This is a genomic window from Streptomyces sp. SLBN-8D4, from assembly GCF_049739545.1.
GTDB lineage: Bacteria > Actinomycetota > Actinomycetes > Streptomycetales > Streptomycetaceae > Streptomyces > Streptomyces canus_C.
In genome coordinates this window covers 4,956,990-5,072,332 of record NZ_JBMGQC010000001.1, presented here as the reverse complement: position 1 = coordinate 5,072,332, position 115,343 = coordinate 4,956,990, and the positions used below count along the sequence as shown (strand labels likewise).

Genomic DNA, 115,343 nt, shown 5'->3' with positions numbered 1-115,343 from the left:
CGTGGAACTGGGGGACGACCACGAGCGAGGTGTCCTGGTCGGTCAGGCCCATCGACTGGGCCATGTTGACCTGCATGGAGTGCAGATAGATCGAACGGTGGCTGTAGACCACGCCCTTGGGGTCGCCCGTGGTGCCGGAGGTGTAGCACATGGAGGCGGCCCGGCGCTCGTCCAGCTCGGGCCAGTCGTACGTGGTGGGCTTGCCGGCGATGAGGTCCTCGTACTCGTGCACGCGCGCGTGGGTGCCGTCGAGGAGTGTGCGGTCGCCGGGACCTGAGACCACCACGTGCTCGACCGTCTTGAGGTGCGGGAGCAGCGGGGCGAGCAGGGGGAGCAGCGAGCCGTTGGCGATGACGACCCGGTCGGCGGCGTGGCCCACGATGAAGGTCAGCTGGTCGGCCGGGAGGCGCAGGTTGAGGGTGTGCAGGACCGCGCCCATGGAGGGGATGGCGAAGTAGGCCTCGACATGCTCGGCGTTGTTCCACATGAGGGTCGCCACGCGCTCGTCCTCGACGACCCCGAGGTCCTCGCGCAGGGCGTGCGCCAGCTGGGCGGCGCGGGCGCCGACCTCGGCGAAGGAGCGGCGGTGGGGCTCCGGCTCGCCGGTCCAGGTGGTCACCTCTGAGGTGCCGTGGATCGACGACCCGTGGGTCAGGATCCTGGAGATCAGCAGCGGTACGTCCTGCATGGTGCTCAGCACGGCGTCCTCCCGGGGGCGACATTGCCTACGCGGTAGTAAGGGATGCGCCGATTCTGCGCACATACCGCGCGGTATGTCACTAGAGCCGGGCGATCGATCACGTCACGTTGTGCTCACAACGGACGGGCCGCCCGCTCGGTTCCCTACCGGGCGAGCACCAGCTCGGGGTCCTCGCGGAGCTTGCCCAGCGCCCGTGACACCGCCGACTTCACGGTCCCGACGGAGACCCCGAGCACCTCGGCCGTCTGCACCTCGCTGAGGTCCTCGTAGTACCTGAGGACGACCATCGCCCGCTGCCGGGCGGGCAGCTTCATGATCGCCCGCCACATGGCGTCGTGCAGGGCCTGCTGCTCGGCGGGGTCGTCGTCGCCGGGCACGGGGTCGGGCTCGGGGATCTCGTCGGTCGCGAACTCGTCGACCTTGCGCTTGCGCCACTGCGAGGTGCGCGTGTTCAGCAGGGCGCGGCGCACATAGCCGTCGATGGCCCGGTGGTCCTCGATGCGCTCCCAGGCGACGTAGGTCTTGGTCAGGGCGGTCTGCAGCAGGTCCTCGGCGTCGCTCGGGTTCGCGGTCAGCGAACGGGCGGTACGCAGCAGCACCGGCTGGCGGGCCTTCACGTACGAGGCGAACGAGGGGTACGCGAGGGTCTGCGTCGCCGGTACGGCGGCCTTCGAAGCGCTGGTGCAGACGGGTGTGGTCATGGCTCCACGCTAGATTCGCGACCGTCGCCGCTCATCGGCCACAGGTCCCGAAGCGGACTCCCCCTCAGGTTGTAGAGGTGGGGCTGACTGCACCTCCTGAAGGTGGACAAGGAGGGTACGTCTACTGCGGGATCACCCCTGGGGGCTACCCGTCCGCGGTGAGCACCAGCCCGGACGTGGGCACCCCCGTCCCCGCCGTCACCAGTACGCGTCCCGCCTCCGGTACCTGGTTCACGGCCGTCCCCCGCAGTTGTCGTACGGCTTCCGCGATGCCGTTCATCCCGTGGAGGTAGGCCTCGCCCAGTTGGCCGCCGTGGGTGTTGAGGGGGAGCGCGGCCCGGCGTACGAAGTCCGCGGCCTCGCCCCGGGCGCAGAAGCCGAACTCCTCCAGCTGCATCAGGACGAACGGGGGTGAAGTGGTCGTACAGGATCGCCACGTCGATGTCCTCGGGGGCCAGGCCCGAGGTCCGCCACAGCTGGCGGGCGACGACGTTCATCTCGGGGAGGCCGGTGAGGTCGTCGCGGTAGAAGCTGGTCATCTGTTCCTGGGCACGGCCCGCGCCCTGGGCGGCCGCCGCGACGACGGCGGGCCGCTGGGGGAGGTCACGCGCGCGTGCGAGGGAGGTGACGACGACCGCCTGGCCGCCGTCGGTCTCCTGGCAGCAGTCCAGGAGCCTGAGCGGCTCGACGATCCAGCGGGAGGCCGCGTGGTCTTCGAGGGTGATGGGGCGGCCGTGGAACCAGGCGGCCGGGTTGGTGGCCGCGTACGCGCGGCCGGTCACCGCCACCTGCCCGAAGGCCTCCGGGGTGAGACCGTGGGTGTGCAGATAGCGCTGGGCGGCCATCGCCACCCAGGAGGCCGGGGTGAGCAGGCCGAAGGGGAGGGGCCAGCCGAGGGCGGCTCCCTCGGCGGAGGGCTCGCGGTGCTGGACGCCGGAGCCGAAGCGGCGGCCGGAGCGCTCGTTGAAGGCGCGGTAGCAGACCACTACGTCGGCCACCCCCGCCGCGATCGCGAGCGCCGCCTGCTGGACGGTCGCGCAGGCCGCGCCACCGCCGTAGTGGACGCGGGAGAAGAAGGACAGCTCGCCGATCCCGCAGGCCTGGGCGACGGTGATCTCCGGGCTGGTGTCCATGGTGAACGTGACCATGCCGTCCACGTCGGCCGCCGTGAGCCCCGCGTCGTCGAGCGCCGCGCGGACCGCCTCGGCGGCCAGGCGCAGTTCGCTGCGGCCGGAGTCCTTGGAGAACTCCGTGGCCCCGATGCCGGCGATCGCGGCCAGGCCGCCGAGCCGGTCACGCGCGCGTGTGCTCATTCGGTGTCCCTTCGGCGTCTCTCAGCGAGAAGGTGACCGTCCCCGTCACGTGGTTGCCGATGCGGTTGGTCCCCACGATCCGGACGGTCGCGGTGGCGCGCCTTCTACGGTCTCCACTCTTCCGTTCAACACCATGGTGTCGCCGGGGTAGTTGGGGGCGCCCAGCCGGATGGCCACCTTCTTGAGCACGGTCCGCGGGCCGAAGTGGTCGGTGATGTAGCGCCCGACCAGGCCGTTCGTCGTCAGGATGTTCATGAAGATGTCCGGGGAGCCCTTGTGGCGGGCCGACTCCGGGTCGTGGTGCACGTCCTGGTAGTCCCGGGAGGCGACCGCACCCGCGACGATCAGCGTGCGGGTGATCGGGATCTCGAGGGGCGGCAGCTCGTCGCCGGTCCTCATACGGCGGCCTCCTCGCCGACGACGGCTTCCTCGGCGGCGCGGAAGACCGGAAGGGTGAGCTCACCGTCGTACACCTGGAAGACGAGCCGCACCGGCATCCCGATCCGCACCTTGTCGTACGGCGTCCCGACCATGTTGCTGATGATCCGCACACCCTCCGCGAGCTCGACGAGTACGACGGCGTAGGGAGGGTCGAAGGCCGGGAAGGGCGGGTGGTGCATGACGACGTACGAGTAGACGGTGCCCTCTCCGCTCGCCTCGACCGTGTCCCAGTCGGGGCCTCCGCAGTGCGCGCAGCCCGGCAGCCACGGGAAGCGGAGGGCCGCGCAGGCGGTGCAGCGCTGGATGAGCAGCCGGTGCCGCTCGACGCCCCCCCAGAAGCCGGCGTTGTCGCGGTTGACGACGGGGCGGGGCCGGGGAGGGGTCTTCTTCGCCCGTGCGGGCGCGTACTTGAGGATGCGGAAGCGATGGGTGCCGACGAGGGTTTCGCCCACGCGGACGTCGGTACGGGTCGTGACGAAGTGGCCGGTGCCGAGCTTGGTGGTCTTGCGGTCGGAGACCGACTCGATGACCGTGTCGAAGGTGATCTCGTCGCCGGGGCGCAACGGCCGGAGATACTCCTGCTCGCAGTCGGTGGCGACGACCGAGGTGCAGCCCGACGCGTCGAGGAGGGCGAGGAGTTCGTCGTACGCCTGGGCACGGCCGGTGTGTCCGCCCCGGGCCCCCGGGCCGCCCAGGCCGCCCATCGTCCAGGCCTGGAGCATGGTGGGCGGGGCGATGGCCTCCGGGCCGGTGTAGGCCGGGTTGGTGTCGCCCAGGGCTTCGCACCAGTGCCGGATCATGGGGAGGTTGACGGGGTCCTTGCCGGTGGCTGAGACGGCGGCGGGGTGCCCTTCGTAGGACTTGAGGCGGGTCGACAGGTCGTGTGCCGGGTGCGTCGGATGCGTCGGGGCGTCGGGATCGCGGGCCTCCGGTGGGGCAGGCGGGGTCTCCGGATCGTCGGCCATGACGGCAACCTCCTTGTCCGCAAGATTTCCTGACTGTCCGTCAGATACGGTGCGGTGTCAAGGCTGTTGCCGGGTGCGCGGAGACGCTGTTGCGGGCGGGACGAAGACGGGTTCGTGGCGGACCTGGAGGTCCCCGTGGTGCACCCGCGACGGCTCCTGCATACCGTCCGCGGACGGCCCGCGAGGACCCCGCGTGGCATCCGCGAGGACGGTCTCGCCGCGGCAGGACATCCCCGCACTACGGCCGCGAACGCTCCGTCACGGCGTCCGCGAACACGGCTTCGCCGCACGCCTGAACAGACCCGCGTCACGCACAGCCGCCCCTCAACGCGTCCGTGTACGTTCCCTCACCGCGTCCACGAACAGGTCTCGCCGTCGGCGCGAACACGCCGGCTTGGCCGGCACGACACAGTCTCACCACGCATCCCAACACCCGGCACACGACCTGTCGACCCGCCTCAAGTCCTACGAAGGACACCCCGCCGCGCACCCGAACCCCGCCCACACCACACCCTCCCCTCGCCCCACCCGCGAGATCCCCCCGCCCCACCGAAGCTGCCCCCCGCCCCCGCGAACACGCTGCGCGGCGGCGCCGAAGCACCGCCGCGCGGACGTGTCCCACCCCATGCAGCACACCCCCCGACGAGGGCCGGTCAGCCCTCGTGGATCACCACCACAGGGGGGTGAAGTCGACGGACGTGTTGTTGTTCCCCTGGTTGACGGCCGTGAACGCGGAGCCGTTGACCTGGGCCGTGTTGCTCTGGTTCGACGCCCCGGAGCCGACGGCGCTCTGCTGCCCGGTGGACGAGTTGCCCTTGTTGTCGTGTCCGACACCGCTGCCCACGATGCTCGCGACACCCGCGTTCGATCCGTCGTCCGCGAAGCCGCCGTTGTCCGCCGCCGCGACGCCGGTGAAGAGTGCGGCGGCGAGCGGGAGGGCGGAGACGGCGGCGATGACGCGAGCGGAACGGATGCTTGCCATGGTGTTTCCTCCAGAACCCGGCCTGTGACCGGTAGTACGTCAAGTGAGGCTGTTTTCAGGGCAGTTGGCCGACCGCCCCGATGCTGTGCACGACGTCGCGAGATCAGAGTTGCCCACCGAATCCCCGGCGAACCAGAGCGGAAGGGGTTATTCCCCCTGAAGCGTGAGGACAAGTCGATAAACCCCTTTCGCGACTTCGGGCAGCAGGACAGGACGATCCGGACTCTTGATCGTCAAGCGGGACAACAGAGGAAGCGTTCCGCCACCTTTCCGGCCAATCCACGGACCTCGGCGCGTCGCACCCGCCACCCCTTCCCTTTTTCGAACACACGTACGAACATGGAGGCATGGCCACCACAGACCGGCAGGCCACGACGCTGGCCCTCGCACACGCCCTGTCAGCCGCAGAACGCGGGCTGGCCGTCATCCCCCTGTCCCGCACCAAGCTCCCCGCCCTGCGCTCCCCCCACCGCGAAGACGACTCCCTGACCACCCCCTGCCACGGCGAGTGCGGCGCGTTCGGCCACGGGGTCTACGACGCCTCGACCGACCCCGTCCGCATCCGTGAGCTCTTCGCGGCGGCCCCCTGGGCCACGGGCTACGGCATCGCGTGCGGCCTGCCGCCCCACCATCTGATCGGCGTCGACCTGGACACCAAGTCGGGCACGGACTCCTCGGCGGCCCTGCGCGAACTGGCCCTGCGCCACCTCTTCACGATCCCCGACACGGTCGTCGTCCTGACCCCGAGCGGCGGCCGCCACCTCTGGCTGACCGGGCCGCCCGACGCAGCCGTTCCCAACTCGGCCGGCCGCCTCGCCCCCGGCATCGACATCCGAGGCGCCGGCGGCTACCTCGTCGGCCCCGGCTCCCGCACCGACCACGGCACGTACACGACGGCTCCCGGCACCGCCCACCTCGCCCCCGCGGCCTGCCCGTCGGCCCTGCTGCGCCTGCTCCTGCCCCCGCCACGCCCCACCCACCCCGCGACCCATCCCTCGGCCGGCGACCAGGGACAGGGTCTGGTCCAGTTCGTCCTCGCCGCCCACGAGGGCCAGCGCAACACCCGCCTCTTCTGGGCCGCCTGCCGCGCCTACGAGAACGGCATCGGCCCGGCACTGGTCGCGCCACTGGTGGACGCGGCCCTCAACGCGGGTCTCACGGAACGGGAGGCACGCGCCACGATCGCTTCGGCGGCTCGGATGACGGGGCACCGGCCTTGACGAGCCCGCGGACGCGCGCACGGGGTTACGGGCAGCCCCGCCGACACCGCTCCGACCCACCGCAGGCGTCGCCGTGAGCGTCGCGATCCCGCCTCACGCCGCCCGCTACTCGCCCGGGCTCCACCTCGACCGGTGTTCGACCAACCACTTCGACGCGTACGCCACCGCCGGAGCCAGGTCGAACAGGCGGCAGTCGGCCGCGCCCACCGGGCCCCGGGCCACCGGACGTTCGGGCAGTGACTCGTAGGCGTCGCCCAGCGCCGGGAAGTCCGACGCGTCGAAGTCCACGTCGCGGTAACGGTGCCAGCGCCTTCCCGAACCGTCGGCGACCGCACAGCCGTACTCCCGGCTGCGCCGGCCCGGCACGCGGTACTCGGACAGGTGGAAGGCCGTGCAGACGGAGTAGCCCACGCCCAGCAGCAGGACGCGGGCGTCGGCTTCCTCCAGCCGGGCGAGGGGGGATTCCTCGCCGAGGTGGCAGTTCAGGTCGTGTCCGGCGGTGATCCGCGCGGCGCCCGGCCCCAGGGCGGCGAACGAACTCTGCGGATGACTGCTGCGCAGTGCGCCGGGCCGGGTGCGGACCTCCTCCGGCAGGACGCCGACCCCGTAGCTCGGGGTCCGCCCCGGATCGAACGCGGGCAGGGTGGCCCGCAGCCGCGGCCACTGCGACGGCGGCACGGCGCACCCCCGTGTGACCGGCCAGCGCGACGGGTCGGAGTTGTCGGGGGTCTGGGTATAGACCACGAGCGTGCCGTCCGCACCGAGCGCGTCCAGGAGCGCGTCGACGACCGCCCCGGCACCACCGCGCACCCACCCGACAGCGCTCAGGGACGCGTGCACCAGCACGGTGTCGCCGGGCCGGATGCCCAACGCCCTCAGCTGCGAGCCCAGTTCCTCCGGACCGAGGGAGCCGGACGGGCCGACGGGAGGGGCGGCACGGACGGTCAACGCAGCGCTCCCTCGAAGACGTCGGCGGCTCTGTACGGGTCGACGCCCGAGACGCCGGTGACCATGCGCAGCCGCTCGTGCGACACATCGGTGATCCGGCGCAGTTCCTCCGGCGGCAACGCGGTCCACAGCAGCCGCAGGTCGTGGCGGGCGGCGGAGGCCAGGGTTCTGCCCTGCGAGCTCCTGCCGTCCCGGAATGCACGCAGTCCGATGTCCCCGCCCCTGGCCATGGTGTACGGCGGTACCGAGTGCCGGGACAGCACCAGCGCCCCGGGACCGGCGCCCCCCTCCGGCCCGGACGCGAACAGGCGTCGTACGTCGTGGAAGTGACGCTCCTGGAGACCGCCGATGTCGATCACCGTGGCGTTCTCCGGGGCCGGGCTGCCCTCCTGGAGAGCGAGCGGGACCGTGGCGCGGTCGTGCACCAGAACGTGCGCGGCCGCGTACCGCAGCGTCTGCTCGTCGGCGGTGGCACCGCCCTTGCCGCCGAGCCGCTCCAGGACGTGGGCGCGGCGGGCAGGCGTCAGCGTCCGCACCAGATCGTCCAGCGCGGTGACGACACCGGGCGACGGAAGGGTGTCGTAGAGCCCGAAACGGCCCGGCGCCAGGGACGACAGGAGCCGGCCGAGACAGCGGGCCAGCAGGTCCGTCTCCTCGGCCACGGCGGACCCGGACAGACCGTTGACCCGGCAGCCGAGGGATCCGGCCAGCACGATCTGGAGGTGCGGGGCGCGGCGCCCCGCCTCGGTCAGCCGGGACGCCATGCGTACGGCCGGGAGGACATAGCTGAGCGCCCTGAGCGGGATCGTGGTGCTGGCGCCGTACACGACCCGCAGCACCAGCGGGGCACGGACGGCCTCGCCGACGGTCCGCAGCAGCGGGGCGACGCCGTGCCGGGGCAGGCCCTGGACGTAACCCGAGCGTCTGGCCTCGGCGCCGATGACCGCGCTCAGCAGGCGGGGGCGCAGCCGGTTGACCTCACTCGTCTGCTGTGCGTCGGTGCATGACGGAAGGGTGTTCAGCAGGCCGCGGACATCGGCGTCGGTCAGGAGCCGGGGTTCCTTGCCAGGTCCCAGGACAGGCACCCCCCGCATGATGGCAGTGAGCAGATTCGCCTGCTTCTTTCCCAGGGGCTGCGCCCCGTCGGACACGTTGGGCATTCTACCTGACAATTCGCCAATAAAGCCTGAATAGTTACGAGTTGATGGCCTGGATTGTGCCACGTCCGGTCGCTTGGGCTCGTGCGAAACTGGAAACCAGGTACGCAAGCCACATACCGGGGGATGAGATGGTGCCGGTGTACCGCTATGCCGTCAGCTATGCGCACGGCAGGGACGAGGCCTGGGTCGCGAGATTCCTGGACGAGCTGAGACGGCGTCTGGACGCGGCGGACGGGCCGCGGTTCCGTCGCCTCGTGCCACCGGCCGCCCCGGCCGGCGGACGGGACGAGGGGTCGTACGGCGTCGGGACGGCGGACATCGTGCTGGCCCTGTGCAGTCCCGCGTACTTCAACGAGGGTCCGGCCCAGCGGGACTGGGCGGTCCTGGCGCTGCGCCGGAGTCTGGGGCAGGCCCGGACCGGCGTCGCCCCACAGCTCGCCCTGCCCCTGGTCTGGGAGCCGGTCGACCGGCGGCTGCCGGAGCCGGTCGCGACGGCCGACGTCCTCTCGGCGGGCCGGCCCGCCGAGTACCGCTCGCTCGGGCTGGCGCTGCTGACCATGCAGGCCGCGCGGTACCGCGTGGCGTGGGACCGGGTGCTCGACGCGATCGTGGCCCGCATGACCGCGATGGCCACGGCCGGCGCGGCGGCACCCGAGCTGGACGACGGGTTGGCCGCGGAGGCCCCCGACGCGCTGTCGGCCGACGACGCGGCCTTCACCGAGCGGTTCCGCAAGGAGGTGACCCCGGTCCTGCCCGCCCTGCCGGTCGCCCGCACCATGAGCGTCCTAGACGGCTCCGGGGGCGCCCCCGGTACGGCGCCGGACAGGGGCGACCCGCCCCCGGACCAGGCCCTGGCCGTGGCACTGGCCGCCGAGCTGCTGCCGGAGCTGGGCCGACGGATCCTCCTCGTCGGCCCGCCTGGAGCCGGCCACACCACCGAACTCGCACGCCTCGTCGGCCGGGCACTGGACGACGGGACGCCGGGACACCCGAGAGCGGACCGCGCACCCGGGCAGCCCAGCGCACCCCGGCCGTGGAACGACGATGCCGTGACCGGGCGCTCCCGTGCGGTGCCGAGGTCGGCCGGGGTGGGGTGGGCGCCCTGGGGGTGCCGGATACCGTTCGTGCTGTCGGCGCGGTCGGGGGCGTTGCCCCGGCTGGACGGGATGGTGCCGACGCTCGCTCCGCTCGCGGCCGCGCAGGAGCCGGCCGGCTGGGCCGCCCGCCAACTGCGGTCCGGGCGCGCCTTCCTGGCCGTCGACGACCTGGACGCGGTACCCGAGGGCAACCGGGCCGCCGTATGGGAGTGGCTGCTGCATCTGCTGGAGACCCACCCCCGGGCGCCCTGCGTCATCGCCACGAACGGCACCGGCGTGCCGTGGTCCCGACTCGGGGACGCCTTCCGGGTCGTGGGCCTCAGGCCCCTGGCCCCGGATGACACCCGCGCTCTCCTGAACGCCCGCGCGGCGGCGTCCCCCGGGGATCGGCAGGCCCTCGACGTGCTGCTGCGGAGGTTCGACACCGATCCCCTGCTCGTCGGTGTCGCCGACCGCCCGGCCGCCGCCGTGGCGCTGCTGCGGGCGGCCGGCTCCGTCGGCCGGCCGGAACGGGCCCCCCGGCACCGGCTGCTGCGCGCCGCCGTCTCCGTGGCGTGGCGCAGACCGCGCGAGGAGACAACCGCCCCTCCCGTGCCCGGCCTCGCCGCGAACCAGGTACCCGACAGCGTGCTGCGGGCGGCCTCCGGTCGGCTGGCCGTCGCCGCCCTCGGACTGGACTGCTCCCGCATCCAGGTGCGGACCGCGCTGAGCGCCCTGCGGGAGCCCGGCATCTCCCACTCCGCCTCGTCCGAGCGGCTGCTGGCCGCGCTCGCGGACCGCGCGGGCGTGGTGTTCCGACCCGGACCCGACACCGTGGCCTTCCCGAACCCCGAGGTCAGGACTTTCCTGGCGGCACACCACCTGGCGCACGCGCCCGGCACCGACACCGACGAGCTGCTCCGCGCTCACCCGTCCGCCGAACTCGGGGAGCTGCTAAGCCAGTTGCGTGCCGTCGAGACCGGCACCGGCACCGTCCGCAGCGTCCTGGCGACGCCGGGAGGCCCGCCGCGCCGGCTGTCGCCCGGCAGCCCGCCGCCGCGCCCCGCCGTACGGCGCGCGGACGTACGGTCGTCCGACGAGCTGCGGGCCCTTCTCCTGGCTGGTACCGCCGTACCCGAACTGCGCTGCTCCGGAGCGGTGGACGGGCTGGCCGAGGCGCTGCCGCGACTGCCCGGGCTGCGCTCGCTGGTCCTCTCGGACGACCCCTCGCTCGCCGCCCTGCCCGAACTGGCCGGATGCTCCTCACTGAGGTCGGTCCGGGTGCTGCGCTGCCCGAACCTGCGGGATCTGACGGCGCTGGAATCCTCGTCGGTCATGTTCCTCGACATCGACCCGTGGCCGAACCTGCCCGTACCGGACGACCTGCGCCGCACGCGCTGGCTGAGCCGCGTGGACCTGGTGACCCGCGGCCCGCGACCCCGCCCGGCCGCTGTTCCGGCCCAGCTCGGCGCGGTGTTCCCGGAGATCCGGATACGGCGCCGGCTGCACGGCTGACGGCCTGGCAGGTGCCGCCGTTCTCCCGGGAGTACCACGCTGTCGGACAGATTCGCCGGCGGAGTAGTGACCGTACGCACCATGGGGAAGAGTGCAACGGGGTGCGGTCGCCGACGCCGTGGGCCGACGATGGGGGACAGTGGCTTGATCAAGCTTTTCGACCCGACCGAGGAGACGAACCGGCCCGCGCGGTCGGACAGCACGCCCACCAGCGGCGCCACGGCCACGAGCGGCGGCACGGCCGCAGGTCGCGGCACGGCCCCAGGTGGCGGCACGGCCCGCCTCGACGAGCAGGTCTACCTCTTCGACGACCGGACCGTCCTGGCCGTCAACGTCGCGCTGGCGTCCGGCCGTCCGCTGCTCGTGCTCGGGCCGCCGGGCTCCGGGAAGTCCGCGCTCGCGCCGAACGTGGCCCGGCTGATGCGCTTCCGCTACTACGCGGAGGTGGTCACCGCCCGCACCGAACCGCACGACCTGCTCTGGCGCGAGGAGGCGTTCCGCCAGCTCAACGACGCCACGCAGGGCACGCTCCAGGATCCCGGTTCGCGGGCCTACTTCCGGCCGGGCCCCCTGTGGAAGGCGCTCGATCCGGCCATGGACGAGGAGGGACCGCCGGCCCTGCGCGACCGGCCCGCGGTGGTGCTCATCGACGAGATCGACAAGGCCGACCCCGATGTCCCGGACGCCCTGCTCGATCCGCTCAACAACCTCCGTTTCGTGGGCCCGGACCGCCGGACGGTGACGGCGGCCGAGGACGCGGGCGCACCCCTGGTGGTGATCACGAGCAACGAGGAGCGGGAGCTGTCCACCGCCTTCCTGCGCCGCTGCATCCTGCTGCGCCTGCGGCCACCGGGCCGCGAACACCTCCTGAAGGTCGCCCGCTTGCACATGGGGGACGACTACGACGAGGCGCTCACCCTGGAGTTGGCCGACATGTTCGAGAACGAGTCGGTGGCCGCCCGCCCCGCGGCGAGCACCGCCGAGTTCCTGGACACCCTGCGCGCCTGCCGCCAGATGAACCTGACGGCCGACTCGCCGGAATGGCGTGCCGTCGCCGACCTCGCCATGGTGAAGGGCTCCCCCGACCCCGCCGCCTCCCCATGAACCCGGGGAGCCCGGCCCGGCTCGGCGACCTGCTGCGGACGGCCCGCGCGCTGCGGGTGTCCGACCCGGCCGACCTGACCATGCTGGCGGCGGCCCTGGGACTCGCACTTCCCTCCGCCGGCCCCGCCCCGGCCGCACCCACGCACGTGCCGCCCGACGGTCCCGGCCGCCGTGCCTCGGGCACCACGCGACCCTCCCGAAACGGGGCTACGACCGCTCGCGCGAACCGCTCACCGGCCGGCACCGGATCCGGCCGGGCCGACGCCGCGGCCGTACCGCCCGACAGCACACGGCGCCCCGGTCCGGAAGGCGCAGCGCCGTCCCACCAGGGCTCGGCGCCGAATCACCAGGACCCTGCCTCCGCCCCCACCGGCGCGGGCGAGCAGGCCCCTGCCCCGGCCCACCGCACGGCCACCGGCGGTTCCCTGCTCCTCGTCCGTGCCGCGAGTCCGGCGGCGGCCGGGGAGGCGGAATCTCCGCTGTGGCGGGATGCCGCTCCTTACGGCTCCGGGGACGACGGGCCCGAGGAACTGCTCGGCCGTACCGAGGCGTTCGACGTACCCTGGCCGACCGCTCTGCCCAGGCCCGCCCCGCCGTGGAACCCGCGGACCGAGCGGGCCGTGTTCCTCGCGGTGGCCAGTACGTACGCGACCGGACGCGCGGTCGACCACCTCCGGCTGGTGGACCTGGTCGTGCGCCGTCTCGCCGGTGGCCGGGCCGCCCGGCCGCGGGTGCCCTACCGGCAGCGGTCCACCACCCGGGCCGGAGCGCTGCTGCTGCTCGACCGCGGCGAGTCGATGCGGCCCTTCCGGCACGATCAGGAATGGATCGTCCGGCTCGCCGCCCGCGTCCTGCCGCCGGGCGGGCTGCGCGTCCTGGACCTGCGCATCGCGCAGGGTGCCAGCCGCGACCGGGGGCGCACCTGGGAGCCCCACCCGGTGCCTCCGCACGGGCAGCCCGTGCTCCTGCTGTCCGACCTCGGGCACCTCCAGCCTCCGCTGCCCGGCCGCCACCACTCCTCGCCGACGAGCTGGCTGCCGTATCTGCGCCGGCTGCGCGAAGCGGGCAGCCCCGTCGTCTGCATCACCCCGTATCCCGCCGAGGAGTACCCGCAGGCCGTACGGCAGACCGTCACGCTGGTCCCGCTGGACCGCCGGGTGTCCGTACGGCTCGCGCAGGCCGCCGCCCGCCGGGATCCGCGGCGGGCCGGGCAGCGGCGATGACGGCGGCACCCGAACGCGGTGGGGCGTACCGGCTGATCGCGGAACAGCGCCGGCACCAGCCCGACGTGCTGCGGCTGGCCCGGTCGTTGTGCCTGGCCGCCCAGGCCGAGCCGTACTTCCTGCGCGGCGCCCGGCTTCGGTTCGCCCCGGACAGCAGCACCGGCCTGGAGGCCAGGCTGTGCTTCTCACCTCTGGTGGAGGCCGCCGACAGCAGTGCCCTGGTGCTGTACCCGGAGGTGAGCGCGGAACTGCGGCGACAGCTGTACGACCACGATCCGGACCTGCTCGGCTCGGTCCGTGACTTCACCCGGGCCGCCCATCGCTGCGCGCCGCCCCTGGTCCGCGGATTCGAGGAACTGCTGTGGTCGGCGACGGTCGGTCCGCCGCTCTCCGAGGCGGGTATCGAGCGGATCCTGACCCCGCTCTTCCGGCAGGTGCTCGCCGAGGGGGGCACGGGGGCCGAGGCCGGCCGCTGGATCCTGCGTTTCCTTCCCCGGCTGCCGGAAGCCGTACGGGAGTCGCCGCCGGCCTGGCGGTTGCAGGTGATGGCGGCGGAGCGGCTGGGCATGGAACCGCCGCGCGCTCTGGTCACCCGGGCCGACGCCGACGAGATCCGGACGGTGCGGGCGCTGGTGCACACCGAGGTGGACATCGGAGTGCGGGCCGTGGCGGACGGCCTGGTCCTCAGCCGACCACCGGAGCGGGGCGCGCTGGTCTGTGGGGCGAGCGGGGCGGGCCGGGTCCGGCTACGGCTGCGCGGCGCGCTGCCCGGCGCGCGGTGGCACGAACTGGACCTGCACGAGGGCGAGCACACCGCCCTGAACGTGAGCGTGGCCGCCGAGGCGCGCACGGACGGCACGCTGCTGGCCGCGCAGGCTGAGCTGGGCGGCACTCTGCTGTGCGCGCGGGCGGGCCACCGGGCGGCGGCCGCGACGACCGCGGACGGCCGGACCATGCTGCGGATCGACGACGGCGAGTCCGTGCTCCCGGTCGAACTGCCCGACCAGCCGCGGCTGCTCGCGGTCGCCGATGCCGGGCCCGCGGCGACGGCGGTGGTGAGCGGCAAGGGGCTGCACGTGGTGACGACGGCTGTGGACGGAACAGCCGACGCCGTCCTGCACCCGCTGTCGGTACAGCCGACGGCCGTGGGCTGGTCCCGTACGGCGGAACGCGGCGTGCTGTGCCTGGCCGCGGGCGACGAGGTCCTGCTCGTCGACGACGGCGATCCCGACCGGATCCTGCGCGCACTGCCGCATCCGGCCCCGGTGGTGCGGCTGTGGTGCTCGGTCCGGGCGGGCCTGGTGGCCGCGGCGGACGCGAGCGGCGGCGTGACGGTCCACCGCCTGGCCTCGGACCGGGACAGCGAGGTCGGCCGGTGGCGGCCGGGGGCGGGGGTCACCGCTCTGTGCGGCGATCCCTGGTCGGGAGCGGTGGTGTGGGGGGCGGCGGACGGGCGGGTGTACGGGGTGGGGGGTGATGCGGTCGGGGCGGTCTCCACAACGGACGCCGGCTCTGGCTCTGGTTCTGGCTCTGGCTCTGGCTCTGACCCCGCCTCCGGCTATGGCTCCGCCGCCGGCAGCGCGGCCGGTGCCGTCGAGGTGCTGGGCGTGCTGCCGGCGCCGGCGACCTCTCTCGCGCTGCTTCCCGAGGCCGGACTGGTGGTGGCCGCGGACGGGGGTGACCGGCTGCTGCGGCTGCCCTGGCCGGGGGGCGGGACGGCCGGCGCGGTGCCCATGCCGTTCCGGGTACGGGAGGTCCATCCCGCGGCGGGCGGGCTGCTGCTGGTGTCGGGGCACGGCGGTGAGGTGGAGATCCGCGCGGAGGACGGCCGGAGCCGGCTGCTCACCCCGGGGCCCGTGCCCTCCCCACCGGACGAGACGGAACCGGACTGGCTCCGGGACAGTGTCGGGGTGGTGCTGCCGGCGCGGAACACCGTGCTGCCGCCCGGGATCCGGCGCTGGGGCATCGGACACGTCTGCCTGCCGGCCGCCCTGCCGCCGGACTCGGCGGAGTTCGCCGCGCTGCTGACGCGGGCCCGCGAGCTGGGGCTGCGGGTGCTGGCGGAACTGGCACCCCCGGGCGAGGACGCCCCGTACGGCGAACTGCTCAGGCGGGCCTACGACCTGCTGGAGGAACCGATCGACGGCCTCCGGCTCAGCGACACGCACCGGTGGCCCGCCCCCCTGCTCACCCGCCTGCGCCACCTGCTGGACGCCTATCCCCGGACGGCGATCGTCACGACGGCCACGCACCTGACGCCCTCCGGCTCCCCCTTCGGCACCGGGCACCTCTCCCTGGGTCCGCCGCCGGAGACCGCGAACGCCCCGGAACCGTCTCCGGAATCCGAGCCGCACCCCGAGTCCGCGACCCCCGCCGCGCCGCTCCCGCCGTACCGCCCCTGGGTCCTCCCGGACGGGCTCCCGCGCCCGCAGGTGGGCCTGCTGCTGGCGCTCCCGGGGTGTCATGAGGTCCCCGCCTCGGTTCTGGCTCCGGACGGCCGGTCGGTCTCGACGCTACGGCCGTTGCTCGCGGCGCGCGCCGGACAGCTCGCGTTGCGCCACGGAGGGGTCGAGCGGGTGCCCACCGGAGTCGCCGGCGTGACCGCCGTCCGCAGGGACCACGCGGGGCAGACCGTCATGTGTCTGACGAGCACGGCCGGTGCACCGGTCACCGCCCGGGTGGCCCTGCCCGAGGCGACCGCCGGGACCGAGCTGGTCGAGATCGCCCATGACCACCCTGACGGCTCCGGGCCCCCTGACCACCCGCCGACCGCGCCGCCACGGATCCTGCGGCCGACCTCCGCCGGCCTGGTCACGGTCGAGCTCGACGTCGGCGGGACCCGCTGGTTCCGGGTCCGCGCGGACGCCCACCCGCCCCCGGACGAGCCCGAGCCCATGGATCCCTTCGCCCCGACCGCCCGCTGACACGACACGGCCCCCTACGAGGAGTCCCATGCCCGGTCCCCATGTCTTCCTCAGCCGCAGCGAACCGCTCGGCTGCACCTGCAGCTGCTGGCCGGCCCGTCGTGCCATGGAGGAACTGCTGCACCAGGAGGGCTGCGAGCCGGTCGTCGTGGACCGTGAGTCCCTGGTACCGGGACAGGACTGGATGGCGGCGATCTCCGACGGCATGGGCAGCGCGCACGGCATGCTCCTGATCGTGTCGAGCCACGCCCTGAGGTCCGAGCATGTGCAGAACGAACTGGCCATGGCCGAACTGCGCAACCGGCACGACGGTTTCCCGGTGATCCTGCTGATGCTGCCGGAAGTCACCCTGGACGCCCTGGAGCAGAGCGGACTCGGGTCGCTCAGCCCGCACAGACGGCAGATGGTGCAGTGGCCGGGCAAGGACGACCTCGACGCCGTACGGCATGACATAAGGCCCCAACTGGACCTGATGCGTGCCGAGTCGGGCGGGGCCAAGGTGCACCACCGGGTGGTCCACCATCTGCGGGAGGTGGACGCGGAGAGCCTGAGCCGGGCCGGTGCGACGCTGGGGGTCCCGCTGGAGACGCTGTCCCCGCTGATGCGTCACCGGCTCGCCTCGGGTCTGCTGGCCGAGCGCCCGAGCGAGCCCGGGTCCGACCCGCTGCGCGCGGCCCTCACCGAACTGCTGCCCCTGTCCGGTCCGGACGCCTCCAGGGAACTCGTCCAACTGAGCGTGACCCATGCCCGGGTACCGCTGGACGAGGCGGCCCGGATGCACGGGGTGCTGGGCGCGGGTTCTCCCAGAGTCGCGGTGCTGCCCGCGCTGTCCACGGACACGGCACGCCGCTACATCCACCGGGCCAGCGAACAGCCGTTGCCCTGGGACCACTTCGTCGTCCCGCTCACCGCGGGCACCGGTGTCCTGACCGATCTGGTGGTACGGATCGGGGAGGAACTCCTCGAGGAGTTCGACATCCACGACGAGGAGACGCTGCGGGAGCACGAGCACGACTTCGGCCCGGTGGTCGTGATCGTCCCGCACCCCCCGGACGCCGACCTGGTCAGGGCGCTCGACACGGCGTACCCGGAGGGGCTGCTGTTCCTGTTCGTGGTGGACGGGGAACTGTTCGGCGCCACCGGGACGCACACCCGCCTGGAGGGCCTGCCCGCCTGGCGGGAGGAGGAGATGAACCGCACGGTGCGACGGTTCGTGCGCCGGTACGGGACCACGTCGAACAACTGACCCGACCGCCCCGGGGCGGTCGGGTCGTACGGCGGGCTCAGGTCGGCGGCATCTCCAGATCGAAGTCGATCCGCCTGCGCTCACGCATCGACCGGACCGTGGGATGGTCCGGGCCGAACTCCTGCTCGGCGGCGAGCGTCGCGCTCCCGAGGTTCTGCTCGGCGTCGTCGTCACCGAGCAGGCTGCGGTCCAGGGCGACGTTGAACTCCGCGCAGAGCACCCGGGGATGATGGTCGCGGTAGAGCTCGCGGTAGGCCTCGCGGGCGACCTCGTCCTCGGCCAGTGCCTCCTCGTACCGGCCCCGAGCGGACAGCAGGCCGGCCCTGTTGGCGCGGCAGGCCACCGTGCCGGGGTGGGTGTCGCCCAGTCGTCCGACGAGCAGCGGGAGCGTCCGGTCGGCGAGTTCCATCGCCTCCTCGGTCTCACCCTGGTTCCTGAGGATGGCCACCAGGTTGGTCGCCGCCGCCAGGGCGAACGGGTGCTCGAGGCCGAGGCGCTCGCGGTAGCGCCTGAAGTTCTGCCGTCCCAGCTCCATCGCCTCGAACCCCCTGGCCGGATCCATCAGCGAGAGGGCGAGCAGGTCGCAGGCCAGGTTGGCCGTGCACGACATGGTGTCGGGATGCCCCTCGCCGTAGCGCTGCCGGTACACGTTCAGGGTGGAGCGCGTCAGGGCCTCCGCCTCGGCGTACTTGCCGAGGCGGCGTTGGGTCACCGCGAGGGACGCGTCCGTGCGCAGCACGTCGTCGGCGTTCTCGCTCAGCAGGCCGACGAAGCGTTTGCGAACCTCGTAGAGCAGATCGAGGGAGCCCTGGTAGTCGCCCGTGTCCCGGCGGTCCAGCGCCACTCCGTTGGCCACGATCCAGGTGAGCCGGTGCTGCAGTCCCAGGGACTGCCTGCACCTCTGATACGCCTCCGTCGCCCGCTCCAGGGCATCACCGGGGCGGCCCGCGAGGCGAAGTGAGACGCTGAGGCTGTTCGCCGACCGGAGAGTCTCCTCGTGGTCCAGGCCGAAGTCCGGGCTGTTGAGGTAGAGCTCGTAGGTCTTGCGGTCCTCGTCGTACGCCTCCTGGTAGCGGCCGAGGCCACGCAGGTCGGCACCGTAGTTGCGGGCGGTCACCAGCGTGTAGCCGTCGTCCTCGCCGAGTTGCGCCCGCTGACGCTGGAGTGTGTCGGCGTCCAGTGCGTGGGCTTCGCGGTAACGGCCCAGGGAGCGCAGCGGGTTGGCCACCTGCGCGGCCAGCCGCAGCCTGAGGTGATGGTCCGCGCCCAGGGACTCCGTCCAGACGTCGAGTGCTTTCTGCCCCAGCGCGGCAGCGGCCCGGTGGTCGCCGATCCGCCACTGGTTGCGGACCTGGCGGATGACCCACTCGCACACCCGCGCATCGGTGTTGAACAGTGCTTTGGACGGCTCCAGGTGGGGCAGCAGCTCCGCGAACCTCTGCCGGGCCGTCGCGCTGTCCTCCGGGGAGGCAGCCGAGGGCAACGCTCCGGCCAGCACGAGTTGTGCCTGGCGCTGAGTTCGCCGCTGTCGTTCGGGATCCTCTCCCAGCCACTCGCGCACCGCGGCCTGGACCAGTCGGTGCACCTGGATGGAACCGCTCTGCTGGTCCACCGTGGCCAGTGCGTACCGTCCGAGGTCACGGATCAGGTATCCCATCACCATGGGGTCCAGCACCGATTCGTCCCCGGTCTCCTCGGCGAGCCGGTTGCGCATGGCGTCGCTGTAGAGGAGGTAGTGCGCGATCGGCTCGGGGGACAGGAAGGCACACAGTTCCAGGAGCCGGACCGCCGCGGGCCGTTCGTTGCCGAGCCGGTCGACGGTCAACCGCCAGACCGCCAGGAGGGACTCCTGCTGGCTGTCCCCGGTGCCGTCCGTGCCGCTCAGGACCGAGGAGACCCGGCTGTTGACCTGATCGAGGTAAGTGTCCAGGGGCATCGCCGTCTGCCGCAGCCATGCCGCCGCGAGCTCCATCGCCATCGGGAAGTCGCCGAGCGTGTCGGCGATCCGGTTCGCGTCCCTCACCGAGAGCCCGTCCACCCTGCGGCGCAGCAGGGCGATGCTTTCGGACCTGTTGAAGGAGTCGACCTCCATGGCGGTCTCGTTCTCCTCGTGCGGAGAACGCCGGGCAGTGAGGATGACGTGTCCCGGTCCCTCGTCGGGAAGGTACCGCTCCACCGTCGTGCCTCCCTCGTCCGTGTTCCAGGTCTCGCCGTTCGCGTCCTGGTTTTCGGTGAGGTTGTCGAACACCAGCAACCAACGACCGTGATCACCATTCTTCAGTGCCGTCATGGTCGCCTGTGCGCGTTCGTCCACCGTGTCGCCCGGAATTCCCAGCTCGAGGCCGAGGTCCGCGAGGAGCTGCGGGATCCGGTTGGGCTGTTCCGCCGGGATCCAGTGCACCAGGTCGTACTGGGAACCGTAGCGGTGGACGTACTCCTGCGCGATCTGAGTCTTCCCGATGCCGCCGAGACCGTAGAGAAAAGCCTTGCCGACGGGGGTGTCCGCGCGCAGCGATTCGGCGCTCAGACTGGTCCGCAACCGGTCCAGGTGTACGTCGCGGCCGGTGAAGGAGTTGTTGCGGCGCGGCACGTTGAAGATCCGGGGGACCAGACCCGGATAGGCGATGGTGCCGGTGACGGCGGGGGGCAGTGCCTGGAGTTCGAGCAGGGCGAAGAGCTTGCCGAGGACCTGCTCGGCGGACGCGTCCACCAGAGTGAATCCGGGCAGTCCGCGCAGTACGGACTCCGGTTGGTGTTCCCGGGTGCGCAGGCCGATGATCCTGGCCCCTTCGGGTGACGTCACCAGAGCCCGGACCTCGTCGGCAACCGGTGTGGTGGCGAAGTCGGGCGAAAGGAGCGCGATGACCACGTCCGCCCCGTCCTCCGAACCGCTGGTCAGTGGCACGGACGCACTGCTTCCGCGCAGCGCCACGGCGATCCCCGCGGACTGGAGCTGGGCTTCGATCCACTCCGCCCAGGCGCCGTCACGCAGCGCGTAGTCGACCCGCACCCGGGGCACGATGCGGCCACCGGGTACCGGAGCCCGCTGGAAGCGCGCGAGCAGCTGCCGGCGCAACGGCTCGTCGACCGGGCGCAGGGCCGTGACCTCCCCGTCCGTGATCACCGAGGTGAGACGTTCGTAGGCGCCCAGCAGGGAGGCGGGCTGGCGGGGCGTGTCCGCGACGGTGGCCAGGACCTCTTCGTAGGCGTAGAAGGGCTTGTAGGGGATCTCCACCGATCCCCAGTACCCGTCGGGATCGGCCGCCCGTGGCGTGTCCTTGAGGAACTCCTGGAAGCGGTGGCGGGCATGTCCCCGGCTGATGGCCAGCTTCTCCTGCTCGGCGTCCTCCACCCGCATGGGCACGGGGAAGATCCTGACGTGCGGGGCGGCCCGCCGTACGTCCGCGGCCACGCTGGCGCTGCCGTCCACCGACTGGGTGTTCAGCGTGAAGCAGTTGACCAGGACATCCGGCATCAGCACCGTGGTGATGCCGGAGGTGTCGCTCCAGCCCGTACGGCTGTCGATCAGGGCGTAGTCGTAGTTGCTCCGCATGTCCTCGCGCAGGGCACGCAGGAAGGCCGCGCCGTCGCGCTGTTCGTAGAACCCCTGCCAGTCGTATGTGTTGATCTTTTCGGAGTACTCCGGAGTCCTCCGCCCAGGGGAGACGAAGAGGACATAGCCACCGCTGTCGAAGGACCATGTCAGCGCGGAGGCGAAGCGCTCCACCCGGGCCTGCCGGCTGTAGTCGCCGCCGGCAGGCCTCGGCCTGGCCAGGTCGAACTCGCGGATCAGGTCGATGACACCGGGGGTGGAGCGCAGCTCCGGGTCGCCGAGGAAGGGAGCGAAGTAGCGGTGCAGCCCCGGCGCCTCCAGGTCCCAGTCCATGGCCAGTACACGTTTTCCGTTGCTGGCCAGGATCCAGGCCACGTTGGCCAGGGCCATGGTGCGACCGGTTCCACCCTTGAACGAGTAGAACGTGACGACCGTGCCGGAGTCGCGGGTGCCGGCGTCACCCGAGTCGAACGTCATGACGAATACCTTCCGAGCAGGGGAAACGTATGGAGGCCATCGGTCGGCGTTGCCGGCGACCGCACGGCTTCCATGGACTTGAGCGCCTCGTTCTGGAGGCGGATGAGAACCTTGCGCAGGGAAGAGGTGAAACTCTCCACGTCCGGCAGTCCCCAGCGTTCGTACTCACTGTTGCGTCCGCGCATCAGCGGGAGCGCGCGGTTGAGGAGTTCGTCCAGGACGACGGCCTGTTCGGCGGACTCGGTGTCGTCGCGGGCCCTTGGTTCGAGCGCCGTGGTCGCCTCGGGATTCCGTTCGTCGACAGCTGCCAGCAGCCGGTGCTTCTCCCGCCGCAGGGCCACCCACGCGTCGACCAGCAGCACGACGAGTTGCTCGGGCTCCTGTTCCCGGCTGATCCGGTCGACGGTCTCCTCGTCCAGCGGCAGCACGGTCGCGGTGAAGTCCAGGGCGGTGGCGGTGTTCTTCACCAGGGAGATCAGCGCCTCGTGTTCCCCTGGCGCGTAGGGGGACCAGTCCAGCGGCGTCTTTCCGTAGTACTGGTGAGAGTGCCGTTCGCCCGGCACGTCCTTCTGCGCCGTGGACGCCACGACGAAACTGACGGCCTGACTGCCGGCGGGCGGGGGCGCGCCGAGGGGCGAGTGGCTGCCGGCCGCGTCGAATCCGTGAACCTCGGGAAGTTGTTCGGCGGCCGCGACGATGCGGTCGGCGACGGCCCTCACCACCTCCTCGTACTCGGACCGGTAACGCGCCTTCAGCCGCAGCAGGTGCAGCAGTCCGTCGAGCCGGTAGGCCTCCGACCGCACGCTCAGGGGCTGATACGGGACGACGGCGTCCAGCGCGTGCGCGGGGTCGGGCTCCCACATGACGGGGACGACCGCGTCGGCGCTGCGGCCGGTCCTGGAGCGCTGCATGTTGAGCCGCCGCTGGAAATAGGACAGTTCGGCCCGGCAGTAGGACTGGGTGAAGTAGCGCGGCGAGTGCAGCACGACCAGGATCGTGGACCGGCCCAGCAGATCCACCGACACGTCCGACGAGTGCGGGCTGCCGCGGACTCCCACGGCCTCCGGGGAGCGACCGGTGCGCTCAGCCACGGCCCGGCAGAGGTCGTGGAAGAACGACGCGACCCACTCCTCGTCGACGGTGCGCACGTGACTCAGGTAGAAGTGGCTCACGGTGACTCCAATTGCTTTGCCCCGACATCAGCCACGTCAAATCGGCTTGATATTCGAATAGAGGAGAAAGAAAAGTAAAGGGTTTTTGCGCACAATAGGCGGCATTCGACATCCCGTCGCAGGCCCAACGCCGCACACTCCGCTCCGCCCACGCCCCCTCCTCCACTCGGTCGACCGTTCCGTCCCCGTGTGCCGCAACGGCGGGACCGCCGTTTGCCGCACTGCTGGTCGATCTCGGAGGTGGCGGCCGGCCTCGGGCCGCACCGGACGGAGGGGCGCCTTCCGTCTCCACCCGGACCACTCGGACAGGCGTCGATCTCCCGGTGTCCGACCCCACGGACGGGTGAATCGCGCGCGGCCCGCCCACCCGGAAGCCGAACAGCTCCGCTTCATCGGTCATGCATTCGACGAAGTACGTCCCCCAGGAGGTCAGGGCGGTCTTGTTCCGCCGCAGCACGCGCAGAGCCGCGACCACCTGCCGGCCGTACCGGTCCAGACGTGCCTCGGCCGCGCGGGCCGGCTCGCCGTCGAGCGTGTGGTAGACACGCGACCAGAAGTCCAGCAGGCCGAGGTGGGCGTGCGCCCCTGTGAGGACGGCGTTGAGGGGGCGGGGATCGGGACGCCAGCCCACTTTGTGGTGCGTCCGGTCGTGCGGATCGGTCAGGTCGACCAGATCGGTCAGCGCCGCCAGGGCTATGTGGCTCGTCTCGTGGAGGGCGGTCTCGGCCAGCCGCACCGGGTCCTGCTCGGGAGCGACCGCCACCGCTCCGTACGCCTCACGGGTGGACGAGCTGCGACCCCGCCCGCGAGGGCCGGGCTGCAGCGGGACCAGTGCCGACCACAGGGCGGCACAGTCGGCGGTCCGCCCGGGCATCAGGTCGTTCAGCAGACTCCAGGCCTGTTCCAGCACCGCGTGCCAGGCGGCCAGTTGCACCGAGGTCTGCCGGGGCTGGACCGGAAAACCGTGGACGTTCCGGTAGGGATCGGTGTCCTCCACGACCAGCGACAACCGGTGTCTGCTCGCGCGTGACGGAACCACCAGGCGGTGGGGCGCGAACCGGCGCGCCGGGCCGTACCGGTGCCCGTTCTCACGCTCGCTGCCGCGAAGGTTCACGTCCCGGTCCGGGAGCTCCAGGCTCCAGCCGTCCAGCCGGACGGTGCTCACGCCCTCCGGCAGCCGGACGCCGCCCAGTGTGGGAAGCCAGAGCAGCCTGTCACGGGCCGGGAGGTCCAGTCGCGGTCGTATGCCGGCGCGTAACGCGGCGGCATACCCGAAGGTCCCCAGCCGGGCGAGGTCGACAGCGAGGTCGTCGTCCGCGCAGGTGCCGTGGAGGGCGCGTAGGCACCGCCTGAGCCAGACGCCGGCGTGCGGGTGCAGCAACACCGTTTCGAAGGCCCGCGGATTCGCCGCGTAGGCCTGGACGCACAGGTCCCAGCCGAGGGACGCGCCCTCCCCCCACAGGTGGGGAACGGCGCCCCGGGCGGAATCGGCAAGGCCTTTCAAAAGCAGCAGACGCTGGCTCGTCTGTCCTTTGCGGAGCACCGCCAGCGCCGGGGCGCCAGGACGGCAACGGGCCAGAGCGGCGAAGTCGTCGGCCGTCATGCGTAACGCCATGGGTTCGGTCACGAGGCCCTCCCGAACCACTCCCTGACATCGGCCACCACCCGGTCCCGGATACGCGTGGTGAGCAGGCGGAGATCGGCACAGTAGACGCTGGGATTGTCGAATCCGTTACGGGGGTGGAAGCGGTGGGCCCGCAGTCCTCCACCGCACAACCGGACCACGGGACAGACGAGGCAGTCGGCGGCGAGCGGGGCCGGTCCCGCGCCGCGGGCCGCCACCACCGCCGGATGACGGGCCACCGTGTCGAAGTCGTGGTCGAACAGGTTCAGTCCGGTCGCCGCGGCGCCGTCGTAGGCCGCCTTCAGGTTGTCGGGGAGTTCCACCGACAGGTCGCTCTCCACCACGATGAAATCGGAGACCGCCCCCACGGTCCCCGACAGGGCCCGGCCGCTGAGCGCGCGTTCCATGATGTCCTCGAAGCGAGGGATCCGCGTCTCCTGGACCGGCGCGGTGTACCAGCGCTGAAAGACGGCCAGCAGCCAGTCGGCGTAGGGCGTCGCCAGTGAGTCGTGTCCGGGCGGCGGATGCTCCCACGTGCTGTGCGGCAGAAGGAAGTTGATCATCGGGGGTTCGTGCGAGAGCAGTTCCTCGTACACCGCGACCGGGTCGTTGGCGAGGTCCACCGTGCAGAGCAAACCGCTGTATCGCGCTCTGTTCTCCGGTCGCCTCAACAGTTCCAGCCCTTTCAGAACGGCGGTGTGGCTGCTCCGGCCGTTCCTGGAACGCCGATGACGGTCGTTCGCCGTGCGGTCGCCGTCGAGGCTGATCCCCACCGACATTCCGTAACGGTGGAACAGATCCAACCAGTCGGAATCGAGGAGTGTCCCGTTGCTCTGTAGTGAGATATCACAGTCGGACACACCTCGTAGTTCGGATGTCAAGACCGACACGATGTGTTCGATCCGCTGTTTTCCGGCAAGGAGCGGCTCCCCGCCGTGCAACACGATGCGGACCGCGGGCAGGGCATGGGCCCTGGCATGCTCCGCCACCTTCTCGGCGAGCCTGTTGGCCGAAGCCTCCGGGATCACACTGGGTTTACGCCGCCAACTGGTGTCCTGAAGTTCGTAGACATAGCAATGATCACAGGCGAGGTTGCACTGCTGGTGGACCTTGACCACCCATTCACGAAAAGGCCGTACCTTCCGCATGTGCCACCTCCCGGGCCCCGGAGCCCCTCCGTGTCGGGCGCGATGCGGTGTCCGGCGGCAGCGCTGAATCGAACGAGGATGCACTGCCGTTCGGATCCCCGTGGTCGTACACGATCCGCCTGACGGTCTGACCGAGTGGGCCGGCGGGCAGGGCAGCGAGATCCCGCTCCGACTGTCCGGCCAGGTCTGGCATCCCCAGATCCACATCGGTCGCTGGCTTCTCCACGAACCCCCCGTGCTCACTCGTACCACCACACCCGGCGGTTGCTCCGGGCACGGTGGTGTGGATGTGGTCGTTGTGGGCGTGCGTCGACCCGCAACTCGGTTCGGAGCATGCCGAGTTGCGGGCGGATTCATGCGGTTCTGACTTCAGGGAAGCACACTGATCGCCCGGCGGCCAGGAACCCGTGGCCGTGCTCCTCGGCCAGCGGCCGGATCTCGCCATGATGCCCACCAAGGCCCCCTCGACAACGCGGTGTTGGCACCCGCACGACTCCAAGTCACCATGAGTCTTCCCCTCTTCATGGCGAGGTGACCCCCATGGCGGCAACCACACCCGGGCGAAACGTTCCTGGGCCGCGCGCGACGATAGGAAACGACGATCTGCCGCCGTTGTTCCGTTCCAACGACCAGTGGGCGCTGAATCGTCAGAGCGAGGCGTTCCGGGCCAGCACGACCCAGCTGTCGCTCCTGCTCGTGGCGACCGTCTGCGCCACCCTGGCCGACCACTTCGACAGCCATGTCCTCACGGCCCTGTCCGCCGTGTTGTACGGGCTCACCGTGGCCACCGGTGTCGTCGTCCAGCGCCGCCGGGCACGCGCCCACTGGCAGGCGCACCGGGACGCCGCCGAGACGGTCAAGTCGCTGGCGTGGCAGTACATGGTGCACGGCGGGCCGTTCCACTCCGAGGTGCCCGATCCCGACGGGCTGTTCAACCAGCAACTGGAGGAACACCTGCGGGCGTTACGGCGCATAGGCTGGCAGGAACCTGCCCATGGCCCCGGCGGGGAGCCGGTCGCGGGCGCGTTACCGGGCTCGGGTCAGGCCAGGAGCACTTTGTGGGACCCGGCCAGCCGTCAGGAGGCGGACGATCCGCGCCACCCCCAGATCACCCGCGCCATGCGGGCGGTACGCGAGAAGTCCTTCGCCGTCCGGAAGGACATCTACCTGCGCGACCGTGTGATCGAACAACTCGGCTGGTACGGCAGCCGGGCCGTCCAGGCGCGCCGGTCCGCCGCCGTCTGGTCCGCGCTGACCGCGCTGCTGACCCTGCTGGCCCTGACCGCCGCGGTGGCCCGGAGCGCCGGCATCGCCTCCGGCTGGGACCTCAGCGGCCTGCTCGCCGCCTCGGCCGCGACCGGCGTCGCCTGGCTGCAGACCCGCCGTCACCACCCGCTCTCGTACGCGCACGCGCTGGTGCGGGAGGGACTGGAAACCCAGCGGGCCGTCCTCGCCCAGAGCGTGGCCGAGCAACAGTGGCCCCGGGCCGTCTCCGACACGGAACACCTGATGCTGCCCCAGCACACGGACTGGCTCGCACGGTTCGGGGGATGAGGCGGGCCGGGGCGAGGTGGGCCTCAGGGACGCCGCGCCCCGGGACGCCACAGGACGTTCACCGGTACGCCCACACGACGGGCGTAGGCCACGATGTCCCCCGTGCCCCCCGGACCACGCGCCGGCTCGCCGTCCCACACGGCCACCAGCCGGTCCGTGTGGTCCACGATCCAACGACCGGCCGCCGCGTACGCCTCCTCCCGGGTGCGTTCGACCGGCAGGTCGACCCGGTCCGCGCAGGCGAGCAGCAGCCGGCGGAACGCGCCACGGACCGCCTGCCCGCCCAGGTGACGTTCGTAGTCCGTGCCGGGGATCACCGCGGTGACGGGAATCCCGCTGCGCAGTGCGAGGTCGGCGAACAACTGGTCGGCGCCGCCGGCCAGGGCGCTGAACGCCTCGACGCGACCACCCGCGGCCTGGTTCTTGAACTCGTCGAGAATTCCGGTGCTGACGCACTCCAGCACCGGCTCGGGGATGTCTCGGTGGCCGGTGACCCCGATCCGAGTCGTACGCTCCACGCTCGCCGCCACCCCCGTGAGAACCGGTCAGGACGCCCTGCTTCCCTACCCAGTCCCGACACCGGAGCCACACAGCCTGCCCACCCCGCACCCGAAAGGGGCGTCTTCCTCGGGCGGAGGCCCGGCGCACTCCACCTGGACGCCATGAACCACGCCCGCAAGCCTCGACGTGGACCACGAACGGCGAGAGCCCCTGCCCGATCTTGCCGGCCAGAGGCTCTCATCCGCTGCGGTGGGTGTGGGATTTGAACCCACGGTGACATCGCTGCCACGACGGTTTTCAAGACCAGTCAGTTACACGCGGGCACTTGAGCCTTGACCTGCGCTTGGGTGCACGAAGCCCATCACCCTGACCTAGGTTGGCCAGAGGATGGCCGCAGGGATGGCGCAGCAGGCTGCAACGACAGGCTGGCAACTACGCATTACAAGTTGTGTGATCTTGATCCGGGGGCGTCCGCCGATGTCCAGCGCGGGAGAAGTCACCTGGCCAGTGGGGTTGCCGCACGTCACCGGATGTAAGCGGACGGCTGCGCACCTGGCACCAATCGGGACCGCGACTGAGACCCCACCTCCCAGTCGGCCGGGCAACAGCGGGCAGGACGCACCGCATGACCTGCGGGCCCACGCCAGTGAGGTCCCGACGGATGGGCGAGTGACACAGTCTGCGCTGCGCCCTCACTCAAGGACAGGGAGGTAGTACTCGGCGAAGTCGTGGACCGCCAGACTCAAAGAGGGTCATCATGTCCATCCATCACATGGAGGAGGCAGCCATCAGCGACACAATGGCGGGTATGATAACCGTTCTCTTTTATGTAGGAGTCTGCCTCTCTACATGCATATGGTTTTTCCTAAAGGCACGTCACGAGCAATCATTGCGTGACCACAGCTGGCGAAGGGTTGGCCTTTTCGCAAAAAGGAGAGACAAAAAAAGAGAAAAGAATTTCACAGAGACGGCGAAATACATTGCGGGGACCCTCACCAACTACGGCCTTACGCCACCTCTCGATGAGTCAGCACTCAGCAAAGCGTTGCTCACAGCCGATAGAGCACGACATGGAAGGGTCGCATCGTTCCAAATCCAGAGCCTCTGGGCATTCCCTCTGGTAGTATTTCCAATACTCGCTGCCGGTCGCCTAGATCCACGCCTGATGCACGCGAAAAGTTTTTGGAAAATCACCTACGGTCCAGGCTTCGGGCTGCAAATAGGATCTCTCGTGATTTTTGTCGTTCTTTTGATTTCAACCAATAGAACACATAAGGCCAGATTAGCGGCTGATGGTTTCGTTTCCGCTGTTCGAGAGACCGTCACCTGTCTTCGAATATTCCTCGAAGTGCGATCCGGTAAAGCTCAGCCAATAGAGCTCGATGCAGCCATAAATGACTTGTGTAGGGACCTCACGGAATACGCCCACTCGGGTCAAGTTAACGTTCCGTCTGTGCGCCGTCAGGAACTAGCACTACACGTCCAAGCCGTAACGGCCACGCTCGAAGATGCCAGCAGGCAGCTGCTCACGCGCGGCTGGGCTGACGAACCTAGGGTTTTCGAACTACTAACATGCGTGCTGAGTAGGCTTATCCAAGGTCGCTGGCACGGCCTGCTAGATGAAAGCGAATTTTCCGAGCGAGGACGGAATGCCGTCTCACAGATTGCGAGTGACGCAACCGACTCGAAAAAAGATCAGAGAGTCGTTCTACTCGGCATCGTTGCCTCATTTGTTGTTGTTGCTTTGGCTACGGTCGCTGGAGCCCCTGCAGGAATAACTCTTGGACTGGCCGGAGTCGCTGCCATCACTCCAGCCGCGTCATCAGGACGACTGGGTATGAGTCCTGGTTCCGCTTTTCAACAAGTCCGGGATAGTTTCCAGGGTAGACGCGAATCGGCTGAGACTGATGACGGCTCCAACTAAGGGGTCGCGACTGGCGAAGCGCTAGTCGTCTAGAATTTCACGGCTCTTATTAGAGGCCGGGATGCGCCCGAGGCGTTCACACAGATACAGCAGACACAGGAAAAACAGTGCGGGATCATCGGGCGACGAGTACAGGGGGACCTGTGAAAGTTACTTGGGCGCGAGCTGCGGTGGATACTGCAGTCAGTGTGACTCTAATTCCGATTCTTGGCCTATTGATTGCGCAAGCGCTTTGCGCTTTCCTGTCCGATAAGACGCCATGGCGTGACTGCAGAATATTTCCCGCCATTCCGTTCACGGTTCATTCTGATGATGCGGAGGTGAGGCGCAAAGCGCGGACTTCTAGTGCAGTAAGTCGCGCTTTCGGGTCTCCGATCGCTATTTCCTACAAAAACCTACTGCAAGACGCTCGATATGCCGAAGGCGTGCGTGCGGCACTTAATGCGTTGGGTAGTGCAATATTGGCATTGGTCGGACTGGGGATGGTGGCGATACTTGTCTACTTTACCGTCTTGACGCCTAATGACCCTGGGTTGACACCTAGAGACGTGAGGGATGTGGGTCAAGCGGCCGGGATTTTGGGTGCAGTGGTGCTTTTCTTGCTGCGGCTTCGTCGTGGGTTCGGGGGCTGGGATCGCGATTTGTCTGACCTCACTGCTATAACTCTCTGCCTTGATCTCCTTTCGCACTGCTGGGGAATTGCTCGCGGTGAGGAAAAGTTGTTGGACGTGGAGTACTATTGCTCACGTCTGTGCGCTCGCCTCGGAGACTTTGCTTCTAGTTCAAATGCTTTCTCCGATCCAGAAAGGAGGGAGGCTGTGCTGAATCATGTGGCATTGGTTCAGAAAGAGCTGACGCTTCATTCGGGTCGGGTTCTTTCAGGCGGGGCAGCGGATCTTCCTGGGATGGTCAAAGTGACTGGCCTGCTGCTCGAACGCTTACTTGAGCAGCGGTGGCTTGGTCTCCTTGATTTGCCGGACAGTGGAGAGATCGAATCGACTGTTCGTTCATCTGCAGAGACGGACCCTCCACGAGACGGCTTTATCGTAATCTGCGGGTCAATTGCTGCCGCTCTTATGATGGGCGCATCGGCAGCAGCCGGTCTTCCCGTAGCAGGCATGATGCCGGGGGCTCTTATGCTCCTGCTGGGTCCTGCAATGTTCTGGGGAAGAAATAGGCTAGGGGTGTCTCCGCGGATTGTCCTTGACTCAATCAGGAATTCCGTAATAGGGGAGGGGCGGCAGGGTGGGGAGCAGCAGACTGGCTCCAGCGAGGGAAATGAGAGTACCTAATTTGTGGAACTAGTACTTCAGCAGTAGATCGTGATCAAGCGCCGTGAGACGCTGCCCTTCGTGATCGCCAAGCTGCAGTGTGTGATGTTGGACTGTGCCGATGTCATTGCGCTGTCCCGGTTCTAGCTGGAGTACTAGGGGTGGGCTTGCTCGGCCCCCCGGCTCTGCTGAGGGACGCCACTCAGGCCGCAAATGGGAGGCGATCGGGCTCTGGCGTCCGATCCGTGAATCCGTGATCGGCCAACCGTGCCGGCCGCTGCGCGAGCCAACCGGACACCCTTGGACCACCGTTCACCGCTCCGCCTCCCCGGACCGTACGAACGTGCGTGAAGCCCTGTTCGACGTAGTACCGCTGGAGCGCGTCGTTCGTGGTCCATGCGTCCAGCCGAATCCACCGGGCCCCTGCACGCCGCGCCCGGTCGCCCGCCCAGTCGAGTAGTCGACCGCCAAGGTTCTGCCCCGCGTACTCGCGGGCCACAGTGAGCTTGTTGATGAACATCGACGGTTCGGTCAGTTCGTCGTCAGTCCAGAGGCCGTCTTCGGCGTCCGGGGTGAGCGTGATGGTGCCGGCAGTTGTGTGCCCGTCGCGGAGCATGAACACAGTGCCCGCTTCGATCGTGCCGAGGAGCTTGTCAGCCGGATATGGGCGGCTCCACTGGTCAGAACCGAGCCCACGCAGCCAAGCCGCGGCTTCCTCGCGGAAGGCTAGCAGCTTGGCTACATCGTGCGGCTCTGCAAGCGTGATGATCATGTGTTCTCGCTTCGGGCGGCCAACTCGCCGATCTCGTAGTTCATCCGGTTCAAGTCGCCCCGGAAGGTGGTGATGGTGCACCGGATCGGGCAGTCAGCCGAGTAACCGGTTCGCGTCCAAAGTAGAACTGGTACGCCTGCGCCGATCTCCAACAGCCGCGCTTCTTCCGGGGTTGGCATCCGTGCGGCGATTTCGTCGAAGTACCCAATTTGCTCGATGCCTTGAGCAGCCAGGTAGCGGGTTGTGCCCTCTTCAATGTCTCCAGGCTCAGCCAGTCGCGGTGATGCGTCGACCAGCCACGATGGATAGTAGGTGGCCTGTGTGGACCAAGGAACGTCGTCCACGTAGCGATGACAAAACCGCAATACTGCCGTCGTACCGGGCTCGACCTTCAAACGCTCAGCGACCTCTTGGGGCGCCGGCAGCATCTCAACTCGGAAGGTCTGGTGTGGCCGCCGCCCCGCGTTAGTCACATCCGTGCTGTATGCGTCACCGTTCTGCGGGAAGGTCAGGTTCTCGAAGCGCGAGGCGTTGAGTTCGAACACCTCTTGCGACTTCACCTCGTAGCCAAGCCCTTGGCTGGACGAGATGAGGCCCTCTCCGACCAGCAGGCTTAGGCCGTTCCTGATGGTGTTCCGCGACGCGTCGAACCGCTGCTGTAGGTCGTTCTCGGAAGGCAACCGAGCGCCGGGCGCGTAGGTGCCATTGGCGATCTCGCGACGTAGCACGTCCGCGACCTGTCGGTACTTCGGCTGCTTACTCATGCCTTCATCATGACGCACTCGCGCAACTTGTTGGTACATGCAGGCCCAACCCCCTTGACGACTCACTGTCCGTGGGTGCAGCATCACCACATCAGCTTGTACCAACAAGCTGAGCAGGTGGTGCAACACCATTGAGTATGCCCGCCTGCGCTGACAGCGTCCGGAGGAAAGCCCGTGAGGGCGAGTACAAAGTGAACGCGGATTGGTTGAAAACTCAACAGAGTGCTGAGGGAATCCCGCCCTACCTCCGCGACCAAGCGGGCGGGCGCGCACGGGTTCTGTCCCGTGCGCGGTACAGCGCAATCCGACCTTTCCGCAGCTCATGTGCTGTGGGCCGGTTGCCTCCGCCGCTCGTCTCGTACGAGCGGCGCTGAGGGGAGCCGGAATGACCGACTTCAACGGCGCGCGGCCCCGGGTGGCTAGACCCGGGGCCGCTGTTCGGGCCGTTCCCCTGCTGAGAGGACACACGACCCAATGGAACTCATCGTTACTGGTCAGGCCGCTGTTACCGCGTTCGCCGACCTCATGGAGCCGACGGATGCGGAGCTGGACGCGATCGAGCAGGAGATGTCGCTGATCCTGGCGGACGTCGACCTGCTCGACGCGCAGATCATCACCCTGGACCGCACCCCGACCGAGCTGGACGCCCGCCGTATCCGCCGGGCCCGTAACCGGGTGCTGAGCGAGCGTAGGGCCCTGGCCAACCGCGCCGCCGGCATCACCCTGCCGGAGGTCGGCGCATGAGCACCACCGACCCGAAGCTGACGGCCGCGCACGCTGAGGTGAAGGCGGAGATCGCGCGGACCGACAACAAGGTCGCGCTCCTGTTGGCGTTCGTCGGCGCAGTGCTCGCCGGCGCGTGGACCATCGCCCGCGACCTGCCCCTGACCCCGCCCGCCTTGATCGTGGGCGGACTCGGCATGACGCTCCTGATCGCGGCGGCCGCTCTGCTGCTGCGCTCGGTACGCCCCAACCTGACCGGCCGGCACGGCTTCCCGCTGTGGGCCACCCTGACCCCCGACCAGATCACCGACGCCGTGACGCGGGATCTGGCCTCCGACGTTGCGGGCCTGTCCCGGCTCGCGGTGGTCAAGTTCACCGGCCTGCGCCGGGCGGTCGACCTCACCCTGACCGGAGGCGCCCTGCTCATCCTCGCCCTCCTGCTCACCGCCGGGGGTGCGCTGTGAACCGGACCAAGCTGACGAACATTCAGATCGGTGTGCTGACGGCCGCGTTCGTGCCGATGCTCGCCACAGGCGTGATCGGCGGTATCGGCACCTACAGCAACATCGGCCACGCCTACGGACGCGGCACCGCCCTCGGAGCTCTCGCCGCCGGCGAGGGCGCTACCGCTGTGCTTGCCCTGGTCCTGCTCGGGTTGACCATGCTTGGGCAGTCCTCGCCGCGCGTCGTACGGATGGGTCTGTGGGCGCTGCCCGCCGCCGCATCGGTGATGGGCGCTATGGCCGCGCCTGACCCGGCCCGGACCGTCATCTACGCCCTAACCCCGATGGGCATGTCCGTCTCCGCTGAGGGCATGGCGTTCCTGGCGCGGCGGATCGTGGTGCACACCGACGGTCGCGATGCGGAGCACGAGCGGCACACCGCCGATCTCGTGCAGGCTCTCGCTTACCACCGCGCCCGCGCCGCTCAGCATCCGACCGAGTGGGTCAGGAAGTTCTCGGAGCGTAAGTCGTGGCGTCTGGCCCGCCGGATCGGCGTCGGTGACACGGCGCTTGGATCGAGGCTGCTCGATGTCCAGCGCGATCGGGTCACCGAGGGCGCCGATGCCGCCCTCGCGTCGATGTTCGGCACCCCCGCCGCCCCCGCACTCACTGCGTCAACGAATGCGGAGGAATCCACCAAGAACATCAGGAAACGGTCTACGGCTGACCTGGGGGAATCGACCCCGGCCCCGGCCGTGACGTTGACCCGGCTTCCGGTGCCGGAGCCGGTCGCGGTCGACCTGGGCAAGTCGATTCTTCCGCTCAAGCCGATGCCCGCCATCCCCGCCCCAACCCCGGCGCCGATCGCGGCCCCGGTGGGGCGGACCGTGGCTGCCGGATCGACTGCGCCGCGTGGGGTGACCGGTCGGGTTCCCGACGCTGCCCGATCGCCCCGGCCCCGGCGCACCCCCGATCAATTGCTCACTGAGGCACGGTCGGTGACCGCCGCTCTGCCCGATGCGAAGGTGACCGCTGAGGGCATCCGCCGCGCGATCCGCACATCGCCGGCCAACGCCCGCAAGCTGCGTGACGCGCTGCTCGCCGAACGCGCCGCCACGGCCGCCGCGACGTCCTGATGGGCACGCTTCCGGTGTTCCGGTGGCGTCTGGCCCCGGACGGTTACGCCACCCGCCGCCAGCTCCGGGCGCTCGACTTGCGCCCCGGCGGTCAGGACGTGGCCGCTCAACTCGAACGGCCGCGCCGCCGCCGGGGCCCGCTCATCGCCTACCTCTACCGCGTTGACCTGGCCAAACCGGTCCGCCCGATGACCCCGGCACGGTGGGCGGCCCTGGCCAAGGCCAACACCGCGCGCCGTACCTGCCCCGCCTGCCGGCGGGATGCCGGATACGTCATCCCGCCCTCGCTCGGCATGTGCGGGACCTGCGCCTTCCCCGACAACTCACCTTCCCTCAGGAGTGCTTGACCATGGGCAAGCCCAACACCCGCCGCCTGGACAAAGAGATCCAGAGGACGGAACGCAAGCTCGAAGCGGTCCGCAACGAGGAAATGTGGCCCCTGACCAGCTCGGAACGGCGTCAGGTCATGGGCGCCCTGGCCTCCGGCTCCTACCGCACACTGCGGGCCAAGAGCACCGGCCGCGCCGAACGCAAGCTGGAGACGGTGTGGCAGTCGGTGCAGACCCGGCTGATCGCCGAAATGACCGCGCTTCAGACCGAGCGTCAGCGCATCGTCACCGAGGCCGCCACCGCCAAGGCCGCCAAGAAGTCGTCGGGCTGGTGGTGACCGCGCCCACCAGCGCTCCCCCGCCGCGTGACGCGCGGCCCGTACGCCTCGAACGTCGGGGTGGCCGTCCCTGCCACGGACCCGGCCACCCCGGCACCCTCCCGCAACTCCCGCCCCGATCGGGGCAGTCAGGAGTACTGCCAGCATGTCCGAGAACGTCGTCAGCCTCCACAAGCACACCGAAACCCCTGATCAGGATGCGTCCGTGACCACGCTGACCGTGGTCCCCGACCCCGCCCCGGCCAAGCCCGTTCCACTGTGGGTACGCTCCGGGCGCGCCGTGCGCACGGCCGTCACCCACGAGACCACCAGGACGACCGCCCGTGCCGTGGTCCGTCACGGCCTCTACACCGTCAACGGCGGCCGGATCGTGGCCCGCCGCACGTGGGACGGGAAGACCGGTGCCCGCTACGAGCGCATGCTCCGCGCGGCGGAAGCCGCGGGCAACTACGAGGTAGCGGAGGAGTGGGAGGAGCGTCTTCAGCGCTTCCGCGAGGCCCGCCACCGCCGCCGCATGGACCTGCTCCACTCCCCGGTCGACGTGGCCAAGGGCGTCGGGGTCGGGGTCGGCATGAGCATCGGTGTGCTGGTCGCGCTCGGGGTCGTGATGGCCATCAACAACCACGACATCAAAGACGTGATCACCCCGCTCGCGGCCACGATCGAGTTCATCGGCCTGCTGATCCGGATCGTGCAGGTCGTATGGGGCCCCGCCCTCGTGATCGGCCCGTTGCTGGCCCTGCTGGGCATGTGGGCGGTCGGCAGCAAGCAGCAGGCAGCACCCGCATGGGTCATGCCTGCAGGCGTCCGGAACAGCGAGGGGGAGCCGATCACGCCGTCCATCGTCGTCAAGGCCCTGCGGGATCTCGGCATCCCCGCGATGCGCAAGGCGATCACGGAGATGGGCGACGCCGGCGCGTCCATGCTGGGCCCGATCCGGATCGCGGGATGCGGTGTCGAGGTCGACGTCACCTTGCCCTCGGGGGTGGCCACGAACGAGGTGCAGGCCAAGCGGCGCAAGCTGGCGGAGAACCTGACCCGGCACGAGCACGAAGTGTTCATCACCATCCCTGAGGCGGCCCGCACCGTGCGCCTGTGGATCGCCGACTCCGGGGCGCTGGATGAGCCGATCGGGCCGTCCCCGCTGGTCACCGACGAGACGATGACCGCCAACTACAAGACTGGCAAGGCGCCGTGGGGCCAGGACCTGCGCGGCGACGCGGCCACCCTCAGCCTGTACCAGCGCCACGTGCTGGTCACGGGTCTGTCCAACCAGGGCAAGACGGCCTCGCTGCGGGCGCTCGCCCTGTGGCTCGCCCTGGACCGCTCGGTGCAGTTCTGGCTGGGCGACCTCAAGGGCATCGGGGACTGGGCCATGTTCGACGGCATCGCCGACGTGCTCATCCAGGGCCCGACCGACGACCACGTCATCCAGGTCACCGAAATGGTGGAGCGCGCGGTCGAGGAGATGAACCGCCGCATGGACGTGCGCCTCAACGACCCGACCGCCACCTTCCCGCCCCTGATCGTGATCGTGGACGAAGCGCAGGTCGCGTTCATGTGCCCGGTCAAGGACGACGACAAGCGCCCCTACGGCGGATCGTCCTCGACCTCCCGCTACTTCATGGCCGTCCGCAAGATCCACAACCAGGGCCGTGCCGTGGACGTGCTGATGTGGCAGGGCACCCAGGACCCCACCGACCAGAACCTTCCCAAGCTCGTGCGCGAGGGCGCCCACACCCGCGCCTCCCTCGTGCTGGGCACCGAATCACAGGCCGTAATGGCCCTGGGAGAAAAGGCCGTCAACGGGGGTGCCGCCCCGCACCTGCTGCGCCAGGGTCTGGACAAGGGAACGCTGGTCGTCGCCTCCGACGGCATCACCATCCCCAAGGGTCAGGCGTCCATCACGGTGCGCACCCACTTCATCGACGACGACCCCGCCAAGGCGATCGCCGCCCGCGCCAAGGCCCTGCGCGACGGGGTGACCACGTTGACCGTGATCGAGCGAGGTGAGGAGCGCGATGCACTTGCCGACATCGCAACCGCCATCGGCGAGTCGCCCCGCCCGCTGACCACCGACGTCCTCAAGCGGCTCGCGATGCTCGACCAGGACGCCTACGGCCGCTGGACCAACGGCGACCTCAAGCGCGTGCTGGAGGCCGCCGGCGTCGAGTCCTACAAGTCCCACGGACGCATGGTCATCCGCCGCGAAGACGTCCTCACCGCGCTCGCCAACCGCGACGACGAGGATTCCGCTTCCGCCTCCTGAACACGGGGAGGCCAACCCCTCCGCCCCGGGGAGGCGGGGAGAACTCCCCAACCCCCTCCCCACCCCGCCTCCCCCACGTTGATCAGCGAAAACACCGTTTCGGGGAGGCGGGGAGGCATCCCAGGTCAGCCCTCTGAAACCCCCTCCACAGCGCCCCTGCAAGGGGGTGCCTTTGCCTCCCCGGACCACCCTCCGAAGGGATTCCGCATGTACCCCAAACCTGTCCATCACGCGGCCGCTGAGCGGACCGTGGAAGTCCACCAGCCGACCCCGCTTCCGCCCGCAGTGAGGGCGCCGGCACCGCTCGTTTCCGTCCAGCCGGGCACCGTGCCGTCGGTGGCGAGCATCGTCCTGCCCGACGGACGTGTGGTCACCGGCTACGCCATGAGCCCCGTGCAGCCCGAACCCCTTGCGGCCAAGCCGCCCGTCTCCCGCGCGGCCGTGAACGTCGCCCTCGGGGGCGTCGGCTTCCTCGCGGTGTGCGGCGGCCTGCTCCTGCTCACCACCTTCATCACCGCCCTGACCGCGCTGATCACTCAGCTCATCACGCTCGCCGCTATCTGCTTCGGCGGGTTCGTGGCCGTGCAGATCTTCAAGCCGCACGGCCACCAGAGCGGGAGCACGGTCAACATCCGCAAAGCGATCTTCAAGCGGAACAAGTTCCACGGATGACCTGCCGCTGTCAGGCGCTCAGTTCCTCATCCAGGACACGCGGCCAGTCCTCGTGCCCCAACCCCCCGCCCATGAGCAGGTCACGCCAGTCCTGCCGGGCAATGCCAACCGCCCGCCGAAACCTGCCCACGTCTCCCTGCGCGATCAATACCGCCGCAGCCATGAGCCGTTCCGGGTCCTGCCGTGAGTCCTGGAGCTCTTCCGCAAGCTTCCGCAACGCACCCTCAACCCCCTTCGCGGCGCCCGGCTCCGGAAAGTCCCGCTCGATCCTCGCGTGCAGTCGAGCGCTGATCACTACCTCAGCCACGCGAGCCCCCTTCGCCACCGGCAACAGGCAGGGCGGCCCCCTCTCGCCAAAGAACAGGGCCGCCCTTGTCCACCAGTCACCCATCAAGGAACTGGAGACATCCAGCATGACCTATGACGCCCGTTCCGCGCTGCTGCGTGCAGCGCTGGACGCAGCCGAGCGCGGTTGGCACGTCTTCCCCCTGCGTCCCGGCACCAAGCGGCCCGCCCTGCACGGCGAGCAGGCATGCCCCCGCACGAGGGAATGCACCGCGGGGCACCGCAAGTGGGAGCAGCGCGCCACCACCGACCCCGACCGCATCCGCGCGGCCTGGTCCCGGGCGCCGTTCAACGTGGGCATCGCCACCGGCCCCTCCGGACTGCTGGTCGTCGACCTCGACATGCCCAAGGACAAAGGCAGTTCGGACGCGCCTAGCGGCGCGGCAACCTTCCGAGCGGTCTGCGAGCGCGCCGGACACCCCGTCCCCGACACCTACCGGACCCGGACCGCGAGCGGCGGACAGCACCTGTACCTCGCCGCTCCGGACGGCATCCGCCTTCCCAACACGGCAGGAACCATCGGCGAGTTGGTCGACACCCGGGCATGGGGCGGATACGTCGTCGCCGCCGGGTCCTGCACCCCCTCCGGGGCCTATGAGGCTCTGTGCGGCTCTGTGGCGGCCTCTCTGCCGTCCTGGCTGCAAAGCATCCTCGAACCGGCCCCCAGGACGTCTCAGGCCCCTTCGGTGGCCGTAGCGGGGCAATCGCGGCGATATGCGGATGTAGCGCTCGACAGTGAGGCGCGATCCGTCGCCGCGGCTCAACTCGGGGCGCGGGAAGCCGCGTTGTTCCGTGCCGCGCGCGCCCTGGGACGGTTCGTCGCGTGGGGCGACCTCCCCCGGCACGTGGTTGAGCAGGCTCTTCAGGAGGCAGGCGAGGCGGCCGGACTCACCGTCTCCGAGTGCCGCTCCACCCTGCGCAGCGCCCTGAACTGGTCCATCACCCACAACACCCGCAGGCGGGATGCGGCATGAGCACCCCTTCCCGCCCCTCCCTGAAGAGCATCACCCTCGCCCAGGACGGCCCGGACGCCGCCCGCTGGGTCCCGCCCCGCCCGGCCGCAGGCGCCCCGAAGGACGCCGCCCGACAGGGCGTCGTCACTGCTCTGCGCCCTGACCGCTCCCCGGCCCCCGACCAGGACCCCGGACCCGACCCGGACCCCACACCGGAGCGACCCGGCATCCGCATCTACGCCCCGCCCGTCTACCGCGACCACCACGACGGCGCCCGCTGGTCCAAGCGCTACGGCGACACCCCCACCGCCGCATGGGCCTGCCCCTGCGGCGAGGCCCGCCGGGCACGCGGGCCCCGGACCGTCGCCCGCCTGATCGCCGACTACCAGGACCACAAGACGGCCTGCACCGGCACACCGGCCAACCCCCAGGAAGGAAGGGCCGCCGCATGACCCCCACGCCCATCGACGGGGCCAAGCTGCTCAACGAGGTGGAAGCCTTCCACCGCCGCTTCAACGTCTTCCCCCACGAAGCCGCCTACGTCGCCGTGGTCCTGTGGGACGCGCACGCCCACCTGCTCGACTGCTTCGAGTCCACCCCGCGCCTTGCCTTCCTGTCCCCCGAACCGGGGTCCGGGAAGTCCCGGGCGCTGGAGATCGTGGAAACGCTCGTGCCCAACCCCATGGCCGCTGTCGACGCCTCCGCCGCCGCGCTCTTCCGCGCGGTGGCAGGGGTCGACGGCAAACGCCCCACGATCCTCTTCGACGAGATCGACACCATCTTCGGCCCCAAGGCCGGGGAGAACGAGCAGCTTAGGGGCTTCATCAACGCAGGACACCGCCGCAACCGGCCGATGTTCCGCTGCGTGGGAGACGGCGCCAACCAGACCGTGCAGGCGTTCCACTCCTACGCCGCTGTCGCTGTGGCCGGACTCGGCTACCTGCCCGACACCATCCGGGACCGCTCCGTCAACATCCGCATGCGCCGCAGGGCCCGCAACGAGAAGATCGAGCCCTACCGCACCCGCATCCACGAGAAGGAAGGGTTCGCCCTGCGCGACCGGCTCGCCACCTGGGCAGAGCAGGTCAGCGAGCGCGTCATGAACGCGTGGCCGACCCTGCCCGAGGGCGTCACGGACCGGCCCGCCGACGTGTGGGAACCGCTGCTCGCGATCGCGGACGCCGCGGGCGGTAACTGGCCCAAGCGGGCCCGTGCAGCCTGCGTCGCCCTGGTCACCGCGTCCAAGGCCAACGACAAAGGCAGTCTCGGGGTCCGGCTGCTCACCGACCTGCGCGATCACGTCATGGTCGGCATCGACCGCCTTCCCACCGTCGCCATCCTGGACCGGCTCAACGCCCTGGACGACGCGCCATGGGCCGACCTGCACGGCAAGCCGCTCGACAACCGGCGCCTGTCCAAGATGCTCGCGGAGTACATGACGGTCGACAACGAGCCGATCGCCTCCCGCAACATCAAGGCCGCCGGGAGCGTCCTCAAGGGCTACTACGTCGCCGATCTGTGGGACGCGTGGGCCCGCTACTGCCCCCCACCCCCGGAAAGTCCGCTACCTCCGCTACCCGGCACCGAAAACGCGGCCTGAACAGCACTGATGCGGTAGCGGCAACCCACCCCGGTTGCCGCTACCGCCCCGCTACCCATCCGCTACCGCTACCCCTTCCCGCTACCTCCAACAGGCCCCTGACCTGCGAGGTAGCGGAAGTAGCGGAAGTAGCGCCCCTCAGAGGTACCCCCTCTAGACGCCTCGCTCTGAGAAGGAGTCACAGCCTTGGCCAGCACCGAGAAGCTCAAGCTCGCCGAAGTCCTTGAAGAGATCGAGATGAGCCGCGCCGCCTTCTACCGGATGCGTGCCCGGGGTAAGGCGCCAAAGCTCATCAAGTTGCCGAACGGACAGATCCGTTGCCGCCGTAGCGACTTGGACGCGTGGTGGGCAAAGCACGAGATCGCCGCCTGAACGTTGACCGACCCAGGGGCCCCGCCGCGCGGCGGGGCCCCTTCCCAATGAGGGAGAACAATGCATAGCTACAACGTGCGCCTTTGGAGCGTCCGTAAGCGTTCCAGCAAGTCCGCTCCGTTCCAACTGCGCTGGTTGGTCGACGAAATCGAGTTCCACGAGAAGTTCGCGACCAAGACACTCGCGGACGCCCGTCGGGCAGAGCTGTTGACGGCTACACGCAAAGGCGAGCCGTTCGACACCGAGACAGGGCTTCCCGTCTCGGAGGTGCGCGAGCGGAACCGGACGAGCTGGTACACCCACGCGCGTGCACACGCTGCCCGGAAATGGCCCACTGCGGCAGCGAAGCATCGAGCGAGCATCGCGGAGAGTTTGACCATCGCCACGATGGCCCTGTGTCCGACGGGCAAGGGGCGCCCGGATGACCAACTCTTGCGTCGCGCCCTCTACCAGTGGGGTTTCAACGCTGGGCGTCACGACCAACAGCCACCAGACGCGGAAGCCAAGGCACTGGCCTGGGTGGAACGCAACGCGCCGGCCGTGGTCGACCTAGACAGCGCCAAGCGCGTACGCACAGTGCTGGAACACCTTGCCAAGCGACAGGACGGGAAGTCCGCAGCCGCCAACACGTTCCGGCGCCGCCGCGCGGTGCTGAGCAACTGCCTTCGCCTGGCTGTTGAACACGAGTTGTTGCCGGGCAATCCCCTGCTGCGGGTCCACTGGGAGACGCCCAAAGCAGTCGAGGAACTCGACGTGCGCAGCGTCGCCACGCCCGTACAGGCACGAGCCCTGCTCGACGCGGTCCGTGCACAGGGGACTCGCGGCGCCCACCTGGTCGCGTTCTTCGCCTGCATCTACTACGCGGCGATGCGCCCGGAAGAGGTGTCAATGCTGAGTGCTGACCAGTGCGAACTACCGGAGGAAGGGTGGGGCCGGCTCATGCTCTCTGGTGCCCGCCCTCAGGTGGGTTCCGCCTGGACGGACGACGGTAAGCCCTACGAGGAGCGGCAACTGAAGCATCGGGCCCGCCGCGCGGTGCGGCCGGTGCCGATCCCGCCGATCCTGGTCGCCATTCTGCGTGCCCACCTGGACGCGTTCGGGACCACGCCTGAGGGGCGACTCTTCAGCGCCGTACGTGGCGGGCCGATTCGTTCACAGGAGTACGGTGCCGCCTGGAAGGAGGCCCGCAGGAAGGTGCTCACGCCCGCCCAAGTCGCCTCCCCGCTGGCCGCGATCCCGTACGACCTCCGGCACGCCTGTGTGTCTTTCTGGCTCCGCTCGGGGGTGAGTCTTGCCGAGACAGCCCGTCGCGCGGGCCAGAGTGTCGCCGTTCTCCAGCGCTACTACGCCAAGGTGCTGGACGGCGAGGAAGCGAAGATGAACGCCCTGATTGAGCAGGGGCTGGCGGAGCAGGAGGGCTAGGAACCCCGCCCTTTGAAGATCCGGAAGGCAGCACTCGTTCGGTCCCTCTCCGATAGTCTCCCCGCGCCAAGATCACCGAATCCGAAGCCGGATTCGGGCCCGCTGCGCGACGGGGTCACGTGTACGGCTCACGTCGTCTCACGGACTGGAGAACACCGTGCCCCGATGGGCCATCGTGCAAGCTTCCGGTGAGGCGGAAGCCTTCCGATACAACATCCACAAGGAACTGGAAGGGACCGAAGCCCAAGCCCTTGCAGAGATGCTGCGGATCATCGACACCGTGGCAGATGCCCTTACGGAAGCAGGGCGTCGCCGACAGAGAAGACGGGTCTTCCGCGTGTCCGATCGCAGCTACACCGTGCGCGTCGAGAGCCGAGGGTGGAGCTACGACGCCCACTTCACCCTCGCCGAACTCATAGCCGACACCCACGATGACGAGCTTCCCAGCAGTGCATCCGGTTCGACGGAGGGGCCGTAAATCCTGGCCGCAGGTTGGCCGCACGCACTGGTCAGAGGTGGGATACCGCCGAATCAGGGTGAGACAAGGTCATGCGGAAGGGGTGCCGCTCCGGAGAGTGGCACCCCTTCTGACCTGCAAGTCTCTGACCTGCTACGCGGTGGGTGTGGGATTTGAACCCACGGTGACTCGCGCCACGACGGTTTTCAAGACCGTTCCCTTAGGCCGCTCGGGCAACCCACCCCGCGCCGCCGGTGACCGTGGCGCGGGGAACAGAGTAACGGGTCGGGGCGGGGGCGTGGGGGTCAGCTGTCGCCGGTGCGGGAGCCCAGGGTGAGATCGACCGTGTGGGTCTTGCCGTCACGCTCGTAAGTGATCTGGACCTTGTCGCCGGGCTTGTGGGTCCAGATCTCGCCGATCAGGGTGGGACCGGAGTCGATGACGTGGTCGTCCAGCTTGGTGATGACGTCGCCGGGCTTGAGGCCGGCCTTGGCCGCGGGGCCGCCCGACTCGACCGGGGCGGAGCCGCCGGCGCCCTCGGTGGTGATCTTCGCGCCGCCCGTGGAGTCCTCCAGGGAGACGGACGCGCCGATCTTGGCGTAGACCGGCTTGCCGGTCTTGATCAGCTGCTGGGCGACGTACTTGGCCTGGTTGATCGGAATGGCGAAGCCGAGGCCGATCGAGCCGGACTGGCTGGTGCCGCCGAGGCCGCCGCCGCTGGTGGACTGGATCGCGGAGTTGATGCCGATCACGTTGCCCTGCGCGTCGAGGAGGGGACCGCCCGAGTTGCCCGGGTTGATCGACGCGTCCGTCTGCAGCGCGCTCATGTAGGAGGCGTTGCTGCCGCTGCCGTCGCTGGAGGCCACCGGGCGGTTCTTCGCGCTGATGATGCCCGTCGTGACGGTGTTCGACAGGCCGAAGGGGGCGCCGATCGCGATCGTGGAGTCGCCCACCGCCACCTGGTCGGAGTTGCCCAGAGTGAGCGGATTGAGGTCGCTCGGCGCGTTCTTGAGCTTGATGACCGCCACGTCGTAGCCCTGGGCGTGGCCGACCACCTCGGCGTCGTACTTCTTGCCGTTCGGGAAGGTGGCGGTCAGCTTCCCGCCGTCGACCGCGTCGGCGACCACGTGGTTGTTGGTGACGATGTGACCCTGGGTGTCGAAGACGAAGCCCGTTCCGGTGCCTCCTTCGCCGTTGGTCGACTCGGCCTCGATGGTGACCGTGCTGGGCAGGGCCCGCTGCGCCACACCCGCGACGGTGCCGGCGTCACGCCTGACGCTGCCGCCGCTGTCGGAGGCGGACAGGGTCGTGGAGGAGCCGTTGTCGTTGTTCTTGGCCAGGGTGTAGCCGAGACCGCCGCCGAGGCCACCGGCGACCAGCGCGGCCACCAGGATCGCGGCGACGAGACCACCGCGGCCGTTCTTCGGCTTCGGTGCGGGCTGCTGGTAGCCCGCGCCCCAGACACCCGTCGGACCGGCGCCACCCGCACCGGCCCCGCCCGCACCCGCACCGCCGTCGGCGTACGACGGGGTGCCCGGAGGCTGCGGCGGCGGCCAGGCGCCCTCGGGGCCGCCCGGGGCGCCGGGCTGCTGCCCCTGTGCCGAGGCGTACGCCGGAGCAGGTCCCGCGTGCACGAGTTCCGGTCCCTGTGCGCCGTCGGAGGCGTGCGGCGGGGCCGGAGGGGTGGAGGCGCCCGCGTCGGAGGCCTGGTGGGCCGAAGCCGCGGGAGCGTCCACCGGCACGGGGGGTGCAGACGGGGCCGGGGGTACCGCGGTGCCCTCGTTCTCGGTGCTCACAGCTTCTCTCCTCGGTCCACGGCTGTCGGTTGTCGGTCGCACTCGGGCACGCTCGGCCAGTGCCGCTTTCGTGTCCGGCGTGCGTCAGCTGTGCATGTCCTTTTGTATGCCGTCAGCTTTTCCCACGGGCCGTCAGGGCACCATAAGCGGTGCCTGTGGGTCTGCGGCTGCTCTTTATATAGGCCATGCAAGACAAATGAGGCGCAATACATATGCCTCCGTTCGCACGCGTACCCCCGAGCGGTGGCACCATGACGCGGTGACCCACGCACGGCAGCAGCTGACTCAAGTCGTCGCCCACCGCGGAGCCTCGGAAGACGCTCCCGAGCACACGCTCGCCGCGTACCGCAAGGCCATCGAGGACGGCGCGGACGCCCTCGAATGCGATGTACGCCTCACGGCCGACGGCCATCTCGTGTGCGTCCACGACCGACGGGTCAACCGTACGTCCAACGGCCGCGGAGCGGTCTCGGCCCTGGAGCTCGCCGACCTCGCCGCCCTGGACTTCGGCTCGCGCAGGACACGGGAGTTCTGGCGCACCCGCGACGAGGAGCCGGACTGGGTCTTCCGGCCCGAGGACCGGGAGGACACCTCCGTCCTGACCCTGGAGCGGCTGCTCGAACTCGTCGCCGACGCGGGGCGGCGGGTCGAGATGGCCATCGAGACGAAGCACCCGACGCGCTGGGCGGGACAGGTCGAGGAGCGGCTGCTGGCGCTGCTGAAGCGGTTCGGCCTGGACGCCCCCGCCTCCGCTGCGGAGTCGCCGATCAGGGTCATGAGTTTCTCGGCCCGGTCACTGCATCGCGTGCGTGCCGCCTCGCCGACCCTGCCGACCGTCTACCTGCTGCAGTTCGTCTCGCCCCGGCTGCGGGACGGCCGGCTGCCCGCGGGGGTGCGGATCGCGGGACCCTCGATCCGGATCGTGCGCAACCACCCCGGCTACATCGAACGCCTGAAGCGGGCGGGTCACCAGGTGCACGTGTGGACCGTGAACGAGCCCGAGGACGTGGACCTCTGCGTGGAGCTGGGCGTCGACGCCATCATCACCAACCGCCCGCGCGCGGTGCTCGACCGACTGGGCCGCTGACGTCGCCTCCGTCACAGGGTGTGCCCCGGCGCGTTCGGTGCGTGTTCGATCGTGACGAATGCGTCAGCGGAACGTGATTGGCCGGTTTCCGGTACAGGCCAATGGGGCATCCACTCCGTGGCGTGGGGCGAAGGAGGTCTCGGGGGTGGCGTTGGTGGTGGCACAGGAGGTGCCCACGTCGTCGAGCATGGCCGTACCCCATGGCCCTGCGGGCGTGGGGGAAGCGCGACACCGTATGCGCGTGCAACTGCGCAGGGGTGGCGTGGCGGAATCGGTCATCGACGACGCCGTACTGATTCTTTCCGAACTCTTGAGCAACGCGTGCAAGCACGGCCGGCCGCTGGGCGACGCCCTGGCCGGGGACGGCGACGTCCGCGCCGCCTGGCGGGTGGACGCGGGAGGCAGGCTCACGGTCGAGGTGACGGACGGCGGCGGACCCACCCGCCCGGCTCCGGCCACCCCCTCGGTCACCGCGCACGGCGGCCGCGGGCTCAACATCATCACCGCGCTGGCCGACGACTGGGGCGTCAGGGACGACGCCCGGGGCGAGGTCACGGTCTGGGTGATCGTCCACGCGGACGTTCACGATCCGGACGCCGGCTGCCGGCGGAGCGACTTCGCCACGCGGGTCGTGGCACCGTCGGTGGCGGTACCCGACCTGGACTTCTCGGACGCGTTCGACGATCTCGGCTGAGGCGACCGGGACCGGGCGTCCGAGCAGGACACCCCGGTGGTTGTCCACAGGCTCCCGTCGGCCAAGTCGCAAGCGGCTAGGCTCGCGCCCGTACGAGACGAGCCGTAACCGGGAGACAGCCACGATGGCCAAGAAGCGACCCCAGACGAAGGCCAAGCGCCCGCAGATCACGGATGGCGAGGTCCCGGTCGTCGGCGCCCGCGAACCCTGCCCGTGCGGAAGCGGCCGCCGCTACAAGGCCTGCCACGGCCGGGCCGCCGCGCAGGCCGCGACCGAGCTGGTGCACCGCCCGTTCGAGGGCCTCGCCGGCGAGGGCGACTGGGTGGCCCTGCGCGAGCTGGTCCCCGCCGCCACGGTCGGGCTGACCCTCAGGAGCGGCCTCCCCGAAGGCGTCCCGTCGGTCACGCTGGCCACGGTCCTGCCGATGGCCTGGCCCGCCCTGCGCCGCGACGACGGCTCGGTACTGATCGGCCTGCAGAACGACACGGCATCGGGCGACATCAGCCGCGACCTCGCCGACACCCTCCAGCGCGCGCTCACCGCGGCTCCGGGCACCCCGGTCGAGGGCCGGCGCGCCCCCGCCGACGGTCCGCGGCTGCAGGATCTGCTCGATCCCGAAGGCGCGTTCGAGCCAGTTGTGCACGAGGGCTTCGAGTTCTGGGTCCCGGACGCGGAGAACGCCACGCCCGAGGTGACCGCCTCCCTGGAGCGGGCCAACGCGGCGGCCATCCCGACGGTCCGGCTGACCGGTGTCGACGCCGCCTACTGGTGCGAGACTCCGGACAAGAACCACCTGCGCTGGGTGATGCCGCACCCCGAGGAGCAACTTCTGGACGCGCTCGCGCGACTGCACGCGGCCGGGAAGTCGAGCCTCGGCGAGGGCACCCGGCTCGTCGGTTCCTTCCGTGCCCACGGCCTCACCGTCCCGGTGTGGGACCTGCCGAGCGGGGTCACCGCGGAGGACGTCGAGAAGCCGGCCGCCGAGTTCGCCGAGCGTCTCGCGGGTGCTCTGGCCACGGACGCACCGCTGACCGCCGACGAGCGCCGCGCCCGTGGCGGCCTCACCAACCGCCAGGTCACGCTGAGTTGACGAAACCGGTGCGGCTGACCGGCCGGTCAGTCGCACCGAACCTTCACCGAACGGCCGGCTCCGTCCACAACTCCCCTCAGGAGATGGCGAATCGGTGTCCGAATCAGCCAGGGAGCGGCGCGGTCGAATTTGCGAACGGGCGATCTCTTGTTACCGTTCCAATAGCCCGGTTGCTGGTGCATCCCCCGTCGCCAGCAACCGGGTCTTTCTGTGCCCGGGCCGCTTTACGGAACGCCTCCGTGCGTCAACTGCCCGTGGTTTCCCCGGAGTTGCTCCCGGTCCGCAGCAGCAGTGGTCCGCTGCCCCGCCGGGCGAACTCCGCGACCGCCGTGTAGTCGGCCGGTGCTCCCTGGACGCGTTCGCGGGGTGTCTCGCAGCTGTCCGGCTCGTCCCCCGCGCCGACCGCGCAGCGCAGCTGCATCGTGTGTCCGCCGGGTCCCATGAAGCTGAGCGCGGCGTCCAGCACGGCGCCGGTCGCATTGCGGTAGTAGGTCCGCGCCCAGGTCTCCTCGCCCTGCGTGAGCACACAGGTCTGCGCCTCGATGCCGTCGGGGGAGGTCAGTTCGGGACCGCAGCGCGCGGCGGTGGCGAGGCCCAGGCCGAGCAGCAGCGGGGAGCGGCCGGAGTCGGCGAGGGGCGCCTTGTAGTCGTCGGACGGCCGTACAGCGGAAGGATGCGCCGAAGGCCGTTCAGCGGAAGGGCCCGCGGGAGACCGTACGGCGGGAGGCTCCGCGGGACGCACGAGGTCGCGTACGACCGTACGGCCTCCGTCGCCCACCTGTCCCGCGGAGGCCACGGCCAGGGGCAGCGCGATCGCGCACACCACGATGCCCGACAGGGCGAGCAGACGAAGGTTCATGAAGCGGACGATAACGACCCGGCGCGGGCACCCGGTTCTGCCCGCGCCCGACACCCCTACAACTCGGGTGCGCTCACACCCGTACGAGTGAGGGCCTCGACCACGGCGTCCACCACGGCCTCGACGTCGGGGACCCACGGGGAGGCGGAGCCGGGCAGCGGAGCCCGCTCCCAGGTGATGTCGCCGTGACCGGTCTCGGACGGGGGCAGGGCGAGGTAGCCGCCCTCGCCGTGGAAGCGCAGCGAACCGGGGACGTGGTCCTGGGCGTACAGCAGCTCGCCCAGCTGTTCCATGGAGTACGGCTTGACGAGGATCGCCCAGCGGGTCGGCGCGGCGATCACCGGTCCGAGGCGCATGCCCTCGCGGTCGAGCGCGGCCAGGGCACGGGCGGCCGGGAGGGCCGGCAGGCTGACCGCGCAGGGGGCACTGCCGCCGGTGGCCAGGATGATCGGCGCGGCCGGGCGGTTGGTCCACCACCAGCGGACCATGCGCTCGTCCGTGGTGGCCGCGAGCAGACCCGGGTCGAAGGGGTGGGCGCCGGGGACCGTGCACTCCGGGTCGGGGCATCCGCAACGGGCCCGGCCCTCCGGGTCCGGTGCCACACCCGGGAGTACGGGCCACTGCCATTCCTTCGCGAAGGTCATGGCCGCGCTGATCAATTCAGGCCTTCCGTCGCTGCGCTGGGACAGGAGCCTGCGTCGCCTTCCGAGGATCTCGCGCATGAGCGCTCGTTCCTTTCCGTTGCACCGCTGGCAACACCGAGGACCACATCACACCATGTGTCGATCTCTTCACTGTGCGTACCTGTTGGCGCATCACACCCTTGTCCGAGACAAGGGGAACCCCATACTGCGTCTATCAAAAGCATGGGCGTGGCGGGGGGTGGCGAAGTCTGGCGTTTTGCCGTCGCGCGTATTTCTCTCCGCCTCCGCCACGGGAGGATGGGGCTCGGTCGTCGGTGGTTAAGACGCCCGGGTCGGTCACCAGGTTCCGGGTGGCTGTCCACCACCCCTGGCCCTTACCGAGTACGTACCCATCACGACCGCTGTGACGCTCTGTGGAGCAAGGCCAGTCGACCTCAATACACCGTAACCCGAGGCAGTTTTTAGCCAACTTTACCCAGCAACTCACTCTCCACCAGTTACCCACGGACACCAGGAATCCCGGCAGGACAATGCTGGACATCCCCTCACGAGTGCGTGTACATGTGGAGACACTGCTAGCGGCGCAGAATGACATGGGGGTTTGCGATGCTTTTGAGCAATACGCACCGGTCGGAAGGCCGGACGCCATGAACGCCCCTCACGCTCCGAAAGTGGCCGGAATCGATTCAACGGTTCCCGCACCCGCACACACTGTCGCGCCCGCGCCTGCCGCCCCGGGCACCTCTTCGGTCCCCGCGCCGAACGCACCCGGCGCCCTCCTCCAGGACCGGCTCGCCGGCTGGGTCTCCGACCTGACGACCCTGCACGAACTCACCGAACGCCTCGCCCGCACACCCGCCCTGTCCGAAGCCCTCCAGGAATTCCTGCAGGCCGGAGCCGCCCTGGTGGGGGCCCGGCGCGGACTGGTCGTCCTCGAACCGGGCGACGGCCTCGGCCCCGACACCACCATCGGCCTCGGACTCGCCCGCGCCGATCTCGGGCACATCGAGACCGTGCCGCGCAGCGCGATGTCGTACGGCCGCATTCTCGACGGGCTGCCGGGCGGCGACGGCGAGATCGCCCAGCCCGACCTGCTCGCCGAGGACGGCCTCGACCCGCGCCACCGCGAGGTGGCCGCCCGCCTCGGCTACGCGGCCTGCTACGCGCTGCCCCTGTCCACCGACGACGCCGGCCGCCTCGGTGCCGCGGTGTGGCTCTACGACGAGCCCGCCGAACCGTCCGAGCGCCAGCGCCACCTCGTCGGCCTGTACGTCCGCTGTGCCACCGAGCACCTAGCCCGGCTCGTCGAGGTCGAGCGCACCCGCGCGTGCATGGCGACGATGGCCGAGGAGCTGCTGCCGTCCCGGCTCCCCCGGGTCGCCGGCGTCAGGCTCGCCGCCCGGCACCGCACCGGTCCGCGCGGCGGCGGCGACTGGTACGACGCGCTGCCGCTGCCGGACGCGGCGCTGGGACTCGCGGTCGGTTCGGTGACCGGCAGCGGCCCGAGCGCGATCGCCGCGATGGGGCGCCTCAGAGCCTCCCTCAGGGCGTACGCCGTGATGGAGGGCGAGGACCCGGTCGCGGTCCTGTCCGACCTGGAACTGCTGCTCCGGTTGACCGAGCCGGCCCGCTCCGCCACCGCGCTGTTCGCCTATTGCGAGCCCGCGCTGCGCAAGGTCACGCTGGCCGGTGCCGGGCACTGTCCGCCGCTGCTGATCGGCGAGCGGCGCACCGAGTTCGTGGAGACGTCCGTGTCCGCGCCGCTCGGCATGCTCGCCTGCTGGGAGGCGCCGAGCGTGGAGCTGAGCGCCGAGCCGGGAGAGACGGTTCTGCTGTACACCGACGGGCTGCTGCACCGCACCGGGGACCCCACCGACCGCGCCTTCGCCCGTCTGCACGCGGCGGCGGCCGGGGTGCCGAAGGCGCTGCGCGGCGACCCCGGCGCGGTCGCCGACCACGTGCTGCGGACCGTGCTGCCCGAGGGTCTGGACGAGGCGGACTCCGAGGAGGACGTCGTGTTGCTCGCCGCACACTTCGAGTAGCACGGTGTAGCAGGGTGTAACAGGCCCAAGGCCCCTGGGCCCCCTTCCGTACGACCGTACGATGGAGGGGGTCCAGTGCCGTTTCGTAGGAGGATGACCGTGGCCGAAGAGCTCACCCCGGCGACCCCGGAAGATGAGTCCGAAGAGCCGATCAAGAAGCGGAAGAACGGCCTGTACCCGGGCGTCTCCGACGAGCTGGCCGAGAGCATGAAGTCCGGCTGGGCCGACACCGAGCTGCACGACCTGGAGCCGATCGCGCAGGCCGCCGAGACCGCGGCCCGCCGCGCGGCGCTCTCCGCGCGCTTCCCCGGTGAGCGGCTGGTGATCCCGGCGGGCAATCTGAAGACCCGCTCCAACGACACCGAGTACCCCTTCCGGGCCTCCGTCGAGTACGCGTACCTCACGGGCAACCAGACCGAGGACGGCGTGCTCGTCCTGGAGCCCGTCTCCGGCGGCCACACCGCCACGCTGTACCTGCTGCCGCGTTCCGACCGCGAGAACGGTGAGTTCTGGCTGTCGGGCCAGGGTGAGCTGTGGGTCGGGCGGCGGCACTCGCTGACCGAGGCCGGGACGCTGTACGGCATCCCCGTCTCCGACGTGCGGGAGATCGCCGACAAGCTGCGCGAGGCCACCGGCCCGGTGCGGGTCGTACGGGGCTACGACGCCGGCGTCGAGGCCGCGCTCACCGACAAGGTCACCGCCGAGCGGGACGAGGAGCTGCGGGTCTTCCTGTCCGAGGCGCGACTGGTCAAGGACGAGTTCGAGATCGGGGAGCTGCAGAAGGCCGTCGACTCCACGGTGCGGGGCTTCGAGGACGTGGTGAAGGTCCTCGACAAGGCCGAGGCCACCTCCGAGCGCTACATCGAGGGCACCTTCTTCCTCCGCGCGCGGGTCGAGGGCAACGACGTCGGCTACGGCACGATCGCCGCGGCGGGGCCGCACGCGTGCACGCTGCACTGGGTGCGCAACGACGGGCCGGTGCGCTCCGGTGACCTGCTGCTCCTCGACGCGGGCGTCGAGACGCACACGTACTACACCGCCGACGTGACGCGGACGCTGCCGGTCAACGGCCGCTTCAGCGAGATCCAGAAGAAGATCTACGACGCCGTGTACGACGCCCAGGAGGCCGGCATCGCGGCCGTGCAGCCGGGTGCCAAGTACCGGGACTTCCATGACGCGGCCCAGCGGGTGCTGGCCGAGCGGATCGTGGAGTGGGGTCTGGTCGAGGGGCCGGTGGAGCGGGTGCTGGAGCTGGGCCTCCAGCGGCGCTGGACGCTGCACGGGACCGGGCACATGCTGGGCATGGACGTCCACGACTGCGCTGCCGCGCGGGTCGAGTCGTACGTGGACGGGGTCCTCGAGGCGGGGATGGTGCTGACCGTCGAGCCCGGGCTGTACTTCCAGGCCGACGATCTGACCGTGCCCGAGGAGTACCGGGGTATCGGGGTGCGGATCGAGGACGACATCCTGGTGACGGCCGACGGGAACCGGAATCTGTCGTCGGGGCTGCCGCGGCGGTCCGACGAGGTCGAGGCGTGGATGGCCTCCCTGAAGGGGTGATCTTTCGGGTGCGGGTCGTTCGTGGCTGGTCGCGCAGTTCCCCGCGCCCCTAGGTGGGATCGGTGGACCTGCATCTGGAAGCCGACCCCGTCGACGGTCGTCGTGCCGGGCTTGAGAGGGCCCTGCGCGACGCCGTTCGCGGAGGGCGTCTCGCTCCCGGCGCCCGGCTGCCCGCCACCCGGCGGCTCGCCGAGGAGCTGGGGGTTTCGCGGGGGACCGTGAAGGCGGCCTACGACCAGTTGATCGCCGAGGGGTATCTGACCGCCCGGCAGGGGTCGGGCACGGTCGTCGCTCCTCTGCCCGCCGCCGACGCCGGACCCTCGCGGAGCGGTGCACGCGCGCGTGCACCGCTTTTCGATCTGCGGCCCGGCAGCCCGGACGTCGGCGCCTTCCCCGCCGCGGCCTGGCTCAAGGCCGTACGGCGGGCCGTCGCCACCGCTCCGGTCTCCGCGTACGACTACGGCGATCCCCTGGGCCGGATCGAGCTGCGGGTCGCGCTCGCGGAGTATCTCGGGCGGGCCCGGGGAGTCGTCGCCTCTCCCGAGCAGATCGTCGTCACCTCCGGGGCCGTGCAGGGGCTCGCGCTGCTCACCCGAGTTCTGGAGGGCGGGGACATCGCCATGGAGGACCCCGGGCTGCCCTTCCACCGGGAGGTCGTACGGCGCGGTGGCGGACGGGTGGTGCCGGTGCCGGTCGACGAGCGGGGCGTGGAGGTCGACGCTCTCGGGGACCCCGCGGCCGTCGTCGTCACTCCCGCCCACCAGTACCCGACCGGCGTGACCCTGCACCCCTCGCGGCGGCGGGCGCTGACCGACTGGGCACGCGCGCGTGGGGCGCTGGTCGTCGAGGACGACTACGACGGGGAGTTCCGGTACGACCGGCAGCCCGTCGGAGCGCTCCAGGGGATGGCACCGGGCCGGGTCGTCTACCTGGGGACGGCGTCCAAGACGCTCGGACCCGCGCTCCGGCTCGGCTGGATGGTGCTGCCGCCGCACCTCGTCGCACCCGTCGCCGACGCCAAGCTGCACAGTGACCACAGCACCGAGACCATCGGGCAGCTGGCACTCGCCGAGCTGATCCGCAGTCACGCCTACGACCGTCACGTGCGCGCGTGCCGGCTCAGATACCGGCGGCGCAGGGACCGGCTCGTGGAGCGGCTGGGGGCGCGGTGGCGGGTCCAGGGGATCGCGGCCGGGCTGCACGCGCTGGTCGAGGTCGGGGACGAGACGGCGGTACTGGCGCGGGCCGCGGCCGAGGGGCTCGCGGTGGGGTCGCTACGGGAGCACTGGCACACGGCGGGATCTCGCGAGGGGCTCGTCGTGGGATACGGGACTCCTCGGGAGGGGGCGTATCCCGAGGCGCTGGAGGCCCTGGTCCGGGTCCTGGAATTGGGCCACTCCCAGAGGCCTCCAGTGGGTCTGTCGAGCGGCCCACTGCCCTTCTAGTGTCGGTTCCATGACGAACTCACTCGTCCCGCCCGCGGGGCCGCAACGCGTCCTGGCGCTAGCCCAGTTGAGCAACTCCGTCGGGGACGGCGCCTATTACGTGACGTCGGCGCTCTACTTCACACACGTCGTCGGGCTCGACCCCGCACGCGTGGGGCTCGGTCTGACCGTCGGATGGGCGGTCGGGTCGGTGGTGGGAGTGCCGCTCGGCCGGCTGGCGGACCGGCGCGGGGCACGCGGTACGGCGGTGCTGCTGGCGCTGGCGACGGGGCTGGCGGTGGCGTCCTTCCTGGTGGTGCGGGATTTCGTGCCCTTCGTGCTGGCGGCCTGTGCCTACGCCTCGGCGCAGTCGGGGCTCGCGGCGGCCCGGCAGGCGCTGCTCGCGGGGCTGGTGTCAGCCGGGGAGCGGACCGGGCTGCTGGCCCACCTCCAGGCGACGCTCAACGCCGGCCTTGCGGTCGGCGCGGGACTCGGGGGGCTGGCGCTGCACGCCGGGACGCGGGCCGCGTATCTCGGGGTGTTCGCGGTGGACGCGGTGAGCTTCCTGGTGTGTGCGGGGCTGCTGCTGCGGCTGCCGTCCGTGGCGCCTCGCGTGGCCGTGGAGAAACGTCCCGGCTCCGGGGTGCTGCGCGACCGGCCGTACGCCGTGATCACCCTGCTGAACACCGTGCTGCTGCTGCGGATGCCCCTGCTGAGCCTGGGGATCCCGCTGTGGATCGCCGAGCGGACCGCGGCTCCCACCTGGCTGGTCTCCGCGCTGTTCGTGCTCAACACCGGGGCCGTGATGGTGTTCCAGGTGCGGATGGCCCGCGGGGTGACCGGGCTCGCGTCGGCCACGCGCGCGGTGCGGCGGTCGGGGTGGGTCATGCTGGCTGCCTGTGCGGTGTTCGCGCTGTCGGCGGGGGCCTCGCCGTGGGTGGCCGTGGGCGCGCTGGTCGCCGGGGCGGTGTTGCAGGTGGTGGCCGAGATGGGGCAGTCGGCCGGGTCCTGGCAGCTCTCCTTCGACCTGGCTCCGGCCGAGCGGGTCGGCGAGTACCAGGGGTTCTTCGGGACCGGGGTGACGGTGGCCCGGACACTGGGGCCGCTGGTGCTGACGACGCTGCTCGTGGAGTGGGGCACGCCGGGGTGGCTGCTGCTCGGCGGGGCGACGCTGGTGGCGTCGTACGCGATGGGGCCGGCGACCAGGCGGGCCGCCGGCCGGGTGTCGGAGCGGAGCGCCCCCGGGAGGGACGCCGAGGCACCGGTGCTCGTGAACTAGCTGGTGTCAGGCCGCCCTTGGCCCGGCCGTCACCGGAAGCGCGTCCACGAACAGCGCCCCCGCGAGCAGCCCCGCGCTGCCGCGAGGGCTCCACGCGCGCGTGTGGAGGTCGGCGTCGAGGGCGAGCAGGGCCTCTCGGCCCGCTTCCGTCGTCGTACCGCCCGCCTCCAGGACCCCCCGGGCGCCCGCCTGGACGTGGCGCAGTCCCAAAGGGCCCGCCGTGTAGAGGAGTTCGGTGTCCTGGAGGGTGGACATCACGGTGAGCAGGGCGTCCAGGCGGGCCTCGGACTCGTCGGCGCCCGCCGTGCGGGACCTGGCCAGCGCGTCCAACGCCCGCCGTACGTGCGGGAATCCGGCCCGCGCCTCGCCCCGGGCGCCCGCCGCACCGTACTTCGCGGACACCGAGGAGCCCCGGGAGGGCCGGCGCGGGGCCCGCCTGTCGCGGTGCGCGGCGATCTTCTTGGCGGCCGTGGCCACGTCCGCGGACCGCGCCCCCGGGTCGAGGGCGGCCGCGGCGACCAGCAGACCGAGGGTCCACAGGGCACCGCGGTGGCCGCCGCCGGCCAGGCCCACCGAGTGCTCGGTGCACCGGCCGATCGCGCCCAGCTCCGCCCGCAGTTCGGGGCTGGGCTCGCCGGTGCGGCGGGCGGCTGCGGCCATCGCCGCGAGGCCGGGCGCGAGCGCCCTGGCCGACCAGCGCAGGGAGCAGTGGTCCTTGCGCGTGGCGCGGGCCCCGAGGTCGCGCGGATCGGGCAGGCCCGGCTTGGGAGCCAGGGCCAGCTGACCGGTCAGCGCGTCCACGGCGGCCAGGGCCAGCGCCTCGTCCTCGCGGCTGCTCACGGCCGTACCTTACGAGGACGCGGAGGCCGACGGACTGGCGTTTTCGGACGGAGCGCCGCTCGGGGGCATGCCCGTCGGGGCGCCGCTCGGGGGTGTGCCTCCCCCGCCGCCACCGCCGCTGCCCGCGCCCGCGTTCTCGGCGTCCGGGTCGATGGCGAAGGTGATGGATCCCTTGTAGCCCTTGGACGGGTCGGCCTTGTGCACGGCCTTGAGGGTGAGCAGGCCGCTGGAGGCGCCGCCGCCGTCGTAGACCATGTCGTTGCCGAGGGTGGTGTAGCTGCCGGAGTGCCGGGAGTACGGCTGCAGGGCGAAGATCTCCTCGGCGATCGTGTCGTCGAAGAACAGCTGGCCGGTGTAGTTGACCTTGCCGCCCTCGTAGGTGCCGTCCTCCTTCTGGCCGCCGGTGTGCACCTTCACGTGGATGTGGCAGGTGCGCGGGGTGTACCAGCCCGGGAAGATCGTCTCGAACCTCACCACCCCGTTGGCGTTCGCGATCTGGTAGCCGCGCAGGTAGGTGGCGTCGTTCGCGGTCGAGCCGTCCTCGCTCTCCGCGGGCGCCGAGCCGCCGGGGTTGGCGGTGGTGTAGCCGGAGTAGTAGCCCCAGGCGTCGCAGTGCCAGATCTCCACGGCCGCGCCCTTGACCGGGGTGCAGCCGTCGGTGGCGTCCACGACGGTCAGCCGCAGCGTCAGCGGAACCCCGCTCTTGCCCTCGGTGATGTCCTTCCTGACCAGGGCGCCGTCGAGGTAGTACGGACCTTCGGTGACGCTCGACATGAGCGTCATGCACGCGCCGGTGCCGGCCGCCGAGGCGGTGGCCGTCGTCTCCGTGGTGGTGTCGGCGAACGCCGACTGGTACCCGGTGGCGGCGAGCCCGCCCGCCGCGACCGTCCCGCCGGTCACCGCGAGGGCGCGGCGCCGGGTGATGCTGGAGTTCCTGTGGTTTCCCGTCATGGGCAGGAACTTAGGAACCCTGGCCGTCAGGACCTTGAGGGGACGCTGTGCGGGAGCTGTTGAACACCGGCACAGCTGAAGCGGGCGCGAAGTCGTGCCTCGGACGGGTGAATTGCGCGCGGGGCTCCGCCGTCCCCTCAAATCCTCGAATAGAGTAAAATCTTCACAAAGAGATCTTGAGGACGGAACCGGCTGGGTTCCCCTTGTCTTCCTACCGGAACAACTCCGGGTTCATCGTCACCGCTCAGCCCCCTCGAAGGCGGAGGACCGAAGGCGGGCACTGGCATGCGCAACTCACATTGGGGGGAACTCAGTTGGGCTGTGTTGTGGTTTCATATCTGCCCTGCGACCCCTGCTCCGGGGTCGTTCACCCCCATGAGCGTGTTCGCGCGCGGGACGCTCCGGATGTCCGTAATATCCGCCTTGCGTGGACCGTTCCTTGTCCATTCGCAGACCAGCGGGCACACGGAAGATCGAGGTTCGTCCATGAACACGCCCACCACCACCATCTCCGACGAGCCGGGAAAGCAGTCGACCTCCGGGGAGCGGGTCCCCTTGGTGCGGCTCGCCGCTCGTACGGACGGTCTCAGGTCCGGTGCCCTCACCCGTGTCGTGTCGCACGGCACCCCCGACCGCGGACCCGCGCGGGTCTCGGTCGCCGCGTTCCAGTCGGCCGTCTGACCTCCGCCCCCTCGGGCAGGGAACGCGCAGTGCGCTGATGGACCCGTCGCCGCACCCACTGAGCCAGTTCGTGCTGAAGATGCACAGCCGCTGTGATCTCGCATGCGATCACTGCTATGTGTTCGAACACGCAGACCAGAGCTGGCGAGGCCGCCCCACGGTGATCTCCGGTGCGGTGCTGGACATCGCCGCCCGGCGCATCGCCGACCACGCCCGAACCCACCGCCTGGACACCGTCCACGTCGTCCTGCACGGCGGGGAGCCCCTCCTCGCCGGCCGGGAAAGGCTCCGGCTGGCGGCGCAGAGCCTGCATACCGCCCTGTCCGGCATCTGCGCACTCGACCTGCGCATCCACACCAACGGCGTCACCCTCGACGAGAAGTTCTGCGACCTGTTCGCGGAGTTCGACATCAAGGTCGGCGTCTCGCTCGACGGCGACCGCGCCGCCAACGATCTGCACCGCCGCTATCGCAACGGCCGCAGCAGCCACGCCCAGGTCCTGCGCGCGGTCGACCTGCTCAACAGCCCTCGCTACCGGCACCTCTTCGCCGGACTCCTCTGCACGGTCGACCTGCGCAACGACCCGGTCACCGTCTACGACGCCCTGGCCGGACTCACCCCGCCCCGCATCGACTTCCTGCTCCCCCACGCCACCTGGGACGAGCCCCCGGCGCGCCCGGACGACAGCGCCTCGGCCACCTCGTACGGCGACTGGCTCCTGCGGGTCCACGACCGCTGGACCGCCGCGGGCCGACCCATGGGAGTACGGGTTCTCGACTCCGTCCTGCGCACCCTGCGCGGAGCGAGCAGCCTCACCGAGTCCCTCGGACTGGCCCCGGTGGAACTGGCGGTCATCGAGACCGACGGCGCGCTCGAACAGGCGGACTCGCTGAAGACCGCGTACGACGGAGCGCCCGGCACGGGCATGGACGTGCACGCCAACTCCCTGGATGAAATGGCCGTACACCCCGGCATCGTGGCCCGGCAGCTGGGACTGGACGGACTGTGCGAGACCTGCCGTGGCTGTCCGGTCGTCCGCTCGTGCGGTGGCGGGCTGTACGCGCACCGCTACCGCTCCGGGAGCGGTGCCGGCGGGTTCATGAACCCGTCCGTGTACTGCGCCGACCTGAAACAGCTCATCACCGGGATCCGCGACAGGGAAGCCCAGAAGACGCCGATGCCGCAACTCCCCCTGGACGAAGCGCACCTCGACGAGCTCGCCACCGGCTTCGGTGGCGCCGAGGCCGTGGAACTGCTGGCCCGGCACGAACTCACCGTCAACCGCGAACTCCTCGCCGCCGTCTGGCACGAGAGCGCGCACAGCGCGACCGGTACGGCGGCCTGGGAGACCCTCTCGGTCCTCGACGCGGAGGCTCCCGAGTCGGTGGACGCCGTACTGGCCCACCCCTACCTGCGCCCCTGGGCACAGCGCGCGCTGCGCGGTGACGGGGAAGCCGGCCGGATCGCGATGCGCGGGGTCGCGGAACTCGCCGCGGCGGCACTGGTGCGGGCCGGGCGCGAAGGCACCGTGACCGTGCCGACCGGTTCCGGGGTGCTGCGGCTGCCGACCCTGGGCGCGTTCGTCGTGGGGGACGCGACTCGGGCGCAGGTCACCGGGGGCGCGGACGAGGGCTTCACGGTCCGGGTCGGAGAGCGGGCGCACACCGTGGGCCGCAAGTCCGGTGCGGATCCCGCCTGGTGGGCCCGGCACCGGTTCGAACTGCCGGGCTGGGCCGTCGCTCTGGAGGACACGGACCCCTGGCGGGACGCCCACGGCTACCCCGTGCGGACGCGGTTGTCCCCCGCGGCGGCCGAGGAGTGGCGCGACCATCTCGCCGCCGCGTGGGAGTGGATCCGGCGTGAACTGCCCGCGTACGCACCCGGACTCGCCGCGGGCCTGAACATCGTGACCCCGTTGCGGGAGTCCGCCACGGGCGCGGACATCAGCTCGGCGGCCCGGGACGCCTTCGGCGCGGTCGGCATCGCCCGGCCGGACACACCTCAGACCCTGGCGTGTCTGCTGGTCCACGAGTTCCAGCACGTCAAGCTCGGCGCCGTACTCGATCTCATGGACCTCTACGACCCCACCTGCGAGCAGCTCTTCTACGCCCCCTGGCGTCCGGATCCACGCCCGCTGGAGGGGCTGTTGCAGGGGACGTACGCGCACATCGCCGTCGTCGACTACTGGCGCGCCCTCCGACGGACCGCGGAGGGCACCGAGGCGCGCGAGGCCGAAGTCCGGTTCGCCCGGTGGCGCGAGCAGACCGCAGAGGCGGTGGACACGCTGGCCGGCTCCGGAGCTCTGACAGAACTGGGCGAGCGATTCGTGTCGGCCATGGGGGAGACCGTGTCGGCACGGCTGACGGACCCGGTGCGCCCCGACGCGCTGATCAGCGCCCGCAGGACAGCGGCGGACCACAAGGGACGCACGGTGCCGGGGAGTTGACTGAGGCCCCGGCATATCGGCGGCCCACAGTCGACTTCGCCGTACCGTTCCGCTGATGAGGCGCTGGTTCCTACACTGAAGCTCCGTCGGCGGCGTATCGGGGGTATTCGTGCGAGGGGACTCAGAGGACCCCAGGAATGGGCGGCCGTACTTTTTCCTCAGTTACGCGCATACACCGCGCAACGACTCCGAGATCGCCGGGCCCAACGCATGGGTGAAGAAGCTGTACGACGGCCTGTGCGCGCACATCCTGGAGATGACGTCGTTACCGGTGGGCGCCAGGGCCGGCTTTCTGGACCAGGGGATCGCGCTGGGAACGCGGTGGACGGACGAGTTGTCGGAGAATCTCGCCCGCTGCCAGGTGTTCGTGCCGCTGTACTCGCCCCGGTACTTCATCAGCGAACAGTGCGGTCGTGAGTGGTGGGCGTTCTCGCAGCGGGAGATCTACCGCCGCACTCTTCGCGGGGAATCGCGCGAGAGCGCCATCGTCCCGGCGTTATGGGTTCCCGTCGAACTCGCCCAGCTTCCCCAGGTGGCCAAGGACCTGCAGTTCCAGCACGGGGACTTCGGGGACGACTACGCCGCGGAGGGGTTCTACGGGCTGACCAAGCTCAGCTATCTCAAAGACCAGTACGAACTCGCCGTCTACCGGCTGGCACAGCGGATCGTGCGCGCCAGCAGGGCCGTAAACCTGGAGGAGGGGCAGGTCTACCGGCAGTACGAGTCGCTGCCCAGCGCCTTCGGCGACGGCGCTCACCCGCCCGAGTTCGACGTCACGGTGATCGCCCGCTCCCGGTCGGACCTGCCGCCGGGCCGGGTGCCCGACTACTACGGGGACACCCCGCTCGAGTGGAATCCCTACCACCCGGTGTCGACGCGCTCGCTCGCGGAACACGCCGCCGACCTTGTCAGGGCCATGAACTACCGGGTCACCGTCAGCGACTTCGAGAACGAGGCCGACCGCCTCCTCACCATGGGCCCGCCCACCGCGCCCGCCCTGCTGCTGCTCGACCGGTGGGCCCTCAACTCCCCGCGCGTGAAGGAACTCATGGCGCAACTGGCCGAGCAGCAGCGGCCCTGGATCAGCGTGCTGATCCCCCAGCACAGGGACGACGCGATCTCCCCGGAGCGGGACCGGCAGTTGCAGGAGCTCACCGACCGGGTGCTGGCCGCACGCCAGTTGGTCGGTTCGGGCCACCGCTCGTCCGGTGGTGCCATACGCACCCTCGAAGCCTTCCAGCTCGAACTCCAGAAGGCCGTACGGCAGGCGGTCAACTACTACGAGTCACATGCGAGGACCTATCCGCCGAAGGGGCCACCCATCGATCCCCCGCGGCTGCCCAGGCTGGGACACCACGTCTGAGCGCGAGGCCGGGACACCCGCGCGGACCCGCCCGCGGGACCCGGCACGTACGGCACGAGGGAAGAGCAAGGCCGACACAGCGGAGGGCGCCATGACCGAGAACCGCAAGGGTTCAGTGATCACCTTCTACTCGTACAAGGGCGGTACCGGCCGGACGATGGCCCTCGCCAACGTGGCCTGGATCCTGGCCGCCAACGGCTACCGCGTGCTCGCTGTCGACTGGGACCTCGAAGCCCCGGGCCTGCACAGGTTCTTCCACCCGTTCCTGAAGCCCTCCTTACTGCGGGCCACTCCGGGCCTGGTCAACCTGATCGACGACTACCGCCGCGAGGCACTGCGTGACCTGCCCGACCGCGAACCGGACTGGCACCGCCGCTACGCCCGGGTGCGCCCCCACGCCATCTCCCTGGAGTGGAACTTCCCGGAGCCCGGCAGCCTGGACTTCCTGTCGGCGGGCATGCGCCACCGCGACTACCCGATCGTCGGCAACATGGACTGGGACAGCTTCTACAGCAGCTACGGCGGCGGTCAGTTCTTCGACGCGATGCGCTCGGACATGGAGCGGTACTACGACTTCACCCTGATCGACAGCCGTACCGGCCACAGCGACCTCGCCGACATCTGCACCGTGCAGATGCCCAGCACCCTGGTGGTCTGCTACACACTCAGCGACCAGAGCATCGAGGGCGCCGCCGCGGTCGCCCAGGACATCGAGGAGCGCTACGGCGACAAAGGGATCCGCATCCTGCCGGTCGCCATGCGCATCGACGACGGCGAGAAGGACAAGGTCGACGCCGGACGCGCACTGGCCCGTGAGCGCTTCGACGGCCTGCCCAGCGGCATGGACCCCGAGGAACTCACCGCCTACTGGGGTTCGGTGGAGATTCCCTACCGCCCCTACTACGCCTACGAGGAGATCCTCGCCCCCTTCGGTGACCCGCCCAAGGTCGCCAGTTCCATGCTGACCGCCTGCGAGCGGCTGACCTCCGTCGTCACCGCCGGCCGGGTGACCTCCCTGCCGCCCCTCAACGAGGTCAAGCGCAACCAGTACGTCTCGGCCTACACCCGCCGCCGCCCCCTGCCGCCGTCGAAACTGCTGCTCCAGTACGTCTCCGAGGACCGGATGTGGGTGGACTGGCTGGAGGCGGTGCTGCGCGAGGCGCGCTTCGAGGTGGCCTCCCAGGACGTGCGGTCGATGACGACCCTGGAGGTCGGCGCGGAGGCGCTGGCCGGCGGCTCGCAGCGGGTGCTCGCCGTGGTCTCCCCCGCCTTCCTCGGTTCCCGGACGGCCCAGGCCGCCTGGGAGGCCACGGTGCACTCGGGCGGCCCGAACCAGCACCAGCCGGTCGCCCTGCGGGTCGGGGACGTACAGCAGATTCCGTACGCGAACCGGGGCAGCACCATCGATCTGGCCCGGCTGGACGAGGAGACGGCGGCGACCCAGCTGCTCACCGGTCTGGGCCGGCCCAGCTCGCCGCAGCCGGCCGCCCACCCGCACGGCGCGCGCTTTCCCAACAGCAGCACGAGCGTGTCCAACGTCCAGCCCCGCTATCCGTTCTTCACCGGCCGCTCCTCGATCCTGGAACAGGTGCGCCGCCAGTTCGTCACCGGCGCGTCCGGGGGGCGGCTGCCCCAGGTGCTGCACGGGCTCGGCGGGGTGGGCAAGACCCAGCTGGCGCGCGAGTACGCCAACCGCTTCAAGCCCGACTACGACCTGGTGTGGTGGGTGGACGCCGAACAGCCCGACCTGGTCGCGCCCAAACTCGCCGACCTCGGCCGACGGCTCGCCCCGGGCATCGGCGACGACGTGTCCGAGGCCGCCGTGGCCGCGCTTCAGGCCCTGCGGGCCGGCCACCCGTACAAGCGCTGGCTGCTGGTCTTCGACAACGTCGAGGACCTGGACGACGTGCTGAACCGCTTCAGCGACCAGACCGGCCCGATCCCCGACGACGTCTACGGCCACCTCCTGGTCACCACCCGCACCAAGCCGGCCTCGACCCAGGTCCGGACGGTGGAGGTCGAGGTCTTCACCCGGGAGGAGAGCGTCGAGCACCTCACCGGACGGGTGCCGGGACTGCGCGAGGAGGACGCGGCCCTGGTGGCCGACGCGGTCGGCGACCTGCCCCTGGCGATCGAGGTCGCGGCGGCCTGGCTGGCCACGACGGCCACGCCCGTGGGGGAGTACATCGAGCAGCTGCGTGAGCAGAGCACCCAGGTGCTGTCGGTCCAGGCCGCCGTCAACGCCGTGGAGTACCCGTCCTCCGTGGGCGCGACCTGGAACATCTCCGTCACCCGGCTGCGTCACGAGTCACCCGCGGCGGCCCGGCTGCTCGAACTGTGCAGCTTCCTGTCCGCCGAGCCGATCTCGATGGCCCTCGTCGGCAGCGACGCGATGATCAGGGCGCTGCTGCCCTACGACAAGGACCTGCGCGCGAGGTACATGCTCGGCAAGGTCACCCAGGCGCTCAACAGGTTCGCGCTGGCCAAGGTGGACGCCACCGACAACTCCATCCAGGTGCACCGGCTGGTGCAGGCCGCGGTGCGCGACAGCATGGACCCGCAGGTCGCCGAGGACACCGTCCACGAGGTCCACCGCATCCTCGCCGCCATACGGCCCTCCGAGGACGCGGTGGACGATCCCGCCAAGTGGCCCGAGTTCGAGGTGATCTGGCCGCACCTCGTCCCCTCCAACATCCGCGAGTGCGCGGAGGAGGAGCCCCGGCAGCTGATGGTGGACCGCATGCGCTACCTGTGGAAGCGCGGCGAACTGCATCTCGCCCGCACCCTGGGTTCCCAGCTCGACGAGTTCTGGAGCACCGAGTTCCCGGACTCCAACGACGAGCAGATACTCAACCTCCGCTTCGAGCTGGCCAACATCCTGCGCTCCCAGGGTGAGTACCAGGCCGCCCGGGAGATGGACGAGGACACCCTGGCCCGGCAGCGAAGGCTCCTCGACGAGGGCCACCCGTCCCTGCTCATCACATCCGGCAACGTGGCCGCCGACCTGCGGGCGCTCGGCCGCTTCAACGAGGCGCTGGAGCTGGACCAGCGCAACTACAACGGATTCCGCGAGATCTTCGGCGAGGACCACTCCCGAACCCTCCGCTCCGCCAACAATCTGGCCATCGACCACCGCCTCACCGGGGACAGCGAGGCCGCCCGGCGGCTCGACGAGGACACCGTGCGCCGGCGCACCGCGCTGGTCGGCCCGCTGCACCCCTACACACTCACCACCCGCAGCCACTACGCCCGCGACCTGAGGGAACTCGGCGAGTACGACGAGTCGGTGGAGATCCTGCGGCAGGTGCGCGAGCTCTTCGGCCAGGTGCTCAACCCCTACGTGCCGGAGGTGCTGCGGGTCGACAAGAGCCTCGCCGTGTCCCTGCGCAAGGCCGGCCGGTCCGCGGAGGCGCTGCAGCTGAGCGAGCAGACCTGGGAGACCCACACCCGCTACCGCGACCGGTACGGCCGCTCCATTCCCGAGGAACTGGCCTGTCAGCTCAATCTCGCCGCCGACTACCTCGCCACCGATCCCGAGCAGGGTGCTGCGCGGGCCGTACGGCAGGTCGAGGAGGTGCTGGAGGGGTACCGGAACTCCTTCGGCCCCGACCACCCGTTCACGATGTTCTGCATCAACAACCTGGCGACCTACCACCGGGCCCTCGGCGATGCGCAGAAGGCCGCGGAACTGGCCGAACTGGCCCACACCGCCCTCGCGGCGGCCCTCGGCGGCGATCACCCGGCCACTCTGAGCGCGGGGGCCAGCCTGGCCAACGCGCTGGCCGACCTCGGTCGCCTCGAAGAGGCCGAGCACTGGGAGCGGCTGGCTCTGACCGGGCTGCGCGCCCGGCTCGGGCCCACCCACCCCGATGTCCTCAGCAGCATGGCCAACCTGGCGATCACCCTCCGCGACCTGGGCCGGGACAAGGAGGCCACCCGACTCCACCAGGAAGCGGAGACCGATCTGATCCAGCGGCTGGGCGAGACCCATCCGCTCAGTCAGGCAGCGACCGCATGGCAGCGGATCGATCGGGATCTGGAGCCGCAACAGGTGTGATCCGGGATGGTGCGGGGCGGGGGGTCCCGCGCTGTCCTGGACCGGTGCCGACGCCGCGGCCGTCGTGGACGGGTGTCGATGCCGCGGCCGTCGTGGACGGGTGTCGATGCCGCGGCCGCCGTGGACGGGTGTCGATGCCGCGGCCGCCGTGGACGGGTGTCGATGCCGCGGCCGCCGTGGACGGGTGTCGATGCCGCGGCCGTCGTCACCCGTCGAGTCGGGCGGCCCAGCCGATGATGCGGGTCATCACGCGCAGTGCCCCGAAGTGGGCGGCGCCGCGTTCCACCTCGACGCGGGCCCCTGGGATGTGGCGGCCGAGCCAGCGGGTGTGTTCCACCGGGGCGAAGATGTCCTCCTCGCCGTGCCAGAGAAAGACGGGGGCGTCGATGCCCGACAGCTCGAAGCCCCAGCCGGTACTGAACGCCATGACGTCGTCCACCCAGCCGTCGGCGGAACTGCGCAGGCCCTCGGCGAAGTTGCGCTCCAGCATGGCCTGGATGCCGGCGTCCGCGAAGATCCGGCGGTCCGACTCGGGCAGCCCGCTGCGCATCTCGGCGACGGAGGCCGCCGGATCGGCGCGGATCGTCAGTGAGCGTCTTCCCAGCGTGGCGGTGAGCCGGTGCCGGCCCGCGGCCGCGTTGACGTAGGCATGGACATTGGCCTCGGTCATGCCGTCGAACCAGTCGAGGTCCGCGGCGTCCTGAGGGGCGAGCCCGACCAGGGCGCCGACCCGTGCGGTGCGCTCGGGGAGCAGTGCCGCGCAGGCGAGCGCGTGCGGGGCTCCGCCTGAGCGGCCCACCACTCCGAACCGGCCGATGCCCAGCGCGTCGGCAATCAGGCGCACGTCCTCGGCCGCCGCGCTCACCGTACGGCCGAGGCTGCGGTCCGAACCACCGTATCCGGGGCGGTCGAAGGTGATCAGCCGGATTCCCATGCGGTAGAGCACCGACGGCCGCGGGGCGGGGCCGAGCCTGCTGCCCGGGGTGCCGTGCAGCAGGAAGACCGGGCGGCCTTTCGGATCGCCCCGCTCCTCGACCGACAGCCGCCGCCCGTCCCTCGTGCATACAGTCCGCGCCATCGACAGTCCCCCCACGGCCGGCGTTCCCGTGACTTTCGGCAACAGACCAACCGGCACCGGTCAGTATGCAGACCGGAACCCCCCGGAGTCATGACGTCGGATCACACCGCCATCAGCGGAGCGTCCTCCCGCCACTTGAGGATCTTGTCGAAGCTCACCACGGCGCCGCGGCCCGGCTTGTTGCCGATCTGGACGTGGTCGGCGAGTTCCTGGATGAGACCGAGGCCCCGGCCGCTCTCCGCCTCCACGGGGGTGGGGCGGGGCCGCACCGGCGGGAAGCCCGGGCCGGAGTCGGTGACCTCGATACGGCACTTCTCGCCGTCGAGGTAGGCGGTGACCCGGTAGGCCGCCGTGGAGTCCTGCCGCCCGCTCTCCCCGCCGTGCTCCACCGCGTTGGCACAGGCCTCGCTGAGGGCGAGGGAGAGGTCGTAGGAGACGTCCGGGTCCACGCCCGCGGTCTCCATGGTGCCGAGCAGCAGACGCCGGGCGAGGGGAACGCTCGCAGCCTCGCGCCGCAAATGGAGTGACCACCAGATGCTCATGCTCCAGCCTCCTGGCTGCGGCTCGACATACCGTTACGTATTGCCGCGCGCGCCCCGGTGTAAGCACATCGTTGACGTGATGCCGCCCATATGGGCGATGCGTTGGGCATAACGAACGGTGTATGTGGGGCAGCTCGCACCAGAAGTGACCTTCCGGTCGTACACCCCGTACGTCATCTTGTGGACCTGCCGTATGGCGCTCATAAGCCCAGTGCGATGATGAGCCCGCCATGACTGCCCCCCACGCGCGTTCCGGAGGAGATCTCCGGGTTCTGCGGGCCGCGGTGTTCGCCGCGGTCTGCGTCGTGCTGGCCGCGGCCGGTCACTCGATCGCCTCCTGCGCCACGGTTCCGCTGTGGACGCTCGGGGCGGGGTTCGTCGGGGTCGTTCTCCTCGTGGCACCTCTCGCCGGGCGCGCGCGCTCGCTGCCGGGGATCGCGACGCTGCTCACGGTCGGACAGACCGTGCTGCACGTGCTCTTCGGGCTCGGCCAGCACGGCACGGCCACGATGACGATGTCGTCGGTGCCGCCGGCGTCCGACACCGCTCTGGTCCAGCAGGCCGCGCGGCTGCTGTGCGGGACCACCGCCGCCGCGATCAGCCCGGCGCAGGCACAGAAGGTCCTCACCGAGGCGCGGCTGTACCCCGGGACGACCGGGGTGACGCACCATCCGGCCGAGGCCATGGCCGGCACCTCCGTGTGGCCGTCCCTGCCGATGATCCTCGGACACGTCCTCGCGGCCGTCGCCGCCGGGTGGCTGCTGCGGCACGGGGACCTGGCGCTACTACGGCTCGCCGAACTGTCCACCTGCTCGGCGCATTCCGTCGCCGAAGGAGCGCTCGTACGGTCCCTGCGCGGGGCGCTCGCGCTGGTACGTGCCCTGCGTGCGGGGCTGCCGGGGGCGCCTGACGCCGGGCCGCGCGCCCCGCTGACGGCGTCGCTCGCACCGCCCCGACCGCGTACGGCGGCACTCCAGCACACGGTGATCCGGCGCGGCCCACCGGCAGCCGCCGGACTCCTTCTCGCCGCCTGACGCGACGCGACCACCACTCCACTCCCTGAAGGACATGGATGAGGACCGCCGTCGTGCGGCACGCGCGTGTGCGCACGCGCATCCCTCGTCACAGGTATCCCTCTCGAAGCGGAGTGCTCTTCATGAAGGCTTCTCGTCTCGCCGCCACCGGTGCCGTCGCCGCCACCGCCGTCGTCATCCTGTCCTCACCCGCCTTCGCACACGTCAGCGTGCAGGCCGAGGGCACCGCCGCCAAGGGCGGTTACGCGGTCGTGGACTTCAAGGTTCCCAACGAGCGCGACAACGCCTCCACCACCAAGCTCGAGGTCACCTTGCCGGCCGACCACCCGCTGGCCTCCGTCATGCCGGAGCCGATGCCGGGCTGGAAGATCGAGGTCACCAAGTCCAAGCTCGCCAAGCCGCTCACCCTGCACGGCGAGCAGATCACCGAGGCCGTCTCCAAGGTCACCTGGACCGCCACCGGCAAGGACGGCGGCATCCGGCCCGGCTACTTCGAGAAGTTCCCGGTCTCCGTCGGCGCCCTGCCTGAGGACGCCGACGAACTGGTCTTCAAGGCGGTCCAGACGTACTCCAACAAGGAGGTCGTGCGCTGGATCGAGGTCCAGGAGGACGGCGCGGAGGAGCCCGAGACGCCGGCTCCCGTGCTCGCCCTGTCAGCGGCCTCCGAGAACGGACACCACGGCTCGACGGCCGCCGAGGAAGCGGACGCCAAGACCGAGAACGCCGCCGCGAGCACCGGGTCCGAGGACGGCGACAGCAGTGACACCACCGCCCGCGTCCTCGGCGTGGTCGGCATCGTCGTCGGCGCGCTGGGCGTGGCCTACGGCGTGCTCGCCGGCCGCCGGCGCAGCGACGCCTGACCCTGTTCCCGCGGGACGCGCGCCGGGGTCCGTACGACCCCGGCGCGCACCGGAAAACTTACATCTGGGACATTTTGATATGCGCAAGAAGATGTTCGCCGCGGCCGCGCTGGTCGCCGCCGCCACCCTGACCCTCTCCGCCTGCGGCAGCGGCGACGACAGCGGCTCGCCCGTCTCCGTGGTCTCGGAGGAGGCCGGCTCGGACAAGGCGGCCACCGTCCTCGACCAGCCGTTCGAGAAGCCGGACCTGGTCCTCACCGACACCAAGGGCGGGAAGTACGACCTGCGCAAGGAGACGAAGGGCAGGCCGACGCTGATCTACTTCGGCTACACCCACTGCCCCGACATCTGCCCGCTGACGATGAACAACATCGCCGTCGCGAAGAAGCAGCTGCCCAAGTCCGAGCAGGACAAGCTGACCGTCGTCTTCGTCACCACCGACCCGGCCCGCGACACCCCCGCCGAACTCGGCAAGTGGCTCAAGGGCATCGACACCCAGTTCGTGGGCCTGACCGGCGACTTCGCCACCATCCAGGCGAGCGCCCGCACCCTCGGCATCTCCATCGAGCCGACCCACAAGGACAAGAAGACGGGCAAGACCGTCTCGGTGCACGGCACCCAGGTCGTCGCCTTCTCCCCGAAGACCGACCAGGGATACGTCCTCTACGGCGAGGACGCCACCGTCGACGACTACACCAAGGACCTGCCCAAGCTGATCAAGGGGCAGAACCCGTGAAACGTCCGCCCACGGGGCTCGCCGCCCTGACGGGGGCGGCTCTGCTGCTGGCCGGCTGTGCGGACTCCGGCGCCTCCTCGGGAGGCCTCAGCGTCTCCGGCGCCTACATCCCGCAGCCCGTCTCCGCCGACATGGCCGCCGGGTACCTGACCATCTCCAACCCGGGCTCGTCGAAGGACGAGCTGACCTCGGTCACCAGTGACGACGGCGAGGTCACGATGCACGAGACCACCGGCGGCGCGATGGAGCAGGTCACCCGCCTGCCCGTCCCGGCCCACGGTCAACTCGTGTTCAAAAGCGGTGCCAACCATCTGATGTTCGAGAAGCTGAAGCAGACTCCGAAGCAGGGTGGGACGGTCACCGTCGAACTGCACTTCGCCAAGTCCGACCCCGTCGTCGTGAAGATGCCGGTGAAGTCGGCGACGTACGTCCCCAAGACCGGACACTGAGGGAGGGACCACCTTGACGCAGACCATCGCCCCCCGCGTCCGGACCCTGGTACTGCTGCTCCTGGCCGCGTGCGGCCTGCTGCTGACCACGGCCGGGCCGGCATCGGCGCACGCCGCGCTCACCGGCAGCGACCCCCAGCAGGGGGTGGTGGTCGACAAGGCGCCCGACCAGGTCTCGCTGACCTTCTCCGAGAAGGTCGCCCTGTCGAACGACTCGCTGCGGGTCCTCGACCCCAAGGGCAAGGCCGTCCAGCAGGGCAAGCCGTCCGAGGTCAGCGGCACGACGTACGCCGTGAAACTCCACAGCGGGCTGCCCGACGGCACCTACACCGTCACCTACCAGGTCGTCTCCGCCGACAGCCATCCCGTCGCCGGTGCCTTCACCTTCTCCATCGGCGCGCCCTCCGTCACCTCCGTCTCCGTCTCCGGGGACACCGCGGGCGGCGGGGTCGTCGGCTGGCTGTACGGCTTCGGGCGGTACATGTCGTACGCCGGCTTCATCGTGCTGGTCGGCGGCGCCGCCTTCGTGCTCGGCTGCTGGCAGCGCGGCGCCGGAGTACGGCCCATGCAGCGGCTCGTCGTCGGCGGCTGGCTCACGCTCACCGCGGCCACCCTGCTGCTGCTCCTGCTGCGCGGCTCCTACACGGGCTCCGGGAAGGTCGGGGACATCTTCGACCTGGACCTGCTCGGAAACGTCCTCCAGACCAAGGCGGGCGCGGCCCTCGTCTCCCGGCTGCTGCTGCTCGCGGCGGCGGCCCTGTTCATCTCCGTGCTCTTCGGGGCCTATGACAAGCGCGAGGACGAGGAGAAGCGGGACCTCACCTTCGGGCTCGCGATCGGCGGGACCGTCGTCGCGGCCGGGCTCGCGGCGAGCTGGGCGATGGCCGAGCACGCCTCGGTCGGCCTCCAGGCGGGCATCGCGATGCCCGTCGACGTCGTCCACCTGCTGGCCGTCGCCGTCTGGCTCGGCGGGCTGACCGCGCTGCTCGTCGCGCTGTACCGCTCCGAGGCGCCGGTCGAGTCGGCCGCCGTACGACGGTTCTCCCAGGTCGCCTTCGGCAGCGTCGTCGCGCTGGTCGCGACCGGCGTCTACCAGTCCTGGCGGCAGCTCGGCTCCTGGTCGGCGTTCACCGAGACCCGGTACGGGCAGCTGCTGCTGGTCAAGATCGGGCTGGTGGCGCTGCTGGTCGGCATCGCGTTCATCTCCCGGAGGTGGACGGCGCAGCTCGCGGACACGGTCGTACAGCGGAGCAAGCGGGTGCACCAGAAGGAGCGGGTCACCGCGAGTGCCTCCGGCTCCGGCAAGTCCAAGGGGGCCGGTTCCAAGAGTGCGGGTGACTCCAAGCGGGCCGCTCAGCTCGCCCGGCAGCAGGCCGCCATGGACACCGCGCGGCAGAAGCGGACACGGGACGCCGATCCGAACCGGTTCGGGCTGCGGCGCTCGGTGCTCGCCGAGGCGGGGGTCGCGGTCGTCCTGCTGGCGGTCACGACCGTGCTGACGCAGACCGAGCCCGGCCGTACGGAGCAGGACGCCAAGGCGGCCAAGGCGGCCTCCTCCTCGTCCTCCTCGTCCTCCTCGTCCTCGACGGCCGGGTCCGGGGCGGTGACCCTGGACATGTCCTTCGACACCGGCGGCACGGACGGCAAGGGCGTCGTGACGGTCGACTTCGACCCCGCGCGCGTGGGCGGCAACGAGATGCACGTCTACGTCCAGCGGCCCAACGGCCGAGCCTTCGACATCCCCGAGGTGAAGGTCGCCCTCACCCTGGAGGCCAAGAAGATCGGGCCGCTCGCCGTCACCCCCGACCGCATCACCACGGGCCACTGGTCGGCGAGCAACGTGCAGATCCCCATGGCGGGCGACTGGAAGGTCGCCGTGACCGTGCGGACCTCCGACATCGACCAGACGACCGTCTCCAAGAACGCGCAGATCGGCTGAACCGCACCATGGCTGAACAGTCCCTTCCCGTCGTCGACGAAGGCGCCGCCACGGAAGACAGGCCCGCTTCGGGGCAGGGCATCTCACGCCGGGCCCTGCTCGGCACCGCCGGCGCCACCGGGCTCGTCCTCGGCGCCACCGGCGGAGCCGTGGGGTACGCCGCCGCACCCGCCGGGGCGACTCCGCTGACCTCGGTCGGCAGCGACGAGGTGATGTTTCACGGGAAACATCAGCCCGGCATCACCGACGGCCTCCAGGCCCGCGGCCATCTCGTCGCCTTCGACCTCGCGGCAGGGGCCGGTCGCAAGGAGGCCTCCGCACTGCTGCGCCGCTGGTCGGAGACGGCTCGGCGGCTGATGGCCGGGGAGGCCACCGGGTCCCACGACACGGATGTCGCCCGGGACGCCGGACCCTCCTCACTGACGCTGACCTTCGGCTTCGGGCACAGCTTCTTCTCCCGCACCGGGCTGGAGAAGCAGCGTCCCGTCGCCCTCGATCCCCTGCCCGACTTCTCCTCCGACCAGCTCGACAAGGCCCGCAGCAACGGCGACCTGTGGGTGCAGATCGGCGCCGACGACGCCCTGGTCGCCTTCCACGCCTTGCGCGCGGTCCAGAAGGACGCGGGCAGCGCGGCGAAGGTCCGCTGGCAGATGAACGGCTTCAACCGCACCCCGGGAGCCACGGCCCACCCCATGACGGCCCGCAACCTCATGGGCCAGCTGGACGGCACACGCAATCCGAAGCCTGGCGAGTCCGACTTCGACCAGCGCGTCTTCGTCCCCGGATCCGGTACGCCCGCGTGGATGGCGAACGGCTCCTATGCGGTCGTACGACGGATTCGGATGCTGCTGGACGACTGGGAGAAGTTGTCCCTGGGGACCCAGGAGGCCGTCATCGGGCGCCGGAAGGCGAACGGCGCGGCCCTCTCCGGGGGCACCGAGACGACCGCGATGGACCTGGAGAAGACCGACGCCAAGGGCGATCTGCTCGTCCCGGTCAACGCCCACGCCCGGATCACCCGGCCCGACCAGAACGGGGGCGCGGCCATCCTGCGCCGCCCGTTCTCGTACCACGACGGCATCGACGCGGACGGCGCGCCGGACGCGGGGCTGCTGTTCGTCTGCTGGCAGGCGGACCCGCTGCGCGGCTTCGTCCCCCTGCAGCGCAAACTCGACCGCGGCGACGCGCTCTCCCAGTACATCCGGCACGAGTCGAGCGGCCTGTTCGCGGTGCCGGGCGGGGCGGCGCAGGGGGAGTACGTGGGGCAGCGGTTGCTGGAGGGGTGAGAGGGCGGGCCCGGTGGGGTGCAGGGGGTGCGCTGCGTGGGCCGCGGTGGCTGGGCGGACCGGGTCACGCGAACGCCCCGTGCGGCCCCTTGGTCACGCCGTTTCACCCCGCGGAGGGGCACTCTTGAGACAGGTGGGTCCCGTTCCACAAGGGCCATTAGGGTGAGGTCATGCCAGCGAGCTATGCGTATCTCGGCCCTGAGGGGACCTTCACCGAAGTCGCGCTGCGGACGCTTCCCGAGGCGGCGACCCGGGAGCTGATCCCGTACGTGTCGGTGCAGTCCGCGCTGGACGCGGTGCGCACGGGCGAGGCCGAGGCCGCGTTCGTGCCCATCGAGAACTCGGTCGAGGGCGGCATCACGACCACGCTCGACGAGCTGGTCGCGGGCGCCCCGCTGATGATCTACCGGGAAGTACTGCTGTCGATCACCTTCGCGCTGCTGGTCAGGCCGGGTACCGGGCTCGCGGACATCAAGACGGTCTCCGCGCACCCGGCCGCCCAGCCGCAGGTGCGCAACTGGCTGAAGACGCACCTCCCGGACGCCCACTGGGAGTCGGCCGCCTCGAACGCGGACGCGGCCCGGCTGGTCCAGGAGGGCCAGTACGACGCGGCCTTCGCCGGCGAGTTCGCGGCCGCCCGGTACGGCCTTGAGGCGCTGGAGACCGGCATCCACGACGCCGAGAACGCGCAGACGCGGTTCGTGCTGGTCGGCCGCCCGGCCCGGCCCGCCGCAGCTAGCGGAGCCGACAAGACCTCCGTCGTGCTGTGGCAGCGCGACGACCACCCCGGCGGACTGCGCGACCTGCTCGGCGAGTTCGCCACCCGCGGTATCAACCTGATGCTGCTCCAGTCCCGGCCCACGGGCGAGGGCATCGGCAACTACTGCTTCTGCATCGATGCCGAGGGCCACATCACCGACCGCCGGGTGGCGGAGGCGCTGATGGGGCTGAAGCGGATCTGCCGCGAGGTGCGGTTCCTCGGTTCGTACCCGCGTGCGGACAAGGACCCGGCGGACCTGCGGGCGCCGCTGGCCGGCACCTCGGACCAGGAGTTCATGGCGGCCTCGGACTGGGTGGCCCGGTGCCAGGACGGCCGCTTCTAACACCGGTCCTACCTGCAGATTTTAGTTATCCACAGGAGTTATCCACAGGCCCGCTTCTCGACCTGGGGACAAGTCGACAACAAAAGGTGACCCTGTCGACAAATCGGCCCTCAGGACCCATCCGTGTCCACGCACGCGCGCGTCACCCTTCGTCCACTGTTTTCCTTTAGGCAATCCTTTGGGGTGACCACTTTCCACTCGAAAGTAGGGGTAAGGGTGGGTTTGCACAGGGAATCCTCAGCGTGACCCCCAGGTTTCGGAGTGATCAATTCCGAAATCCACAGACCCTCCGCACACCCTGTGGATAACTTTTTGAGGAGTGTGGATTCCTGTGGACAACCGCATGCCAAGTCCCGCTCTCCACAAGGGAGTCGAGTCAACAGGACTACGCGCACATGCCTCGCCCCGGGGACCTTGAGCACCTTTCATTGACACGCTCCGCAATTCGCCCATAACGGTACGTAAGACATGATTCGGTACGGCACGGAATAGTGAGTCGTGTGCCGTATCCCCGCACCGGTAGCCTTGACCGCGTGATTGACCTTCGCCTGCTCCGTGAGGACCCCGACCGAGTGCGCGCCTCCCAGCGCGCCCGTGGAGAGGACGTCGCCCTCGTCGACGCCCTCCTGTCTGCCGACGAGCGGCGCAGGTCGTCCGGCGTCCGCTTCGACGAGCTGCGATCCGAGCAGAAGTCGCTCGGCAAGCTCATCCCCAAGGCCTCCGGTGACGAGAAGGCCGAGCTGCTGAAGAAGGCAGGTCAGCTCGCCGCCGACGTCAAGGCCGCCGACGCGGAGCAGCACGAGGCCGACGAGGAGACCAAGCGCCTCCTGCTCCAGCTCGGCAACCTCGTCCACCCCGACGTCCCCGTCGGCGGCGAGGAGGACTTCGTCGTCCTGGAGACGCACGGCACCATCCGCGACTTCGGCGCCGAGGGCTTCGAGCCCAAGGACCACCTGGAGCTCGGCGAGGCGCTGGGCGCCATCGACGTCGAGCGTGGTGCCAAGGTGTCCGGCTCGCGCTTCTACTACCTGACCGGTGTCGGCGCGCTCCTGGAGCTGGCCCTGGTCAACGCGGCGATCGCGCAGGCCACCGAGGCCGGCTTCACCCCGATGCTCACCCCCGCGCTGGTCCGCCCGCGCGCCATGGAGGGCACCGGCTTCCTCGGCCAGGCCGCGGAGAACGTCTACCACCTCGAGAAGGACGACTACTACCTGGTCGGCACCTCCGAGGTCCCGCTCGCCGCGTACCACATGGACGAGATCCTGGACGCGGACAAGCTGCCGCTGCGCTACGCCGGCTTCTCGCCGTGCTTCCGCCGCGAGGCCGGCACCTACGGCAAGGACACCCGGGGCATCTTCCGCGTGCACCAGTTCGACAAGGTCGAGATGTTCTCGTACGTCGCCCCCGAGGACGCGGAGAACGAGCACAAGCGGCTCCTGGACTGGGAGAAGCAGTGGCTGACCGGTCTTGAACTGCCCTTCCAGGTCATCGACGTGGCCTCGGGCGACCTCGGCTCCTCGGCCTCCCGCAAGTACGACTGCGAGGCGTGGATCCCGACCCAGGGCAAGTACCGCGAGCTGACCTCGGCCTCCAACTGCGACGGCTTCCAGGCCCGCCGCCTGTCCGTGCGCATGCGCGACGGCAAGAAGGTCCAGCCGCTGGCCACGCTCAACGGCACGCTGTGCGCCGTACCGCGCACCATCGTGGCGATCCTGGAGAACCACCAGCTGGCCGACGGCTCGGTGCGGGTGCCCGAGGTGCTGCGTCCGTACCTGGGCGGCCGGGAGCTGCTGGAGCCGGTCGCCAAGTGAGCCTGCCCTTTCCGTACCGGCTGATCGCGACCGACCTCGACGGGACGCTCCTGCGCTCCGACGAGTCGGTCTCGCAGCGCACCCGTGACGCGCTCGCCGCGGCCACCGCGGCGGGCGCCGCCCACATCGTCGTGACCGGACGCGGCGTCCCGTGGACCCGGCACATCCTCGACGACCTCGGCTACGACGGTCTCGCCGTCTGCGGCCAGGGCGCACAGGTGTACCACGTCGGCGAGCACCGTCTGCTGACCTCGGTGACCCTGGACCGGCAGCTGGCCGGGGTGGCCCTCGCGAAGATCGAGGCGGAGGTCGGCCCGCTGTACCTGGCGGCCAGCCGTGACGGCCTCGACGGCGACGTGCTGGTCGGGCCGGGGTACGCGGTGACGGGCGCTCTGCCGTCGACGCCGTTCACGGACGCCTCGGACCTCTGGCTCGCCCCGCTGAACAAGATCTACATACAGCATCCGAAGCTGTCGGACGACGAGCTGGCCGAGGCGGCCCAGCGGGCCGCGGGCGGCTTCGTCACGGTCGCCATGTCGGGCGAGGGCATCGTCGAACTGCTCCCGCTGGGCCTGTCCAAGGCCACGGGCCTGTCCTTGGCCGCCCGCCGCCTGGGACTGAAGGCAGCGGACACGATCGCCTTCGGCGACATGCCCAACGACATCCCGATGTTCGCCTGGGCCTCGTACGCCGTGGCCATGGCGGACGCGCACGAGGAACTCAAGGCGGTGGCCGACGAGGTGACGTCCTCCAACGAGGAGGACGGAATCGCGGTGGTACTGGAGCGACTGCTCGGCTGACGCGTACGGGCCGTCCGCCTGGACGGCCCGCAGCTCGTCGTACGACAGCAGCGCCCGGACCGCACGGAGTTCAGCTGCGTCCGGAGCCGACGGTAATCCGGTGCGGTGGTCCGCTCGCTCTTCCGAACGGGCACGAAGCCGGCCCCCAGCTCGACTGCCACGGCGACACCGAGCAGAAAGCCCCGGGATTCGACCCCGCTTCTTGCTGTACTTGCGCCAAGAAGCCGGCAAAGTCCCAGTGACAACGTCTCGCGGAGGATGCACGAATCGAACGTGCGCGGGCTTTCCAGGCCCGACCACGGCTTAGCAAGCCGGTGCCTTACCACTCGGCCAATCCTCCGGGTGGGCGGCCTCACGCGAGAGCGACGTCGCGTGCTCGAAGCGGCCGCCCCGGGCGGTTCCTGCGGGTGGACTCCACGGTGGCGTAACTACACCGGAGTCCTCCGCGGGCTGCCCTGACGGGAGCTGGACGTACTGTCGTGCAGAGACGTCGTCCGGCTCCTCTCCCAGAACGTGGCGCCGGTGTGTCGTCCGGCGATGTGAACACAACCACTGTGCCTGTACGACGAGTTGGGCGCCACCGATTAAATGCGGCCGTGTGTTCGAGGCTACCGGCGCCGCCACCGCCGTCGGCGCTTGCTGAAGAACCACCCGGCGGGCGGCTCGTCGGAGCGCCAGGGCTGCGGTTCGGGCTCCTCGTCACGCCAGCGCGCCGCCAGCATCCGGGCGCGGGCAGACGGCTCGGTCGTCCCCGCGGACCGTATGAAGTCCTCGTCCAGAACGAGGTCGTCCCAGTCGTCTGCCATGCCCGTTCCCTTCGACTCGCAGCCGAACGTTCCCCTTTGTCCAGTCTGCCCGGACAACGGTGAAGTCCCCGTCAGTAAGCGGGACATCAGCGGTACGTCAGCGGCGCCTACTCCTCGCCCGCCAGCGTCAGCGACCGCAGCTTCTGTCCCGCGTACCAGGTCGCGAGGACGGTCACCACGACCAGCAGCACCGTGGCCGTCGGCAGTCCGACGTCCGAGGTGACCAGGTCCCCGCCCGCGACCTTGTGGGCCACGGCCAGCGACCACTGCTGGACGCTCAGGGTCCTCGCGCCGGCGACCAGGGAGCCGAACAGGGCCTCCCAGACCAGCGCGTAGACCAGACCGAAGACCACCGCGTGCCGGGACACCGTGCCCAGCAGCAGGAAGAGGGCCGCGTAGGCGATCGAGGAGACCAGCGCGGCCACCGTGTAGGCGACGGCGATCTGCTGGCCGTTGCCGTTGAGGATGAAGCCCGCGATCAGCGTCGGCAGCGCCGAGAACACCATCGTCACGGCGATCGCCACGATCAGCTTGGTGAAGATGATCGTCGGCCGCTTGAGCGGCTTGGACAGCAGGTACACCACCGAGCCGTCGTCGATCTCCGGGCCGATCGCGCCGGTGCCCGCGATGACGCCGATGATCGGCACCATGGTGGCGAGCGCGAGCCCGCCCAGCAGGTCGGAGGCGGTCTGGTCGTCGGCGCCGACCAGGGCGCGCACGATCACGGAGATCACGATCAGCAGCAGGGGCAGGGCGCCCAGGATGAGGGCCCGGCGGCGGCCGAGCAGGGCCCGGTAGGTGAGCCGGGCGACTGTGGGGTCGTACATCTTTGGGCCTCCTACGCCGCGACGAGATACGAGAAGACGGACTCGAGGGACTCGTCGGAGGGCGAGACCGTGAGCAGCCGGATGCCGTGGTCGCGCGCGACCTTGGGCAACAGCGCGGTGAAACGGCCGAAGTCGACGGCCTGGATGCGCAACGCGCCCTCCGCCAGGTCGACCTCGATGCCCGACGTCGACGGGTCGGCGATCAGCGCGGCCGCGAGGGCACGGTCGTCGCTGGAACGCACCAGGTAGCGGTGCGGACGGTCGGTCATCAGGCGGCGGATCTTGCGGAAGTCGCCACTGGCCGCGTGCCGGCCCGCGACGACCACCTCGATGTGCCAGGCGAGCTGCTCGACCTCTTCGAGGATGTGCGAGGAGAACAGCACGGTGCGGCCCTCGTCGCCCATGCGCCGCAGCAGATCCATGAGCTGCATCCGCTGGCGGGGGTCCATGCCGTTGAAGGGCTCGTCTAGCAGGAGCAGCGACGGGTCGTGGACCAGCGCGCTCGCCATCTTCACGCGCTGGCGCATGCCCTTGGAGTACGTAGAGATCTTGCGGTCCTGCGCGTACTCCATCTCGACCGTGGCCAGCGCCTGCTGGGCCGCCTTGGCACCGAGGCCGTGCAGCTCGGCGTTGGCGACGACGAACTCGCGGCCGGTGAGGAAGTCGTACATCGCCTCGCGCTCGGGGACGATGCCGATGTGCCGGTAGATGGCCTCGTTGCGCCACACCTGCTGTCCGTCGAGGGTGACGGTGCCGGTGGAGGGGGCGAGGAAGCCGCCCATCATGTTGATGAGGGTGGATTTTCCGGCGCCGTTGGGGCCCAGGAGGCCGGTGACGCCGGGGCCGATGGTCATGGTGATGTCGTTGACGGCGACCACGTTGCCGAACCAGCGGGAGACATGGTCGATCTGGAGCGTGGTCACAGTCCCACCTTCTTGTAGCGGCGCATCAGGAGGCCGTAGCACGCGGCGATCAGGCCGAGGACGGCCAGGACGTAGACCACGCCCTCGCCGTTCGACGGGCCGACCGCTCCCGGGAACGCCGAGTTCGCGCCGAGGAACGCGGACTGCAGTCCGTCGATGAGCGTGACCGGCGAGAACAGGCCGATCCACGGGACGGCACTGGAGCTGCCCTGGGCATCGGCGATGGCCTGCAGGGTGGAGACCGCGCCGTAGGAGATGGTCATGACGGCGATCACGGCAGCGATGCCGAAGCCGCGGCGCGGAGTGACCGACGCGATCACCAGGCCGATACCGGCGAAGAGGAGCGAGAGCAGCGCCACGGAGACGAGTCCCTGCCCGAACCCCTTGGTCTGGTCGGCGAAGTCCAGCTTGGCCAGGAGCGCGCCCACATAGAGCACGATCAGCGGGGCGGCCGTCAGGATGAACATCGCCGAAGCCAGCGCCGCGTACTTCGCGCGCACGTAGTCCGCCGTCTCGATGGGCCGCGAGAAGTACAGCGGCACGGTCTTGAAGCGCAGGTCGCGCGAGACGGACTGGGGTGCCTGCGAGGCGACGTACAGGCTGATGACGGCCTGCATGATGATCGCGTAGCGCGTGTAGTCGACGGGCAGGTCCTTCGCCTTCGTGGCGACCGCGACGGCCACCATGATGGCCGCGGGCACGCACATCACGACGAACAGCAGCATCGGCAGCACCTTGGACTTCACCGAGCGGCCGAGGCCGTAGGCGCCGCGCAGGGACTGCGAGTACAGCGAGCGGGTGGCGTAGGAACGGCCGAGGCGGGGCCCGTCGTACGTGCGGTAGCCGATGTTGTGGATGCGGGTCTGGTCGCCCGAGGGGACGGTGACCGGGTGCTCAACTGCCATGGCCGACGGCCTCCTTCCGCTGCTCGTCCTCGTTCGTGAAGACTTCCGAGATGTGGTGCCTGCGCTGCTCCATGCGGACCAGGCCGAGGCCGAGGTCGGCGACGACGTCCCGGACGACGTCGTAGGTCTCCTCGCCCTGTGCGGTCAGCAGCAGGATGTGGCCGGCGCCCGGCAGCCCGCTCTGGGAGTCGAGGACCTCGATCCCGCGCGCGTGGAGCGCCTCGCGCACCGCGCGGGTGCCGTCCGGGTGCGCATCGGTGTCGGTGACCTCGACCGCGAGGGTCGCCGTGGTCTGGGTGAAGTCGGTGGTGGAGCTGGAGCGCAGGAGCTTGCCGCCGTCGATGACGACGACGTGGTCGCAGGTACGCTCCAGCTCGCCCAGCAGGTGCGAGGTGACCAGGACCGAGATGCCGAAGTCGGTGTGGATACGGCGGATCAGGCCCAGCATGTCGTCGCGGCCGACCGGGTCGAGGCCGTTGGTCGGCTCGTCGAGGAAGACCAGCTGCGGGTCGTGGACCAGGGCCTGCGCGAGCTTCACGCGCTGCTTCATGCCGGTGGAGTAGCCGCCGATGGGGCGGTAGCGCTCCTCGTACAGGCCGACATGGCGCAGGGTGTCCGCGGTGCGCTCCCGCGCGGCGGTGGGCGGCAGGCCGGACATGCGGGCCATGTGCACGACGAACTCGGTGGCCGAGACGTCGGGCGGCAGGCAGTCGTGCTCCGGCATGTAGCCGACCCGCTCGCGGATGGCGGCGCCCTCGGTCGCGACGTCGAGCCCGAGCACTTCGGCACGGCCCTCGGACGCGGGGGACAGACCCAGCAGGATCTTGATCATGGTGGACTTGCCGGCTCCGTTGGCGCCGACGAGTCCGGTAACACCGGGTCCGACGTCCAAGGAGAGCCGGTCAAGCGCGGTCACCCGGGGGAACCGCTTGCTCAGGCTTTCGGTCGCGATCACAGTCACATCCCCGACAGTAGTGACGCGGACCACTCAGGTCGTCACCCCGCAGAGCTGCATCGGCATCAGACTCCAGAGGTACGGGCACCTAGGGGTCACCCTGAGGTCCCACAACGCGCCCCCCGTTTTCCACATCGCCGGGCTTTTCCACACTCGCTCCGGGCCCTATTGACGCAGCCTCCAACGACTGTCACATTCGCCAGTGTCACGTTACGGGCACGTACCGCGGTCGACGGGGACGAGGCGGCATGACCACAGCAGCGAACAGCGGACTCTCCACCCGGTTGCGGGGATTCAGGCAGGTCCAGCGGCTCGCCTACGACTGCGCGGAGGCGGTCGCGGCCCACCTGGAGCCCGGCGTGAGCGAGCGGCAGGCCGCCCGGATGCAGCGCGAGTGGCTGCGGGAGCGGGGCGTACGGGACTGGTTCCACCTGCCCTTCGCCTGGTTCGGGGACCGCACGGCGTTCACGGGCTTCCGCGTTCCGCTCCAGTTCTTCCCCACCGACCGCCGCCTGGAGCCCGGGATGCCGTTCATCCTGGACATGGCCCCGGTGCACGAGGGCTGCACCGCGGACATCGGCTACTCCGGCTCGCTCGGCGTCAACCCCGTCCAGGACAGGCTGATGGCCGACCTGGAGGCGCACCGCGAGCTGATCCTGCGCGAGGTCCGTGAGCGGCGGTCCCTGCGCGAGATCTACGAGGACGTCGACCGGCTCATGGTCCGCCAGGGCTACGCCAACCGGCACCGCGCGTACCCCTTCGGCGTGATCGCCCACAAGGTCGACCGGGTCAAGCAACGCCGCTGGTCACCGCAGGTGTTCGGGTTCGGCACCCAGTCCCTGAAGGGCCTGGCGGCCGACGCGCTGCACGGTCACCGGGAGGGCTGGTCGCCCCTGTGGTCGCCGTACCGCTTCTCCGACCACCCGCCGCAGCCGGGCCTGTGGGCGGTCGAGCCCCATCTCGGATTCCGGGGCACGGGCGCCAAGTTCGAGGAGATCCTGGTCGTCACCGACTCCCGGGACCCCGAGCAGAGCGCCTTCTGGCTGGACGACGATCTGCCGCACGTGCGGCGCTGGGCGGAGGAGAAGTGACCTTGCTCGAAGACGCGCGCGAGCGCCGGGTACGGACCGGCGGAGTCGACCTGTGCGTGGCCGAACTGGGCGACCCCGGACAGCCCACCGTCGTCCTGGTGCACGGCTACCCGGACAGCAAGGAGGTCTGGTCCGACGTCGCCTCCCGCCTCGCCGACCGCTTCCACGTCGTCCTCTACGACGTCCGCGGCCACGGCCGCTCCACGGCACCGAAGCCGCTGCGCGGAGGGTTCACCCTGGAGAAGCTGACGGACGACTTCCTGGCCGTCGTGGACGCCGTCAGCCCGGACCGGCCCGTGCACCTGGTCGGACACGACTGGGGCTCGGTGCAGTCCTGGGAGTTCGTCACCGTCCCGCGCACCGAGGGCCGCATCGCCTCCTTCACCTCGATGTCCGGACCGTCCCTCGACCACTTCGGCCACTGGATCGCGGGCCGCCTCAGGCGCCCCACCCCCCGCCGCATCGGCCAGCTCCTCGGCCAGGGCGCCAAGTCCTGGTACGTGTACGCACTGCACACCCCCGCCCTGCCGGAACTGGCCTGGCGCGGCCCGCTCGGCAAGGTCTGGCCGCGCGTGCTGGAGCGGGCCGAGAAGGTCCCCGCCGACGGCTACCCGACCGCCTCGCTGCCCGCCGACGCGGCCCACGGCGCCTGGCTGTACCGGGACAACATCCGGGCCCGGCTGCGCCACCCCCGCACCGACGCCTACGCACACGCGCCCGTGCAGCTCATCACGCCCCTGGGCGACGCGTTCCTCTCGGAGAAGCTCAACGACGGCCTGGAGCAGTGGGTACCGCGGCTGACCCGGCGCACCCTGCCCGCCAAGCACTGGATCCCCCGTTCCCGGCCCGACCAGCTGTCGTCATGGATCACGGAGTTCGTGACGTCCGTCGAAGGCGGCCGCACCACCGTGCGGGCGACCGGGAAGCACGCCGACCGGTTCGGCGGGCAGCTCGTCCTCGTCACCGGCGCGGGCAGCGGCATCGGACGGGCCACCGCCTTCGCCTTCGCCGAGGCCGGCGCGCGCGTGGTGGCCGTCGACCGGGACACCGAATCCGCCGCCCGCACCGCCGAACTGTCCCGGCTGCTCGGCGCCCCCGAGGCCTGGGCGGAGACCGTCGACGTCTCCGACGAACAGGCCATGGAAAAGCTCGCCGCCAAGGTCGCCGTCGAGTACGGCGTGGTGGACGTCCTGGTCAACAACGCCGGCATCGGCATCGGCGGCTCCTTCCTCGACACCACCACCGAGGACTGGAAGAAGGTCCTCGACGTCAACCTGTGGGGCGTCATCCACGGCTGCCGGCTCTTCGGCAGGCAGATGGCCGAGCGCGGACAGGGCGGCCACATCGTCAACATCGCCTCGGCGGCCGCCTACCAGCCCTCCCGGGCGCTGTCCGCCTACGGCACCTCCAAGGCCGCCGTCCTCATGCTCAGCGAGAGCCTGCGCGCGGAACTGGCAGGCCGGGGGATCGGTGTCTCGGCGATCTGCCCCGGCATCGTCAACACCGCCATCACCTCCACAGCGCGCTTCGCGGGCGTCGACGCGGACGAGGAGAAACGCCGCCAGAAGCGCACGGCCCGCCTCTACCGGCTGCGGAACTACCCGCCCGAGAAGGTCGCCGACGCGATCCTGAGAGCGGTCGTGCGCAACCAGGCCGTCGTACCGGTCACCCCCGAGGCCCGCGGCGCGCACGCCCTGGCCCGGTGGGCGCCGAAGACACTGCGGGCGATCGCCCGGCTGGAGCCGCCGAAGTGAGCCACGAGATCGCCCCGCGCCGGGTGGCCTTCGACTGGTCCCGCACTCCGCTGCACTGGATCCCCGGCGAGCCCACCGCCACCCACGTCATCAACGTCCTGCACCTGCTGCTGCCGGCGGGGGAGCGCTGGTTCGTGAAGGTCTTCAGGGAGGGCCTGCCGCTGATCACGGACCCCGAACTCCGCGCCGACGTCAAGGGGTTCATGGGCCAGGAGGCCACGCACAGCGTCCAGCACACCCACGTACTGGACCACCTGGCGGCTCAGCGGCTCGACACCACCGACTTCACCAAGTACGCCGACTTCCTCTTCGAGCGGCTGCTCGGCGAGCGGCCACCGCTCAACGCGCCCATTCCCGCGCGCGAGTGGCTGCGGTTCCGGTTGTCGGTCGTGGCCGCCGTCGAACAGTTCACGGCGGTGCTCGGCGACTGGGTCCTGGCCGCCGACGGTCTCGACCGGGCCGGCGCCGACGAGGTCATGCTCGACCTGCTGCGCTGGCACGGCGCCGAGGAGGTCGAACACCGCGCGGTCGCCTTCGACATGTACCAGCACTGCGGCGGCACCGGCACAGCCCGCTACGCCCGCCGGATCGCGGGCATGGCGGTGACGGCCCCGGTGATGCTGTACCTGTGGGTATGGGGGACGGCCTATCTGATGCGTCACGATCCACAGCCGGCGGGACGGGCGCGCTACTCGCTCAAGGAGCACGAGAAGGCCGTACGAAAGGGCCTGCTGCCGCCCTGGCGAGAGCTGGGCGCGGCCGTACCACGCTACCTCCGGCGGTCCTACCACCCTTCTCGGGAAGGGTCGTTGAGCCGTGCGGTGGAGTACCTGCAGCGGTCACCGGCGGCGAGGGCGGCCTTGTGAGCGACACCCCCGCCTACCGGATCGAGGACCTCGCGCATCTCAGTGGCGCCACCGTCCGCACCATCCGCGCCTACCAGGACCGCGGACTGCTCCCCCGCCCCGAGCGCCGCGGCCGCGCCAACATCTACACCGACTCCCACCTCGTCCGGCTGCGGCAGATCGCCGACCTCCTCGACCGCGGCTACGGCCTGGCCTCCATCAAGGAGCTCCTGGATGCCTACGACTCCGGCCGCGGCCTCGGCGGGATCCTCGGTCTGGTCGCCGAGGTGGACGGCCCGTGGACCGACGAGGAGGCCGTCCGTATCTCCCGGGCCGACTTGGACGCACGCTTCGGCGGCATCCCCGACGAGGCCGCGGTGGCCGAGGCGGTGGAACTCGGGGTGCTGGAGCCGGTGCCCGGAGACAAGGACTCCTTCCTCGTGCCGAGCCCCCAAGAGCTCGCCGTGGCAGCCGAGTTGCATGCCTCCGGAGTACCGCTCTCCGCGATCTCGGGCCACCTGCGGGAGTTGAGGGGGCAGGTCGAGCACATCGCCGCCCGTTTCCTGGAGTTCACCACCGAGCACGTCTTCGCCCGCTACCTGCAAGGACCACACCCACCGACCGACGCGGATGCCACCGAAGCGGCCTCCCTGGTACGACGGCTGCGGCCCCTCGCGCAGCAGACCGTGGACGCCGAACTCGCGCGAGCAATGCGGCTGTTGGCGGTACGGCAGCTGCGGCAGCACCTCGCGACGGAGGAGACGCCGGACAGGCGTGCCGCGTCACGTTCCGTGGCCGTGCCCGAGGAGACGATGCGGGCGGTGGAGGGGCTTGTTGGGACGGAGCGGGTGGCGGAGTTCTTTGTGCTGGCGGCCGAACGGGAGGTGCGGGCAAGGAAGTTGGATGCGCTCACGTCAAGTGGGCGCCCCCCAGTTGATCTTGACGAAGAGGGCTGACATGACAGGGAGTTGTCCACAGAAACGCCAAGTAGCCTGTGGATAACTACAGTTGGTTGTGGATCAAACATCCGAGTCAAAATCATTCGCGTGATTCACGTCTCTCCCGGCACCCTGGCGGGATGAACGAGAACAAGCCACGCGAGAGCGACGAGAGACGCACCGTCAAGGTGTCGAAGTACCTCTCGAAGCATCTGCGCCACCAGCCCGAGCGGATCGGACTCACGCTCGACGAGGCCGGCTGGGTCGAGATCGACGAGCTGATCGCCGCGGCCACCGCGCACGGCTTCCGCTTCACCCGGGACGAGCTGGACCACGTGGTCGCCGCCAACGACAAACAGCGCTTCGCGATCGACGGCACCCGCATCCGCGCCAGCCAGGGCCACAGCATCGACGTCGACCTCGGCCTGCCGGCGGCGCCCCCGCCGCCGTACCTCTACCACGGCACCGTGGCCCGCCACCTGGACGCGATCCGGACGGAAGGACTGCGTCCCATGAACCGGCACGATGTCCATCTGTCGGCCGACCGCGAGACCGCGACCCGGGTCGGGGCCCGCCGTGGGCGTCCCGTCGTGCTCTGCGTGGACGCACAGGCCATGCACCGCGACGGCCACGTCTTCCACGTCAGCGAGAACGGGGTGTGGCTCACCCAGGCCGTGCCACCGCGATACCTGCGCCTTCCCGAGTCGCACTGAGCCCGGTGGGAGATGATCGACGCCATGGACAACGGCAGGGACCACCTCCCCACCACCGAGGCCGCCGTCACGGCACTCCGCGCCCTCGCCACCGAATACGGCCTCGCCATCGAGGTGACCCACGACATCGGCGCCGACCAGACCTCACGCCGCAGCGCGGCAGGCGTCGGCGTCACCACCGACCCGGACGGCACCCTGCCCCACGAGGCCTACGTCGAGCTCGGCGGCCTGCCCCGGGTGGATGTGCGCCTGTTCCCGGACGACGACGCCCTGATCACCGTGGACGGAATCGAGTGCCCCGACGTCGCACGCGACGACGTCCCCGCCTTCCTCCGCGCCCTCTACGAAGGCCACGCCTGGGTGAAGGCGCGCCGCTTCCCGCCCGGCCACTTCCTGATGGTGCCGCTCCCGGGCGACCGCGTGCACAAGGAGTTCATCCTGGTCGGCCTCAGTCCCTGGCTCAGCGCCCGCACACGGTGACGGTTGGTCACTGTTTCACGTGAAACACGACCCGCCGCTTACGCTCGGACACATGAGTCTGCGCCTGAGCACCGTGATCCTCCCTCACCGCCGCTGGAACGAGGGGGGCCGCGAGACATGGCAGCGCGCGGAGCAACTCGGCTTCCACACCGGATACACCTACGACCACCTGTCCTGGCGCACCTTCCGCGACGGGCCCTGGTTCGGAGCCGTGCCCACCCTGACCGGCGCCGCGGCCGTCACCGACCGGCTGCGCCTGGGCACCCTGGTGACCTCGCCGAACTTCCGGCACCCGGTGACCCTCGCCAAGGAACTGATCACCCTCGACGACATCTCCGGCGGCCGTGTCACCCTCGGCATCGGCGCGGGCGGCACCGGCTTCGACGCCACCGCGCTCGGCCAGGACCCGTGGACCCCGCGCGAGCGTGCCGACCGGCTCGCCGAGTTCGTCCCGCTGCTCGACCGCCTGCTCAGCGAGGACTCCGTGTCCTACGAGGGCGACTTCTACTCGGCGCACGAGGCCCGCAACATCCCCGGCTGCGTCCAGCGGCCCCGGCTGCCCTTCGCCGTGGCCGCCACCGGTCCGCGCGGCCTGAAGCTCGCCGCACGCCACGGACAGGCATGGGTGACCACCGGAGACCCGAAGCTGTACGAGAACGGCACACCCGAGCAGTCCCGCCACGCCCTCCGCGGTCAGATCGACAAGCTCACCGATGCCTGCGCGGCACTCGGCCGGGACGTGAACACCCTGGACAAGATCCTGCTCACCGGTTTCACCCCGGACCGTAGCCACCCGCTGGAGTCCCTCGACGCGTTCGTCGACTTCGCTGGCCGCCACCGGGAACTCGGCTTCACGGAACTCGTGATCCACTGGCCGATCCCCGACTCCGTCTTCGCCAGCGACCAGAAGGTCTTCGAGCAGATCGCCATGGAGGCACCGGCACAACTGGGCTGAGACAGCGGCACCGGGGCGGGTGGAGTCCGCCCCCGCGTCATCTATGTCTCACCTGTGCGGGCACCCGCACGGTCGTGCACGCATATGCGGGAGAATGAGCTGGTGACCTCAGCGACTCGACAGCCCGAGACCCCGGCCGCCGGCATACCGCCACGCCTGATCGCCACCGATCTCGACGGCACTCTGCTGCGCGACGACAAGTCGGTGTCCCCCCGCACGGTGGCGGCCCTCGCCGCCGCCGAGGAGGCCGGCATCGAGGTCTTCTTCGTCACCGGCCGCCCCGCCCGCTGGATGGATGTCGTCAGCGACCACGTCCACGGCCACGGTCTCGCGATCTGCGGCAACGGCGCCGCGGTGGTCGACCTGCACGGCGGCCCCGGCGCCCACCGGTTCGTGAAGGTACGCGAGCTGGCCCGGGAGAACGCCCTGGACGCCGTACGACTGCTGCGGGAGGCGGCGCCCGGCACGGTGTACGCGGTGGAGCAGACATACGGCTTCTACCAGGAGCCCGACTACCCCAAGCTGCACATGGAGATCCCGGACAACCTCGCCCCCGCCGAGGAACTGCTGGCCGAGGACGGTCCCGGTGCCGCCGAGCCGGTGCTGAAGATCCTCGCCTACCACCCCTCGATCGACCCGGACGCCTTCCTCACCCTCTCCCGCATGGCCATCGGTGACCGCGCCAACGTCACCCGGTCCAGCCCCAGCGCCCTGCTGGAGATCAGCGGCCCCGACGTCTCCAAGGCCAGCACACTCGCCCTGTGCTGCGCCGAACGCGGGATCTCGCACGAGCAGGTCGTCGCCTTCGGGGACATGCCCAACGACGTGGAGATGCTGACCTGGGCTGGACAGTCGTACGCGATGGGCAACGCCCACCCCGACGTGATCGCGGCGGCCTCGGGCCGGACCGTCGCCAACAACGACGACGGGGTGGCCGTCGTGATCGAGCGGATGCTGGAGCGGCTGTAGTGAGCGGGCGGCTCAGCCGACCGGTGTCCCTCGTGCCGCCAGCCACGGCACCGGGTCCACCGCCGAGCCCGCCTCGGGCGTGACCCGCACCTCGAAGTGCAGATGCGGACCGGTGGAGTTGCCGCTCGTGCCCGACTGGGCGATCCACTGCCCGGGCGCGACGCTCTGCCCCTGGTCGACGGTGACGGCGGCGAGATGGGCGTACTGCGTGTAGTAGCCGCCTGTGTGCTCGATCACGATCTCGATGCCGAAGGCGCCGCCGCAGGACACCTTCACCACCCGCCCCGCGCCCACCGCCCGCACCGGCGTCCCGATCGGCACCGCGAAGTCCTGCCCGGTGTGCCGGCTCGCCCAGTGCGACCCGCCGCTGCCGAACCCGGCGGACAGCTCGTACGCCGCCACCGGAGTGACCCAGGTCTGCTCGGCGGCCTGCTGCGGCTGGTCCAGGCGCACGGCACCCCGGCACGAACCGGCCGCCACCGAGGCGTCGGCCTGTCCCTGCAACTGCCCCCGGGCCTCTTCGAGCGTCCGCTCGATGTCCCGCTTCAGCGTGGCGAGTTCGGCACTGCGCCGCTCCAGCCTCCGCCGGACCGCCGCGGCCTTCGCCTCGTCCGCCGCGAGCCGGGCCTCGGCCCGGCGGCTCTTCTCGACCGCGTTGTCGAGGGCCAGCGTCGTCCGGGAGAAGACATGCTGACCCCGCATCAGTTCGGCGGGATCGGCCGCGAAGATGATCTGCGCGGTGAGCGGGAGACCACCGCCGTCGCGGTACTGGGCCCGGGCGATACGTCCGAGGCCCTCGTGCAGAACGGCGATCTCCCGCCGCTCCCGGCCGAGCAGTTCCTCGAACCACTGCTCCCGCGCCCGCTGCGCCTCCGCCTCCTGGCGGCCCGCCTGGTACCGGCCGGTCGCCAGCGCCGCGTCCTGGTACAGCCGCACCACCTGCGCGCTGATCCCCGAGTCACCGTCCTTGCGGCGGCCCACACCGGCGGCGTCCGTGGGGCGAGCCACCAGCACCGCCAACGCACACAGCAGAGCCGGAACGAGCAGCGGATGACGGCGAGGTGATCGCATGTCAGCGATCCTGCCGCGGGCACCTGGCTCCGGTCCTGTTCAAGGCGTACGGCTGGGGGACACGTTGCTGCGGACGGGTCAGTGCGCGGCCACCAGCAGCTCCGGCTCCGCCTCCCGCTCGGCCATCCTCCGCAGGGGCCCCTCCGCAGCCGCCAACTCCGCGTAGGAACCCCGCTGCACGACCCGTCCCTCGTCGAGCACGACCACTTCGTCGACCGACTCGAGCCCGGCCAGGCGGTGGGTGATGAGGAGGGTCGTACGGCCCTCGGTGGCGGCCAGCAGATCGGCGGTGAGCGCGTCGGCGGTGGGCAGGTCGAGATGCTCGGCGGGCTCGTCCAGCACGAGGACGGGGAAGTCGGCGAGCAGCGCCCGAGCCAGCGCGAGCCGCTGGCGCTGACCTCCGGACAGCAACGCCCCGTGCTCTCCGACCAGCGTGTCGAGCCCGTCGGGCAGGCTCTCGGCCCAGTCGAGCAGGCGGGCCCGCCGCAACGCGTCCCGCAACTCCTCATCGGTCGCGTCCTTCTTGGCCAGGAGCAGGTTCTCGCGCACCGAACTGTCGAAGAGGTGCGCGTCCTGCGCACACAGCCCCACCAGCCGCCGTACGTCGTCGCCGCGCAGTCCGTAGGCGTCCACGCCGCCCAGGGTGTAGGTGCCGGCGCCCGCGTCCAGGAAGCGCAGCAGCACCTGCGCGAGCGTGGTCTTGCCGGAGCCGGAGGCACCGACCACGGCGATCCTCCGGCCCTCGGCGAGGGTCAGGTCGAGGCCCGCGAGCGCGTCCCGGTCCTGGCCCTCGTGCCGGGTGGTCAGCCCCCTGAGGACGACCGGGAACGGCGAGGCGGGCGCCTGCCGAGCGTGTTCCGGCTCCCGTACCGGCTCGGGCGCGTCCAGCACCTCGTGGACGCGCTCCGCGCTCCTGCGCACCCGCTGGCGGTACTGCACGGCGAGCGGCAGCCCGAGGACGGCCTCGAAGGCGGCCAGCGGAGTGAGCACGACGACGGCCATGGCGACCCCGCCGAGCCGCCCGGAGGCGACCGCCTGAGCGCCGACCAGGGCGGTGGCGGTGACGGTCAGGCCACAGATCAGGGCGGTGAGGCCGTCGCCGAGTGCGGTGGCGGTGGCGGCGCGGGAGGCGATCCGGGTCAGGACGCCGTCGGCCCGCCGTGCCTCGGCGGTACGGGCGGGCAGGGCACCGGCGACGGTCAACTCCGCGGTCCCGGTGAGGAGATCGGTCACGCGGGTCGACAGTGCCCCGCGGGCGGGGGCGAGCCTGCGCTCGGCGCGGCGCGCCACGGCTCCCGTGATGAGCGGGACACCGGCTCCGGCGGCGAGCAGGCCCGCGGCCAGCGTGGCACCGGCCGCCGGCAGCAGCCAGGCCGTGAAGCCCACGGAAGCCGCCGACACCACGACGGCGGCACCGGCGGGCAGCAGCCAGCGCAGCCAGTAGTCCTGGAGGGCGTCCACGTCGGAGACGAGCCGCGAGAGCAGATCACCACGGCGGGCCGTGCGCAGACCGGCGGGCGCCAGCCGTTCCAGACGCCGGTACACGGCGACCCGGGTGTCGGCGAGCATGCGCAGCACGGCGTCGTGCGACACCAGCCGTTCCGCGTACCGGAACACGGCTCGCCCGATCCCGAAGGCACGGGTCGCCGTCACGGCCACCATCAGATACAGCACGGGCGGCTGCTGCGAGGCCCGCGAGATCAGCCACCCGGAGGTGGCCATCAGTCCCACGGCGCTGCCGAGCGCGAGACTGCCGAGCAGCAGCGCGAGCACGAGCCGGCCTCGTCGGGGGCCGGACATGGCGCGGACGCGGGCGAGAACGCCGCGCGCCCGTGTCGGCACCTCGCTCGTCACGGGCTCGGCCGAAGCGGGGCCGCCGTCCTCGACCGATGGTGCCGTGGACGTGCTGGCCACGCCGCCCACGGGAGCCGGTGCCGCAGGCTCCGCCAGCCGCACCACCCGGTCCGCCACCCCGAGCAACGCCGGTCGGTGCACCACCAGCAGGACCGTCCGCCCGGCCGCCAGCCGCCGTACCGCCGCCACGACCTCCGCCTCGGTGGCTCCGTCGAGCGCCGCCGTCGGTTCGTCGAGGAGCAGTACCGGCCGGTCCGCGAGGAACGCCCGGGCCAGCGAGAGCCGTTGCCGCTGCCCGGCGGACAGCCCCGCCCCGTCCTCGCCGAGCACGGTGTCGGCCCCCAGGGGAAGGGCGTCGACGAACTCCAGGGCCCCCGCGTCCCCCAACGCCCGCCGTACCGCGGTGTCGTCGGCGTGGGGCCGGGCCAGCCGTACGTTCTCGGCGATCGTTCCGGCGAACAGCTGCGGCCGCTGCGGCACCCATGCGATGCGTGACCGCCACTCCTCCAGATCGACCTCGGCGAGATCGGCTCCCCCGATCCGCACCCGCCCCCCGTCCGGCCGCACGAATCCCAGCAGGACGTTCAGCAGCGTCGACTTGCCCGCCCCGCTGGGCCCGACCAGCGCGACCGTCTCCCCGGGCGCGACCTCGAAGGACACGTCCGTGACGGCGTCCCCCGAGCGCCCGGGGTACCTGACCGTGACCCGCTCGAAGGCCAGCGCACCGGCCGGTACCGCGGCGGTGCCCGATGCCGGTACCGGAGTCTCCAGCACCGTGAAGATCTCCTCGGCGGCCGCCAGTCCCTCCGCCGCCGCGTGATACTGCGCCCCCACCTGCCGCAGCGGCAGATACGCCTCGGGGGCCAGGATGAGGATGACCAGGCCGTCGTACAGGTGCATCTCGCCGTGGACGAGACGCATCCCGATCGTCACGGCGACCAGCGCCACCGAGAGCGTCGACAGCAGCTCCAGGGCGAAGGAGGAGATGAAGGCGATCCGCAGCGTCCGCATGGTCGCCTGCCGGTACTCGCCGGTGATGCGCCGGATCGACTCGGCCTGTGCCTTGGCCCGGCCGAACACCTTCAGGGTGGGCAGACCTGCGACGACATCCAGGAAGTGCCCCGACAGCCGGGACAGCAGCCGCCACTGACGGTCCATCCGGGACTGCGTGGCCCAGCCGACCAGCACCATGAAGACCGGGATGAGAGGAAGCGTCCCGACGATGATGGCCGCGGAGACCCAGTCCTCGGTCACGATCCGCGCCAGCACCGCCACCGGCACGACCACCGCAAGGCCCAACTGCGGAAGATAGCGCGAGAAGTAGTCGTCGAGGGCGTCGACCCCCCTGGTGGCGAGGGCGACCAGGGAACCCGTCCGCTGCCCGCTCAGCCACCCGGGCCCCAGTGCCGTGGCCCGTTCCAGCAGCCTGCCCCGCAGCTCCGACTTCACCGCCGCGCTCGCCCGGTGTGCGGCGAGCTCGGTGAGCCAGGAGACGAGTCCACGACCGACCGCGACGGCTGCCAACAGCAGCAGGGGAGTACGGAGTTCATCGACCGCCAGACCGTGCTGGAACGCACCGACCACGATCTCGGCGATGAGCATCGCCTGGGCAATGACCAGCAGGGCCCCGAGACCGCCCAGACCGACCACGGCCACCAGGAAGAGGCGGGTGGCCCGAGCGTATCGGAGCAGACGCGGGTCGATCGGTTTCACGTGAAACACACCCTCTTCTCAAGGGGCATGTTTCACGTGAAACGTGCCCCATATCGGGCTCAGTGGGCGGCTTCGGCGATGTGCTGCGTGCCGATCCGCTTGCGGAACACCCAGTAGGTCCAGCCCTGGTAGAGCAGGACGACCGGTGTGGCGATCCCCGCGCACCAGGTCATGATCTTCAGGGTGTACGGGCTCGACGAGGCGTTGGTGACCGTCAGGCTCCAGTCCGCATTGAGCGAGGACGGCATGACGTTCGGGAAGAGCGTCAGGAAGAGCATGGCCACGGCGGCCACGATGGTGACGCCCGACAGCGCGAACGACCAGCCCTCACGACCCGCCTGGTTGGCCACCAGAGCGGCGACCAACGCGGCCACGGCCACCACCAGCGCGACCAGGCTCTTGGCGTCACCGCTGTCGACCTGCGTCCAGAGCAGGAAGATCAGCGCCAGTGCGGCCGTGACGATACCGACCCGGGTCGCCAGCTTCCGTGCCCGCTCCCGGATCTCCCCGACGGTCTTCAGGGCCGTGAAGACCGTTCCGTGGAACGTGAACAGCGTCAGCGTCACCAGTCCGCCGAGCAGGGCGTACGGGTTGAGCAGGTCCCAGAGGGTGCCGACGTACTCGAAGTGCTGGTCGATCTTCACCCCGTGCACGATGTTGCCGAAGGCCACGCCCCACAGGAACGCGGGGATGAGCGAGGTCCAGAAGATCGCGGTCTCCCAGTTGCGCTGCCAGTTCTCCTCGGGCCGCTTGGCCCGGTACTCGAAGGCGACTCCCCGGACGATCAGGCAGACCAGGATGACCAGCAGTGGCAGGTAGAAGCCGGAGAAGAGCGTGGCGTACCAGTCGGGAAAGGCGGCGAAGGTCGCGCCGCCCGCCGTCAGCAGCCACACCTCGTTGCCGTCCCACACCGGACCGATGGTGTTGATCAGGACGCGCTTCTCGGTCCGGTCGCGGGCGAGCAGCTTGGTGAGGACGCCGACCCCGAAGTCGAAGCCCTCCAGGAAGAAGTAGCCGGTCCACAGGACGGCGATGAGCACGAACCAGACGTCGTGAAGTTCCATGACTCGATCTCCCTCGGCCTAGTACGAGAAGGCCATCGGCTTGTCGGCGTCACGCGGGTCGCCGCCGATCTTCGTGGGCGGGTTGAGGTCGGCCTCGGTGAGCTCGGGCGGGCCTGCCTTGACGTACTTCACGAGCAGCTTCACCTCGACGACGGCGAGGATGGCGTACAGCGCCGTGAAGACCAGCATCGAGATGAGGACCTCGGTCTGGGAGACGCCGGGGGAGACCGCGTGCCGAGTCTGCAGGACGCCGTAGACGACCCACGGCTGGCGGCCCATCTCGGTGAAGATCCAGCCCCAGGAGTTGGCGATCAGGGGAAAGCCCAGGGTCCAGATCGCCACGAGCCAGTAGAGCCTGCCGAGCTTGGGGCTAAGGGCCTTGTTCTTCAAGAGGACCAGATGCGGCACCTCGTCGTCGGCGACCCTCAGGTGCTGCGGGAGCATGAACTTCTTGCGGGTCAGCCAGAGCCCGGCGAGGCCGATGGCGAAGGACGCCATCCCGAAGCCGATCATCCAGCGGAAGGCCCAGAAGGTGACGGGGATGTTGGGCCGGTAGTCACCCGGACCGTACTTCTGCTGCTCGGCCTTGTTGACGTCGTTGATACCGGGGACGTACGAGGTGAAGTCGTCGTTGGCGAGGAAGGACAGCAGACCCGGGATCTCGATGGCCACGCTGTTGTGGCCCTTCTCCACGTCGCCGTAGGCGAAGATCGAGAAGGGTGCGGAGTCCTGGCCGTCCCACAGCGCCTCGGCCGCCGCCATCTTCATCGGCTGCTGCTTGAACATGACCTTGCCGAGCGTGTCACCGCTGATCGCGGTGAGCATGCCGGCGACGACCACGGTGACCAGGCCGAGGCGCAGCGAGGTCTTCATCACCGCGATATGCCTCTTGCGGAACAGATGGAAGGCCGCGATGCCGACCATGAAGGCGCCACCGGTCAGGAAGGCGGCCGACATGGTGTGGAAGACCTGGGTGAGCGCGGTGTTCTGGGTCAGCACCGCCCAGAAGTCGGTGAGCTCGGCGCGGCCCCTCGCCTTGTTGATCCGGTAGCCGACGGGGTGCTGCATCCACGAGTTGGCCGCGAGGATGAAGTACGCCGACAGGATCGTGCCGATCGAGACCATCCAGATGCAGGCCAGGTGGATCTTCTTGGGCAGCTTGTCCCAGCCGAAGATCCACAGGCCGATGAAGGTGGACTCGAAGAAGAAGGCGATCAGGGCCTCGAAGGCGAGCGGGGCACCGAAGACGTCGCCGACGAACCGCGAGTAGTCGGACCAGTTCATCCCGAACTGGAACTCCTGGACGATGCCGGTGACCACACCCATCGCGATGTTGATCAGGAAGAGCTTGCCCCAGAACTTGGTGGCCCTGAGGTACTTCTCCTTCTCTGTGCGCACCCAGGCGGTCTGCAGGCCTGCCGTGAGGGCGGCCAGGGAGATCGTCAGGGGGACGAACAGGAAGTGGTAGACGGTGGTGATGCCGAACTGCCAGCGCGCCAGGGTCTCCGGCGCCAGAGCCAGGTCCACGTCGCCGCTCCTTACCTCACAGGCTTGTGGAACAAATGCGTGCGAAACGAAAGCGCTTGTGAAAGCGTTCACATTCACAAGCAATTATGACCCATGGCGGTTCGGCATGGGATGGGCGGGGGGTCCCTAGGCGGGTCCAATAGGTCACATCTGAAGGGGACCGCTCGGCCCCTGGCGCGCGGGGCCCGGGGTTTCACGTGAAACCCCGGGCCCCGCAGACTCACCACGTCGGGTCACAGCTCCTTGCGGAAGCCCTCGGCCACCTTGAGGAAGATGTCGTTCGCCTCGGCCTCCCCGACCGTCACTCGCACACCCTCGCCCGCGAAGGGCCGTACGACCACACCGTGCTGCTCGCACGCCGCCGCGAAGTCGACGGTGCGCTCCCCCAGCCGCAGCCAGACGAAGTTGGCCTGGGTCTCGGGCACCGTCCAGCCCTGGGCCCGCAGCCCCTCCACCACACGGTTGCGCTCACAGACCAGCGAGCCGACCCGGCCGAGCAGTTCGTCCTCGGCCCGCAGCGAGGCGATCGCCGCCTCCTGGGCGAGCTGGCTCACTCCGAAGGGCACCGCCGTCTTGCGCAGCGCTGCGGCCACCGGCTCATGGGCGATCGCGAAGCCGACCCTGAGGCCCGCGAGGCCGTACGCCTTGGAGAAGGTGCGCAGCACACAGACGTTGGGCCGCGTGCGGTACAGCTCCACACCGTCCGGCACCTCAAGATCGCGGATGAACTCGCGGTAGGCCTCGTCCAGCACCACCAGCACGTCACTCGGCACCCGGTCGAGGAAGCGTTCCAGCTCGGCACGCTTCACGACCGTGCCCGTCGGGTTGTTGGGGTTGCAGATGAAGATCAACCGGGTCCGTTCGGTGATCGCGTCGGCCATCGCGTCCAGGTCATGCACATCACCCGCCGTCAGCGGCACCCGCACCGAGGTCGCGCCGCTGATCTGCGTGATGATCGGGTACGCCTCGAAGGAGCGCCAGGCATAGATGACCTCGTCGCCCGGTCCCGAGGTCGCCTGGATCAGCTGCTGCGCGACGCCGACCGAACCGGTGCCGGTGGCCAGGTGGGAGAGCGGGACGCCGAAGCGCTCGGACAGCTCGTTCATCAGGCCCGTACAGGCCATGTCCGGGTAGCGGTTGAAGGAGGAGACCGCGGCCGTCACGGTCTCCAGCACGCCCGGCAGCGGCGGATAGGGGTTCTCGTTGGAGGACAGCTTGTAGGCCACCGGACCGCCGGCAGCGGCGGGCTTGCCCGGCCTGTACGTGGGGATACTCTCCAGCTCGGCGCGCAGCTTGGGGCTTGTCTCGCTCACCGCAGTCCTCCTCATGACCACCGACGCATGGCGGCCGACTCCGGCAGCCGGCTCCAATACTGCTCACCTTATGAGGATTGGGCCCCGCTGCGTACAGGTGAAAACCAACCTCATCAACCCCACAGGCATCAGGGGCATCACCGTACGAAGGCAGACGAATCCGGGGGCGCGATCACATATATCTATGCGCCGGTGGCTCACGCCGTAGCGCGCATCACCCGTGCAGGTGAGTTGAGACCTCTTCGAAACATCGGGAACTTGGCAGGCTCATGCGTGCCGACAAGTTACGTAGTGCCATTGGATCGTTTAACTGGCTTTGTTTCACAGGTAGTTGGCACTAAATGACCTTGCAGAAACGTGCCTGTCAACGCGTGCATATGCGTCCGCCCTACCCCACCGCATGAGCCCTACTATCGGCTCGCCATGACAGCAGCAGGGAAGCACCAGGTGAGCCGCGCGGAAACCTCACGTCGAGGCAGTCGGCCGGGCCGGGCGGGCATCAGAGACGTGGCCGCCGCCGCCGGAGTCTCCATCACGACCGTCTCCGACGCCCTGAACGGCAAGGGCAGGCTCCCGGACGCCACCCGCCGCCATGTCAGGGAGGTCGCCGACCGGCTGGGCTACCGGCCCTCGGCCGCGGCCAGAACCCTCCGTACGGGCAAGTCGGGACTCATCGGCCTGACCGTGACGACGTACGGGGATGAACCTTTCACCTTCACCGAGTTCGCGTACTTCGCCGAGATGGCGCGGGCCGCCACCTCGGCCGCGCTCGCCCGCGGCTACGCCCTCGTCATCCTCCCGGCCACCTCCCGCCACGACGTGTGGTCGAACGTCGCCCTGGACGGCACCGTGGTCATCGACCCGTCCGACCAGGACCCGGTCGTCAGCGAGCTGGTCCGGCAGGGCCTGCCGGTGGTCTCCGACGGCCGCCCGGCCGGCGCGCTCCCGGTCACCGCCTGGGTCGACAACGACCACGAGGCCGCCGTCCTCGGCATCCTCGACCATCTCGCCGACGCCGGCGCCCGCCGCATCGGCCTGCTGACCGGGACGACGACGGACACGTACACCCATCTGTCGACCACCGCGTATCTGCGCTGGTGCGAGCGGGTGGGCCAGGATCCGGTCTACGAGGCCTACCCGGCGCACGATCCGTGCGCGGGCGCCGTCGCCGCCGACCGGCTGCTCGCCCGCCCGGACCGACCGGACGCCGTCTACGGCCTGTTCGACCCGAACGGCACCGACCTGCTGGCCGCCGCCCGCCGCTACGGGCTGCGCGTCCCGGACGACCTGCTGATCGTCTGCTGCAGCGAGTCCACCGTGTACGCCAGCACCGAGCCGCCCGTCACCACGCTCTCCCTCAAGCCCCGCCGCATCGGCACGGCCGTGATCCAGCTCCTCATCGACGCCATCGAAGGGGTCGAATCGGACCAACCGGTCGAGCAGGTGATACCGACGGAGCTGATCGTGCGCACCTCGTCCCAGCGGAGGGCCCCGCGCACGACGGTCAGGCCGCCGCGGTCGCCCGAGGAGCAGTAACCGCAGAGTGGCCGGGTGAGGGGCGAAGCCCGGCCCAATCGGGGCGAATGCCGCGGTGATCAGGAGTCTTGCTCCGATTCACCACCCCTGGGTCATCACACGGCGCGATCCGCATTCCTATGATGGGCCCACGACACCGCGGGCCGCTGCGACCAGGCAGTCCGAAGCGGTGCAGATGCGGCGCGATGGTGGAGGGGTCTGATGACTCAGGGGGCCGGTCAGGGACCCGAGGTGGAGCGCACGGCGGTGCTGCGCGACTTCCGGGTGCCCGCGTACGTCAACGAGACCGGTCCGCACGGCCACAGCACACACCCCGGCGACGTCGTGCCAGCCCACGAGGAGGCCTACCCGGAGGGGTACACCCCGACCGAGCAGGACCTGCCCGTCATCGACCACGGTGACGGGATCCAGACGGCCGCCGATCCCGCCGAGCGCGCGGAGGACGGCCCCGGCCCGCTGTACGTCGTCGGCGACGTCCACGGCTACCTCGACGAACTGATGGCCGCACTCCACGAGAAGGGCCTGGTCGACGACGCGGGCAACTGGAGCGCCGGCACCGCCCGGCTGTGGTTCCTCGGCGACTTCACCGACCGAGGACCCGACGGCATCGGCGTCATCGACCTCGTGATGCGACTGTCCGCGGAGGCCGCCGCGGCCGGCGGCTATTGCAAGGCGCTCATGGGCAACCACGAGCTGCTCCTGCTCGGCGCCAAGCGGTTCGGCGACACCCCCGTCAACTCCGGCGCGGGCACCGCCACCTTCCAGGCGGCCTGGCTGCTCAACGGCGGACAGAAGACCGACATGGACCGCCTCCAGGACCACCACCTGCAGTGGATGGCCCGCCTCGACGCCGTCGAGGAGGTCGACGGCCATCTGCTCGTGCACTCCGACACCACCGCCTATCTCGACTACGGCGACTCGATCGAGGCGGTCAACGACACCGTCCGCGAGACCCTCACGCGCAATGACGCGGACGAGGTGTGGGACCTGTTCCGCAAACTCACCAAGCGCTTCTCCTTCCGCGACGAGGGCGGCGCCGACCATGTGCGGTCCCTGCTCGACACGTATGGCGGCACCCGCATCGTCCACGGCCACAGCCCGATCCCCTATCTGCTCGGCGAAGTGGGCTCCGAGGACGACAAGGAGGAATCCGGTCCGGTGGTCGAGGGACCGCACGTCTACGCCGACGGACTGGCCATCGCGATGGACGGCGGGGTGACCATGGCCGGAAAACTGCTGGTCCAGCAACTGCCCCTGGATATCTGAGCCTTCACAGGGCAGTCGTTCCCCCGCGACGGAGTGACCGTCGACCGCGCAGGCCAGAGGCCAATTTCTGGAAACCCCCTGTCACCCTGTGCCGTGACCGCTCTACCATCTGCTTATCCGTAGCAGGCTCCCCTCCGTTTCTGCCCGACGGCTCGTTGGCATGCGAGCCCCAAGCCCTACGGAGCATCGGGGGATGCACATGAACAGCGTTCCGCAGCACCTGCACAGCGAGGACCGCCAGGAGTACGAGCGGATCCTCGATGAGGCGCTGCGCTCCGCACCACAACGTCCCGAACTGGCCGCGGTCGGACAGCGGCTGAATCCCGAACAGCTGCGCACCATGGCGCTCAACGCCACCGCACTCATCACGGCGGCCGCGGCGACCGAGTACCAGCACTACGTGAAGGTCCGCGAGGAACAGCGCCGCCCGGCGACGCCGTCCACCCTGTCGTCCGTGCACGAACCCGGCCCCGCCGAGTCCGGCACGGGTGCGATGGGGCTCGCCACCACCATGGGAGAGGTCGCCGAGACCGCCGGTGCGGGCGCCGTCGCCGTCGCCGCCGTTCTGACACCTGTCCTGGCCGGAATCGCCGCGGCGATCTTCCTGCTCGTGGGATACATCCTCCAGATGCTCAGCCCACCGCCGGCAGTCGCCCACGCCATGATCACTATCGGCTGGGTGTTCGGAGCCCTGACCGCGGCCGCGATCCTGGTCGCCGCCGGCGGCCTGCTGATCACCGCCCTGCACAACCGGCCCTCGCCGGACGCGGAGTACGGCGAGCTGAGCGAGGAGGTGGCACGGGCCAGGGACGCCTGGCGCGAGGCCCTGCTGGAACGCGGCCTCCTCCCCTTCCTCGGAGAGGCCCTGGCCGATCCCGGTACCGCCGCACTGCATCACACGGCACCGCCCGCGCCGACCAGCAGGATGCCCAGCCTCGGCTACGACCGTCCGGGCTTCAGCAGCCCGGACGAGGGAGCCTCCGGTGCCCGCCCGAGCTTCACCAGCCCGGACTACACCAGCCCGGACTTCGGGGGGCCGGAGCACCAGCCGGAGTGACACCCGGCACAGCCCCTCGGCTTGCGCCCCCACCCCGGGGAGCGCAAGCCGAAGACCTGCCCGCGGACCGCCCGTCGACGGTCCGCCCGCGTCAGTCGGCGATCGGGAGGTACACCCGGTTGCCCGCCGCCGCGAACCCCTTCGACTTCTGGGCCATGCCCTCCTCGATCTCCTCCTGACTGTCGCCGTGGAGTCGGCGGATGTCCTGGGAGATCTTCATCGAAGACAGGTTCAGACCGGAGTCGGTCTGCGCGCATCTTCACGCCGAAGTCGCTCCATCGCCCGAAAGGGCGCGTGGGCCAGCCGTCAACTCGCGGGAGGAGCGAATGGATTCCCGTTGGGCGCCGACGGTGCATTCCACCATGATTCGGGCGGCGGGACAGGAACCCAGTCCTCTCCACGGTGCTCCAGCCACCACCTGCCAATGTTGTGGAACTTCTCTTCGAATTCGCGATCACCAGGAAAGAAAACCCGTGGTAGGTGCCCGCAGGCTGGTACGGCGGCCGTCCGCTTCGTAGATCACGACGGTCCGGGTCCCTAGGACGGTCTCGATGCGGATGACTTGGACTTCGGCCCACTGGATGGTCCGGCGTCGGAGGTTGTGCACGATGGCTGTCGACTGCGAGAGCGTGATGCCGAAATGCCTATTCATGATCAGCGGCACGAACAGCAGGGCGGCCCACGTACCGGACGTCCTTGCCACCTCAGCGCCCGATTGCGCCCCAGCCACCCACTCCCAGATGCGCGTGCCCATGACGACGACGAGGAGAGGCAGAACAGGCAGCACGCGTTGCAGACGCGTCGACCGGTAACGGAGGGCTTCCGGCGGCAGAGCCCCGGCCTGTGATCGCTCCACCAACCCCACCCCTCGCACGGTGCGGCCACCGCTGGCGCGTGATCGCCAAGGCAGCATTGCGTATCCGGGACACGCTGTCCATCCGCCTCCTCCTGGAAAAACCAGGTCCGCGTTTCCGACTCGGATGGGGACCAGTCGGAAACGCGGACCATCACACGCGGGTCTCAGTCCGCGAGCGGCAAGTACACCCGGTTCCCGCTCGCCGCGAACTCCTTCGACTTCTGCAGCATCCCCTCAGCGACCTCCTCAGCTGTCGCCCCCGCAGCCGCCGTACCGCCGAACTGCGCTGTGATGCTTTGGCTAATCTTCATCGAGCAGAACTTCGGCCCGCACATGGAGCAGAAGTGAGCCGTCTTGGCCGGTTCGGCCGGGAGGGTCTCGTCGTGGAACTCCCGGGCCGTGTCGGGGTCGAGGGCCAGGTTGAACTGGTCCTCCCAGCGGAACTCGAAACGGGCGTCGGAGAGGGCGTCGTCCCACTCCTGGGCGCCCGGGTGTCCCTTGGCGAGGTCGGCCGCGTGGGCGGCGATCTTGTAGGTGATGACACCCGTCTTGACGTCGTCCCGGTTCGGCAGGCCCAAGTGCTCCTTGGGCGTGACGTAGCAGAGCATCGCGGTGCCCCACCAGGCGATCATCGCGGCGCCGATGCCGGAGGTGATGTGGTCGTAGGCCGGCGCGACGTCGGTGGTCAGCGGGCCGAGCGTATAGAACGGAGCTTCATCGCAGATCTCCTGCTGAAGGTCGATGTTCTCCTTGATCTTGTGCATCGGGACGTGACCCGGGCCCTCGATCATGGTCTGTACGTTGAAACGCTTCGCGATCCGGTTGAGTTCCCCGAGCGTGCGCAACTCCGCGAACTGCGCCTCGTCGTTGGCGTCCGCGATCGAGCCGGGCCGGAGGCCGTCGCCCAGCGAGTACGTGACGTCGTAGGCGGCGAGGATCTCGCACAGTTCCTCGAAGTTCTCGTACAGGAACGACTCCTTGTGGTGCGCGAGGCACCACGCCGCCATGATCGAGCCGCCGCGCGAGACGATGCCGGTCTTGCGGTTGGCCGTCAGCGGTACGTACGGCAGGCGCACGCCCGCGTGGACCGTCATGTAGTCCACGCCCTGCTCGGCCTGCTCGATGACCGTGTCCTTGTAGATCTCCCAGGTCAGCTCCTCGGCACGGCCGTCGACCTTCTCCAGCGCCTGATAGAGCGGCACCGTGCCGATGGGGACGGGGGAGTTGCGCAGCACCCACTCGCGGGTGGTGTGGATGTTGCGGCCGGTGGACAGGTCCATGACCGTGTCGGCCCCCCAGCGGGTCGCCCAGGTCATCTTCTCGACCTCCTCCTCGATGGAGGACGTCACCGCGGAATTACCGATGTTGGCGTTGACCTTCACCAGGAACCGCTTGCCGATGATCATCGGCTCGATCTCCGGGTGGTTGACGTTCGCCGGCAGCACCGCGCGGCCCGCCGCGATCTCCTCACGGACCACCTCAGGAGAGACGTTCTCCCGGATGGCCACGAACTCCATCTCCGGTGTGATCTCACCGCGTCGGGCATAGGCGAGCTGTGTGACCGCCTCGCCGTCACGGCTGCGGCGCGGCTGGCGAGCCCTCCCCGGAAAGACCGCGTCGAGGTTGCGAAGGCCACCCCGTGGTGAGGTGTGCTTGATCCCGTCGTCCTCGGGGCGCACGGGACGGCCCGCGTACTCCTCGGTGTCCCCGCGGGCGATGATCCAGTTCTCCCGCAGTGGCGCAAGGCCCCGGCGGACGTCCGTCTCGGTGAGCGGATCGGTGTACGGGCCCGACGTGTCGTACAACGTGACCGACTGCCCGTTGGTGAGGTGCACCTGTCGGACCGGCACTCGCAGATCGGGGCGCGAGCCGTCTGGGCCCGTCACGTATCCCTTGTGCCAGCCGATGGACTTCCCGGCCTCCTCGTCGTGCTGGTCGGAGGCAGGCGTGCGCGCGTCCTTGATGGTCATGAGACCTACTCCCTACGCCGGCATTACCCGGTAACAGGTTCGGCGGTCGACGCAGCGGCTTCCGTCTGCCGACGTTTCGTGGGGAACGTCACTCGCTTGAGATGACGTTCCACGTGAAACATCGCTGGGACGGAGGTCAGCGCCCTCTCAGCCCGGTGCTCCGAGCTCCCGCGTGTACAAAGGTGGCTCCACGCTAGCGTCAATTCTGGCGCGGTGAACAGAGGGCCCCTGTCGTTCTTGCGATGATCGGGCGGTGACCACGACGCATCAGTCCCCGTACCCGCCCCCCGAGCCTCCGCGCCGGCCGGGCTCCGGAAACGGCCCTGGGCACGGCCCCGGCAGCGGTTCCCGCGGTGGCTTCGGAGACGGTGGACCCGGCGGGACCGGTGGGGTCAGCGAGGTCAGCGGAGCCAGTGGCTGGCACGAGCATGAGCGTGAGCACAGCGGCGGTCATGGCGGTGGACATGGCGGCGGTCATGGCTACGGCCACGGTCAGGGTGCGAGCCACGGTGCCCCAGGCGGTGGTGGTCTGGGTGGCGGCGGTCTCGGTGATGGCGGTGGCCATGGCGGTGACGGCCACCGCGGCAGCTCGGGGGACGGGCATGGCTCCGGAGACGGGAACGGTTCCGGAGACGGGAACGGTTCCGGTGACGGGCACGGACATGGGAGCGGGCCCGGCTCCAGCGCTGGGCACGGCCACTCGCACAGTCACAGCCACGGACCGGCGACTCCCGTCTCCAAGCACCTGCGCAAGGTCATCGCGGCGATCCTCATCCCCTTCGGGGTGGCCGTGGTGGTGGGACTCGGGGTGCTGTGGCCCGGTGGCGCCCCGGCGCACGAACGCACCGGGGTCGGCTTCGACCGGCAGACCCAGCACGCGACGGTCAGCAAGGTCGTGAGCGTCAGCTGCAAGTCGGTGAACGCCTCGGGGGAGACCCCGACCGGGGACACCTCGACCGCCGAGGGCTCGTCCGCCGAACAGCAGGCGAAGGGCAGCTGCAAGAAGGCGACGATCAGGGTCGACACCGGCAAGGACAAGGGCCGCACCTTCACGGAGATCGTCCAGCCGGACCAGTCACGGCAGTTGCACGAGGGCCAGAAGGTCGTGGTCGCGTACGAGCCCTCCGCGCCCAGGGACTTGCAGTACTCGGTCACCGACGTGGACCGCGGGTTCCCGATGGCGCTGCTCGCAGGTATCTTCGCGCTCGCCGTCGTGGTCGTCGGGCGCATGCGCGGTGTCATGGCGCTGATCGCGCTGGCCGTCAGCTTCCTGCTGCTGAACTTCTTCGTCCTGCCCGCGATCCTCCAGGGCTCGAACCCGCTGCTCGTGGCGGTGGTCGGATCGAGCGCCATCATGCTGATCGCCCTCTACATGTGCCACGGTCTGTCGGCCAGAACCTCCGTGGCTGTCCTCGGCACGCTGATCTCACTGGTGCTGATCGGCGTCCTCGGCTCGCTGTTCATCAACTGGGCAGCGCTGACGGGCAACACGGACGACAACACCGGGCTCATCCACGGGTTGTACCCGTCGATCGACATGAGCGGTCTGCTGCTCGCCGGCGTCATCATCGGCTCGCTCGGTGTTCTCGACGACGTGACCGTCACGCAGACCTCGGCGGTCTGGGAGCTGCACGAGGCCAACCCGACGATGGGCTGGCACGGGCTCTACCGCGCGGGCATCCGCATCGGCCGCGACCACATCGCGTCCGTCGTCAACACCCTCGTCCTCGCCTACGCCGGTGCCGCGCTGCCGCTGTTGCTGCTCTTCTCCATCGCGCAGTCCAGCGTGGGGACGGTCGCCAACAGCGAGTTGGTGGCCGTGGAGATCGTGCGCACACTGGTCGGCTCGATCGGCCTCGTCGCCTCGGTACCGGTCACCACGGCCCTCGCGGCCCTGGTGGTCTCGGCCGACCGACCGGGGACGGAGGCGGCGGGAACGGGGGTGTCCACGCCCGTACCGGCGACGAGTGCGAGCGCGGGGACGGCCGGCAGTCGGCCGACGGCTGGCCGCGGCGGGAAGGGGCGGCGGCGCAGGCGGTGAGAGGGGGCCAGGGGGCGGGGACGGGGGGGGGGACGGGGGGACGGGCCGGAGCTTCGGTCCCCCAGCTCCCGGGCTCCGGTTCCGAGTTACCGGCTACCGGCTACCGGCTACCGGCTACCGGCTACCGGCTACCGGCTACCGGCTACCGGCTACCGGCTACCGGCTACCGGCTACCGGCTACCGGCTCAAACTAAGAGACCCGCTCGTCGTAGAACGCGCGCCAAGCAGCCCCGAGCAAGCGACCCGCCGCCTGGGCGTTCCCACGGCGCACATCTCCAGCGAGCCGGCTCCGCACTGTCGTCCCACTCTGTTCCCGATCCGGCAGAAGCGTTCCTGCACCCTCCCACCCCATGCTGAAGCGTTCCGCCACCTCGCCACCGCAAGGTGTCAGCCCGCGCTCTGCTCCTCCGCCAGGATCCGGTCCAGCGCCTCGTCCAGATGGGTGTCGAAATCGGCCAGCGCGGCCTCCTGGCCCAGCGGCACCAACTTGTCCGTGCGATCGAGGAACGCGATGATCGGCGCCGTCGACGAGCGGAACAGGGCCTGGTCGCCGCCGACCTGAAGCCTGATCAGCACATCGCCCAGCAGGTCGGAACCAGCCGGGGAGACCCGCACATCACCCTCCCCGCAGGGCCGTCCCACCCCGTCGATCAGCAGCTCACGGCCGAAAGCCCAGGTCACCGGGGCATCACCCGGGAGATGGAAGGTCAGCCGGACCGCGTACGGATCGCAGGCCTCGTAGCGCAGCTCCACGGGAATGCGGAAGGAGAGCTCCTCGGACACGAGAAAGCTCATCATGACCTCTGCCTGTACGGTCTCGCGCATCGCTTACCCCGTCATCTGCCTTCGTCGGCCGAAATGATCCCTCTGATACTGGTGGCATCTTGCTGAACGTGTACGACAGATCACAAGGAGTGAGTTTTCAGATACTGATAGAGATTGCCAGCGACCCCATCAAACGCCCGATTTCCTCTTGCAATTGCTGGGTGGCGGCCATCAATCGGTCTGCCTGATGAGCAGGCAATGAGATGGCCATCGTTGCCGCAGCGTTACCCACCGTGATCGGAATCGCCGCGCACACCGTGCCCAGTGCGTACTCCTGACGTTCGATCACCGGTCCCATTCGCGCGGTCCGTTCGAGACGCCGGAGCAGACTGTGGCCGTCGCGCACGGTGTACGGCGTGATGGACTGCACGGGGTACCGGTCGAGATGGTCACGCCGGCGTTCGTCGTCGAGTTGGGCGAGCAGACACTGCCCGATGGCGTGCGCGTGCCCGGTCTCGCGAAAGTCGGCCCACTCCTCGACTGCCGGGTTTCCGGGGCTGTCGGAGACACAGAGGACCTCGATCTCGCCGTCGCGGTACTGGGCGTAGTACACCGGCACGCCGATCAGGTCGCGCCAGTGCGCAAGCGCGTCGACGACGGTGCTGCGACGTTTCTGCTCGGCTCCACTGCTGCTCAGCCGCTCAGCCGCCTCCCCGAGGAAGAACAGGCCCTTGTCGCGGCGTAGATAGCCCTCGTGCACGAGGGTGCGCAGCAGGTGGTACGCCGTGGGGAGTGCCAGCCCGGTCTCGCGGGCGAGTTGTTTGGCGGGGGCTCCGTACTCGTGCTCCGCGACGGATTCGAGCAGGCGCATCGCGCGCTGGACGGACCCGATCAGGGTGGCGGAGTGGGCCTGTTCGGGAGGTTCGGAGGAGGGCGCCGCGTGCCGCTGGACGGGGGCGGACGGCCGTACGGAGGCGGTGGGCTGCACGGGAGCCGACGCCCGTACCGGAGCCGTCGACGGGGCGAGACCGGATGGCCGCACGGGCTCTGACGCCCGTACCGGAGCTGCCGGCTCAGCCGGTGCCACCGGCTGCGTCGGACCCACCGGCTGGGCGGAGCCCACTGTCTGGTCAGCGGCTACCAGGCCTCCTGGGGCCGTTGGCCGTTCCGAAGCCGTGGGCCGTTCCAAAGCCGTAGGCCGTTCCGAAGCCGTGGGCCGTTCCGAAGCCGTGGGCCGTTCCAAAGCCGTAGGCCGTTCCGAAGCCGTGGGCTGTGCCGGAGGCGTCGGATGTGTCGGAGCCGTCGTCGCGCGGGCGTCGATCTGTGCGGGTGCGGTGTCAACCGTGGCCAAGGGTCACTCCCAGGGCGCGAGGGGGCAGCCCGTGCGGGAAACACGGGAGGGGGTGTACTCCGCTCGCGGGGTCGTCCCCGCGTCGAGTTCCGGACTTTAACGGTCCGCCACCGCATGTATACGGTCCGTCCGGAAAACTTCCCTCGCCCGAGGGAACGGGGCATTCCTGTTACCGGCGCCCCGCCCGCTCCCGATGCCTACCAGTCGCTGCGCGAAGAGGAGCTCGACATGAACTTCCGTACGACGTAGACGAGACCGCCGACCAGGGCCACGAAGACCAGCAGCTTGAAGAGCAGGCCGATGACGAAGCCGACCACCGTGGCTATCAGCCCGCCGAACACGACCAGGGCGATGACCGGCACCGCGATCCACTTCACCCACCACGGCATCCCCGCGAAGATCTCTCCCATCGCACTTACCTCTCTGCAGTCCGGCACTGTCCGGCCCCTCTGGTACCGGATCCACCAATGTCCTGCACTCGATGCTAGGGCCGGGAGGTGCCCCTGCGGGGGCCTCGCATCCCTTGTCCTCCCCTGACTGATCCCCTAGGGAACCCCGAGACCGCAGGTCAGCTCTCGGGGGGAGAGAACACCACCATGACCCTGAGGTCCTCGCTGATGTGGTGGAACTTGTGGGCGACACCGGCCGGGACGTACACCACGCTGCCGCGCGCCACCTGCGTCGTCTCCATGCCCACGGTGATCGCCGCGCGTCCGCTGACCACGAAGTAGACCTCGTCCTGGTTGTGGGGCTGCTGCGGATCCTGGGCTCCTGCGTCGAGTGCGTACAGGCCGACGGACATGTTCCGCTCACGCAGGAACTGCAGGTAGGCGCCGTCGTTGGCGGCGCGCTCCGCCTCCAGTTCATCCAACCGGAATGCCTTCATCGAGTTGGTCCGCCCTCGTCAGTGCCCGTAACCGATCTCTTCTGTCACGATCAGACACATGAAGAATTTCCTAGTCAAGACGATCGCCAACGCGGGTGCCCTGGCGGTCGCCGTCTGGCTGCTCGACAAGATCACCCTGACCGGTGGCAGCACGGGCAAGAAGGTCTGGACGCTGATACTCGTCGCGCTGGTCTTCGGCCTGGTGAACTTCCTGGTCAAGCCCCTCGTGAAGGTGCTCACCTTCCCGCTGTTCATCCTGACGCTCGGCCTGTTCACGCTGATCGTCAACGCGTTGATGCTGCTGCTGACCTCGTGGCTCGCCGACAAGCTCGATCTGAGCTTCCACGTCGAGGGGTTCTGGACGGCCGTCCTGGGCGGCCTGATCATCTCGATCGTGTCGTGGGCCCTGCACGTCGTCCTGCCCGACGAGGACTGAGGAGGCATGACCTATCGCGTCTGTTTCGTCTGCACGGGCAACATCTGCCGTTCCCCGATGGCCGAGTCGGTCTTCCGCGCCCGCGTGGCGGAAGCCGGTCTGGAGGGCCTGGTCGAGGTCGACAGTGCCGGCACGGGCGGCTGGCACGAGGGCGACGGCGCCGACCCGCGCACCGTGTCCGTCCTGGAGGAGCACGGCTACGCCGGCGCCCATACGGCCCGGCAGTTCCAGCCGTCCTGGTTCACCCGCCTCGACCTGGTGATCGCCCTCGACGCCGGCCACCTGAGGGCCCTGCGACGCCTCGCGCCCACACCGGAGGACGCCGGGAAGGTACGGCTGCTGCGTTCGTACGACCCCGCAGCGGGCGACGAACTGGACGTTCCGGACCCGTACTACGGGGGCCTGGACGGCTTCGAGGAGTGCCTTGAGATGGTGGAGGCGGCGAGCGAGGGTCTGCTCGCCGAGGTGCGCGAGCGGACGGAAGGACGGGTGGCATGAGCGACAGGGCTGCGGACCAGGGGGAGGGCACGCGCGCGGTACGGGCGGGACTGCCCGAGGCGGTCAAGAACGAACCGACCCTGCCCGGTCCGGCCTTCGCCGCCCACTTCCATCTGCCCGGTGAGGTCGACGGCCCGTACACCTACGGCCGTGACACGAACCCGAGCTGGAGCCTGCTGGAGCGCGCCATCGGCGAGCTGGAGGCGCCGGGGCGGGACGGAGTGGAGACACTGGTCTTCGCCTCGGGCATGGCCGCCGTCTCCGCCGTGCTCTTCTCGCAGCTGCGCGCCGGGGACACGGTCGTCCTGCCCAGTGACGGCTACCAGGTTCTGCCGCTGATCCGCGCCCAGTTGGAGGCGTACGGCATCGAGGTGCGCACCGCGCCGACCGGTGGCGACGCCCAGCTCGACGTCCTCGACGGCGCGCGGCTGCTGTGGATCGAGAGCCCGTCCAACCCCGGCCTCGACGTGTGCGACATCCGGCGGCTCGTCGAGGCGGCACACGCGCGTGGTGCGCTCGTCGCCGTGGACAACACACTCGCCACCCCGCTCGGACAGCGCCCGCTGGAGCTCGGCGCGGACTTCTCCGTGGCCAGCGGCACCAAGCAGCTCACGGGGCACGGAGACGTCCTCCTCGGGTACGTCACCGGGCGCGAGGGCGAGGCCATGGACGCCGTCCGCCGCTGGCGGAAGATCGTCGGAGCGATCGCCGGGCCCATGGAGGCTTGGCTCGCGCACCGGTCGATCGCCACCCTCCAGATGCGGGTCGAGCGGCAGAACGCGACCGCGCTCGTGCTCGCCGAGGCGCTGCGGAAGCGGCCCGAGGTGACCGGGCTGCGCTATCCGGGGCTGCCCGACGACCCCTCGCACAAGATCGCGTCGCAGCAGATGTGCCGCTACGGATGCGTGGTGTCCTTCACGCTGCCCACGCACACGCGTGCCGACCGTTTCCTCGATGCCCTGCGGATCGTGGACGACGCGACGAGCTTCGGCGGGGTGCGCTCCACGGCCGAGCGGCGTCGGCGCTGGGGCGGCGACGACGTGCCGGAGGGCTTCATCCGCTTCTCGGTCGGGGCGGAGGATCCCGAGGACCTGGTGGCGGATGTGCTGCGTGCGCTGGAGGAGTCGGCCGACTGACCGGCTCAGCAGCGGTTTTCCGGACATGCGTTAAGTCCGGCTACGTACGACGAGCGGTCCGAGCCTCCCCCCTCGTGGCTCGGACCGCCCCGGTTCCCGCGCGCCAAGAACCGCGCGAACCAGGCTAGTTGACTCTGTGTCAGTGTCCAATCACAGTAGCGACAGGGGCCTATCGACATATTTATAGTTGGGCCCCTGCCCCGGAGCCGCCTCAGGGACCGGGTCAGGGCTCGGAGGGGGCGTCACCATGGATCTGGCCTTGCTGCGCACCTTCGTGACGGTGCACCGGGCCGGTTCCTTCACCCGCGCCGCCGCACTGCTCGGGCTGTCGCAGCCGGCCGTCACCTCACAGATCCGCACCCTGGAACGGCAGCTGGGCAGGCCCCTGTTCTTACGGCAGGCCCGCGGTGTGACCCCCACGACCATCGGTGACGAACTCGCCCACAAGGCCGCCCCCCATCTCGACGCCCTGGTGGAGATCACCGAGACCGGCCTGGACGACGAGTCCTCCCTTCGCACGCTGCATCTCGCGGGGCCGCCCGAGTTCACCGCCGAGCGGGCGCTGCCCGCGCTCACCCAGCTGACCGGCGAGGACGGCCAGGGTTTCGCCCTGCGGGCCTCCTTCGGAAACGCCGAGGAGACCCTGGAGGGTCTGGCCGCCGGGCATCACGATCTGGCCATCAGCACGGCCCGTCCGCGGGGTGCGCTGCTCACCGCGAGCACGCTCTGCGACGAGGAGCACGTCCTGGTCGCCGCCCCGAGCTGGGCCGACCAGCTCGGCCCAGGGGAAGCGGTCAAACCGGTTCCCGGGGTCAAGCGCGCCCCGGCGTTCGAGGACGTCCCCGTGGTCGAGGTGCACGAGTCACTGCCCTTCGTCTCGCGCTATTGGGCCTCCGTCTTCGATTCCCGTCCGCCCGCACCGGGCACCGTCGTCGTCCCCGACCTGCGCGCGGTACTCGCCTGCACGGTCGCGGGCGCCGGGCTCGCGGTGCTGCCGCGCTATCTGTGCGCGGCCGCCCTCGAACGCGGCGACGTCGTCGCGCTGCACGAACCCGCCGTGCCCCCGCTGCGGACGTACTTCCTGGTGGTGCGTACCGGGACGCTGGCCATGCCGCATATCGCGCGCGCGCACGAATGGCTGCTGCGGGCGGCTGCCGACTGGTGTTGAGCAGGGGTTTCGCGCTCTCAGCCCGGCGATCCCGACCGATGACGGCACGCGATGTTTCACGTGGAACCATCCGGGCCACATTCCCCCCATGACCGTAAGACCCGTGGTCAAGCGCACCGCCCGTGCCGTCCTGCTCGACGGTGACGATCTGATCCTGATCAAGCGCACCAAGCCCGGCATGGATCCCTACTGGCTGACTCCCGGCGGTGGAGTCGAGCCGACGGACACGACCGTCGTCGACGCCCTGCACCGCGAGGTCCATGAGGAACTCGGCGCCAAGATCACCGATGTGGTGCCCTGCTTCGTGGACACCATCGAGCACATCGGCGACGACGGCGGTGCGACCGGAGTGAAGGTGCAGCACTTCTTCGTCTGCCACCTGGAGTCGATGAACCCGTCCCTGCGGCACGGGCCCGAAGTGGACGAGCCCATCGGAGAGTACGAGATCGTTCGGGTGCCGTTCACTCGCATCGGGATCGCGTCGGTCCACCTGGTCCCGCTGTCGCTGCGCCACTATCTGGACGGCAACATCGAGGGCGTACGGGCCATGCACGCCCCGGACCTGGGCTGAGCCCGCGCCAGGTCACTGGGCCAGGACGAGCTCCTCCACGGAGTCGTGGCGTATGCGTTCCGAGGGGATCCCGAAGGACCTGAGCGTGTCCACACCGCTGCGGATCATGCCGGGCGGGCCCGAGAGGTAGGCGTCGTAGTCGCGCCATGGGCCGTACGCGCGTACGGCGTCCGGGAACCGAAGACGAGCCCGCTGGTCGACGACCGCACGGACCGACAGCCAGGGGTGGGACTGCTGGAGCCTGAGCATCGTGTCGATGGCGTACAGGTCGTGGTCGGTGCGGGCTCCGTAGAACACCTCGACCGACCTTCGTGCACCGTGTTCGGCCACATCCTCGACCAGCGCCTTGATCGGAGCTATGCCGGTACCGCCGCCCAGGCAGAGCAGTCCGCTGTCGGTGGTGTGGTCCACGGTCATGGACCCGGTCGGCGGACCGAGCCGGATGACGTCCCCGGGGCGGGCCCGGTGCACCAGCGCGTTGGAGACCCAGCCCGCGGGGACGGCCTTCACGTGGAACGACAGCAGACCGTCGGAGCGGGGTACCGAGGCGAACGAGTAGTGCCGCCATATGCGCGGCCACCACGGCGTCTCCAGGCTTGTGTACTGGCCGGCGAGGAACGGATAGGGCTGGTCGGGCCGGACGGTGACGACGGCGACGTCCGGGGTCCGCAGGTCGTGCGACACGACCTCCGCGAACCACCAGGCGGGGGCGCGCAGTTCGTCCGCGGCCGCCGCGTCGATCATCACCTGCGAGATCGTCGTGTACGCCCGGACCCAGGCCGCCTCGGTCTCGCTGTCCCAACTGCTGGAGGCGTACTTGCTCAGCGCGCCGATGAGGCACTCCCCGACCGCCGGATAGTGCTCGGCGCGGGTGCCGTACTTGCGATGTCCGCGGCCGAGGTTCTGCAGGTAGTCGACCAGCACAGGCGGGTTGTCGATGTGCTCGGCCGCCGTCAGCAGCGCCTTGAACAGGCGGTCCCGCTGGGCGTCCATGGAGGCGGGGAACAGCGGTCGCAGACCGGGGTGGCGTACGAAGAGCAGCGCGTAGAAGTACGACGTGACCTTCTCGGCGACGGGTACGACCTCGGCCATGGTCCGGCGGATACGGACGGCGCCCGGGGAGGGTTGCTGGTCCCTCGGGGGCAGGCCCGGGAGCTGTGAAGGCGTGGTGCTGAGCGCCGTGAGGGTGCCCTGGTGCGGGGAGGAGTGGTGGGCGGGGACTCGGGGGCGTGCGGAGGGGGCCTCGTCCGGCCCTGTGGGGGGCTGAGCCGGAGCGGACCGCGGTAAGGGCGGTGTCTGAGCCGGGGGGTCTGTC

96 protein-coding genes, 2 tRNA genes and 3 pseudogenes (2 of these 101 cut by a window edge) are annotated in these 115,343 nt (G+C 70.2%); 58 read left to right on the top strand and 43 right to left on the bottom strand.

All coding sequences use genetic code 11. The features are described 5' to 3' along the window. The 6 genes and pseudogenes from RKD20_RS22890 to RKD20_RS22865 all read right to left on the bottom strand — a co-directional run. Positions 1-688, bottom strand: the 5' portion of a protein-coding gene (locus RKD20_RS22890) for a long-chain fatty acid--CoA ligase (RefSeq protein WP_424883293.1). It extends 959 nt beyond the left edge of the window; the window shows 688 of its 1,647 coding nt (coding positions 1-688); the start codon lies at positions 686-688; its stop codon lies beyond the left edge, outside the window. Positions 689-843: 155 nt separating this feature from the next. Then, on the bottom strand, positions 844-1,401 hold the full coding sequence (locus RKD20_RS22885; RefSeq protein WP_424879353.1) for a SigE family RNA polymerase sigma factor: 558 nt from the start codon (positions 1,399-1,401) through the stop codon (positions 844-846). Between the two features lie 145 nt (positions 1,402-1,546). Beyond that, positions 1,547-2,714, bottom strand: a pseudogene (locus tag RKD20_RS22880) (lipid-transfer protein). Then, positions 2,695-3,113: pseudogene (locus RKD20_RS22875) on the bottom strand (MaoC family dehydratase). Before RKD20_RS22875 ends, RKD20_RS22880 begins: the two co-directional pseudogenes overlap by 20 nt. Next, positions 3,110-4,120 carry a bifunctional MaoC family dehydratase N-terminal/OB-fold nucleic acid binding domain-containing protein gene (locus RKD20_RS22870; protein WP_424879352.1) on the bottom strand — a complete coding sequence of 337 codons (1,011 nt, stop codon included), beginning with the start codon at positions 4,118-4,120 and terminating at the stop codon, positions 3,110-3,112. Before RKD20_RS22870 ends, RKD20_RS22875 begins: the two are co-directional and overlap by 4 nt. Positions 4,121-4,787: 667 nt before the next feature. Continuing rightward, a complete protein-coding gene (locus tag RKD20_RS22865) occupies positions 4,788-5,102 on the bottom strand; it encodes a hypothetical protein (protein WP_424879351.1) in 315 nt (104 codons plus the stop codon). Positions 5,103-5,449: 347 nt separating this feature from the next. Here RKD20_RS22865 and RKD20_RS22860 point away from each other — a divergent pair, with 347 nt between their 5' ends. After that, a complete protein-coding gene (locus RKD20_RS22860) occupies positions 5,450-6,322 on the top strand; it encodes a bifunctional DNA primase/polymerase (RefSeq protein WP_424879350.1) in 873 nt (290 codons plus the stop codon). Positions 6,323-6,427: 105 nt separating this feature from the next. Here the strand turns inward: RKD20_RS22860 and RKD20_RS22855 are convergent, their stop codons facing one another. Further along, complete coding sequence (locus RKD20_RS22855; protein ID WP_424879349.1) at positions 6,428-7,270, bottom strand: aminoglycoside N(3)-acetyltransferase; 843 nt, start codon at positions 7,268-7,270, stop codon at positions 6,428-6,430. Next, entirely contained in the window at positions 7,267-8,430 is a 1,164-nt protein-coding gene (locus RKD20_RS22850) for a hypothetical protein (RefSeq protein WP_424879348.1), read from the bottom strand. The genes RKD20_RS22855 and RKD20_RS22850 overlap by 4 nt, the downstream gene beginning before the upstream one ends. 128 nt (positions 8,431-8,558) lie before the next feature. Here RKD20_RS22850 and RKD20_RS22845 point away from each other — a divergent pair, with 128 nt between their 5' ends. The 5 genes from RKD20_RS22845 to RKD20_RS22825 all read left to right on the top strand — a co-directional run bounded on the left by RKD20_RS22845 (position 8,559) and on the right by RKD20_RS22825 (position 17,518). Continuing rightward, entirely contained in the window at positions 8,559-11,021 is a 2,463-nt protein-coding gene (locus RKD20_RS22845) for a large ATP-binding protein (RefSeq protein WP_424879347.1), read from the top strand. 144 nt (positions 11,022-11,165) lie between these two features. After that, the gene (locus tag RKD20_RS22840) at positions 11,166-12,125 is read left to right on the top strand and encodes an AAA family ATPase (protein ID WP_424879346.1); all 960 of its coding nucleotides are present in this window, start codon (positions 11,166-11,168) and stop codon (positions 12,123-12,125) included. Continuing rightward, positions 12,122-13,348: a hypothetical protein gene (locus RKD20_RS22835; protein ID WP_424879345.1), complete on the top strand. Its 1,227-nt coding sequence runs from the start codon at positions 12,122-12,124 to the stop codon at positions 13,346-13,348. The genes RKD20_RS22840 and RKD20_RS22835 overlap by 4 nt, the downstream gene beginning before the upstream one ends. Next, entirely contained in the window at positions 13,345-16,272 is a 2,928-nt protein-coding gene (locus RKD20_RS22830) for a hypothetical protein (protein ID WP_424879344.1), read from the top strand. Before RKD20_RS22835 ends, RKD20_RS22830 begins: the two co-directional genes overlap by 4 nt. A 28-nt stretch (positions 16,273-16,300) precedes the next feature. Beyond that, positions 16,301-17,518 (top strand): toll/interleukin-1 receptor domain-containing protein, encoded by a 1,218-nt coding sequence (locus tag RKD20_RS22825; RefSeq protein ID WP_424879343.1) that lies wholly within the window; start codon positions 16,301-16,303, stop codon positions 17,516-17,518. Positions 17,519-17,555: 37 nt separating this feature from the next. Here the strand turns inward: RKD20_RS22825 and fxsT (RKD20_RS22820) are convergent, their stop codons facing one another. Genes fxsT (RKD20_RS22820) through RKD20_RS22805 form a run of 4 tightly spaced genes read right to left on the bottom strand, consistent with a single transcriptional unit; the run spans position 17,556 to position 25,492 of the window. Beyond that, entirely contained in the window at positions 17,556-21,548 is a 3,993-nt protein-coding gene (gene fxsT, locus RKD20_RS22820) for an FxSxx-COOH system tetratricopeptide repeat protein (RefSeq protein WP_424879342.1), read from the bottom strand. After that, the gene (gene fsxC, locus RKD20_RS22815; protein WP_424879341.1) at positions 21,545-22,720 is read right to left on the bottom strand and encodes an FxsC protein; all 1,176 of its coding nucleotides are present in this window, start codon (positions 22,718-22,720) and stop codon (positions 21,545-21,547) included. Before fsxC ends, fxsT (RKD20_RS22820) begins: the two co-directional genes overlap by 4 nt. Beyond that, on the bottom strand, positions 22,632-24,347 hold the full coding sequence (locus RKD20_RS22810; protein ID WP_424879340.1) for an HEXXH motif domain-containing protein: 1,716 nt from the start codon (positions 24,345-24,347) through the stop codon (positions 22,632-22,634). Before RKD20_RS22810 ends, fsxC begins: the two co-directional genes overlap by 89 nt. Then, entirely contained in the window at positions 24,344-25,492 is a 1,149-nt protein-coding gene (locus tag RKD20_RS22805) for an FxsB family cyclophane-forming radical SAM/SPASM peptide maturase (RefSeq protein WP_424879339.1), read from the bottom strand. Before RKD20_RS22805 ends, RKD20_RS22810 begins: the two co-directional genes overlap by 4 nt. A 612-nt stretch (positions 25,493-26,104) precedes the next feature. On the opposite strand from RKD20_RS22805, the gene RKD20_RS22800 reads away from it, so the two are divergent. Beyond that, positions 26,105-27,046: a DUF4231 domain-containing protein gene (locus tag RKD20_RS22800; protein WP_424879338.1), complete on the top strand. Its 942-nt coding sequence runs from the start codon at positions 26,105-26,107 to the stop codon at positions 27,044-27,046. A 23-nt stretch (positions 27,047-27,069) separates the two neighbouring features. Here RKD20_RS22800 and RKD20_RS22795 read toward each other — a convergent pair whose 3' ends face one another. Next, on the bottom strand, positions 27,070-27,564 hold the full coding sequence (locus tag RKD20_RS22795; RefSeq protein WP_424879337.1) for a hypothetical protein: 495 nt from the start codon (positions 27,562-27,564) through the stop codon (positions 27,070-27,072). Between the two features lie 740 nt (positions 27,565-28,304). Here RKD20_RS22795 and RKD20_RS22790 point away from each other — a divergent pair. Further along, a complete protein-coding gene (locus RKD20_RS22790; protein ID WP_424879336.1) occupies positions 28,305-29,471 on the top strand; it encodes a hypothetical protein in 1,167 nt (388 codons plus the stop codon). A 1,473-nt stretch (positions 29,472-30,944) separates the two neighbouring features. Here the strand turns inward: RKD20_RS22790 and RKD20_RS22785 are convergent. Both RKD20_RS22785 and RKD20_RS22780 read right to left on the bottom strand, forming a co-directional pair. Beyond that, positions 30,945-31,514 carry a GNAT family N-acetyltransferase gene (locus RKD20_RS22785; protein WP_424879335.1) on the bottom strand — a complete coding sequence of 190 codons (570 nt, stop codon included), beginning with the start codon at positions 31,512-31,514 and terminating at the stop codon, positions 30,945-30,947. Then, positions 31,511-32,278 carry a GntR family transcriptional regulator gene (locus RKD20_RS22780; RefSeq protein WP_424879334.1) on the bottom strand — a complete coding sequence of 256 codons (768 nt, stop codon included), beginning with the start codon at positions 32,276-32,278 and terminating at the stop codon, positions 31,511-31,513. The genes RKD20_RS22785 and RKD20_RS22780 overlap by 4 nt, the downstream gene beginning before the upstream one ends. Positions 32,279-32,752: 474 nt before the next feature. Here RKD20_RS22780 and RKD20_RS22775 point away from each other — a divergent pair, with 474 nt between their 5' ends. The 7 genes from RKD20_RS22775 to RKD20_RS22745 all read left to right on the top strand — a co-directional run bounded on the left by RKD20_RS22775 (position 32,753) and on the right by RKD20_RS22745 (position 38,188). After that, positions 32,753-33,022 (top strand): DUF6284 family protein, encoded by a 270-nt coding sequence (locus RKD20_RS22775; protein WP_424879333.1) that lies wholly within the window; start codon positions 32,753-32,755, stop codon positions 33,020-33,022. Next, positions 33,019-33,465 (top strand): Pycsar system effector family protein, encoded by a 447-nt coding sequence (locus RKD20_RS22770; protein ID WP_424879332.1) that lies wholly within the window; start codon positions 33,019-33,021, stop codon positions 33,463-33,465. The genes RKD20_RS22775 and RKD20_RS22770 overlap by 4 nt, the downstream gene beginning before the upstream one ends. 56 nt (positions 33,466-33,521) lie before the next feature. Then, the gene (locus tag RKD20_RS22765) at positions 33,522-34,580 is read left to right on the top strand and encodes a conjugal transfer protein (protein WP_424883292.1); all 1,059 of its coding nucleotides are present in this window, start codon (positions 33,522-33,524) and stop codon (positions 34,578-34,580) included. Continuing rightward, positions 34,580-34,927: an RRQRL motif-containing zinc-binding protein gene (locus tag RKD20_RS22760; protein ID WP_424879331.1), complete on the top strand. Its 348-nt coding sequence runs from the start codon at positions 34,580-34,582 to the stop codon at positions 34,925-34,927. The genes RKD20_RS22765 and RKD20_RS22760 overlap by 1 nt, the downstream gene beginning before the upstream one ends. A gap of 2 nt (positions 34,928-34,929) precedes the next feature. Next, positions 34,930-35,247 (top strand): hypothetical protein, encoded by a 318-nt coding sequence (locus RKD20_RS22755; RefSeq protein ID WP_424879330.1) that lies wholly within the window; start codon positions 34,930-34,932, stop codon positions 35,245-35,247. A 145-nt stretch (positions 35,248-35,392) separates the two neighbouring features. Next, a complete protein-coding gene (locus RKD20_RS22750) occupies positions 35,393-37,516 on the top strand; it encodes an FtsK/SpoIIIE domain-containing protein (RefSeq protein WP_424879329.1) in 2,124 nt (707 codons plus the stop codon). A 207-nt stretch (positions 37,517-37,723) separates the two neighbouring features. Then, positions 37,724-38,188 (top strand): hypothetical protein, encoded by a 465-nt coding sequence (locus RKD20_RS22745; protein ID WP_424879328.1) that lies wholly within the window; start codon positions 37,724-37,726, stop codon positions 38,186-38,188. A 10-nt stretch (positions 38,189-38,198) separates the two neighbouring features. Here RKD20_RS22745 and RKD20_RS22740 read toward each other — a convergent pair whose 3' ends face one another. Then, the gene (locus RKD20_RS22740) at positions 38,199-38,495 is read right to left on the bottom strand and encodes a hypothetical protein (protein WP_424879327.1); all 297 of its coding nucleotides are present in this window, start codon (positions 38,493-38,495) and stop codon (positions 38,199-38,201) included. 106 nt (positions 38,496-38,601) lie between these two features. Here RKD20_RS22740 and RKD20_RS22735 point away from each other — a divergent pair, with 106 nt between their 5' ends. From RKD20_RS22735 to RKD20_RS22710, 6 genes are all read left to right on the top strand, one after another. Then, on the top strand, positions 38,602-39,507 hold the full coding sequence (locus RKD20_RS22735) for a bifunctional DNA primase/polymerase (protein WP_424879326.1): 906 nt from the start codon (positions 38,602-38,604) through the stop codon (positions 39,505-39,507). Then, a complete protein-coding gene (locus tag RKD20_RS22730; RefSeq protein ID WP_424879325.1) occupies positions 39,504-39,938 on the top strand; it encodes a hypothetical protein in 435 nt (144 codons plus the stop codon). The genes RKD20_RS22735 and RKD20_RS22730 overlap by 4 nt, the downstream gene beginning before the upstream one ends. Continuing rightward, positions 39,935-41,086, top strand: a complete 1,152-nt coding sequence (locus tag RKD20_RS22725) for a DUF3631 domain-containing protein (protein WP_424879324.1) — start codon at positions 39,935-39,937, stop codon at positions 41,084-41,086. The genes RKD20_RS22730 and RKD20_RS22725 overlap by 4 nt, the downstream gene beginning before the upstream one ends. A gap of 186 nt (positions 41,087-41,272) precedes the next feature. Then, positions 41,273-41,458: a helix-turn-helix transcriptional regulator gene (locus tag RKD20_RS22720; RefSeq protein WP_398216866.1), complete on the top strand. Its 186-nt coding sequence runs from the start codon at positions 41,273-41,275 to the stop codon at positions 41,456-41,458. A 60-nt stretch (positions 41,459-41,518) separates the two neighbouring features. Beyond that, entirely contained in the window at positions 41,519-42,880 is a 1,362-nt protein-coding gene (locus RKD20_RS22715) for a tyrosine-type recombinase/integrase (protein ID WP_424879323.1), read from the top strand. Between the two features lie 157 nt (positions 42,881-43,037). After that, positions 43,038-43,358, top strand: a complete 321-nt coding sequence (locus RKD20_RS22710; RefSeq protein ID WP_424879322.1) for a hypothetical protein — start codon at positions 43,038-43,040, stop codon at positions 43,356-43,358. Positions 43,359-43,495: 137 nt separating this feature from the next. Here RKD20_RS22710 and RKD20_RS22705 read toward each other — a convergent pair. Further along, positions 43,496-43,580, bottom strand: a tRNA-Ser gene (locus RKD20_RS22705). Between the two features lie 62 nt (positions 43,581-43,642). Then, positions 43,643-45,133: a S1C family serine protease gene (locus tag RKD20_RS22700; protein ID WP_424879321.1), complete on the bottom strand. Its 1,491-nt coding sequence runs from the start codon at positions 45,131-45,133 to the stop codon at positions 43,643-43,645. A 259-nt stretch (positions 45,134-45,392) separates the two neighbouring features. Here RKD20_RS22700 and RKD20_RS22695 point away from each other — a divergent pair, with 259 nt between their 5' ends. The 3 genes from RKD20_RS22695 (at position 45,393) to RKD20_RS22685 (ending at position 48,004) form a co-directional block, all read left to right on the top strand. Continuing rightward, the gene (locus RKD20_RS22695) at positions 45,393-46,220 is read left to right on the top strand and encodes a glycerophosphodiester phosphodiesterase (RefSeq protein WP_031050749.1); all 828 of its coding nucleotides are present in this window, start codon (positions 45,393-45,395) and stop codon (positions 46,218-46,220) included. Between the two features lie 58 nt (positions 46,221-46,278). Next, the gene (locus RKD20_RS22690; protein ID WP_424879320.1) at positions 46,279-46,914 is read left to right on the top strand and encodes an ATP-binding protein; all 636 of its coding nucleotides are present in this window, start codon (positions 46,279-46,281) and stop codon (positions 46,912-46,914) included. A 124-nt stretch (positions 46,915-47,038) separates the two neighbouring features. After that, positions 47,039-48,004, top strand: a complete 966-nt coding sequence (locus RKD20_RS22685; protein ID WP_020119581.1) for a DUF5926 family protein — start codon at positions 47,039-47,041, stop codon at positions 48,002-48,004. Between the two features lie 244 nt (positions 48,005-48,248). Here the strand turns inward: RKD20_RS22685 and RKD20_RS22680 are convergent, their stop codons facing one another. Continuing rightward, the gene (locus tag RKD20_RS22680) at positions 48,249-48,863 is read right to left on the bottom strand and encodes a hypothetical protein (RefSeq protein ID WP_424879319.1); all 615 of its coding nucleotides are present in this window, start codon (positions 48,861-48,863) and stop codon (positions 48,249-48,251) included. Positions 48,864-48,919: 56 nt separating this feature from the next. Continuing rightward, positions 48,920-49,585, bottom strand: coding sequence for a bifunctional DNA primase/polymerase (locus RKD20_RS22675; protein ID WP_424879318.1), 666 nt, complete (start codon positions 49,583-49,585; stop codon positions 48,920-48,922). A gap of 452 nt (positions 49,586-50,037) precedes the next feature. Between RKD20_RS22675 and RKD20_RS22670 the strand changes: the two genes are divergently transcribed. The 4 genes from RKD20_RS22670 to RKD20_RS22655 all read left to right on the top strand — a co-directional run bounded on the left by RKD20_RS22670 (position 50,038) and on the right by RKD20_RS22655 (position 55,812). Continuing rightward, positions 50,038-51,549 (top strand): PP2C family protein-serine/threonine phosphatase, encoded by a 1,512-nt coding sequence (locus RKD20_RS22670; RefSeq protein ID WP_424879317.1) that lies wholly within the window; start codon positions 50,038-50,040, stop codon positions 51,547-51,549. 99 nt (positions 51,550-51,648) lie between these two features. Continuing rightward, complete coding sequence (locus RKD20_RS22665; RefSeq protein WP_424883291.1) at positions 51,649-53,109, top strand: aminopeptidase P family protein; 1,461 nt, start codon at positions 51,649-51,651, stop codon at positions 53,107-53,109. Between the two features lie 62 nt (positions 53,110-53,171). Next, the gene (locus tag RKD20_RS22660; protein ID WP_424879316.1) at positions 53,172-54,554 is read left to right on the top strand and encodes a PLP-dependent aminotransferase family protein; all 1,383 of its coding nucleotides are present in this window, start codon (positions 53,172-53,174) and stop codon (positions 54,552-54,554) included. A 10-nt stretch (positions 54,555-54,564) separates the two neighbouring features. Next, complete coding sequence (locus tag RKD20_RS22655) at positions 54,565-55,812, top strand: MFS transporter (RefSeq protein WP_424879315.1); 1,248 nt, start codon at positions 54,565-54,567, stop codon at positions 55,810-55,812. Positions 55,813-55,818: 6 nt separating this feature from the next. Here the strand turns inward: RKD20_RS22655 and RKD20_RS22650 are convergent, their stop codons facing one another. Further along, positions 55,819-56,652, bottom strand: coding sequence for a triphosphoribosyl-dephospho-CoA synthase (locus tag RKD20_RS22650; RefSeq protein ID WP_424879314.1), 834 nt, complete (start codon positions 56,650-56,652; stop codon positions 55,819-55,821). Between the two features lie 9 nt (positions 56,653-56,661). After that, positions 56,662-57,603 carry an intradiol ring-cleavage dioxygenase gene (locus RKD20_RS22645; RefSeq protein ID WP_424879313.1) on the bottom strand — a complete coding sequence of 314 codons (942 nt, stop codon included), beginning with the start codon at positions 57,601-57,603 and terminating at the stop codon, positions 56,662-56,664. A gap of 486 nt (positions 57,604-58,089) precedes the next feature. Here RKD20_RS22645 and fxsA point away from each other — a divergent pair, with 486 nt between their 5' ends. From fxsA to fxsT (RKD20_RS22625), 4 genes are all read left to right on the top strand, one after another. Next, entirely contained in the window at positions 58,090-58,284 is a 195-nt protein-coding gene (gene fxsA / locus RKD20_RS22640) for an FxSxx-COOH cyclophane-containing RiPP peptide (RefSeq protein ID WP_424879312.1), read from the top strand. Positions 58,285-58,321: 37 nt separating this feature from the next. After that, positions 58,322-60,730 (top strand): FxsB family cyclophane-forming radical SAM/SPASM peptide maturase, encoded by a 2,409-nt coding sequence (locus RKD20_RS22635; protein WP_424879311.1) that lies wholly within the window; start codon positions 58,322-58,324, stop codon positions 60,728-60,730. A gap of 109 nt (positions 60,731-60,839) precedes the next feature. Continuing rightward, on the top strand, positions 60,840-62,093 hold the full coding sequence (locus RKD20_RS22630; protein WP_424879310.1) for a TIR-like protein FxsC: 1,254 nt from the start codon (positions 60,840-60,842) through the stop codon (positions 62,091-62,093). Positions 62,094-62,184: 91 nt separating this feature from the next. After that, positions 62,185-66,150 (top strand): FxSxx-COOH system tetratricopeptide repeat protein, encoded by a 3,966-nt coding sequence (fxsT, locus tag RKD20_RS22625; RefSeq protein ID WP_424879309.1) that lies wholly within the window; start codon positions 62,185-62,187, stop codon positions 66,148-66,150. 205 nt (positions 66,151-66,355) lie between these two features. On the opposite strand, the gene RKD20_RS22620 is transcribed toward fxsT (RKD20_RS22625), so the two are convergent. Beyond that, positions 66,356-67,228, bottom strand: coding sequence for an alpha/beta fold hydrolase (locus RKD20_RS22620; RefSeq protein WP_424879308.1), 873 nt, complete (start codon positions 67,226-67,228; stop codon positions 66,356-66,358). Between the two features lie 101 nt (positions 67,229-67,329). Next, positions 67,330-67,770 (bottom strand): ATP-binding protein, encoded by a 441-nt coding sequence (locus RKD20_RS22615; protein ID WP_020119567.1) that lies wholly within the window; start codon positions 67,768-67,770, stop codon positions 67,330-67,332. A gap of 230 nt (positions 67,771-68,000) precedes the next feature. Here RKD20_RS22615 and RKD20_RS22610 point away from each other — a divergent pair, with 230 nt between their 5' ends. The 9 genes from RKD20_RS22610 to RKD20_RS22570 all read left to right on the top strand — a co-directional run bounded on the left by RKD20_RS22610 (position 68,001) and on the right by RKD20_RS22570 (position 77,788). After that, positions 68,001-68,804 (top strand): hypothetical protein, encoded by an 804-nt coding sequence (locus tag RKD20_RS22610; protein WP_424879307.1) that lies wholly within the window; start codon positions 68,001-68,003, stop codon positions 68,802-68,804. Positions 68,805-68,926: 122 nt separating this feature from the next. After that, on the top strand, positions 68,927-69,664 hold the full coding sequence (locus tag RKD20_RS22605) for a YcnI family protein (RefSeq protein ID WP_424879306.1): 738 nt from the start codon (positions 68,927-68,929) through the stop codon (positions 69,662-69,664). 79 nt (positions 69,665-69,743) lie between these two features. Beyond that, positions 69,744-70,400 carry an SCO family protein gene (locus RKD20_RS22600; RefSeq protein ID WP_351989118.1) on the top strand — a complete coding sequence of 219 codons (657 nt, stop codon included), beginning with the start codon at positions 69,744-69,746 and terminating at the stop codon, positions 70,398-70,400. Beyond that, complete coding sequence (locus RKD20_RS22595) at positions 70,397-70,849, top strand: copper chaperone PCu(A)C (protein ID WP_424879305.1); 453 nt, start codon at positions 70,397-70,399, stop codon at positions 70,847-70,849. Before RKD20_RS22600 ends, RKD20_RS22595 begins: the two co-directional genes overlap by 4 nt. A 13-nt stretch (positions 70,850-70,862) precedes the next feature. Beyond that, positions 70,863-72,788, top strand: a complete 1,926-nt coding sequence (locus RKD20_RS22590; protein ID WP_424879304.1) for a copper resistance CopC/CopD family protein — start codon at positions 70,863-70,865, stop codon at positions 72,786-72,788. A gap of 8 nt (positions 72,789-72,796) precedes the next feature. Further along, complete coding sequence (efeB, locus tag RKD20_RS22585; protein ID WP_424879303.1) at positions 72,797-74,074, top strand: iron uptake transporter deferrochelatase/peroxidase subunit; 1,278 nt, start codon at positions 72,797-72,799, stop codon at positions 74,072-74,074. 170 nt (positions 74,075-74,244) lie between these two features. After that, the gene (gene pheA / locus RKD20_RS22580; RefSeq protein ID WP_424879302.1) at positions 74,245-75,177 is read left to right on the top strand and encodes a prephenate dehydratase; all 933 of its coding nucleotides are present in this window, start codon (positions 74,245-74,247) and stop codon (positions 75,175-75,177) included. Positions 75,178-75,710: 533 nt separating this feature from the next. Beyond that, on the top strand, positions 75,711-76,988 hold the full coding sequence (gene serS / locus RKD20_RS22575) for a serine--tRNA ligase (RefSeq protein WP_424879301.1): 1,278 nt from the start codon (positions 75,711-75,713) through the stop codon (positions 76,986-76,988). Beyond that, positions 76,985-77,788 carry an HAD family hydrolase gene (locus tag RKD20_RS22570; RefSeq protein WP_424879300.1) on the top strand — a complete coding sequence of 268 codons (804 nt, stop codon included), beginning with the start codon at positions 76,985-76,987 and terminating at the stop codon, positions 77,786-77,788. The genes serS and RKD20_RS22570 overlap by 4 nt, the downstream gene beginning before the upstream one ends. 252 nt (positions 77,789-78,040) lie before the next feature. Here the strand turns inward: RKD20_RS22570 and RKD20_RS22565 are convergent. The 6 genes from RKD20_RS22565 to RKD20_RS22540 form a co-directional block, all read right to left on the bottom strand. Continuing rightward, positions 78,041-78,128, bottom strand: a tRNA-Ser gene (locus RKD20_RS22565). A 268-nt stretch (positions 78,129-78,396) separates the two neighbouring features. Then, positions 78,397-78,594, bottom strand: coding sequence for a hypothetical protein (locus RKD20_RS22560; protein WP_007383214.1), 198 nt, complete (start codon positions 78,592-78,594; stop codon positions 78,397-78,399). Between the two features lie 107 nt (positions 78,595-78,701). After that, positions 78,702-79,421, bottom strand: a complete 720-nt coding sequence (locus RKD20_RS22555; RefSeq protein WP_020119557.1) for an ABC transporter permease — start codon at positions 79,419-79,421, stop codon at positions 78,702-78,704. An 11-nt stretch (positions 79,422-79,432) separates the two neighbouring features. Beyond that, on the bottom strand, positions 79,433-80,344 hold the full coding sequence (locus RKD20_RS22550) for an ABC transporter ATP-binding protein (protein ID WP_020119556.1): 912 nt from the start codon (positions 80,342-80,344) through the stop codon (positions 79,433-79,435). Continuing rightward, complete coding sequence (locus RKD20_RS22545; RefSeq protein ID WP_007383217.1) at positions 80,341-81,249, bottom strand: hypothetical protein; 909 nt, start codon at positions 81,247-81,249, stop codon at positions 80,341-80,343. Before RKD20_RS22545 ends, RKD20_RS22550 begins: the two co-directional genes overlap by 4 nt. Beyond that, positions 81,239-82,204: an ABC transporter ATP-binding protein gene (locus tag RKD20_RS22540; protein WP_424883290.1), complete on the bottom strand. Its 966-nt coding sequence runs from the start codon at positions 82,202-82,204 to the stop codon at positions 81,239-81,241. Before RKD20_RS22540 ends, RKD20_RS22545 begins: the two co-directional genes overlap by 11 nt. Before the next feature lie 248 nt (positions 82,205-82,452). Here RKD20_RS22540 and RKD20_RS22535 point away from each other — a divergent pair, with 248 nt between their 5' ends. The 8 genes from RKD20_RS22535 (at position 82,453) to RKD20_RS22500 (ending at position 89,949) form a co-directional block, all read left to right on the top strand. Then, positions 82,453-83,295 carry a M24 family metallopeptidase gene (locus RKD20_RS22535; RefSeq protein WP_424879299.1) on the top strand — a complete coding sequence of 281 codons (843 nt, stop codon included), beginning with the start codon at positions 82,453-82,455 and terminating at the stop codon, positions 83,293-83,295. Then, the gene (locus RKD20_RS22530; protein ID WP_424879298.1) at positions 83,292-85,049 is read left to right on the top strand and encodes an SDR family oxidoreductase; all 1,758 of its coding nucleotides are present in this window, start codon (positions 83,292-83,294) and stop codon (positions 85,047-85,049) included. The genes RKD20_RS22535 and RKD20_RS22530 overlap by 4 nt, the downstream gene beginning before the upstream one ends. After that, a complete protein-coding gene (locus RKD20_RS22525) occupies positions 85,046-85,915 on the top strand; it encodes a metal-dependent hydrolase (protein WP_424879297.1) in 870 nt (289 codons plus the stop codon). Before RKD20_RS22530 ends, RKD20_RS22525 begins: the two co-directional genes overlap by 4 nt. Continuing rightward, the gene (locus RKD20_RS22520) at positions 85,912-86,850 is read left to right on the top strand and encodes a MerR family transcriptional regulator (RefSeq protein WP_424879296.1); all 939 of its coding nucleotides are present in this window, start codon (positions 85,912-85,914) and stop codon (positions 86,848-86,850) included. The genes RKD20_RS22525 and RKD20_RS22520 overlap by 4 nt, the downstream gene beginning before the upstream one ends. Positions 86,851-86,972: 122 nt before the next feature. After that, positions 86,973-87,545 (top strand): RNA 2'-phosphotransferase, encoded by a 573-nt coding sequence (locus tag RKD20_RS22515; RefSeq protein ID WP_424879295.1) that lies wholly within the window; start codon positions 86,973-86,975, stop codon positions 87,543-87,545. A gap of 24 nt (positions 87,546-87,569) precedes the next feature. Further along, positions 87,570-88,025, top strand: coding sequence for a hypothetical protein (locus RKD20_RS22510; RefSeq protein WP_424879294.1), 456 nt, complete (start codon positions 87,570-87,572; stop codon positions 88,023-88,025). A gap of 52 nt (positions 88,026-88,077) precedes the next feature. Next, a complete protein-coding gene (locus tag RKD20_RS22505) occupies positions 88,078-88,980 on the top strand; it encodes an LLM class flavin-dependent oxidoreductase (RefSeq protein WP_424879293.1) in 903 nt (300 codons plus the stop codon). An 84-nt stretch (positions 88,981-89,064) separates the two neighbouring features. Further along, positions 89,065-89,949 (top strand): HAD family hydrolase, encoded by an 885-nt coding sequence (locus tag RKD20_RS22500; RefSeq protein WP_424879292.1) that lies wholly within the window; start codon positions 89,065-89,067, stop codon positions 89,947-89,949. 12 nt (positions 89,950-89,961) lie between these two features. Here RKD20_RS22500 and RKD20_RS22495 read toward each other — a convergent pair whose 3' ends face one another. The 5 genes from RKD20_RS22495 to hisC form a co-directional block, all read right to left on the bottom strand. Continuing rightward, complete coding sequence (locus tag RKD20_RS22495; protein ID WP_424879291.1) at positions 89,962-91,020, bottom strand: M23 family metallopeptidase; 1,059 nt, start codon at positions 91,018-91,020, stop codon at positions 89,962-89,964. Between the two features lie 78 nt (positions 91,021-91,098). After that, positions 91,099-94,587, bottom strand: a complete 3,489-nt coding sequence (cydD, locus tag RKD20_RS22490) for a thiol reductant ABC exporter subunit CydD (RefSeq protein WP_424879290.1) — start codon at positions 94,585-94,587, stop codon at positions 91,099-91,101. Positions 94,588-94,646: 59 nt separating this feature from the next. Next, complete coding sequence (gene cydB, locus RKD20_RS22485) at positions 94,647-95,651, bottom strand: cytochrome d ubiquinol oxidase subunit II (RefSeq protein ID WP_424879289.1); 1,005 nt, start codon at positions 95,649-95,651, stop codon at positions 94,647-94,649. Between the two features lie 18 nt (positions 95,652-95,669). Then, on the bottom strand, positions 95,670-97,178 hold the full coding sequence (locus RKD20_RS22480) for a cytochrome ubiquinol oxidase subunit I (protein WP_424879288.1): 1,509 nt from the start codon (positions 97,176-97,178) through the stop codon (positions 95,670-95,672). A gap of 233 nt (positions 97,179-97,411) precedes the next feature. Beyond that, positions 97,412-98,491: a histidinol-phosphate transaminase gene (gene hisC / locus RKD20_RS22475; protein ID WP_424879287.1), complete on the bottom strand. Its 1,080-nt coding sequence runs from the start codon at positions 98,489-98,491 to the stop codon at positions 97,412-97,414. Positions 98,492-98,914: 423 nt separating this feature from the next. Here hisC and RKD20_RS22470 point away from each other — a divergent pair, with 423 nt between their 5' ends. The 3 genes from RKD20_RS22470 to RKD20_RS22460 all read left to right on the top strand — a co-directional run bounded on the left by RKD20_RS22470 (position 98,915) and on the right by RKD20_RS22460 (position 102,350). Beyond that, on the top strand, positions 98,915-100,027 hold the full coding sequence (locus RKD20_RS22470; protein ID WP_424879286.1) for a LacI family DNA-binding transcriptional regulator: 1,113 nt from the start codon (positions 98,915-98,917) through the stop codon (positions 100,025-100,027). A gap of 201 nt (positions 100,028-100,228) precedes the next feature. Further along, positions 100,229-101,293: a metallophosphoesterase gene (locus tag RKD20_RS22465; RefSeq protein ID WP_424879285.1), complete on the top strand. Its 1,065-nt coding sequence runs from the start codon at positions 100,229-100,231 to the stop codon at positions 101,291-101,293. 193 nt (positions 101,294-101,486) lie between these two features. Continuing rightward, positions 101,487-102,350 (top strand): hypothetical protein, encoded by an 864-nt coding sequence (locus tag RKD20_RS22460; protein WP_424879284.1) that lies wholly within the window; start codon positions 101,487-101,489, stop codon positions 102,348-102,350. A 91-nt stretch (positions 102,351-102,441) separates the two neighbouring features. Here RKD20_RS22460 and RKD20_RS22455 read toward each other — a convergent pair. From RKD20_RS22455 to thiC, 3 genes and pseudogenes are all read right to left on the bottom strand, one after another. Beyond that, a pseudogene (locus RKD20_RS22455) lies at positions 102,442-102,588 on the bottom strand (thiamine biosynthesis protein ThiC); the annotation flags it as partial. Positions 102,589-102,804: 216 nt separating this feature from the next. Beyond that, positions 102,805-103,215, bottom strand: coding sequence for a hypothetical protein (locus RKD20_RS22450; RefSeq protein ID WP_424879283.1), 411 nt, complete (start codon positions 103,213-103,215; stop codon positions 102,805-102,807). A 155-nt stretch (positions 103,216-103,370) separates the two neighbouring features. Beyond that, entirely contained in the window at positions 103,371-105,176 is a 1,806-nt protein-coding gene (gene thiC / locus RKD20_RS22445; protein ID WP_424879282.1) for a phosphomethylpyrimidine synthase ThiC, read from the bottom strand. 529 nt (positions 105,177-105,705) lie between these two features. Between thiC and RKD20_RS22440 the strand changes: the two genes are divergently transcribed. Continuing rightward, positions 105,706-107,217: a YibE/F family protein gene (locus tag RKD20_RS22440; protein ID WP_424883289.1), complete on the top strand. Its 1,512-nt coding sequence runs from the start codon at positions 105,706-105,708 to the stop codon at positions 107,215-107,217. 387 nt (positions 107,218-107,604) lie between these two features. On the opposite strand, the gene RKD20_RS22435 is transcribed toward RKD20_RS22440, so the two are convergent. From RKD20_RS22435 to RKD20_RS22420, 4 genes are all read right to left on the bottom strand, one after another. Further along, entirely contained in the window at positions 107,605-108,042 is a 438-nt protein-coding gene (locus RKD20_RS22435; RefSeq protein WP_007383236.1) for an SsgA family sporulation/cell division regulator, read from the bottom strand. 97 nt (positions 108,043-108,139) lie between these two features. Next, entirely contained in the window at positions 108,140-108,877 is a 738-nt protein-coding gene (locus RKD20_RS22430) for an IclR family transcriptional regulator (protein ID WP_078612621.1), read from the bottom strand. 653 nt (positions 108,878-109,530) lie between these two features. After that, complete coding sequence (locus tag RKD20_RS22425; RefSeq protein ID WP_020119530.1) at positions 109,531-109,743, bottom strand: DUF5326 family protein; 213 nt, start codon at positions 109,741-109,743, stop codon at positions 109,531-109,533. A gap of 158 nt (positions 109,744-109,901) precedes the next feature. After that, a complete protein-coding gene (locus RKD20_RS22420) occupies positions 109,902-110,219 on the bottom strand; it encodes a cupin domain-containing protein (protein WP_028808005.1) in 318 nt (105 codons plus the stop codon). 58 nt (positions 110,220-110,277) lie between these two features. Between RKD20_RS22420 and RKD20_RS22415 the strand changes: the two genes are divergently transcribed. The 5 genes from RKD20_RS22415 to RKD20_RS22395 all read left to right on the top strand — a co-directional run bounded on the left by RKD20_RS22415 (position 110,278) and on the right by RKD20_RS22395 (position 114,028). Continuing rightward, positions 110,278-110,655, top strand: coding sequence for a phage holin family protein (locus RKD20_RS22415; RefSeq protein WP_424879281.1), 378 nt, complete (start codon positions 110,278-110,280; stop codon positions 110,653-110,655). 6 nt (positions 110,656-110,661) lie between these two features. Beyond that, complete coding sequence (locus tag RKD20_RS22410; protein ID WP_424879280.1) at positions 110,662-111,153, top strand: low molecular weight protein-tyrosine-phosphatase; 492 nt, start codon at positions 110,662-110,664, stop codon at positions 111,151-111,153. Beyond that, positions 111,150-112,289 carry a cystathionine gamma-lyase gene (locus RKD20_RS22405; protein ID WP_424879279.1) on the top strand — a complete coding sequence of 380 codons (1,140 nt, stop codon included), beginning with the start codon at positions 111,150-111,152 and terminating at the stop codon, positions 112,287-112,289. The genes RKD20_RS22410 and RKD20_RS22405 overlap by 4 nt, the downstream gene beginning before the upstream one ends. A gap of 247 nt (positions 112,290-112,536) precedes the next feature. Next, positions 112,537-113,457, top strand: a complete 921-nt coding sequence (locus RKD20_RS22400) for a LysR family transcriptional regulator (RefSeq protein WP_424879278.1) — start codon at positions 112,537-112,539, stop codon at positions 113,455-113,457. An 88-nt stretch (positions 113,458-113,545) separates the two neighbouring features. Continuing rightward, positions 113,546-114,028: an NUDIX domain-containing protein gene (locus RKD20_RS22395; RefSeq protein WP_424879277.1), complete on the top strand. Its 483-nt coding sequence runs from the start codon at positions 113,546-113,548 to the stop codon at positions 114,026-114,028. A 12-nt stretch (positions 114,029-114,040) separates the two neighbouring features. Here the strand turns inward: RKD20_RS22395 and RKD20_RS22390 are convergent, their stop codons facing one another. After that, a protein-coding gene (locus tag RKD20_RS22390) for a globin domain-containing protein (RefSeq protein WP_424883288.1) crosses the window boundary here: on the bottom strand, positions 114,041-115,343 show its 3' portion. 347 nt of this gene lie beyond the right edge of the window; 1,303 of the gene's 1,650 nt are visible here — the last part of the coding sequence; its start codon lies off the right edge, out of view; its stop codon occupies positions 114,041-114,043.

What these genes read in the sequence shown, in the direction of transcription:
- RKD20_RS22885 (WP_424879353.1), bottom strand. Translation starts at nt 1,401, where the DNA reads ATGACCACACCCGTCTGCACCAGCGCTTCGAAGGCCGCCGTACCGGCG.
- RKD20_RS22870 (WP_424879352.1), bottom strand. Translation starts at nt 4,120, where the DNA reads ATGGCCGACGATCCGGAGACCCCGCCTGCCCCACCGGAGGCCCGCGAT.
- RKD20_RS22865 (WP_424879351.1), bottom strand. Translation starts at nt 5,102, where the DNA reads ATGGCAAGCATCCGTTCCGCTCGCGTCATCGCCGCCGTCTCCGCCCTC.
- RKD20_RS22860 (WP_424879350.1), top strand. Translation starts at nt 5,450, where the DNA reads ATGGCCACCACAGACCGGCAGGCCACGACGCTGGCCCTCGCACACGCC.
- RKD20_RS22850 (WP_424879348.1), bottom strand. Translation starts at nt 8,430, where the DNA reads ATGCCCAACGTGTCCGACGGGGCGCAGCCCCTGGGAAAGAAGCAGGCG.
- RKD20_RS22845 (WP_424879347.1), top strand. Translation starts at nt 8,559, where the DNA reads ATGGTGCCGGTGTACCGCTATGCCGTCAGCTATGCGCACGGCAGGGAC.
- RKD20_RS22835 (WP_424879345.1), top strand. Translation starts at nt 12,122, where the DNA reads ATGAACCCGGGGAGCCCGGCCCGGCTCGGCGACCTGCTGCGGACGGCC.
- RKD20_RS22830 (WP_424879344.1), top strand. Translation starts at nt 13,345, where the DNA reads ATGACGGCGGCACCCGAACGCGGTGGGGCGTACCGGCTGATCGCGGAA.
- RKD20_RS22825 (WP_424879343.1), top strand. Translation starts at nt 16,301, where the DNA reads ATGCCCGGTCCCCATGTCTTCCTCAGCCGCAGCGAACCGCTCGGCTGC.
- fxsT (WP_424879342.1), bottom strand. Translation starts at nt 21,548, where the DNA reads ATGACGTTCGACTCGGGTGACGCCGGCACCCGCGACTCCGGCACGGTC.
- RKD20_RS22805 (WP_424879339.1), bottom strand. Translation starts at nt 25,492, where the DNA reads ATGCGGAAGGTACGGCCTTTTCGTGAATGGGTGGTCAAGGTCCACCAG.
- RKD20_RS22790 (WP_424879336.1), top strand. Translation starts at nt 28,305, where the DNA reads ATGTCCATCCATCACATGGAGGAGGCAGCCATCAGCGACACAATGGCG.
- RKD20_RS22785 (WP_424879335.1), bottom strand. Translation starts at nt 31,514, where the DNA reads ATGATCATCACGCTTGCAGAGCCGCACGATGTAGCCAAGCTGCTAGCC.
- RKD20_RS22780 (WP_424879334.1), bottom strand. Translation starts at nt 32,278, where the DNA reads ATGAGTAAGCAGCCGAAGTACCGACAGGTCGCGGACGTGCTACGTCGC.
- RKD20_RS22775 (WP_424879333.1), top strand. Translation starts at nt 32,753, where the DNA reads ATGGAACTCATCGTTACTGGTCAGGCCGCTGTTACCGCGTTCGCCGAC.
- RKD20_RS22770 (WP_424879332.1), top strand. Translation starts at nt 33,019, where the DNA reads ATGAGCACCACCGACCCGAAGCTGACGGCCGCGCACGCTGAGGTGAAG.
- RKD20_RS22765 (WP_424883292.1), top strand. Translation starts at nt 33,522, where the DNA reads ATGCTCGCCACAGGCGTGATCGGCGGTATCGGCACCTACAGCAACATC.
- RKD20_RS22760 (WP_424879331.1), top strand. Translation starts at nt 34,580, where the DNA reads ATGGGCACGCTTCCGGTGTTCCGGTGGCGTCTGGCCCCGGACGGTTAC.
- RKD20_RS22755 (WP_424879330.1), top strand. Translation starts at nt 34,930, where the DNA reads ATGGGCAAGCCCAACACCCGCCGCCTGGACAAAGAGATCCAGAGGACG.
- RKD20_RS22750 (WP_424879329.1), top strand. Translation starts at nt 35,393, where the DNA reads ATGTCCGAGAACGTCGTCAGCCTCCACAAGCACACCGAAACCCCTGAT.
- RKD20_RS22745 (WP_424879328.1), top strand. Translation starts at nt 37,724, where the DNA reads ATGTACCCCAAACCTGTCCATCACGCGGCCGCTGAGCGGACCGTGGAA.
- RKD20_RS22735 (WP_424879326.1), top strand. Translation starts at nt 38,602, where the DNA reads ATGACCTATGACGCCCGTTCCGCGCTGCTGCGTGCAGCGCTGGACGCA.
- RKD20_RS22730 (WP_424879325.1), top strand. Translation starts at nt 39,504, where the DNA reads ATGAGCACCCCTTCCCGCCCCTCCCTGAAGAGCATCACCCTCGCCCAG.
- RKD20_RS22725 (WP_424879324.1), top strand. Translation starts at nt 39,935, where the DNA reads ATGACCCCCACGCCCATCGACGGGGCCAAGCTGCTCAACGAGGTGGAA.
- RKD20_RS22715 (WP_424879323.1), top strand. Translation starts at nt 41,519, where the DNA reads ATGCATAGCTACAACGTGCGCCTTTGGAGCGTCCGTAAGCGTTCCAGC.
- RKD20_RS22690 (WP_424879320.1), top strand. Translation starts at nt 46,279, where the DNA reads ATGCGTCAGCGGAACGTGATTGGCCGGTTTCCGGTACAGGCCAATGGG.
- RKD20_RS22685 (WP_020119581.1), top strand. Translation starts at nt 47,039, where the DNA reads ATGGCCAAGAAGCGACCCCAGACGAAGGCCAAGCGCCCGCAGATCACG.
- RKD20_RS22680 (WP_424879319.1), bottom strand. Translation starts at nt 48,863, where the DNA reads ATGAACCTTCGTCTGCTCGCCCTGTCGGGCATCGTGGTGTGCGCGATC.
- RKD20_RS22675 (WP_424879318.1), bottom strand. Translation starts at nt 49,585, where the DNA reads ATGCGCGAGATCCTCGGAAGGCGACGCAGGCTCCTGTCCCAGCGCAGC.
- RKD20_RS22670 (WP_424879317.1), top strand. Translation starts at nt 50,038, where the DNA reads ATGCTGGACATCCCCTCACGAGTGCGTGTACATGTGGAGACACTGCTA.
- RKD20_RS22655 (WP_424879315.1), top strand. Translation starts at nt 54,565, where the DNA reads ATGACGAACTCACTCGTCCCGCCCGCGGGGCCGCAACGCGTCCTGGCG.
- RKD20_RS22645 (WP_424879313.1), bottom strand. Translation starts at nt 57,603, where the DNA reads ATGACGGGAAACCACAGGAACTCCAGCATCACCCGGCGCCGCGCCCTC.
- fxsA (WP_424879312.1), top strand. Translation starts at nt 58,090, where the DNA reads ATGAACACGCCCACCACCACCATCTCCGACGAGCCGGGAAAGCAGTCG.
- RKD20_RS22635 (WP_424879311.1), top strand. Translation starts at nt 58,322, where the DNA reads ATGGACCCGTCGCCGCACCCACTGAGCCAGTTCGTGCTGAAGATGCAC.
- fxsT (WP_424879309.1), top strand. Translation starts at nt 62,185, where the DNA reads ATGACCGAGAACCGCAAGGGTTCAGTGATCACCTTCTACTCGTACAAG.
- RKD20_RS22620 (WP_424879308.1), bottom strand. Translation starts at nt 67,228, where the DNA reads ATGGCGCGGACTGTATGCACGAGGGACGGGCGGCGGCTGTCGGTCGAG.
- RKD20_RS22615 (WP_020119567.1), bottom strand. Translation starts at nt 67,770, where the DNA reads ATGAGCATCTGGTGGTCACTCCATTTGCGGCGCGAGGCTGCGAGCGTT.
- RKD20_RS22610 (WP_424879307.1), top strand. Translation starts at nt 68,001, where the DNA reads ATGACTGCCCCCCACGCGCGTTCCGGAGGAGATCTCCGGGTTCTGCGG.
- RKD20_RS22605 (WP_424879306.1), top strand. Translation starts at nt 68,927, where the DNA reads ATGAAGGCTTCTCGTCTCGCCGCCACCGGTGCCGTCGCCGCCACCGCC.
- RKD20_RS22600 (WP_351989118.1), top strand. Translation starts at nt 69,744, where the DNA reads ATGCGCAAGAAGATGTTCGCCGCGGCCGCGCTGGTCGCCGCCGCCACC.
- efeB (WP_424879303.1), top strand. Translation starts at nt 72,797, where the DNA reads ATGGCTGAACAGTCCCTTCCCGTCGTCGACGAAGGCGCCGCCACGGAA.
- pheA (WP_424879302.1), top strand. Translation starts at nt 74,245, where the DNA reads ATGCCAGCGAGCTATGCGTATCTCGGCCCTGAGGGGACCTTCACCGAA.
- RKD20_RS22560 (WP_007383214.1), bottom strand. Translation starts at nt 78,594, where the DNA reads ATGGCAGACGACTGGGACGACCTCGTTCTGGACGAGGACTTCATACGG.
- RKD20_RS22555 (WP_020119557.1), bottom strand. Translation starts at nt 79,421, where the DNA reads ATGTACGACCCCACAGTCGCCCGGCTCACCTACCGGGCCCTGCTCGGC.
- RKD20_RS22545 (WP_007383217.1), bottom strand. Translation starts at nt 81,249, where the DNA reads ATGGCAGTTGAGCACCCGGTCACCGTCCCCTCGGGCGACCAGACCCGC.
- RKD20_RS22535 (WP_424879299.1), top strand. Translation starts at nt 82,453, where the DNA reads ATGACCACAGCAGCGAACAGCGGACTCTCCACCCGGTTGCGGGGATTC.
- RKD20_RS22515 (WP_424879295.1), top strand. Translation starts at nt 86,973, where the DNA reads ATGAACGAGAACAAGCCACGCGAGAGCGACGAGAGACGCACCGTCAAG.
- RKD20_RS22510 (WP_424879294.1), top strand. Translation starts at nt 87,570, where the DNA reads ATGGACAACGGCAGGGACCACCTCCCCACCACCGAGGCCGCCGTCACG.
- RKD20_RS22505 (WP_424879293.1), top strand. Translation starts at nt 88,078, where the DNA reads ATGAGTCTGCGCCTGAGCACCGTGATCCTCCCTCACCGCCGCTGGAAC.
- RKD20_RS22500 (WP_424879292.1), top strand. Translation starts at nt 89,065, where the DNA reads ATGCGGGAGAATGAGCTGGTGACCTCAGCGACTCGACAGCCCGAGACC.
- RKD20_RS22495 (WP_424879291.1), bottom strand. Translation starts at nt 91,020, where the DNA reads ATGCGATCACCTCGCCGTCATCCGCTGCTCGTTCCGGCTCTGCTGTGT.
- cydB (WP_424879289.1), bottom strand. Translation starts at nt 95,651, where the DNA reads ATGGAACTTCACGACGTCTGGTTCGTGCTCATCGCCGTCCTGTGGACC.
- RKD20_RS22470 (WP_424879286.1), top strand. Translation starts at nt 98,915, where the DNA reads ATGACAGCAGCAGGGAAGCACCAGGTGAGCCGCGCGGAAACCTCACGT.
- RKD20_RS22465 (WP_424879285.1), top strand. Translation starts at nt 100,229, where the DNA reads ATGACTCAGGGGGCCGGTCAGGGACCCGAGGTGGAGCGCACGGCGGTG.
- RKD20_RS22460 (WP_424879284.1), top strand. Translation starts at nt 101,487, where the DNA reads ATGCACATGAACAGCGTTCCGCAGCACCTGCACAGCGAGGACCGCCAG.
- thiC (WP_424879282.1), bottom strand. Translation starts at nt 105,176, where the DNA reads ATGACCATCAAGGACGCGCGCACGCCTGCCTCCGACCAGCACGACGAG.
- RKD20_RS22435 (WP_007383236.1), bottom strand. Translation starts at nt 108,042, where the DNA reads ATGCGCGAGACCGTACAGGCAGAGGTCATGATGAGCTTTCTCGTGTCC.
- RKD20_RS22425 (WP_020119530.1), bottom strand. Translation starts at nt 109,743, where the DNA reads ATGGGAGAGATCTTCGCGGGGATGCCGTGGTGGGTGAAGTGGATCGCG.
- RKD20_RS22420 (WP_028808005.1), bottom strand. Translation starts at nt 110,219, where the DNA reads ATGAAGGCATTCCGGTTGGATGAACTGGAGGCGGAGCGCGCCGCCAAC.
- RKD20_RS22415 (WP_424879281.1), top strand. Translation starts at nt 110,278, where the DNA reads ATGAAGAATTTCCTAGTCAAGACGATCGCCAACGCGGGTGCCCTGGCG.
- RKD20_RS22410 (WP_424879280.1), top strand. Translation starts at nt 110,662, where the DNA reads ATGACCTATCGCGTCTGTTTCGTCTGCACGGGCAACATCTGCCGTTCC.
- RKD20_RS22405 (WP_424879279.1), top strand. Translation starts at nt 111,150, where the DNA reads ATGAGCGACAGGGCTGCGGACCAGGGGGAGGGCACGCGCGCGGTACGG.
- RKD20_RS22400 (WP_424879278.1), top strand. Translation starts at nt 112,537, where the DNA reads ATGGATCTGGCCTTGCTGCGCACCTTCGTGACGGTGCACCGGGCCGGT.
- RKD20_RS22395 (WP_424879277.1), top strand. Translation starts at nt 113,546, where the DNA reads ATGACCGTAAGACCCGTGGTCAAGCGCACCGCCCGTGCCGTCCTGCTC.